Genomic DNA, 103,942 nt, shown 5'->3' on the forward strand with positions numbered 1-103,942 from the left:
GGTCACCATGGCGGTGTCGGCCATCACCGACACCTCGACATCGGTCAGGAAGAACTGGATGTAGTCCGTGTTGGCCATGATCAGGGCGTATGAGCGGAGCACCTCGCCCCGGCCGCGCAGCACCGGCCAGCCCGGGTGGACACAGGACACCTCGGTGTCGGGGGAATCCAGCCAGAGCCGCTGCAGCGTGGCGTGGTCGCCCTGCTCCATGGCGTCGTACAGCGCGGTGTTCACCAGCGCCACACGCTCGTTGTCCGTAAGGGAAGTCACAGCGCTCCCGCCGTGGTCTCGGCCGCTTCGATGGCCCGCGCCACGCGCACCGCGTCCGCGCTGGCCCGTACCTCGTGCACCCGGACGGCCCAGGCGCCCTCGCGCGCCGCGAGCGCGGAGACCGCCGCCGTGGCGGCGTCCCGCTCCCGGGCGGGCGGCGGGCTGCCCCCGTCACCGGCCAGGACCCGCCCCAGGAACCGCTTGCGGGAGGCCGCCACCAGCAGCGGCCGGCCCAGCTCCCGCAGCGCGGACAGACGGGCCACCAGCGCCAGATCGTGGTCGGCGTCCTTGGCGAAGCCCAGGCCCGGGTCGACCACGATCCGCTCGGGGTCTACACCGCCCGCGACCGCCCGCTCCAGGCCGGCCCGCAGTTCGGCGACGACCTCGCCGACCACGTCCGCGTACACCGCCCGGTTGTTCATGTCGATCGACTGGCCGCGCCAGTGCATCACCACGAACGGCACCCCCGCCGCGGCCACCATGGGCACCATCGCGGGGTCGGCGCCGCCGCCGCTGACGTCGTTGACCAGCCGGGCCCCGGCCGCCACGGCCCGCTCGGCCACCGCGGCCCGCATGGTGTCCACGCTGATCACGGCCCCGGCCGCGGCCAGCTCCCGAACCACGGGGATCACCCGGCGCAGCTCCTCGGCCTCGTCGACGCGCGCCGCGCCGGGCCGGGTGGACTCGCCGCCGACGTCCACCAGGTCGGCCCCGGCGGCGACCAGATCGAGACCGTGCTTGACGGCCAGATCGGTGTCGAACCACTTCCCGCCGTCGGAGAAGGAGTCGGGTGTGACGTTGACCACGCCCATCACCGCGCACCGGTCCCACTCCGGCAGTCCGGCCACCCGTCCCCGCCCATGCAACGTGCTCATGTGCCCAGCCTAGGCGTAGGGGGGCGCGTTCTGGATCAGGCCGCCTGCTGGAGCTCCCGGCCCTCGGTCAGGTGCCGATGGGCGCAGGGCCGGCGCTCCGGGCGGCGGCCGCGGCGCAGCAGCCGGGGCAGGGCGAGCGAGACGAACCCCTCGGCCTGCATCGCGGCCAGCCCGATCCGCGGCAGGTCGCGGGTGTTGCGGAAGACCACGAAGCGCGGCTCCCAGCGCGGCTGGAACTTCGCGTTGAACTTGTACAGCGACTCGATCTGGAACCAGCGGGAGAGGAACACCAGCAGCGCCCGCCAGCCGCGCAGCACCGGGCCCGCGCCCAGCTTCTCGCCGCGCGCCAGCGCCGAGCGGAACATCGCGAAGTTCAGCGACACCCGCTCCACGCCCAGCTCGGGGGCGGCCCGCAGCGCGGCCACGATCAGCAGTTCGTTCATGCCCGGGTCGGCGCTCCGGTCGCGCCGCATCAGCTCCAGCGACATCCCGTCCCGGCCCCACGGCACGAAGTGCAGCACGGCCTTGAGATCCCCGTACGGGCCCTCCTCCGCGCCCTCGTCGGCGGCCTTGTGGGCGGTGGCGATGACCGCGTCCCCGTCCGCCTGGTCGCCGATCCGGCCCAGCGCCATCGAGAAGCCGCGCTCGGTGTCGGTGCCCCGCCAGTCGGCGGCGGCGCGCCGGATGGCTTCCAGTTCCCCGGGGCTCAGCTCGGTCGCGCGCCGCACCCGGGTCTGGTAGCCGGCCCGCTCGATCCGCTTGACCATCTGGCGCACATTGCGCATGGCGCGCCCGGAGAGGGTGAAGTCCGCCACATCGACGATGGCCTCGTCGCCGAGCTCCAGCGCGTCCAGGCCGGTCTCGCGGGTCCACACCTCGCCGCCGGTCTCGCTGCAGCCCATCACCGCCGGGGTCCAGGAGTGGGCCCGCGCCTCCTCCATGAAGCGGGCGATCGCGCCGGGCCACGCCTCCACGTCGCCGACCGGGTCGCCGCTGGCGAGCATCACCCCGGAGACCACGCGGTAGCAGACCGCGGCCTTGCCGGTGGGGGAGAAGACCACGGCCTTGTCGCGGCGGAGCGCGAAGTGGCCGAGCGAGTCGCGGCGCCCGTGGGCGGCGAGCAGGCCCCGCAGCCGCTCCTCGTCCTCGGCGGTGAGGCGGGCGGCGGGGTGCTCGGGGCGGAAGGCGAGATAGGCGGTGGTGGCCACGGTCAGCAGGCCCAGCGCGCCGAGGGAGTAGCCGACGGTGTAGTCCGCGCCGTGGCGGTAGTCGACCGGGCCCTCGAAGCCGAACAGGCCCCACAGGACGTGCTCCAGCTGCTCGCCGAGCGACGGGCTTCCTTCGATGGCGTCCGGATGCGACCGGACGATGAGCAGCCCCACGGTGACGCTGACCGCGCCCATGATCACGAAGTTGGCCAGCGCCATCCAGCGGCTGCGCGGATCCGGCAGCGCCGCGAACTCGGCGCGGTAGCGGATCAGCACCCCCATCAGTACGAGGGAGAGGACCATGCCGATGACCGAGTGCCGGTAGAGCAGCTGTGCGGCGGCGCCGACCGGCAGCAGCCCCACGGCCGCGACCCAGGCCCGCCGCTTACGCCGTTTGAGCCCGTGGGCCAGCATCAGCAGCAGCAGACCGACCACGATCGAGGCGGCGGCCGCCAGGGAGCTCACGGCGCCCGGCAGCAGCTCGGCCAGCGCGTGCACCCTGCTGTGCCGCAGCCGGGGGAAGACGATGTCCATCAGCCCGATCAGCGTGCACGCGGTGCCGACGGCGGTGGGCACCGCCTCCGGCCTGGGGCCGCGTGGCAGGCGCCGTATCCGGGTGGGAACCTTCCCGGATGTTTCGGCATCTTGACTGTCAGACATCTGTATTCCCGTCGCTTCGGTCAAGAGGATCTTCGGTTCTGTTGCGCGGTATCCGCACGATTTGCGCCCAGTAAGACGGCGTTTGAAGGAGTGGGGTTCACTGCCCGGCCATGGCTGGGAGGTTCCCCCGGCGGCACGGGGGGCCGGCCGCCCGGCAGAAAGATAGTGATGGGTCTCACGAGCAACAACATCGTGATCGCGGCAGCCGTCGCGGCGTTGCTGCTGTTCGCGGCCACGATATGGCTGTGGCCCCGGCTGGCCGGGCGCGGCGTGGCTCCCGTGCTCGGCCGGTTCGGCATGCTACTGGGCACGCAGCTGACCGTGTTCATGGCGTTCGGACTGTTCGCCAATCAGTCCTTCGGATTCTACGGATCCTGGTCCGACCTCTTCGGTACGCAGGACGAGCCGGGTGTCGTGGTGGACCACGACACCCCGGGCACCCGGGTGCGGGTCACCGACACCCGCCACCTGGCCATGGACGGCGGCTCCTCGCCCAGGATCGCCGGGCGCATCGAGAAGGTGAAGATCCAGGGGCCGGTCTCCGGGATCGCCGGCCCGGCGTACATCTATCTGCCGCCGGAGTACTTCCGGCCCGAGTACGCCCGTCGGACCTTTCCCGCCGCGCTGGTGCTGACGGGGTATCCGGGCACCACCGAGGCCCTCATCAATGGCCTGAAGTATCCACAGCACTCGCACAAGCTGGTCAAAGCGGGGAGGATGCAGCCCCTCGTCCTGGTGATGATGCGGCCGACCGTCGCGCCGCCGCGCGACACCGAGTGCGTGGACGTGCCCGGCGGGCCGCGGGCCGAGACGTTCTTCACCAGGGACCTGCCGAAGGCGGTGGCCGACCACTACCGCGTGGGCAAACGGGCCCGTAACTGGGGCGTCATCGGAAACTCCACCGGCGGCTACTGCGCCCTGAAGATGGCGATGCGCCACCCCGACGCGTTCTCGGCGGCGGCCGGGCTCTCCCCCTCGTACAAGGCCCCGATCGACGCGACCACGGGCGATCTCTTCGGCGGCAGCGAGCGGCTGGAGCGGGAGAACGACCTGATGTGGCGGCTGGACCACAAGCCGGCGCCGCCGGTCTCGCTGCTGGTGTCCAGCAGCGAGCGCGGTGAGCGGAACTACAAGGACACCGTGCGCTTCGTGAACAAGGTGAAGCGGCTCAACCGGCGCGGGGAGCCGACCCGGATCTCGTCGATCATCCTCGGCACCGGCGGCCACAACTTCAACACCTGGAAGCGGGAGGTTCCCGCCGCCCTGGAGTGGCTGGGCGGCCGCCTAAGCGCTCCGCTAGAAGGGCCCTGAGTGCGCTGAGTGCCCTGAGCTACCGTCGATCGTCTGCGGCGCCGCCGTGGCTGGTCGCCCACGCGGCGGAGCCGCATATCGACACAGCCGCGGCGGAGCCGCATATCGAAACAGCCCCGCGCCCCTTCAGGGCGCCTCAGGAGCGGCCCTGGCCAATGGGGGCGAAGCCCCCTACACGTCGGCGACGGTCTGGAGCTGGACCTCGCCGCGGGCGATGCCGCCCGCGTCGGCGTCGATCGAGCGGCGGAGGGCCTCGTGGAGCCGGGCCGGGGTGAGCACGCCGAGGAAGCGGTCGTCGGCCAGCACCGCGATCCAGCCCGCGTCGTGCTGGAGCATCGTGCTGAACGCCTGCTTGAGCGGCGCCCCCACCGGCAGCCACGCCTCCATCCGGCGCGCGTGGTCCCGTACGGTGCCCCGCGCGCCGTCGGCCGCCTCCGCCGGGATCCAGCCGTGCAGCCGCTCCGCGTCGTCCAGGACGACGGCCCAACGCGCCCCATCCGCGGCCAGCTTGGCGGCCGCCTTGGAGAGCGGGTCGTCCAGGTGGACCACGGGCGGCTGGGTCAGGTCGCCGGGTTCGATGGGGGTGACCGACAGCCGCTTCAGCCCGCGGTCCGCGCCGACGAAGTCGGCCACATACGGGGTGGCGGGCGCGCCCAGCACCGTGGCCGGGGTGTCGAACTGCTCGATCCGCCCCGAGCCGTAGACCGCGATGCGGTCCCCGAGCCGGACCGCCTCCTCGATGTCATGGGTGACGAACAGCACGGTCTTGCGCACCTGTGACTGAAGTCGCAGGAATTCGGTCTGGAGATGCTCGCGGACGACCGGGTCGACCGCGCCGAACGGCTCGTCCATCAGCAGCACCGGCGGATCCGCGGCCAGCGCGCGGGCCACGCCGACGCGCTGCCGCTGACCGCCGGAGAGCTGATCGGGGTAGCGGTCGCCGTAGACGGACGGGTCGAGGCCGACCAGATCCAGCAGCTCGGCGGCGCGCTCCCGCCCCTTCTTCCGCTGCCAGCCCAGCAGATGCGGCACGGTCGAGGTGTTCTCCAGCACGGTCTTGTGCGGGAAGAGCCCGACCTGCTGGATGACATAGCCGATACGGCGGCGCAGGGCGACCGGATCCGCCTCGGCGATGTCCTCGCCGTCCACCAGGATCCGCCCCGATGTCGGCTCGATGAGCCGGTTCACCATCTTCATCGTCGTCGTCTTGCCACAGCCAGAGGGGCCGACGAGGGTGACCAGCTCGCCCTCCGACACCTCGAAGGAGAGGTCGTCCACGGCCGTCGTGCCATCGGCGTAGCGCTTGGTGACATGCTCGAAACGGATCATGGCTCCCCATTGTTGCCGCATTCGTGGCAGACATTGTTGCTGTTGTGTGGCGATCGGACGAGATTGTCATCTCCCGGGGTTAGGGTCACCTGGAATTGGGATGAGCAACCGGCCCGCGACCCGACGGGGGAGGTGAGCGTATGGCCGACGGAAACTGTCTGATCAGTAACGAGTGGATATGCGGTGAGTATGTACGCACACGCGGTCAAGAGCTGACGGACGCGACGCTCGAGCATGTATGGATCACGCTCGCCTCGGTGGCGATCGGCCTTCTGGTCGCCTTTCCGCTGGCGCTGCTGGCCCGCCGCTGGCGGCCGGTGGCGGGGCCGGTGCTGGGACTGACCACGATCCTCTACACGGTGCCGTCGCTGGCGATGTTCTCGCTGCTGCTGCCCGTGTTCGGAGTATCGGCCGCGGTGGTGATCACCGGTCTGGTGCTCTATTCGCTCACGATCCTGGTGCGCAACATCATGGCCGGTCTCGCCTCGGTGCCCGAGGAGGCGCGGGAGGCAGCCCGGGGCATGGGGTACGGCCCGCTGCGGCTGCTCTTCGGCGTGGAGCTGCCCCTCGCGCTGCCCGCGCTGATGGCCGGGCTGCGGATCACCACCGTCTCCACGGTCTCGCTCACCACGGTGGGCGCGATCATCGGATACGGCGGCCTGGGCAACCTCATCTACGAGGGCATGCGCAGCTTCTTCAAGGCCGAGGTGCTCACCGCCTCGGTGCTGTGCGTGGCGCTGGCGGTGGTGGCGGATCTGCTGCTGCTCGGCCTCCAGCGGCTGCTGACGCCGTGGGCACGCAAGAGTCGGAAGGGCACCACCTGATGGACGTCGTCGCCAAGGCGTGGACCTGGCTGGCCACCGGGTCGCACTGGGCGGGCCCCGACGGGGTGTGGCACCGGCTGGGCCAGCATCTGTTCCTGACCTTCGTCTGCCTGGCGATCTCCTGCGCGGTGGCGCTGCCGATCGCCGTGGCCCTCGGCCATATCGGCAAGGGCGGCGCGCTCGCGGTGAACATCTCCAACGCGGGGCGCGCCGTGCCCACCTTCGCCGTACTGGTGCTGTTGCTGCTCAGCCCGCTGGGGACGCACGGCCAATGGCCCACGATCATCGCGCTGGTGCTGTTCGCCATCCCGCCGCTGCTCACCAACGCCTATGTCGGGGTGAGCGAGGCGGACCGGGAGGTCGTGGAGGCGGCCCGCGGCATGGGGATGACCGGCGGCCAGCTGATCCGCAGGGTCGAGCTGCCGCTGGCGTTCCCGCTCATCATGACGGGCGTACGGACGGCCGCGGTGCAGGTCGTGGCCACCGCGACGCTGGCCGCGCTGCCCGGCGGCGGCGGTCTCGGGCGGATCATCACGGCGGGCTTCCGGCTCACCGACACCCCGCAGGTGGTGGCCGGTGCGGTGCTGGTCGCGTCCCTCGCGCTGGTGGTCGAGGGCGTCTTCGTAACTCTGGGCCTGGTGCTCGACCCGATGCGGCGCAGGACGGGGCGGCGGTCGACCGCGGCCCGGCGTCCGCCCGCCGACCAGGCGCCGGCCTCACCGGCGCTCACGACGTAGAACCCGCGGGCCGAGCCCTCCCGCGACCGGGCGTGAAGGCGTGCGGACACCCAGGGCGGACAGCGCGGACAGCGCGGAGAGCGCGGATGACGCATAGATCGCGGATGACGCGGAAAGCGCGGATGACGCGGAATGCGCCGACAACGCGGCCACACAACCGCGGCCACAACAACGGATGGGGAACCATGAGAAAGATCAATCGGGCGGCGGCCGCCGTGGCGGGGGTCGCGGCGCTGGCAGCGGGGCTGACCGCCTGCGGCGGGGACAGTCTGGAGAAGTCGAGCGGCGGCGACAGCTCCGGTAAACCGGGCAAGGGCTCGCTGGTGATCGGATCCGCCTCCTTCTCCGAGTCGAAGATCCTCGCGGAGCTGTACGCGGGGGTTCTGAAGGACACCGGCTATTCCACTTCGATCAAGACGGTGGACGCCCGTGAGCTGTATGAACCGGCCCTGGAGAAGGGCCAGATGGATGTCGTGCCGGAGTACGCGGCGACGCTGGCCGAATTCCTCAACCAGAAGAAGAACGGGTCGAATGCCGCCCCGGTGGCCTCCTCGGATGTGACCAAGACGGTCGCGGCGCTGCGGAAGCTCGCCGAACCGCGCGGGCTGAAGGTGCTGGAGCCCGGCAAGGCCGTGGACCAGAACGCCTTCGCGGTCAGCGCTGACTTCGCCAAGAAGCACGATCTCAAGACCCTCTCCGACCTCGGGAAGTCCAAGCAGAAGGTCACCCTGGCGGCGGGCGACGAATGCCCCAAGCGGCCCTTCTGCCAGCCGGGTCTGGAGAAGAAGTACGGCATCGACATCGCCGGGATCGACCCCCTGGACATCGGCAGCGTCCAGGCCAAGCAGGCCGTCAAGGACGGCAAGGACCAGATGGTCCTGACCACGACCACGGACAGCACGCTGGATCAGTTCGGGCTCGTGCTGCTCGGCGACGACAAAAATCTGCAGAATGCCGACAACGTACTTCCCGTGGTGAATGCGAAGTCCGCCGGTTCACAGAAGATCGCGGACTCGCTGAACAAGCTCACCAAGGTGCTGACGACCGCCGATCTCAGGGAACTCAACAAGAAAGTTGACGCCGAGCGGCTCAAGCCGGCGGATGTCGCCGACGACTACCTGCGGGACAAGGGGCTGGTGAAGTAGGATCAAATCCCTGCTCGGGAGGGCTTGGCAGGGCTCGGCAAGGGATCTCGGCCGCGCAACCGCCGTATTTGCCAACGGATTGACAACAGATCTGGCCCGGCGGGCACCCAAGCGACCCCTTAGCACGGTAAGTTTCGGGCCATGCCACGTGGACGCCACCGCCAATCCCCACCCCTGCACAGGCTCCTCCCCTCCGCTTCGGTCGCAGTCGCGTCAATAACCTGCGCCGCCGGTGCCTGGCTGGTCGGCGACACGGTCGTGATCCGTGGGCTGGCCGCGACCGCGGCCGGCGCCGCGGTCGTCGGCGCCGTCCTGATGCGCCGTTGGGACCGCTCGGCCGGCCGCCGGGTCGCGGAGGCCGCGAGCGAGACCGCGCGCCAGGAGATGAAGTACGAGGAGCGGATCGCGGAGCTCGAGGCGGACGCCGAGAAGGCGAGCGAGCTTCGCGGCGCGCTCAACACCCGGCTGCGCGCCAAGCGCGCCGAGCTCGCCCGGCTGCGCAACGAGCACGCCGAGCTGCTGCGCCGCTACGCCACGGCCGAGACCGAGCGGGCCAGCGCCCTGGAGGGCCGCCGCCGGCTCGCGCTGGAGGCCGCGTCCCCGGCGAAGGAGCTGGAGGCTGCCGGGTCCGCCGGGTCCGCGGAATCCGTCGACTCCGTCGACTCCGACGACGAGCGGGACGAGGTCCTCACCGGGCTGCCGTCGGCCGCTGCGTACGCCAAGGCCGACGAGGCGCTGAGCCGGCTCAGGGAGAGCGCCCGACGGCAGAAGGAGCGGCGGGAGCAGGCCGCCGCCGCGGCCGCCCGGACCGAGGCTGCGGAGCAGGCCCCGGAGCAGAACGCGGATCAGGACGCGGATCAGGACGACCGTAAGGGCCCACGCGAGAGCCGGGGCAAGGACGGTGCCGCAACGCTGGGGAAGCCCCCGGCGGCCGGCGGGCAGGACGGCGACGGCCCGCAGGAGCCGCGCGCCCACGCCCGTACGGCCGCCTCGGCGGTGGTGCCGTATGCCGCGGCCCGCCGGGCCGCCTCCCGTTCGGAGAGCGGCTTCGACTACTTCGGCACCCAGAAGAAGCAAACGAAGAAGCAGAAGCGGGAGCCCGAACCGGCTGCCGAGGAGGATCTCGCGGATGTGATCGGCGACGAGACCCTGGCGGAGACCAAGAAGGCGGAGGCCAAGAAGGGCGCGGTGGGCGAGGTCATCGATCTGACCGAGCACGACGAGACGGAGCAGATCGATCTCGGGGAGCTGCGCAGCGCGATCTCGTGAGGGCTCGCCCGCGCGGCTCGCCCGCGTGTTGATCGGCTACTCGTCGATGATCAGCTACTTGTCGATGTCGCCGACGACGAAGAAGAGCGACCCCAGGATCGCCACCATGTCGGCGACGAGCGTGCCCGGCAGCAGCTCGGTGAGCGCCTGGATGTTGTTGTACGACGCCGAGCGGAGCTTGAGCCGGTACGGCGTCTTCTCGCCCTTGGAGACGAGGTAGTAGCCGTTGAGGCCGAGCGGGTTCTCGGTCCAGGCGTAGGTGTGGCCCTCGGGCGCCTTGAGCACCTTCGGCAGCCGCTGGTTGATCGGCCCCGGCGGGAGCTCGTCCAGCCGGTCCAGGCAGGCGTCGGCCAGCGCCAGCGAGGCGTGCGTCTGCTCCAGCAGGCATTCGAACCGGGCGAGGCAGTCGCCCTCGTCGCGGATGGCGACCTCGAGGACGTCCCTCAGCTCGGCGTAGGCCAGATACGGCTCGTCGCGCCGCAGATCGAAGTCGACGCCCGAGGCCCGCGCGATGGGGCCGCTGACCCCGTACGCGTGCACCGTCTCGCGGGCCAGGACGCCGACGCCGCGGGTGCGGCCCCGGAAGATCTCGTTGCCGAGCACCAGGTCGTCGTACACGCCCATCCGCGAGCGCACCTCGGCCACGGCCTGCCGGGCCCGGCCCAGCCAGCCCGCGGGGAGGTCGTCCTTGAGGCCGCCGACCCGGTTGAACATGTAGTGCATCCGGCCGCCGGAGATCTCCTCCATGACGTGCTGGAGGTCCTCGCGCTCCCGGAACGCGTAGAAGATCGGCGTGATGCCGCCCAGCTCCAGCGGGTAGGAACCGAGGAACATCAGGTGGTTCAGGACCCGGTTGAGCTCGGCGAGGAGCGTACGGGTCCACACCGCGCGCTCGGGGACCTCCATGCCCAGCATCCGCTCGACGGCGAGCACGACGCCGAGTTCGTTGGAGAAGGCGGAGAGCCAGTCGTGACGGTTGGCGAGCATGATGATCTGGCGGTAGTCGCGCGCCTCGAAGAGCTTCTCCGCGCCCCGGTGCATATAGCCGATCACCGGCTCGGCGCTCTGGATCCGCTCCCCGTCGAGGACCAGCCGCAGTCGTAGCACTCCGTGGGTGGAGGGGTGCTGTGGGCCGATGTTGAGCACCATGTCCGTGCTCTCGGCGGCGCCGCCGATGCCGACTGTCGTCTCCGTCATGCGTACCAGTCTCTCAGCTACCCGGCGGGCCTCTCCCCTCCCCGCCCCTTCCCGCTACCGGGGACTCCGCCCCTGGACCCCGGGGTCCGGTGGCAGGGCCCTCTCCGGTGGTGGAGCCTCCCCGGTGGTGGAGCCCCTCGGTGGTGGGGCCCTCCCGGTGGTGGAGCCTCCCCGGTGGTGGAGCCCCTCGGCGGTGGGGCCCTCCCGGTGGTGGAGCCCCTCGGCGGTGGAGCCCTCTCCGGCGGTGGAGCCCTCTCCGGTGGTGGAGCCTCCCCGGTGGCGGAGCCCCTCGGTGGTGGGGCCCTCCCGGTGGTGGAGCCTCCCCGGTGGTGGAGCCCTCCCGGTGGCAGGGCCCTCTCCGGTGGTGGGGCCCCGGTGGTGGGGGCCTCCCCGGTGGTGGAGCTCTCTCCGGTGGTGGGGCCCCCGGTGGTGGGGCCCCCGGTGGTGGGGCCCCCGGCGGTGGGGCACCCGGTGGTGGAGCCGCCCCTGGTGGTGGGGCGCTGGCGGTGGAGCCCCCCGCGGCGGAGCCGCGTGTCGAGGGGGTGTGTGGCAGGGCCCGGGGGCTGGGGCGGAGCTCCAGTTGTGGGAAGGGGCGGGGAGGGGAAACAGCCCGCCGCAGGCGCGCCAAGGCCCGTCGGACACCCCGCCCCCTACGGCCGGAGCACGTCCTGGGGCAGGTTCACCGGGTGCAGAAGCCAGGTGAAGGCACCGAGCCCCGCGGGATCGATCAGCTCCGCGGCCTCGCCCGCCGCGCTGAGGGCGCGGACGTAGGCGCTGGGGTCGGTGGCGGCCAGGGCGAGCGGGGGACGGCGGGCGTCGAGGCCCAGGGCGCGCAGCGCCTCGCGTTGAGTCATCAGCCGGGCGCCGGGCGCGGTCGCGGCGGCGCACGCGTCCATCGCGACATGCGCCGTCAGATCGCAGGACCCGTCGGGGACGGGCCGGACCTCGCGCCCCTCGCGGAAGCCGGTGAGCGTGCCGAAGGGAGGCCGGGCGGCGCGTTCGTGGGCGTAGTCGACGGCGACCGCGAGGCCCGCCCGCAGGGAGCCGACGGCCCGCGCCCAGGCCGCCTCGCGCGGATGGCCGATCTCGGCGCGCAGCCCCGGTTCGGCGCCCGCCAGGGGCCACCAGCGGGCCAGCCACGCCGCGTCCTCGCCGTCCACCGGGTCGCCCAGCCGCTCGGCGCCGTCCAGGGACACGAGGTCCACCTCGACCCGGCGGGGCACGCCGTCCGCGTCGGTCTCGGCCACGTCAACGGGCACGTTGTCGAGCCACTCATTGGCGAACAGCAGCCCCGCGCACCCCTCCGGCGAGGCGTCGCGCCAGGCGATCCGCCCGTCCAGGCCCGCCGGCCGCTCCGCCCGCTCCACCGCGTACGGACGCAGCCGCCGGCCCAGCCCGTGCGGCAGGCCGGGGGCCAGGGCGAGCACCCGTGTGAGCAGCTCACCGCGGCCGGCGCCCAGGTCCACCAGCGCCACCTCGGCGGGGTGCCCCAGCGCCTCGTCCACCCGGCACAGCAGCTCCGCGACCCCCCGGGCGAAAAGCGGTGAGGCATGCACCGACGTGCGGAAATGCCCTGCCGGGCCCTCCGGGCGGCGGAAGAAGCCGCCCGCTCCGTACAGCGCGCGTTCGGCCGCCGTACGCCATCCGCTCCACTCATGCTTCGCACTCGCCACACCGCCACGCTATGCGGAGTGGTCTCCACCTTGGGGAGTAGGGCCGGGGGTTTCGGATCGCCCCTCGGGCTGACCCGGGAGGGGTCCGGCGATACCTACGCTGGGTGACGTGCAGCGCCTCTACGAATTTCTCCGCAGGCATCCGACAGGGGTGGACGCCTTCTGGGCCGTCCTCCTTGTCGCTTCCGGGTTCCTGTGGCTCGTGGAAGTATCGATCGACCGGGGCTCCCGCGCCGCGGGCGTGCCGATCGCCCTGGCGCTGGGGGCGACGATCGCGCTGCGCCGCCGCGCCCCCGAGAAGATGCTGGGGCTGGCCATCCTGTGCGGTCTCGCCCAGATGGCCACGAACGTCCGGCCCAATGTGGCCGACTTCGCCATGCTCGTGATCGTCTACACGGTGGCGGTCGCCTCCTCGCGCCCGGCCTCCCGCTTCGCGCTGGGCGTGGCGATCAGCGCGGCCCCCCTCGCCACCCTCCGCTGGCCGCACTCCCAGCAGGGCTGGTGGGAGGACGTGGTCTCGGCGGTCTTCGTCTCCATCCCCTTCGTTCTGGCCTGGGTGCTCGGCGACTCGATCCGCACCCGCCGCGCCTACTACGCGCAGCTCGAGGAGCGGGCCGCCCGGCTGGAGAAGGAGCGCGAGGCGCAGTCGAAGGTCGCGGTGGCCGCCGAGCGCGCCCGGATCGCGCGGGAGCTGCACGACGTCGTGGCGCACAACGTGTCGGTGATGGTGGTGCAGGCGGACGGCGCCGCGTATGTCCTGGACTCCTCGCCCGAGCAGACCCGGCAGGCGCTGGAGACGATCTCCGGCACCGGCCGCCAGGCGCTCGCCGAGATGCGGCGGCTGCTGGGCGTGCTGCGCACCGGGGAGCCGGGCGAGGAGAACGACTACGTACCGCAGCCGGATGTCGAGCAGATCGACGAGCTCGTGGAGCAGGTGCGCGGCGCCGGGCTCCCGGTGGACTTCAAGGTCGTGGGCAGCCCTCGCCAGCTCCCCAGCGGGGTCGAGCTGACCGCGTACCGCATCGTGCAGGAGGCGCTCACCAACGCCCGCAAGCACGGCGGCCCGGACGTGGGCGCGAGTGTCCGCCTCACCTACTTCGACGACGGGCTCGGGCTGCTGGTCGAGGACGACGGGCGGGGCGCGCAGCGCGAGATGTACGAGGACGGCGGCGCGGACGGCAGCGGCCATGGTCTGATCGGGATGCGGGAGCGCGTCGGCATGGTGGGCGGCACGCTCGACGCGGGCCCGCGACCGGGCGGCGGCTTCCGGATCAGCGCGCTGCTGCCGCTGAAGCCGGTTCGTTGAACCATCCGATACGTGCTGTAGACCGGCTGTCAGGCCAGAGGGAAGGGACCGTCCGGGATGTCGATCCGCGTCATGCTCGTCGATGACCAAGTGCTGCTGCGCACCGGCTTCCGGATGGTGCTGGCGGCCCAGCCCGATATGGAGGTCGTCGCCGAGGCGGGCGACGGGGTGGAGGCGCTCCAGGTGCTGCGCTCCGCCGAGGTGGACGTCGTCCTCATGGACGTCCGGATGCCCAAGCTGGACGGGGTGGAGGCGACCCGGCGGATATGCGAGCGGGACGGGGCGCCGAAGGTCATCATCCTGACCACGTTCGACCTGGACGAGTACGCCTTCTCCGCGCTCAAGGCCGGGGCGGGCGGCTTCATGCTCAAGGATGTGCCGCCGGGCGAGCTGCTCGCGGCGATCCGCGCGGTGCACAGCGGCGACGCGGTGGTCGCGCCCAGTACGACGCGCCGGCTGCTGGACCGGTTCGCGCCGTTGCTGCCGGGCAGCGGAGCCGGTGGCTCCGGGGGCCGGTCCGGTCCGGAGCTGGACCGGCTCACCGACCGGGAGCGCGAGGTGGTGCTGCTGGTCGCGCAGGGGCTGTCGAACGGCGAGATCGCGGCGCGGCTGGTGCTGTCCGAGGCGACCGTGAAGACCCATGTCGGCCGCATCCTCACCAAGTTGGAGCTGCGGGACCGGGTGCAGGTGGTGGTGATGGCCTACGAGACCGGACTGGTCCGGGCCGGGGGGCCGACCGGACCGGCCCGCTGAGGCGACGCCCTTACGGCTGAGGCGGCCTCCTTACGGTTGAGGCGGTGTCCTTACGGTTGGCACGGCCGTCTTACGGTCGGCACCGCCTACCGTCCGTCCTCGCCGTTCTGCGAGCGCTCGCGGAGGACCAGGTCGAGCAGTCCGGGGAAGCGCTGGTCGAACTCGGGACGGCGCAGCCGGTTGACCCGCTTGGGGCCCAGGTCGCGCTGCTCGATCAGGCCGGCCGCGCGCAGCACCGAGAAGTGGTGGCTGAGGGCGGCCTTGCCCACGGGGACGTCGAAGGTGCCGCAGGCGTGCTCCCAGTCGGCCGCCGTGGCGAGTTCGCGGACCAGCTGGAGCCGTACGGGGTCGGCGAGCGCTGCGAGCGCGGTCTGCACGGGGACGTCGTCGGGGTGGGTGTGGTGCGGCGCGGACCGGTGGCTTCGGTTGCCCATCGCCGCTCCTCCGCCGCTCGCCGTTCCGACCGCGTTCACTGTGCGGTGAACATTTTAAGCGCGGCCGGTGCCCTACCGCAGAACGCTCTCCAGGAAGTCGCTGCCCAGCCGGGCCACCGACGGCAGATCGAGCTGGTGCAGCACATAGCGGCCGCGGCGGCGGGTGGTGAGGAGACCGGCCTTCTTCAGCACGGCGATATGGCGGGAGACCTCCGGGGGCGTGATGCCGTACGACTCGGAGAGCTCACCGGTGGTGTGCGGGCCGCGGGCCAGGGTGCGGCACAGCCGCATCCGCATCGGGTGGGCCAGGGCCTCGAGGCGGCGCTGGACGAGCTCCAGGGCGGCGGGCGGGGGCAGCTCGGGGGTGGCGACCGGGTACTGGATCACCGGGCGCCAGCCGGGGGCGTGCACGACGACGAGGTGCGGCCAGCCGAAGGCGGTCGGGATGAAGGTGACGCCGTCGCCGTACGCCGTCGTACGGCCGCCCGCCAGCTTGTCGACCAGGATGCTGTCCCCGTCCGCCGACAGCGACAGCGCGGCGGAGGCAGACGCCAGCGCCTCCGCGAGCCCCTTGCGCTGCAGCAGCTCGGCCTTGTGGCGGGCGTCCGCGGCCAGCTGGATCCGCGTCCGCCGCCAGGTGTCGGCGAAGAACGCCTGGTCGCAGTCCTCCAGCAGCCGCCGCAACCAGACCCGCAGCCCGTCCGGGTCCTCCAGCATGCGGTCGGTGAAGGCCGCCTGCCGCGGCCCCCGGGCGGCCGCCATCTCGCGGACCCGGGCCCGTTCGCCCGCGTCGACCAGCGGCGAGGGAGTGTGCCGGGTGTACGAGGTGGAGCAGGCGATCTCGAAGGCGGCCGCCACGAACGTCTCGTCGTCGATCCGGTCCAGCGCGTCCAGCTCCTCCGCCAGCGTCGCCCCGGGGACGGCCGGGAGCAGCAGGTCGGAGCGGGCGGTGCGCCACAGGAAGTCCGCCTCGCAGAGCCGGTCCGCGAGGTCCGGCTTGAGCGCCGAGGCGGTGGCGGTGGCCCAGCCGTGCAGCCCGGGGTGGTGGCCGGGCTCGGACAGCACATGGAGCGCGGCGCCCAGCTCGGCGAGCGGGGACGGGCTGAAGACGATGCGCTCGGGCGGCAGCCCGGCGATGTCGATGACATTGGCCATGGACCCATGGTGCGGGAGCCCGGCCCAGGCGCCGCCCCCGTTTGACGCCCATCGTCAAACGGCGTGACCGGCGTCCGGGGCCGGGCGGACCGTCGAGCCATGTCCCTCACCGAGCAGTACGTACTCGACCTGTACCGGGCCGCCCAGCGCGGCGAGCCCGCCCCGCCCGCACCGGGCCCGCACGACTGGCGCACCCTCCGGGAGCTGCGGGAGTACCGCGACTTCCGGAGGGTGACGGCGGGCCGCCCGGCCCGCCGCCGCGGCCGCCATGGCGGCCTTACGGATGCCATGCGCTCCGTAAGGGCGCTCAGGGAGGTGTTCGCGCGGCGCCGGTCAGCGCCCCCCGTCCGTGACCTCCCGGACCTCCGTGAGCTCCCGGACCTCCATGACCTCCCGGACCTCCGTGAGCTCACGGACCCGGGCGAGGAAGGCGCCGACCGCGGCCGTGACGTCGTCGGCCGTCCACTCGAGTGCGGATGAGGCGACCGTCAGCTCCGTCATGGCCAGGCCGGGCGGCCCCGGCTCCCGCCAGCGACGGAACAGCACCGTCCGGGTCTCCTCCGCCAGCCGCACCCCCGCCTCGTCCAGCACCGCCGCCGGATACGGCAGCCACACCTGGAACTGGTGGGTGTGCGGCACCTCCGGGTGCACCCGGGACCAGCCCAACCCCGCGGCCGTGAACGCCGTCCGCAGCGCCTCGGCCACGACCCGCGCGTGCGCCACGTACGACGGCAGCCTCGGCAGCTCGCGGTCCAGGCCGTCCAGCGCGGCCAGCGCCACCGGCCACTGCTGGAAGAGCTGGCCGCCGTACCGGTGGCGCCACGCCCTGGCCTCGGTCACCAGGGTCTCGGGCCCGGCCAGCGCCGCTCCCGAGAGGCCGCCGAGCGACTTGTAGAAGGACACGTAGACGGAGTCCGCCAGGGCGGCGATCTCCGGCAGCTCCCGGCCGAAGTGCGCCGTGCACTCCCACAGTCGCGCCCCGTCGAAGTGCACCACCGCGTCCCGCTCCCGGGCCGCCTCCACGGCCGCGACCAGCTCGTCCCACTCGGGCAGCACGAATCCGGCGTCGCGCAGCGGGAGTTCGAGGGCCAGGGTGCCGAACGGCTCGTCCAGGCCCTGGATCTCCTCGGCCGTGGGCGGCCGCGGCTCGCTGGTCGGACGCACCGCGCGCAGCCCGCTCACCGTCAGATACGCGTCCCGCTCGTGCATGTCCAGATGGGACAGCGGATGCAGCGCCACCACCGGACTGCCGGTGCGCCCCGCCCAGCAGCGCAGCGCGACCTGCTGCGCCATGGTGCCGGTGGGGAAGAACGCCGCGGCCTCCATGCCGAGCAGCTCGGCGACCCGCCGCTCGAGCTCCTCGACGATGCCGTCGCCGTAGATGTCCACCCAGCCGTCCCCGCCGTACGACGCGGTGTCGGCCGTAAGGGCGGTCGTGAGGGCGGCCAGCCGCTCTGCGATCCGCACCTCGGCGGGCCCGCGCGTGAGCGTCCGCTCGGCACCGTGCCAGGCCGCGAGGCGGCGCGCCCGCGCGGTCCGTTCCGTCCCGCCGCCCGTGCCGTCCATCTCGTCTGCCCGGTCTGCCCGGTCTGCCTGGTCCGCTCGGTCTGCTTGGTCTGCCTCGTCCGTCCCGTCCGTCATGGGCTGATCATGTCGCACGCCCGTCCATCGGACCACAGAGTTGTCCACAGGCCCGGACGTGCGGCCAAACCCCCCGGAAACACTCGCGTAGCATGGCGGGGAATCGTCCGGTACCCCTGAGGACTGGAACGGAAGGCCGTTGCCGCGTGAACGCTCAACCACTGCCTGAGCCGCAGGACCGACCTGCCCGGCTCACCGTCGGGGTCGTCGGCGCGGGCCGCGTCGGCCCGGCCCTCGCCGCCTCGCTGAGACTCGCCGGGCACCGCCCGGTCGCCGCCTCCGGTGTCTCCGACGCCTCCGTGCGCCGGGCCGCCGCCCTGCTTCCCGAAGTCCCCGTCGTGCCGCCCTCCGAGGTGCTGGCGCGGGCCGAGCTGGTGCTGCTCACCGTCCCCGACGACGCGCTGCCCGAGCTGGTCGGCGGCCTCGCCGAAACCGGCGCGGTGCGCCCCGGCCAGCTGCTGGTGCACACCTCCGGGCGCTACGGAGTCAGCGTGCTGGAGCCCGCGCTGCGGGCCGGTGCGCTGCCGCTCGCGCTGCACCCCGTCATGACCTTCACCGGCACCTCGGTGGACGTCCAGCGGCTGGCCGGGTGCTCCTTCGGCGTCACCGCGCCCGAGGAGCTGCGGCTGGCGGCCGAGGCGCTGGTCATCGAGATGGGCGGGGAGCCCGAGTGGATCGCGGAGGAGTCCCGTCCGCTCTATCACGCCGCCCTCGCCATCGGCGCCAACCACCTCACCACGCTGGTCGCCCAGTCCCTGGAGCTGCTGCGGGCGTCCGGGGTCGAGGCCCCCGACCGGATGCTCGGCCCACTCCTCGGCGCCGCGCTGGACAACGCGCTGCGCAGCGGCGACGCCGCGCTCACCGGTCCGGTCGCGCGCGGCGACGCGGGCACGGTCGCCGCCCATGTCGCCGAGCTGCGGCGGCACGCCCCGCACGCCGTCGCCGGCTATCTGGCCATGGCCCGTACGACCGCGGACCGGGCGCTCGCGCACGGTCTGCTCAAGCCGGAGCTCGCCGAGGACCTGCTGGGCGTGCTCTCGGACGTGACCGACGCGCGGGGCCGGGGAGGTAGTGAGGCATGAGCCCGAGGCTGTGGACCAAGGCCCTTCCAGGGGAGCCCGATGTGGAGCTGTTCCGCCATCGCCCGGATCTGGACGCGGCGCTCGCCCACTTCGCCGTGCCGGGGCGCACGGCCGTCGTGATGACCATGGGCGCGCTGCACGACGGGCACGCCTCGCTCATCCGCGCCGCCCGCGCCCGGGTGGGCGCCAAGGGCATGGTGACCGTCACCGTCTTCGTCAATCCGCTGCAGTTCGGCGCGGGCGAGGACCTCGACCGCTATCCGCGCACCCTCGACGCCGACCTCGAGGTGGCGGCCGAGGCGGGCGCCGACATCGTCTTCGCCCCCACCGCCGAGGAGGTGTACCCGTACGGTGAGCCGGGCGTCCGGATCACCGCCGGGACCGTGGGCGAGCGCTACGAGGGCGCCTCGCGCCCCGGCCACTTCGACGGGATGCTCACCGTCGTCGCCAAGCTGCTCCATCTCACCCGCCCCGACATCGCCTTCTTCGGCGAGAAGGACGCCCAGCAGCTGTCGCTGGTCCGCCGGATGGTCCGCGACCTGAACTTTCCCGTGGAGATCGTCGGCGTCCCCACCGTCCGCGAGGGCGACGGGGTCGCCCTCTCCAGCCGTAACCGCTATCTGACGGCCCAGGAGCGGGACACCGCGCTGGCCCTGTCCCGGGCGCTGTTCGCCGGGCGCGACGCGGGGCTGCTGGCGGCCGGGGAGGGCCCGGCCGGGTCCGAGGAGCACGAGCTCATACGGGTCGCGTCGCCCGCCGCGGTGCGGTCCGCGGCGCGGGCGGTGCTCGACGAGGCGGCGGGGCTCGAACCGCCGCTCGTCCTGGACTATCTGGCCCTGGTCGACCCCGCCGACTTCACCGAGGTCTCCGACGGACACACTGGCGAGGCCGTGCTGGCCGTCGCCGCCAAGGTCGGCGCCACCCGCCTGATAGACAACATCCGCCTGTGGATCGGAGCCGCCCGATGACCCGTCCGACCGGGCGCCCGTCGGCCGATGCCGCCGCCCCCGCCACCGCTCTGCGCGCCCCCGCCCCCGGCTGGGCCACCGAGGCCGATGTCGTGGTCGTCGGCTCCGGGGTCGCCGGGCTGACCGTGGCGCTCCGCTGCGCCGCGGCCGGGGCCAAGGTCACCGTGGTCACCAAGGCCCGCCTGGACGACGGCTCCACGCGCTGGGCCCAGGGCGGCATAGCCGCCGCCCTCGGCGAGGGCGACACCCCCGGGCAGCACCTGGACGACACGCTGGTGGCCGGTGCCGGGCTCTGCGACGAGCAGGCCGTACGGACGCTGGTCACCGAGGGCCCCGACGCGGTGCGCCGACTCATCGCCACCGGAGCCCGCTTCGACGCCGACGACGCCACGGGCGAGATCCTGCTGACCCGCGAGGGCGGCCACCACCGCCGCCGGATCGCCCACGCGGGCGGCGACGCGACCGGCGCGGAGATCTCCCGGGCCCTGGTCGAGGCGGTCCGCGCGGCCGGTATCGAGACCGTGGAGAACGCCCTGGTGCTCGATCTGCTCAAGGACGGCTCCGGCCGGGCGGCCGGGGTCACCCTGCACGTCATGGGCGAGGGCCAGCGGGATGGCGTGGGCGCGGTTCTGGCGGACACGGTCGTGCTCGCCACGGGCGGCATGGGCCAGATCTACTCCGCCACCACCAACCCCGCCGTCTCCACCGGCGACGGGGTCGCGCTCGCGCTGCGCGCGGGGGCCGAGGTCAGCGATCTGGAGTTCGTGCAGTTCCATCCCACGGTGCTGTGGCTGGGCCCGGAGGCGGAGGGCCAGCAGCCGCTGGTCTCGGAGGCGGTGCGCGGCGAGGGCGCCCATCTCGTCGACGCCGACGGGGTGCGCTTCATGCGCGGGCAGCACGAGCTGGCCGAGCTGGCGCCCCGTGACATCGTCGCCAAGGGCATCATGCGGCGGATGCAGGCGCGCGGCGCCGAGCACATGTACCTGGACGCCCGCCACTTCGGGGCCGAGATGTGGGAGCGGCGCTTCCCGACCATCCTCGCCGCCTGCCGCGCCAACGGTATCGACCCGGTGACCGAGCCCATCCCGGTCGCCCCGGCCGCACACTACGCGAGCGGTGGGGTCCGCACCGATCTGCGCGGCCGCACCACGGTCCGCGGTCTCTACGCCTGCGGGGAGGTCGCCTGCACCGGCGTCCACGGCGCCAACCGCCTGGCCTCCAACTCCCTTCTGGAGGGCCTGGTCTTCGCGGAGCGCATCGCGGAGGACATCACTGCTGGCGCGGAGTCTGTTGGGGTGGAGTCCGCCGGGGTGGAGTCCGCCGGGGTGGAGTCCGCCGGGGCCGGCGGACCAGAGCGGCCCGCCGGGCAGACCGGGCCATCGACTCCCGCCGCTTCTCCCGCCGCTTCCGGTGACGCGCCACTGCTCGCCTCCGAGGCCCGCTACGAGATCCAGCACATCATGACCCACGGCGCCGGGGTGCTCCGCTCGGCCGAGAGCCTGGCCCGCGCCGCCGACCGGCTGGAGCGCGTCCAGGACGACGCCGTGGCGCAGCTGCGACGGGACGGCAAGACGGCCGAGCCCGGGGTCGAGACCTGGGAGGCCACCAACCTCCATCTCGTCGCCCGGGTCCTGGTGGCCGCCGCGCTCCGCCGCGAGGAGACCCGCGGCTGCCACTGGCGCGAGGACCGCCCCGAGCGGGACGACGCCGCCTGGCGCCGCCATCTGCTGGTCACCCTCCGTCCGGACGGCGCCCTCGATGTCCGTGCCACGGACTCCGAAGCGTTTCCCTCATCGACCACCCCCCGAGCCGAGACGGAGTCCCGCCCGTGAGCAGCACTTCCGAAGACCGTCAGCGACCCGCGCCCCTGCCGCTGCTCCTGATCGGCGACCCCGGTGAGGGGAGCGGCTGCGGCGACGCCTGCGGCTGCGGCGGTGACGACGGCGGACTCGACCCGATGGAGTGCGGTCTGGACCCGGACCTGGCCGAGCTGCTGATCCGCGCCGGACTCGACCCCATCCAGGTCGAGGACATCGCCCACATGGCCATCGAGGAGGACCTCGACCAGGGCGTGGACGTCACCACCGTGGCCACCGTCCCCGAGGACGCCTTCGCCACCGGCGACTTCACGGCCCGTGAGGCGGGCACCGTCGCGGGGCTGCGGATCGCCGAGGCGGTCCTGTCCGTGGTCTGCACGGACGAGTTCGAGGTCGAGCGGCATGTGGAGGACGGCGACCGGGTGGAGCCCGGCCAGAAGCTGCTCAGCGTCCGCACCCGCACCCGCGACCTGCTCACCGGCGAGCGCAGCGCGCTCAACCTGCTGTGCCGGCTCTCCGGTATCGCGACCGCGACCCGTGCGTGGGCCGACGCGCTGGAGGGGACGAAGACCAGGGTCCGTGACACCCGTAAGACCACTCCGGGGCTGCGCGCCCTGGAGAAGTACGCGGTGCGCTGCGGCGGCGGGGTCAACCACCGGATGTCGCTCTCGGACGCCGCGCTGGTCAAGGACAACCACGTGGTCGCGGCGGGCGGTGTCGCGGAGGCGTTCGGCGCCGTACGGGCCGAGTTCCCGGATGTGCCGATCGAGGTGGAGGTCGACACCCTGGAGCAGATTCCGCCGGTCCTGGCGGCGGGCGCGGATCTCATCCTGCTGGACAACTTCACCCCGGAGCGGACCCGCGAGGCCGTCGAGCTGGTCGCCGGGCGCGCCGCGCTGGAGTCCTCGGGACGGCTGACGCTCGCGGGCGCCCGTACGTACGCCGAGGCGGGCGTCGACTATCTGGCGGTCGGCGCGCTCACCCACTCCTCCCCGATCCTGGACATCGGCCTGGACCTGCGCGAGGCCGAGGAGAAGTAAGCGATGCTCCTGACCATCGACGCAGGCCCGCCCGTCGCCCCACCCACCACCCCAGGGCTCGCCCTCGGCCGTGAGCCCGACCGGAAGCGGTGCCGCCCATGCTGTTGACCATCGACGTGGGGAACACCCATACCGTGCTGGGCCTCTTCGACGGCGACGAGATCGTCGAGCACTGGCGGATCTCCACCGACGCCCGCCGCACCGCCGATGAACTCGCCGTCCTGCTGCAGGGCCTGATGGGCATGCACCCGCTGCTCGGCGAGGAGCTGGGCGACGGGATCGCGGGCATCTCCATCTGCTCCACCGTCCCCTCCGTCCTCCACGAGCTGCGCGAGGTGACCCGCCGCTACTACGGCGATGTGCCGTCCGTCCTGGTCGAGCCGGGCGTGAAGACCGGTGTGCCGATCCTGGTGGACAACCCCAAGGAGGTCGGCGCCGACCGGATCATCAACGCGCTGGCCGCCGTCGAGCTGTACGAGGGCCCGTGCGTGGTGGTCGACTTCGGCACCGCGACGACCTTCGACGCGGTCAGCGCGCGCGGGGAGTACGTGGGCGGGGTGATCGCGCCGGGCATCGAGATCTCGGTCGAGGCGCTGGGCGTACGCGGGGCGCAATTGCGCAAGATCGAGCTGGCCCGTCCGCGCAGCGTGATCGGGAAGAACACGGTGGAGGCCATGCAGTCCGGCATCCTCTACGGCTTCGCGGGCCAGGTGGACGGAATCGTCCACCGTATGGCGCGCGAGCTCGCCAAGGACCCGGAGGACGTCACCGTGATCGCCACCGGCGGGCTGGCGCCCATGGTGCTAGGAGAATCCTCAGTGATCGATGAGCATGAGCCCTGGTTGACCCTGATCGGCCTCAGACTGGTCTACGAGCGGAACGTCTCGCGCGGCTGAGCACCGGCGATCAGCTCTTCACCCGGGTGCTCGACCGCATTGACGGCATTCCGAAACGAATTCCCACACTCGGGATTCGGCCTGCGCAACTGATCGCTCTTCGCCAATGGGGCAAGGGGCGGTCAACGGAAAGACGGCACATCGAATTCCGTATTGACAAGCGGAACGGCCGTCGACCATGTACACCGGCACCCGGATGCGACGGTCCGCCCCCGGGTGCCGGGTCCGGACGGGACCGCCTCGGCGCGGTCCCGTCCGGCGCTTCCCCCGTATGGCCGCTCGGCGTCCGCAACGCGCCGCACCGTCCGGCGCTAAGCGAAAATTGTCCGCTTAGCACTTAAAGTCGCCCCATGCCCACGCCATATGGATCCCGCGGCGGAATGGCGTTCAGTGCGGATGAGCTGCGTGTGCTCCGACGCGCCCTCGCCATCGCCCTCCAACCCGACCCCGTCACCCCCTCTGCCGGCCCCCTCGGCCCGGACCGGGCGGAGGAGGTCCAGGACTGTCTCCGGCTCGCCGAGGCCGTGGACGAAGCGGTCCGCGAGGGCGGGCGGCTGCGAGCGTTCCTGCTCGACGAGCTCGCCCGTTACCGCGCCGCCCTGCCCGGCGCCGCCGTCGGCTATCTCGAGCAGCTCCAGGGCGCCCTCGCGGCCGGTTATGAGCCGCTGGCCGAGGATCTGGCCGCGCTCCGCGCGCTGTGCGGGTCGGCCGCCGGGGGCGGCGGTGAGGCGACGCGCCGGCGCGCGCTGCTGAGCCACTGCGAGCGCCTTGCCGAGCGGGGCGTGCGCGCCCGGCTCGCGGAGCGCGCCGGTGCCGTAGGGGCCGTCGTGGAGCCGCGCACGCGCCCCGTGGCGCCCCGGCTGCGCGCCCTGCCCGGCGGGAGCTCGGCGGCGTCCGGAACGGCCGCGCAGGGGGCCGCCCGGAAGGGGCCCGAGGTCGCGCGGGAGGCCGTGCTCCAGTCCGACGAGCCGAAGCGTGAGCCCCGTAAGAAGCCCACGCCGCCGGAGCGCGGCGACCGCGAGGAGCCGAAGCGGAGGGAGCCGGGCCGCCGGGCGCCGCGCCCGGGACGTCCGGTGCCCACGCCGGCGGAGGTCTTCCCGCCCAAACGCCGCCGCCCCTCGCCGCCCCCGGAGCACGAGTCGAGCCTCGCGTCCGGCGCCGGGGTCCGCTCCGCCTGACCCGCTGCCCCCGGGACGCCTCGCCCGGGACGCCTCGCCCGGCACGCCTCGCCCGGGACCGGTGCCCGGCTCCTGGAGGCCGCGGCGCGCCGCGTAATCTGGTGGTCTCGAGCAAAAGGAGGCCGAGAGCCATGGATTACGTCTCCGCGCTGGTCCCGCCCGTCGTGATGGCCGTGGCCTTCACCGCGCTCATCGTCACGATGGTGAAGAGCCAGGGCGGCGCCAACAAGTCCAAGGAGGACGCCGCGGTGGACGCCGCGCTGGCGGCCCGCGCCGAGGCCGAGCGCCCGGCGCCGGAGCGCGAGACCTCCTGATCGGATCGATCACGCCGGATCACGCCGGATCACGCCCCGGGACGCGTCGCGTCCCGGGGCGTGTGGCATTTCCCGTCCAACCCTCCCGACATTCGGGACATCTCCCACTATTATTCTCTGTGTGCCTCGGCCATTGGGAGATCTCGAAGACGCGGTCATGACGCGGGTGTGGAAGTGGAACCGCCCGGTCACGGTCCGGGAAGTCCTGGAAGACCTTCAGCGGGAACGCTCGATCGCCTACACGACGGTCATGACCGTAATGGACAACCTGCATCACAAGGGCTGGCTGCGCCGTGAGGTGGAAGGCCGCGCCTATCGATATGCCGCGGTCTCCACGCGCGCCGCCTACTCGGCCGCACTGATGAACGAAGCGTGGTCGACCAGTGACAACCCCGCGGCCGCACTCGTCGCGTTCTTCGGGATGATGTCCGAAGAGCAGCGCGACGCACTACGGGATGCCATGCGCGTCGCACAACTGGGGGAGCCGGGGGAGAGCCCCGGTGAGTCGGGGCGATGACCCAGGGCGATAGCGTCCGCTCATGTCCTCCCCACTATCAAAAGTAGTCACCGTCCGCCGTGCCCGGACCAGCGATGTTCGGGCGGTGCGTCGCCTCATCGACTCGTACGTGGACGATCGCATCCTGCTCGACAAAGCCACCGTGACGCTTTACGAGGACATCCAGGAGTTCTGGGTCGCCGAGCGCGACGAGGACGCTGAGCTCATTGGCTGCGGAGCGCTGCACGTCATGTGGGAAGACCTCGCGGAGGTTCGCACTCTCGCCGTCGATCGGACTCTCAAGGGCACCGGTGTAGGGCATCTGGTGCTTGACAAGCTGCTGCAGACCGCACGCTGGCTGGGCGTGCGGCGCATTTTCTGCCTCACCTTCGAAGTCGACTTCTTCGTCAAGCACGGCTTCGTGGAGATCGGCGAGACGCCGGTCGACGGCGATGTCTACAGCGAGCTCCTGCGTTCCTATGACGAGGGTGTCGCCGAGTTCCTGGGTCTCGAACGGGTGAAGCCGAACACCCTTGGCAACAGCCGGATGCTTCTGCAACTGTGATCGCGGGCCCTATGTCCGAATCGCTCCCCTATCACATAGCTCCGGAACATGACCTTCCATGAGCCTTCCCGCTTGGTGGATCGGTCGAACCCTGGCGAGGGGTTTGTGTTTTTCCGGGAAAAGCGGTTTCCTATTCTCTCGTAGTGTAATTACCTGGGGGGTGAGTCATCAGCGGCTAACGCCGCGCCCCCGAGCCCCCCGTTTTCCCTGAAAGGAACCCCATGGCACAGAAGGTTCAGGTCCTTCTTGTCGACGACCTCGACGGCGGCGAGGCGGACGAGACCGTGACGTTCGCTCTGGACGGCAAGAGCTACGAGATCGACCTCACCACCACCAACGCGGACAAGCTCCGTGACGCCCTGGAGCCGTTCACCAAGGGCGGCCGGCGCACCGGTGGCCGGGCCTCCGGCGGCCGGGGCAAGGCGCGCGCGGCGGCGGGTGGTGCCGGTCAGGACACCGCGAAGATCCGCGCCTGGGCGAAGGAGAACGGCTACGAGGTCAACGACCGCGGCCGTGTTCCGGCGACCGTCCGTGAGGCGTACGAGAAGGCCAACGGCTGAGCCCGTCACCCTTCCCCGGCTCGCCGCTGCCTGGGCAGTGGCAGGGCGCGCACCAACCGGGCTCGGTGGCACTCCGTGGCCGCCGCGCCCACGAGCCGTACGAGATCGGGGGCGCCCCCATCGCCCCCGAAGCCTGCCCGCGGCAGCGTCGGCTCCACCTCGCCCTTCGCGTCGGGAGGTCGCAGCCATACGGCGGCCTCCTGCGGGCATCGCTCACCGGGCGCCCCGGCGGCCAGGGACGGTGGCCAGGAGCGGGCGGGGCATGGCGCGGTGATCCGGCCTCCGGCGCCGATCGCGCCCAGGTCCAGGGTCACACCGCCCCACTCCAGCCAGTCGAGCAGCTCCGGAAGCTCGTCCGCGCTGCCGGCGGCCACCAGGAGCCGCATCCAGGCGCCCTCCACCGCGACCGGACCGGTCCGCGGTACGCGCCGCAGCATCGCGAAACCGGCCACGGCCGGCAGTTCGATGACGTCGAAGGCCACCCCCGTGAGCAATTCGACGGGATCGCTGCCGGCCGTGGGCCAGCCCAGCTCCCGCTCGTACCAGCGTGACCGGGCGGCCGGTGCGGACGGCTCCGCGCCGTGGGCCCTGAGGATCATGCCCAGCAGAACTCCCCGCCCGCCCGCTTGGTTACGCGGGCGGCGGCGTTCGTACGTGACGATCTCCGTACGCGCGTACGTGAAGATCTCCGTACGCGATGACGTTCCGTACCGTCCCGTGCGCGCCCCGTGTCCGTAAGGGGTCCTGCAGGGCCGGTGAACGGGCGCAAGGTTGTTCGCCCATAGCGGATGGAACCGGCCCCCACGGCATGGAGTATCTGTGCTTGCGGGTAAGACATCCCTAGTGGGGAGGGGCGGTCCGCGTGTCGGGAGGAAGCGGCGTTCGCCATCGGCGTACTGACGGTGGGCGTAGATGCCTGGCCTGCGGGAACATCGTCTCGCACCATCGGGTTGAAGCAGTTGTCGGCTGTTCGGGCAGGAGGCCAGTGCTGTTTGCCCCGCGCGAGCGGGGGTGATCCGGACGGTTGTCGGCAGTTGGAATGAGCTGTCCCGGGTTGCGGGACTAGCATGCGGAAGGACAGGGAGGGGATCGTCCCCGATCTTTCTGACCGCTCTGAGGAGCGATTAACGATGTTCGAGAGGTTCACCGACCGTGCGCGGCGGGTTGTCGTCCTGGCTCAGGAAGAGGCCCGGATGCTCAACCACAACTACATCGGCACCGAACACATCCTCCTGGGCCTGATCCACGAGGGTGAGGGTGTCGCCGCTAAGGCCCTGGAGAGCCTCGGGATTTCGCTCGAGGCGGTCCGCCAGCAGGTGGAGGAGATCATCGGGCAGGGCCAGCAGGCCCCGTCCGGGCACATTCCCTTCACCCCCCGTGCCAAGAAGGTCCTGGAGCTGTCGCTCCGCGAGGCCCTTCAGCTCGGCCACAACTACATCGGTACGGAGCACATCCTGCTCGGCCTGATCCGCGAGGGCGAGGGTGTCGCCGCCCAGGTCCTCGTGAAGCTGGGCGCCGATCTGAACCGGGTGCGGCAGCAGGTCATCCAGCTGCTCTCCGGATACCAGGGCAAGGAGGCCGCCACTGCCGGCGGCCCGGCGGAGGGCACTCCCTCCACCTCGCTCGTCCTGGACCAGTTCGGCCGCAATCTCACCCAGGCCGCCCGCGAATCCAAGCTCGACCCGGTCATCGGGCGCGAGAAGGAGATCGAGCGGGTCATGCAGGTGCTCTCGCGCCGTACCAAGAACAACCCGGTCCTCATCGGCGAGCCCGGCGTCGGCAAGACGGCGGTCGTCGAGGGACTGGCCCAGGCCATCGTCAAGGGCGAGGTGCCCGAGACCCTCAAGGACAAGCACCTCTACACCCTGGACCTGGGCGCCCTGGTCGCCGGCTCCCGCTACCGCGGTGACTTCGAGGAGCGCCTGAAGAAGGTGCTCAAGGAGATCCGCACCCGTGGCGACATCATCCTGTTCATCGACGAGCTCCACACCCTGGTGGGTGCGGGTGCCGCCGAGGGCGCGATCGATGCCGCGAGCATCCTGAAGCCGATGCTGGCGCGGGGCGAGCTCCAGACCATCGGCGCGACCACGCTCGACGAGTACCGCAAGTACCTGGAGAAGGACGCGGCCCTGGAGCGCCGTTTCCAGCCCATCCAGGTCGCCGAGCCGTCGCTGCCGCACACCATCGAGATCCTCAAGGGCCTGCGGGACCGCTACGAGGCGCACCACCGCGTCTCGATCACGGACTCGGCCCTGGTCGCGGCCGCCACCCTGGCCGACCGCTACATCTCGGACCGCTTCCTGCCGGACAAGGCGATCGACCTGATCGACGAGGCCGGTTCCCGGATGCGGATCCGCCGGATGACCGCACCGCCGGACCTGCGCGAATTCGACGAGAAGATCGCCGATGTGCGCCGGGAGAAGGAGTCCGCGATCGACTCGCAGGACTTCGAGATGGCCGCGGGCCTGCGCGACAAGGAGAAGCAGCTCCTGGCCGCCAAGGCGAAGCGGGAGAAGGAGTGGAAGGCCGGCGACATGGACGTCGTCGCCGAGGTGGACGAGGAGCTGATCGCCGAGGTTCTGGCCACGGCCACCGGCATCCCGGTCTTCAAGCTCACCGAGGAGGAGTCCTCCCGGCTGCTGCGCATGGAGGACGAGCTGCACAAGCGCGTCATCGGCCAGAAGGACGCCATCAAGGCGCTCTCCCAGGCCATCCGGCGCACGCGTGCGGGCCTCAAGGACCCCAAGCGCCCCGGCGGCTCGTTCATCTTCGCGGGCCCGTCCGGTGTCGGTAAGACCGAGCTCAGCAAGACCCTCGCCGAGTTCCTCTTCGGCGACGAGGACGCGATGATCTCGCTCGACATGTCGGAGTTCAGCGAGAAGCACACCGTCTCGCGGCTCTTCGGCTCCCCGCCCGGATACGTGGGCTACGAGGAGGGCGGCCAGCTCACCGAGAAGGTGCGCCGCAAGCCGTTCTCCGTGGTCCTCTTCGACGAGGTCGAGAAGGCCCACCCGGACATCTTCAACTCGCTGCTGCAGATCCTGGAGGACGGTCGGCTGACCGACTCCCAGGGCCGGGTCGTGGACTTCAAGAACACGGTGATCATCATGACCACCAACCTCGGCACCCGGGACATCTCCAAGGGCTTCAACCTGGGCTTCGCCGCCCAGGGCGATGTGAAGACCGGCTACGAGCGGATGAAGAACAAGGTCAACGAGGAGCTGAAGCAGCACTTCCGCCCCGAGTTCCTGAACCGTGTCGACGACACGGTCGTCTTCCACCAGCTCACCGAGGAAGACATCATCCAGATCGTCGACCTCATGATCACCAAGGTGGACGAGCGGCTCAAGGACCGCGACATGGGCATCGAGCTCAGTGGCGTCGCCAAGAAGCTGCTCGCCAAGCGGGGCTACGACCCCGTGCTGGGCGCCCGGCCGCTGCGCCGGACGATCCAGCGCGAGATCGAGGACGTGCTGTCGGAGAAGATCCTCTTCGGCGAGCTGCGTCCGGGCCACATCGTGGTCGTGGACACCGAGGGCGAGGGTGAGGAGAAGAAGTTCACCTTCCGCGGCGAGGAGAAGTCGGCGCTGCCGGACACCCCGCCGATCGAGTCCGCGGCCGGTGGCGCGGGCCCGAACCTCAGCAAGGAGGCGTGACGCGGAGTCGTCCGTCCGTCGCCTCGGGGCCGCCCCGGACCGTTTCCCGGTCCGGGGCGGCCCTTTTTGCGCAGCTGCCGCGCGGATGCCGCGCAGGCGCGCTCTGTGGGGCCCTGTGAGGGCCTGTGAGGGCCTGTGAGGCTCTGTGACGCCCCGGGGGGTCGGACCGGCCCACACCCCCTCCGGGGCTCCCCTCACGCGCCCGCCACGATGACCTGGACGCCCTCCGGGACCCCGGTCACCTCCGCGTTGCGGTGGCTCAGCCGCAGGATCTCCAGCCGCGGGAAGACGGCCAGCCAGCTCAGGTCCAGGTCCGCGCCCAGGTCGTAGGCGAGCCACAGCTCGGTCAGCCGCTCGGCCACCAGGCCCTCGGTCAGCTGCTCCGGGGTGAACGCCCCGGCTATCTGGACGCAGGGACGGCCGCCGAGCCGGCGCAGCGCCCGCAGCTCCTCCAGGTCCGACAACGGAAAGTCGAGTTCCCGCTCATCGAGATGGGCGATGATTTCCTCGGCGTAACGGTCGGTGTCATATCGCCGCCAGGCCCCCGCGAGCTGCGCCCGTACCGCCCAGGAGGCGCGGCCCCGCAGCCGGACCAGATAGTCGATCGCGCGGTCGTCGGCTATCGAGGTGGCGGTGACGGCCAGCCGATGGGCTTCCTCATCGGATACCCCGCTGGGATCGGGCAGCATTTCCAGCACGATAGGCCCGATCCAGCCCAGCGCACGGGCCCCTTCCAGCGAGGTCGGGCGTACCAGATCACGGGTATAGCGATGCACCCGGGAACGCACCTCGGGGTCCAGCTCCGTGGCGTGTTCCAGGCATGCGGCCGCCAGGAGTTTGCGATGGCGGGCATGGACGGGGCGGGCGTCTTTACGGGCCGCCAGCAGCCCCTCCAGGAGGTAGGCGCATTCATCGGGGCGGGCGAGAGAGACGGACATTCTGATCACTTCTTCCCAGTCGTCCAGGTGCGCGTGGTCGATCAGGAAGTCAAAATCGTGCCGTTCGACGACCGCTCTCGCGCTGAGATAGTCCTGGAACGTTCGGTGCACGAAATCGACCGAACCGGGTGTGGGCTCGCGCAATAGACCGGTCCGGTTGAGCAGATGTCGGTAGATCTCCTCCGGCCCGCCCTGGCACGCCGCGTGCGGAATGGCCGGGATGTACCGGCCGAGCGTCTCGAGGGCGGTGGCCCGGTCCATTTCGGACCGGCCGTTGACAAGCATCCAGTGCGCCAGCTTCTGCAGCAGCTGGATCTTCGGTTCCTGGGGGAGGTCGATTCCATCCGGCGGCAGCATGGCGCGCTCCCGGTCGCGGCGTTCCAGGAGCATGGAAAGGGCCGCGTCATAGAGGGCTTTCCGGCCGCGTGGCAGATAGCCGCGGCGGTCCCGGTGCAGCGCGCACAGCAGACCGCACATCAGTGGATTGGTGGCCAGCCGCCCGAGGTCCCGGGTAATCCTTACGGCGTCCAGCAGCGTTTCCTCGTAACCGCTGAGCCGGTCCAGATCGGCCCCGTCGGTGATGTCCTGGCGGGCCGCCGCATGCCAGCGCCGGATGAACGCGGTGACGCCCTCGCGGCTGAGCGGGGAGAGTTTCAGCTCGGTGAAGCGCTCCGAGGAGAGCCAGTTCTCCCGTACGGCGGAGGGGCGCGAGGTGACCAGCCAGACATTTCCCGGATAGCGGGTGGGGAGTTCGCGGAGCGCTTCGCGGAGCCGTTCGCGCTCGTCCTCCGGCGCCTCGTCCACGCCGTCCACGAGCAGCAGCCCGCGCCCGCGCGAGAGCACCCGTTCGGCCCAGCCCGGCGGCTGTGCGGCGGCGTGCGGATAGCGGACGGCGGACAGGAAGCCGTCCGGCTCCGGGAAGCCGTCGCGGCGGAACCGGCGCACGGGGAGCACGAACGGCACCCGCCCGCGCAGCCCCTCCAGCGGGGCCGGGAGGTCACCGCGCGCCACGGACACCGCGAGCCGCTGCACCAGCGTGGTCTTGCCCGACCCCGCCACGCCCCACAGCAGCACCCGGCTGCGTCCGGCGAGGGCCTGCTCGGCGGGGGCGCTGGGGCCGCCCCCGTCGGTCTCGGTCTCCAGGCTGAGATATGCGGCGTCCAGCGGCCAGCTGTCGGGGGAGTGGGTCAGATCGATGCCGTAGATCGTCAGATGGTCGTGGGCGGCCACGATGTCCCGGGCGTAGCGCTCCTCGAACCCGGCGTCCTCGGCGGCCGCGACGAAGGGGGAACGGATGGTGAGGAAGCGCAGGATGTGCGCGCAGACGGCCTCCCGCAGCGCGGCGTGCGTCCGGGCGTCGGCCGCGTCCAGCCCCTCGTCGGCGTCGGGCGCGCCGACGGCCAGATGCCGGCCGAAGGCCTCGGGGCCGAGGCGGACGGCCCGCAGGTCGTCCAGGTCGACGGTGCCGAGGGTGTGGAGGGTGCGGGCGAGCGCGTCGGTCAGCTGGGGCCGCGCCTGATCGGCGATCTGTTCGCCGATTTCGCCACCGATTTCTTTCGCGACGTCTTCGACGAGCGCGGAGGCGATTCGGGGCAGGTCCCGTTCGGTGAGGGTGCGGTGGTCGCCCTGGAAGGCGACGAGGGAGGCGATGCGGACGGGCCGGTCCACCGGCCCGTCGGCGACGAAGAGTTCCTGGACCAGTGTGGCTATGGCTGCGGGATCCATGAGGCCCCGTCCCCCCGGTGACTGTTGTTCGCCGTTCAGAAGCCACCAGGGTAGGCACGGTCGGTGCCGGATGGGTGGGGGTTCGGCGTGGGTTCCGGGGGCGGCCGGTGGCACGGGGCGGGTGCGCGGTGGGGTGGGCGTCGGCTCGCCGGTGCCGCACCTGCTCGGCGTGGTGCGCCGTGGTGAGCGTGCGTGCCACGCCCCGCGAGCCCAGATCTCAACCCCGGACAGGCCCTACGCGCGGCCGACCGGGTTCTCGTCCCGGTGCGGCCGGGTGTCGCGGTACCAGCGGCCCCAGCTGTCCAGGAGGTCCGTGATCCGTTCCAGGCTGCGGCCCGTGTCGGTGAGCGCGTACTCGACCCGGGGCGGCACTTCCGCGTGGACCGTACGGCTGATCAGCCCGTCGGCCTCCAACTCGCGCAATTGGCGGGTCAGCATCCGCTGGGTGACCCCGGGCAGGGCACGTCGGAGTTCGCCGAAGCGGTGGGTGCCGATGAAGAGTTTCCTGATGATGGCGAGCTTCCAACGGCCGCCGAGAACCTCCATGGCGATCTCGACCGCGCACTGATCCTGGATCTCACCGGGGTTGCCGCGCATCCGGCAACGGTATCCAGAGTGGTACTACGGCACAAAAAAGACCGTACTTGTGAGCCGTTGAGGTACCTGCTGATAGTGCGGTCATGGAGCTTGCGACCTCGAAGCGGACGAGGACGGCGGAGACGGCGGAGACGCCGGGCGCGCCCCGGCGGTGGGCCGTGCTGGCGGTGCTGTGCCCGAGCCTGCTGCTGACCGGGATCGATCTGACCGTGACGCACGCGGCGGTGCCCAGCCTGACCAGGGAGCTGCACCCGAGCGGGGTGCGACTGCTGTGGATCGTGGACGTCTACTCCCTGACGGTCGCCGCGCTGTTGGTCACCTGTGGAACGCTGGGTGATCGAATCGGCCGTAAGCTGCTGGTGCTGTCCGGGTTCGCGTTGTTCGGGCTGGCCTCGACGGGGGCCGCGTTCGCCCAGACCTCCGGGCAGCTCATCGCCGCCCGCGCGCTGCTCGGCGCCGGTACCGCCATGATCATGTCTTCGACGGCGGCGATCATCCGGGTCGTCTTCCCCGACCGCCGGGAGCGGACCATCGCCATCGGCCTCTGGACCGCGGCGCACAGCGTCGGCGCGGCGGTCGGGCCCCTGGTGGGAGGGGCGCTGCTACAGCGCTGGTGGTGGGGGTCGGTCTTCCTGCTCAACGTGCCGGTCGTCGCGGTGATCCTGGTGGCCGGTGCACGGCTGATCCCCGAGTCGCGGAACCCCGCGCCACGACCCTGGGATCTGCCGGGGGTCGCGCTCTCGGCAGTGGGCCTCACGGCTGTCGTCTACGCGCTCAAGCAGGCGGGCGCGGACGCGGGCGGCGGCGCGTCCGGCATGGCCGTGACCGTGGCCGTGGGCGCGGTCGGGGTGGCGCTGCTGGCCGTTTTCGTACGGCGGCAGCGACGATCGCCGCAGCCGCTCCTGGACTTCTCGCTGTTCGCGGACCGCCGCTTCACCACGGCGACCGTCTGTGTCCTCGGCTGCTTCGGCTGCTATGCGGCGATGCTGTTCTTCCTGACCCAGTGGTTCCAGCTCATCGGCGGCGCGTCGCCGTTGCGTGCCGGGCTCGCGCTGCTGCCCCTGGCCGCCGCCAACGCGGCGGGCGCGGTCGTCGCGCCCTGGACGGCGCGCCGCTGGGGCGACCGCTGGGCGATGACCGGTGCGCTCGCCGGGTTCTCGGGGGCGCTGTTCCTCCTGTGCGCCGGCGGTGGTCCCGCGCGATACGGAGTGGCGGTGGTCGCGATGCTCGCGTCAGGGCTCGGGGCGGGTGTGGTCATGACCCTGGCCTCCGACGCCATCATGGCCTCGGCCGATCCGGACCGGGCCGGGGAGGCCGCCGCGATCCAGGAGACCTCCTTCGAACTCGGCGCGGGCCTGAGCATCGCCGCCCTCGGCACCGTTCTCACCGCGACCTACCGCGCCGTGCTGCCGTCCTCCATGCCCGGGATACCCGCCGCGGACCGCCAGGCCGCCGGCGAGTCGATCGGCGCGGCGAACGCGATCGCGGACCGACTGGCCCCCTCCTCCTCCGACCTGCTGCGGGCAACCGCCCGCGACGCCTACGCCCGCGGCTTCACCGTGACCGTGCTGTCGGCGGCGCTGGCCCTCGCGGCGACGGCCACCCTGGCCGCCCTGCTGCTGAGGCCGCCTCGGCGGCATGGTCGACGTTGAGCTACTGGTCCGGCTCCTCCACCGCGAAGAGCTCGTCCAATAGTTCGTCCGCCTGGGAGACGGTGAACGCGCGGTCGAGCCAGTGCCGCAGGGTGTCGCGGTAGGCGCATTCGCTGATGCGGCGGCGTGTCTCGGACCGGACGGGGATCCCTCGATGTTCGAGGATGCGCAGGACTCCCTCGGCAAGCCCTGCCGCCTCCCCATGGGCCTGGCCCTTGAGGAAGGTTTGCTCGATGAGGGTTCCCCGGCCGGGGAAGTAGCTACCTACTACGGCCATGGTGTCGTCAGCCGTCCTCGGTGAAGAGCTCGTTGGCGGTGGAGACGGTCATGGCACGGTCGAGCCAGTGGTCCAGTGTCTTGATGTCGGTGCAGTTGGTGATGCGCTCGCGGATCTCCGCCGAGGCGCGGATCCCCCTGTTTTCCAGGGTGCGCAGCACGGCGCGCGCACCCCCCACAGCCTCACCCACGGCCTTGCCCTTGAGGAAGGTCTCTTCGACAAGGGTGCCGCGACCAGGGAAGTAGCTGCCTACCACGCTCATCAGTTTCCTCCAGACGTCTCGTGCTGGGGTATTCCCCAGGCCGATCTCCAGTAGCTCCGAGTAGTACGGGCGGGACTTTGGGTCGGCCTTGGCGAGGGCCTGAGCCAGTGTTTTCAGTATGGCCGGAGCGTTGGGGTCGCGCCCATGTGTCAAGGCCGAGAAGGCAGCCAGGGTCAGATCCTGGGACGCCTCCTCGGGGTCGAGGATCACCGGGACGTTTCCGGGGCCCAGCACCAGCGGGTGTACGGACAGTGCTGTCCACCCCTCCACGCCGATCCGAAAGGGCCCCGCCGCCCAGTCGGCGGTTTTCTTGTCCTGGCAGACTACGAGTAGCAGCGCCGGAAGCTCGTGCTTCGCTGCCATGTACGAGAGGTAGTACGCCCAGCTGACCGCCTTGTCCGGGTCGCGGCGGCCTTGTGCCTCGATGGCAAGGAGGAAGCCGCCGCTGTCAGGCGGAACCACGCGCAACACGCTGTCCACGCGCCGTTCCAACGGATGGATCTCCGTGGCATCCGGGGTGAGCACCTCGACGGCCGCTTCCTTTGACAGCGGGACGTCCAAGATGCGGAATACCGGGGCGAGTAACTCCGGTCGTTCTTGAAAGATGCGATGTGCGGCCTCATGCCGCGAACTGACCATGTGTGTGAACGTAGGGTCATCGGAGCATGTGCACGGGGCAAATGACCGGTGATCACCCGATTGGGGGAAAGGCCCGCGCGGGGTCAGGCGGCGATCTCGTATGCGTGCTGCTGCGGGGTGAGTTCGAACCAGAGCAGCTTGCCGCTGATGCCGAAGAGGTCGTCGGCGAGGGGGTAGCCGCCCCAGTTGTCGGCGCACAGCCGGACGATGAGCAGGCCCCGGCCGGAGGTCGCGTCAAGCCTGGTGGCGGCCTCGGTGAGGGCGGTGAAGCGGTCGAGGGGGCTGGGCGGGGCGTCGAAGGGGGCGGGGATGGTGGGGTTGGTGTCCCAGATGCTGACGCGGAGGCGGCTTTCGCAGAGGTGGCGGATGCGGAGTTGGGCCGGGCCGTCGGAGTGGCGGACGGCGTTGGTGACCAGCTCGCAGGTCAGGAGTTCCGCCGTGTCGATCAGCTCGGCCATGCCGTGGGAGGAGAGGACCGCCCGGAGCGTGGCGCGTGAGATCCGTGCGGCTCGTGGGTCGTTGGGGAGGCGGAGGGAGTACGTCCAGGGGTCGGAGGACGGCGGTACGTTGGCCATGGAGTCTCCCTCGGTCGGGGGAAGTTGGATCGCTTGGGCCACACCGTATGGCAGTCGGTGGTAGACCTGCTACGAAAACAGCAGCAAGGCTGCTAATTGAACTCGTGTGGGTGATAGGGGAGAACCGATGCCGCCAAACAACATGCCTACGGTGAGGCAGCGTCGACTGGGCGCGGAACTGCGGAAGCTCCGGGAACGCGCCAGTTTGTCCTCGACCGCTGCCGCCGCGCAGCATGGCATCAACCAGGCTCGCCTGAGCAGTATCGAGGCTGGTCGGTACCCGGTGAGCGCGGACCGGGTGCGCGCGTTCGCCCGTAACTACACCTGCCCTGATGACGCCCTCGTCGACGCCTTGGCCGACATGACAGGTGGACGCACACGAGGCTGGTGGGATGAGTACCGGGAGCATCTACCTGCTGCCCTCATCGACGTGGCGGAGCTTGAGCATCACGCCATCGAGCTGCGGGTGGCCCTGGCGATCCACATTCCGGCCCTGTTGCAGACGACGGACCACGCTCGCGCGTTGTTCCAGGAGGTTGTGCCAGCGCTACGGCAGTACGAAGTAGAGCACCGGTTGTCCCTCCGCATCAGGCGGCAGGAGATCCTGCACCGCGACGAACCTGTGCGCTATACGGCGATCATCCACGAGGCAGCACTGCGCATGCAGTTCGGTGGAGCGGCTACGGCTCGCGCTCAGTTGACACATCTCGGCGAGATGAGCGAGGAAGCCAACATCACTGTTCTGGTGGTCCCCTTCGGGCGGGGCGCGTTCCCCGGTAATGGTCAACCGATCGACTACGTCCACGGTCCTGTTCCGCAACTGGACACTGTGCAGCTCGACGTCCATCACGGCTGTGAGTTCCTCGACTCGGAGGCGCAGCTGGTCAAGTATCGGACCGTGCTCGAACGCATGGAGGGCGGCGCCCTCAATCCGGCCGAGTCAAGAGACTTCATTCACCGCATCGCGCAGAGTATCTGAAGGGTTTCGAAGTGCCCATATCTGACTGGCGGAAGTCTTCCTACAGCGGAGACTCCTCGAACTGCATCAACGTCGCCGCTGAGTGGCGGAAGTCCACTCACAGCGCGGACGCGGGCAACTGCGTGAACGTCGCCGCCAGCGACCGCGCCGTCCTGCTCAGGGAGAGCGACGACCCCGACGTCGTCCTGGCCACCACGCCCGCCGTCCTGCGTGCCTTCATACGTGGCGCCAAAGGCGGCGTCTTCGATCGCGTCCAGGAGGGCACGGCATAAAGGGGCGACGGCCCGTCAGAGGGGGGGGAGAACAGACGGCCCGTCGCCTTCGCGCGACCTTACGATCGGCCGCTGAGCGGGCACTTAGCGCTTGCTGAGGCCGGAAAAGGGGAGGCGGGCCGACTGGCCTGGCCAATCCGTAAGGGGCCGGCTGCCCGGAGAGCGCCGTGATCTCTGGGCACGCCGGTCCGCTCACGGTTTCGCGTCGACCACCTCGGCGTCGGCGGAGAGTCGCAGCCACGGTGAATCGACGTCGGCATTGGCCTCGTCGAACTCGTGATGTTCGCGGGTATACAGCCGGACCGCCAGCCCGTCGGGGTCACGAAAGACCAGGACCCAACCGATGATGCCGCGCAGCTCGCCGGAGTTTCCGACGCCGAGGGCGTCGAGGTGGTCGACCCACGCCAGCAGGTCGGCCCGCGTCGGGACCGCGTAAGTGACCGGATCGTAACCGCTGATGGCTTTCGCGGTGTTGGGTGCGCATCTGAGCTCCAGAAGACCCAGCCCCGGCACGTCGATGATGTGGGCATAGAGCACGCCCGCGGTCGACCTGTGGTCGAACTGTGGTTGCCGTTCCGCGCCGAAGACCCGCTCGTACCATCGCAGACTCTCGGCGAGGTCGGACACGGGCACCTTGTAGTGGTGGACTCCGTCGAGCCGAGGCTGATTCATCGTGATCCTCTCTTGTCGTAGACAGGCCGGCGTTGAGGGCAGCGGTGGCGCTGCCCTCAACGCTCGATCGGGAATCAGCGGCGGGCTTCGAGCTTCATGTCGCCGCGGGTCTGTATGCGAGCGAAGTCGCTGGTGAGCAGGTTGTGCGGGATGCCGAGTCCGATCGCGCTCGCCTCGTCCAGGCGGGCCAGTTGGGAGGCGGTGAAGTCGACCTCCAGGGCGCCCAGATTGTCCTCCAGCTGCGCGACGGTGCGCGCGCCGATGATGGGTGCCGTCACGCCCGGATTCTGCAGGGTCCAGGCCAGTCCGACCTGGCCGGGGGTGCGGCCCAGCTCCGTCGCGACCTCTTTCACGACATCAGCGATGGCGAGGTTGTGCTCGGAGAGGTTGCCCAAGGTGAGGTTGTGGCCCTTGCGCGGGGGACCGCCATCGGATCCGACGGTGGTCGCGGTCAGGTCGTCGCGGCTGTACTTGCCGGTGAGCACCCCACCGCCCAGCGGTGAGTACGGCATCACCCCCAGCCCCATCTCACGTGCCATGGGGATCAGGTCACGTTCCCCGGTGCGCTGGATCAGGCTGTACTCGATTTGCAGCGCGACCAGCGGCGACCAGCCGCGCAGGTCGGCGATCGCCTGCATGCGCGACACCTGCCAGGCCGGAACGTTGGACATCGCCACGTGCAAGACCTTGCCCTGCCGGACCAGGTCGTCCATGCCGCGCAGGATCTCCTCGACCGGCGTCGTGAAATCCCACACGTGCAGGTAGAGCAGATCGAGGTAGTCCGTGTTCAGCCGTCGCAGGCTGGTTTCCACCGACCTGAACATGTTCTTGCGGTGCGGTCCTCCGGAATTCGGATCGCCGGGCCGGCGCAGCGTCGAGTACTTCGTTGCCAGCACCAGGCTTTCGCGGTTGTCGCGGGTGAATTCGCCCAGCATGCGCTCGGAGGTGCCATCGGTATAGGTATCGGCGGTGTCGATGAAGTTGCCGCCGCGCTCGACGTAGTTGTCGAACAGCTTGCGCGCCTCGTCCTGCTCTGCGCCCCAGCCCCAATCGGTGCCGAAGGTCGCCGCGCCCAGCGCCAGTGGTGAGACCCGCAGCCCGGAACGGCCGAGTAGTCGGTAGGTGTCGAGGGTGAGCGACATCATGTCCTCCTGTGCTTATGATCCGCTGCCGAAAACGAGTCTGTGACCGCCGCGAGCCGGAGATAAGGGAAGGAAGTTCCTGGGAACGCCAGTCCTACCCTGGCTGTGGGGCCCGGCGCTGAGCGGGTACTTACCGCTTGCCGAGGCCGGAAAATCGGGAGGCGGACCCGTCTCCGACCGGGGTACCGTCATCCGCATGGACTCGTTCCTTCAGATCTACGGCTGACACGCCGTTCCGCCCCGCGCACCGGCGACATCGCCGCTGCGCCGGGCCGTCGTGTCCATCTCGGCCTAGACCTGAAACGAGTGATCCCATATGTCCCGTCGCCGTGCGCATATCGCCATGGTCGGCATCCCCGCCATCAGCCACACCCTCCCCAGCCTCGAGATCATCCGTGAGCTCGTGGCGCGCGGGCACCGGGTGACGTACGCCAACGATCCCTTCGTCGCGGACGTCATCAAGCCGACCGGTGCCGAGTTCGTACCGTTCGAGTCCACCCTGCCGGTCGCCGACAACGACTGGCCGGAGGACCCGATCGCCGCGATGACCCTGTTCCTGGACGACGCCGTCCACGTCCTGCCGCAACTCCGCGCCGTGTACGACCGGGACCCGGCCGATGTGTACCTCTACGACATCGGCGCGTACCCCGCCCGGGTGCTCGCCGAGACGCAGGGGCGCCCGCTGGTCCAGCTGTCGCCGACGATCGTGGGTTGGGAGGGCTATCACGACGAGGTCGGGGGGCAGATCATGAGCCTTCCCGGTGCGGACGCGTATCAGGAGAAGTTCGCGACGTGGCTCGTGGAGTCCGGCGCCACCACCACGGATCCGAACGTCTTCTCCGGGCAGCCGCCGCGCTGTGTCGCGCTCATTCCCCGTGCGATGCAGCCGAACGCCGACCGGGTGAACACCGAGGTCGTGACGTTCGTCGGGCCGTGCCTCGGGGACCGTGCCGACCAGGGCGGTTGGGAGCGTCCGGCCGGTGCGGAGAACGTGCTGCTGGTCTCGCTGGGCTCGGCGTACACCCGGCAGGCCGCCTTTTACCGCGAGTGCGTCGCGGCCTTCGGGGATCTGCCCGGGTGGCATGTGGTGCTGCAGATCGGCAAGTACGTCGACCCGGGTGAGCTGGGGGAGATCCCGGCGAACATCGAGGTCCACAACTGGGTGCCGCAGCTGGCGATCCTGGAGCGGGCCGACGCGTTCATCACCCATGCGGGGATGGGCGGCAGCAACGAGGGGCTCTACACCGGCTGTCCGATGATCGCCGTGCCGCAGGGCGCGGAACAGGCCATGAACGCCGACCGGCTCGTCGAACTGGGCGTGGCCCGCCGCTTCGACACGGCCGACGCCACCGCAGGGGACCTGCGCGCCGCGCTGCTCGAACTCGCCACGGACCCGGAGGTCGCGCGCACCTCGGCGCGGCTGCGGGACCAGGTGCGGGCCGAGGGCGGCACCGGGCGGGCGGCCGATCTGATCGAGGAGACGCTGGGCTGACACGGCGATGGCCCGGCCGCTTGGGGCGGCCGGGCCATCGGCAGGTGTCGGGCGGTTACTTCACGATCGTGATGCGGTCCGCCTTCGGCGGGTCCAGGGGCGAGGACTGCGACGAGTGCGCGCCCAGGTAGGCCGTGAACGCGTCCAGGTCGGAGGCGCCGACGAGCTTGTTCTTGCCGTCCTTGAAGGCGGGGAAGCCGTCGCCGCCGCCCGCGAGGAACTCGTTCAGCGCGACGCGGTAGGTCTTGGCGGGGTCGATCGCCGCACCGTTCAGCTTCACCGAGTCCGTGACGATCCGGTCCTTGCCGGACTTGGTCAGATCCAGGGTGTAGGTGAGGCCCTTGGAGACCTGGAGGATCTTCGGGGAGGCCTCGTTCGAGCCGCTGACCTGCTGCTGGAGCGCGGTGATGAGCTGGGAGCCGGTCAGGTCGAGCACGTTCATCATGTTGGTGAACGGCTGGACCGTGAACGCCTCGCCGTAGGTCACCACCCCGTCCCCCTCGCTGCCCGACGCCTTGTGGGCGAGGTCGGAGCGGATGCCGCCGGGGTTCATGAAGGCGAGTTGGGCGCCGCCCTTGTCGAACGGGGAGAGCGCTTCGAGCTGGCCGTCGGCGATGACGTCGCCCAGGGGCGTCTCGTAGGCGGTGGAGCCGCGGCCGTTGACGTCGGCGGAGACATAGCCGACCGGCTTGTTGGCGATCGGGGCTGCCAGCTTGTTCCAGCGCCCGATGAGCGAGGTCATGTCGGGGGCCTTGGGCTGCTCACGGTCCACGATGTGGTTCGCCGCGTGGGCGCCCTTCACGCTCGTCCGCACGATGTCGCCGGTGCGGCGGTCGTAGGTGAGCGTGGTGTCGGTGTAGAGACGGCCGAAGGAGGCCGCGGAGGTCACCGTGCGCGGGGTGCCGGACGGGTCCGGGACGGTGCAGGTGTACGCCTGGTGGGTGTGGCCGGTGACCAGGGCGTCGACCTTGGGCGTGATGTTCTTGGCGATGTCGACGATGGGGCCGGAGACGCCCTTGCCCGCACCGCCGTTGTCGCAGTCGTAGTTGTACGAGGGGGAGGCGGGCAGCCCGCCCTCGTGGATGAGCGCGACGATCGACTTCACGCCCTTGTGCTGGAGCTCCTTGGCGTACTTGTTGATCGTCTCGACCTCGTCGTGGAACTTCAGGCCCTTGACGCCCTCGGCGGTGACGATGTCCGGGGTGCCCTCGAGGGTGACCCCGATGAAGCCGATCTTCACGCCCTTGTGCTTCCACACGGTGTAGGGCTTGAGGATGGGCTTGTCGGTCTTCTCGTCGGTGACGTTCGCGGCGAGGTAGGGGAAGTCGGCACCCGGGAAGGTCTTGCCCTTCTCGTAGCAGCCCTCCTTGGGGTGGCAGCCGCCGTTCTGGATGCGGCTCAGCTCGGCGCGGCCCTCGTCGAACTCGTGGTTGCCGACGGAGGTGACGTCGAGGTCCAGCTTGTTGAGCGCCTCGATGGTCGGCTCGTCGTGGAAGAGCCCGGACAGCAGCGGGCTGGCCCCGATCATGTCGCCGCCGGCGGCGGTGACCGAGTACTCGTGACCCTTACGGGCGTTACGGAGCGAGGTGGCGAGGTATTCGGCGCCACCCGCCGGAATGGTCTTGGTGGTGCCGTCCGCCTGGGCCTCGGTGACGGTACCCGAGGAGCCCTGCGGGGGTTCCAGGTTTCCGTGCAGATCGTTGAAGGACAGCAGCTGCACGTCGACGGTGCGTCCGGGCCGGTGCTTGTCCGAGGCGGCAGCGGTGTCCGCACCCGCCGGGCTCACGGCGGTCAGCACCCCGGCCGCGGCGGCCAGCACCGCGACTCCCGTGGCCAACCGGCGTGCCGCCCCGCGCCGTTGAGGTCTCGCTGGCATGTCGTCCCCTTGTGTGCCCCGTGGTGGATGGTGGAGCGCAGCTTACGGTCAACGCGCGTAGCGGGGCAGGGGCGGGAGGTTAAGAGCTGGTGGCCGATGGTCAACGGTGTGGGACGACTTCGCCCGTTCGGCGGAAAAGTCCTGATGAGGGGTTTCAGTGGTGGTTCGTTATGTGAGCGTGCGGATCATGCAGAACGAACTCACGAAGCAGCCGCCCATCCCCGCACAGGGGTCCGAGCTCCCGCCGGGCTTCTTCGAACTGGTCGATGACCTCAAGGCGATCGTCACGCAGGCGAGCGTGCGTGCTCAGCTCAAGGTCAACACCGAGATGATCAAGATGTACTGGGAGATCGGCCGGACGATCCTTGAGCGGACAGAGCGGGAGAGGTGGGGGTCGAAGGTGCTTGAGCGGGTGGCGACGGAGTTGCGTACAGCCTTCCCGAATCAGCGGAGTTTCGGTGCGCGGAATCTCAAGTACATGCAGCAGATGGCTCGAACATGGCCCGAACAAATTGGGCAACAAGCTGTTGCCCAATTGCCCTGGGGCCACATCACCCTGCTGATGGGCCGCTGCAAGACCCGTCCTGAGCTGGACTTCTACGCTCAGGGGGCCGTGCAACAAGGGTGGTCCCGCGTCATGCTCGACCACTGGATCGACGCGCAGTTGCACCTCACCCAGGGCGCCGCGCTCAACAACTTCGACGCCACGCTCCCGGAGGACTCCGATGCCGTCAACGAGGTCGTCAAGGACCCCTACCGAGTCGACTTCACTCGGCTCTCCGGCAAGGTGGCGGAGCGCGACCTTGAGGACGCGCTGGTGCAGCAGCTCGTCCGGTTCCTGACCGAACTCGGGGTCGGCTTCGCCTTCGTCGGGCGCCAGTACCCCATCAAGGTCGGTGACGAGGAGTTCCGGATCGACCTGCTCTTCTACCACTACAAGCTGCACCGCTTCGTCGTCATCGAGCTGAAGACCGACAAGGCCCGCCCCGCCCACCTGGGCCAGCTCGGCTTCTACGTCACCGTTGTCGACGACCTGGTCCGGGACAAGGAGCGCGACGATCCGACCCTCGGGATCCTCATCGCGAAGAGCCGCGACAAGGGGACGATCGAGTACGCGCTGCGGAGCAACAACGCACCGCTCGCCGTGAGCACCTACGCCGCGCTGCCGCCCCATGTGCGGGAGCTGATGCCCAGCGCCGAGGATCTCTCCCGCATCGCCGACGACGTCCTCGAGGGGGATGGGACAGCCGGGTGACTCACGGGTAACAAATTGTCCAGCAGCTTGCTGCACAATTGGGCCGCCGTAGGCTCGGCCCCATGAATGACGTGGTGAACGAGACATCCGGTGCCCGGCGGCTCGATGTGCTGGAGGAGTTGACGTCGGCCGAGGTGGAGGATGTGCTGCGGCTGATCGCGGAGTCCGCGCGGGCCGATGGGCAGCAGGCGGTGTCCGAGCAGGGGCGGCTGCAGCTGCGGGGGCGGCGGGAGGGGGTGCGGCATCTGGTGTTGCGGGAGCCGAGTGGGGAGCTCGTGGGGTACGCGCAGCTGGAGGACACCGACCCGGTGGAGGCTCCGGCCGCCGAGCTGGTCGTGCATCCGGGGCACCGGGGGCAGGGACACGGCCGGGCGCTGGGGGTGACCCTGCTGAGGGAGTCGGGGAAGCGGCTGCGGATCTGGGCGCACGGGGGGCATGCCTCGGCGCGCCATCTCGCGCAGGTGCTGGGGCTGACGTTGTTCCGGGAGTTGCGGCAGATGCGGCGGCCCCTGGGGTCGCTCGCGGACCTGGGTCTTCCGGAGCCCACCTTCCCGGAGGGCGTGACCGTACGGACCTTCCGGCCGGGTGCGGACGACGCCGCGTGGCTGGCGGCGAACGCGGCGGCCTTCGCCCACCACCCCGAGCAGGGTTCGCTCACCCAGCGTGATCTGGACGACCGCAAGGGCGAGCCGTGGTTCGACCCGGAGGGGTTCTTCCTGGCGGAGCGCGGCGGGGAGATCGTCGGGTTCCACTGGACGAAGGTGCATGCCGAGGAGCGGCTGGGGGAGGTCTACGTCGTGGGGGTGCGGCCGGACGCGCAGGGTGGCGGCCTCGGCAAGGCGCTGACCTCGATCGGGCTGCGGCATCTGGCGGCCCGCGGGCTGCCGACCGCGATGCTCTATGTGGACGCCGACAACTTCGCCGCGGTCGCGGTCTACGAGCGGCTCGGCTTCGTCACCCATGAGACGGATCTGATGTATCGGACCGAGACCTGAGCGGGCCTGAGCGGGCCTGAGCGGGGCCTGAGACCGGGGGCGTGAAGGGGGACCCGGGGGCGTGAAGAGGGCGGGACCCCTGGGGGATGGGTCCCGATTTCCTACGCGCCATGTGACCGTTACCGGCGATTCAACCTTGGTTGCGAGCATCACTGAATGCAGCCCGCTGTGCCGAATTCGTCGAACCGGAGGCTCCGTGCCGTTTCCGCACCCGCTTCCGCCACGCCGTATTCCCCTCCGGCGCGGAACAATGAGTTCATGAGCCACACAAGCGGTCAGGCATCGGTTTCCCCGCAGCCCCAGCCCAACTCCCAGCCTTCGGTCGGGTCCATCGCGGCCCACCGGCCGCATGCTGTCGCCGCACCGGTGCGGTCGCTCGACCCCGATCTCGACGCCGACCTGGACTCGTACGAGGAGGGCACCGGGCCCGGCACGGAGGACGGCGAGCTGCCGCAGGGGCGGTTCCTGGACCGGGAGCGCAGCTGGCTCGCGTTCAACGAGCGGGTGCTGGAGCTGGCCGAGGACCCGTCCACTCCGCTGCTGGAGCGGGCCAACTTCCTGGCGATCTTCGCCAGCAATCTGGACGAGTTCTTCATGGTGCGGGTCGCCGGTCTCAAGCGGCGCATCGCCACCGGGGTCGCCACCCGCTCGGCCTCCGGGCTGCAGCCGCGCGAGGTGCTGGAGCTGATCTGGAACCGGTCCCGTGAGCTCATGGCCCGGCACGCCGCCTGCTACCAGCAGGACGTCGCCCCGGCGCTCGCGGAGGAGGGCATCCATCTGGTCCGCTGGCCGGATCTCACCGAGAAGGAGCAGTCCCGCCTCTTCACCCTCTTCCGGCAGCAGATCTTCCCCGTGCTGACCCCGCTCGCCGTGGACCCGGCACACCCCTTCCCGTATATCTCGGGGCTGTCGCTCAATCTCGCGGTCGTGGTGCGCAACCCCGTCAGCGGGCATGATCACTTCGCACGTGTGAAGGTCCCACCGTCGCTCTCCCGGTTCCTGGAGGCGTCGCCGCAGCAGTACGTACCGCTGGAGGACGTGATCGCGGCGCATCTGGAGGCGCTGTTCCCGGGGATGGAGGTGCTCGCGCACCACATGTTCCGGGTGACCCGCAACGAGGATCTCGAGGTCGAGGAGGACGACGCCGAGAACCTTCTGCAGGCCCTGGAGAAGGAACTGCTGCGCCGCCGCTTCGGGCCCCCGGTGCGGCTGGAGGTCGAGGAGTCCATCGACCCGTATGTGCTGGACCTGCTGGTGCGCGAGCTGAAGATCTCGGACGCGGAGGTCTATCCGCTCCCCGGACCGCTCGACCTCACCGGTCTTTTCGGCATAGCCGCGCTGGACCGGCCGGAGCTGAAGTACCCCAAGTTCGTGGCGGGCACCCACCGGGACCTCGCCGAGGTGGAGTCCGCCTCCCCGCCGGACATCTTCGCGGCGCTGCGCGAGCGGGACGTCCTCCTCCACCACCCGTACGACTCCTTCTCCACCTCCGTGCAGGCGTTCCTGGAGCAGGCGGCCGCCGATCCGGACGTCCTGGCGATCAAGCAGACGCTGTACCGCACCTCCGGCAAGTCGCCGATCGTCGACGCGCTCATAGACGCGGCCGAGTCCGGCAAGCAGGTGCTGGTGCTGGTCGAGATCAAGGCCCGCTTCGACGAGCACGCCAACATCAAGTGGGCGCGCAAGCTGGAGGAGGCCGGCTGCCACGTGGTCTACGGCCTGCTGGGCCTGAAGACCCACTGCAAGCTGTCGCTGGTGGTCCGCCAGGAGGGCGACACCCTCACCCGCTACTCGCACGTGGGCACCGGCAACTACCACCCCAAGACCGCCCGGCTGTACGAGGACCTGGGGCTGCTGACGGCGAACTCCCAGGTCGGCGCGGACCTCTCCGACCTCTTCAACCGGCTGAGCGGCTACTCCCGGCGGGAGAACTACCGGCGGCTGCTGGTCGCCCCCAAGTCGCTGCGCGACGGGCTGATCACCCGGATCAACAAGGAGATCACACACCAGCGGGCGGGGCGCCCGGCCTACGTCAAGATCAAGGTCAACTCGATGGTCGACGAGGCCGTCGTCGACGCCCTCTACCAGGCCTCGCAGGCCGGGGTGACGGTCGATGTGTGGGTGCGCGGCATCTGCGCGCTGCGGCCGGGCGTCCCCGGACTCTCGGAGAACATCCGGGTCCGCTCGGTCCTCGGACGCTTTCTGGAGCATTCACGCGTGTTCGCGTTCGGGAACGGCGGCGAGCCGGAGGTGTGGATCGGCAGCGCCGACATGATGCACCGCAATCTCGACCGCCGGATCGAGGCGCTGGTGCGGGTCACCGACCCCGGCCACCGCGCCGCCCTCAACCGTCTGCTGGAGACCGGGATGGCCGACTCCACCTCCTCCTGGCACCTGGGCCCGGACGGCGAGTGGACCCGGCGCGCCACGGACGCGGACGGCCAGCCGCTGCGGAACGTTCAGGAGATGCTCATCGACGCCCGGAGGCGACGGCGTGGTTCAACGACATGACCTGCCGCCGGCCGGGATGACGGGCGCCGCGGACCCGGCCGCCGACCCGTCCCGCCCGCGGGCCGACGGCGTGATGGACCGGGCGGCGGAGGCCGCGGCGGCACCTTCTGCGGCTTCGGCACGCTCTGCGGCTTCGGGGGCGTCGGCATCACCTTCTTCGGGGGCTTCGGGGGCGTCGGCAACACCTTCCGCGGCGGCTTCGGGGGCTTCGGCGGCGCCTTCGGGAGTGCCCGCGTGGGAGGCGGCGACGGCCGGGGAGGTGCTGTCGGCGTATCTGCACGCCCAGGCCGGGAACTTCCTGCGCAGCCTGCGGCTGCACCGCGAGAGCGGCTCCGACGTCCAGGAGGCGGCCGAGGCCGCCCGGCTGCTGCGCCGCGCCGCGCGGCGGATCAGCGGCGCGCTCTACGTCTACCGCCCGATCACCGACCCGGCCTGGTCCGATGAGCTGCGGACCGAGCTGGCCTGGCTGTCCGGCACGCTGGCGCGGGAGCACGCCTACGCGGAGCGGCTGGACCGGCTGCGTGGCGCCCTGCACCGGCTCTCGGGCGCGGGTGGCCCCTCGGACCGTTCACCGCAGGGCGAGGGAACGGCCGCCGAGGCCGCGAGCCCGGATGAGCGGCCCTCCGACACACAGCCTGTGAACGCGGCGCATCCCGCGAGCGCCGCGAGCGCCGCGCGCACCGAGCGGGGCGGGGTCACGGTCGCGGTCGACGGCGCGGGTGGCCCCTCCGGCACCGCGGGTCCGATTCCCCGCTCCACCCGTGCCTCCCGCCGCAGCGTCTCCCTGGCCGCCGGCGCGCCGGGAGGCGGGGCCGCGGACCCTGTCGGGGGGCAGGGTGCGCGGCCCGGTCCGGCCGACGCGGGCGGCGGCGCCGAGGGTGCGGCCGGGACGGCCAGGGACCGGGACAGAGACCGGGAGTGGGAGCGGGAGAGGGACGAGGGCCGAGGGGCTGGACGGCGCCGTGGCGAGCGCGGCGACAAGGGCGGCCGCGGCGACAAGGGCGGCCGGGGCGCCAAGGGCGAGAAGGGCGAGCGGCCCGGCGGGCCGGGCGCGGCCCATCAGCGGGCCGGTGCCGAGGAGGAGGCCCGCGGCGGGGCGCTGACCGTGGGCGCGGCCCGCGCCGGAGCGCTGTTGGAGCGCCAGCTCACGCTGGCCCGGACCCGGGCCCACACCGCCGCCCTGGAGGCGCTCGGCTCCTCCCGCTTCCACGCGGTCGCCGACACCGTAGCCCTGCTCGCCTCCGACGTCCCGCTCGACGAATCCAACGCCGCCCGCCCCGCCGGGCAGGTGCTGCCGCCGCTCGCCGAGCTGGCGAACCGGCGGCTGGCCGAGTCGGTGGAGGCGCTGCCGCTGGTCCGCGCCGGGCATCCGTACAACGCGGAGGCGCTGGTCCACGGCCTGGCGGCGACCCCGGCGGCGGACGCCCCGCCCGCCAGCGAGCGCCAGGACGCCCCCTGGCACCAGGTGCGCCATCTGCTGCGGCTGCGGCGGTACGCGCTGGAAGTGCTCGACCAGGCGTGGCAGCAGCCGGACGGGGCGCGCGGGCCCAACGGCTCCGGGCCCGGCGGCTCCGGTCCGGGCGGCTCCGGACCCGTGGACGCCGAGCTGCCGCTGTCGGTGCGGCTGCTGGCCGCCGGGCAGGCGCTGGAGCGCCACCGCGACGCGGCCGAGGCGGCCGCCGCCGCGGCGGCGGCCGCCCGTACGCCCCGGATCGCCCCGGCGACGGCGTACGCGCTCGGGGTGCTCCACGCCGATCAGCGGCATGAGGTCGAGGCGGCCCGCTTCGCGTTCGGCCGGATCTGGCGGCGCGTGTCCGCCGCCAGAGCCTCCTGACAAGGGACAAGGGACAAGGGACAAACCGGGGAGGGCGAGACGGCGGATGAAGCGGCGGAATTCCCGTGATGACGGGCCGGTCGGAATGGACACCGGAATGGACACCGCAATGGACATCGGAACGGGCGCCGGGACGGTCCTGGCGGCGGGCTGCGTGCTGTGGCGCCGGTCCCCGCGCGGCGGCGGGCTCGAGGTCGCCCTCGTCCACCGCCCCCGCTACGACGACTGGTCCCATCCCAAGGGCAAGCTGAACCACGGTGAGGAAGCGCTGCACGGCGCGGTGCGCGAGGTCGCCGAGGAGACCGGTATGGGCTGCGCCCCGGGGGCGGCGCTGCCCACCCTCCACTACATGGCCAAGGGCCGCCCCAAACAGGTGCGCTACTGGGCGGCGGAGGCGGTCGACCACGACGAGACCTTCGTGCCCAACCGTGAGGTCGACCGCCTCGTCTGGCTGCCCCCGGACGCGGCCCGCCTCCGCCTCACCTACGACCACGACCGCGCCCTCATCGACGCGCTGCTGCACGCCCTGCGACTGCCCTGAAAGACGGCCCGGTGCCTCGACCGATCGGTGGGGGCGGCTCCCCGTCCGAGCCCGGCTTCCCTACAGGAAGCGCGAGAGGAAGGCCCGGGTGCGGGGGTTGGCCGGGCTGTCCAGCACCTCCTGTGGGGTGCCGGTCTCCAGCACCTGGCCGCCGTCCATGAACACGACTCGGTCCGCCACCTCCTTCGCGAACCCGATCTCATGCGTCACCACGAGCATGGTGAGGCCGTCCCGGGCCAGGTCGCGCATGGTGGCCAGCACCTCGCCGACGAGTTCGGGGTCCAGGGCGCTGGTCGGCTCGTCGAAGAGCATCAGCTTCGGCCGCATGGCCAGGGCGCGGGCGATGGCCACCCGCTGCTGCTGACCGCCGGACAGCTGGCGCGGATACGACGCCGCCTTTTCGGCCAGTCCCACCCGGGTCAGCAGCTCCATCGCCGTCTTCCGCGCCTCGGCCTTGGAGAGGCCGAGCACACCGACCGGGGCCTCGACGACGTTCTCCAGGACCGTCTGGTGCGGGAAGAGGTTGAAGTGCTGGAACACCATGCCGATGTCGCGTCGCTGCCGGGTCACCTCGCGCGGGCGCAGATGGTGGACGCGTCCGCCGGACCGCCGGAAGCCGATCAGCCTGCCCTCTACGTGGATGGAGCCCGCGTCGATCTGCTCCAGGTGGTTGATGCAGCGCAGAAAGGTCGACTTACCGGAACCGGACGGCCCCAGGAGGACCACGACCTCGCCCTGGCGCACCTTGAGGTCGATACCGCGCAACACCTCGAGCTGCCCGAACCGCTTGCGGACCCGCTGGGCCACGACCATCGGCACCTCCCCGGCGGACCCGGTGGCCCCGGTGGCCCCGGCGGTCGCCTCCGCCGCGGTCGCCTCCGGGACGGCCGTCTCCGGGCCGGTGGCCTCCTGGGTGTCCTGGGCCGTCATGTCTCCTCCTTGGCGAGGGGGCTGTCCGCCGCCGGGGACGGGGCGTCCGGGCGTCGGCGGAAGAGCGCGAAGTTCCAGAACCCCTGAGGGGCGTGGCGGGTCGCCCCGCGGGCGTAGTACCGCTCGATGAACGACTGGCCGACGTACAGCACGGACGTCATGACCAAGTACCACAGGCACGCCACGATCAGCAGCGGGATGGTCTCGAAGGTGCGGTTGTAGATCGACTGGACGGTGTAGAGCAGGTCGGCCAGAGCGAGCACGCTCACCAGCGAGGTCGCCTTCAGCATGTTGATGACCTGGCTGCCGGTCGGCGGGATGATGAAGCGCATGGCCTGCGGGAGGACGACCCGCCGCAGGATCCTCGCGCGGCCCATGCCGAGCGCGGCGGCGGCCTCCGTCTGGCCCTGGTCGACGCCCAGCAGACCGCCGCGCACGATCTCGGCCATGTACGCGGCCTCATTGAGACCAAGGCCGAGGATGGCGGCGAGCCAGGGGGTGATGAGTGTGTTGGTGTGCCCGCTGATGAACTCGGGGCCGAACGGCACCCCGAAGGAGATCCTCGGCAGCAGCGCCGAGAGGTTGTACCAGAAGACCAGCTGCACCAGGACCGGGATGCCGCGGAAGAACCAGACGTAGGCGCCGCAGACCGTGCTGAGCACGCGGTTCTCCGACATCCGCCCCACCGCGACGAGCACCCCGCCGGCGATGCCGATGAGCATGGCGATCGCGGTCAGCTCGACCGTGGTGGCGATGCCCTGCCCGATGACCTGGGCCCCGAAGTAGGCGCCGACGGTGCTCCATTCGAAGTGGGGATTGGTGATCAGGAAGTGGAAGAGCTGCGCGGCGAGGACCGCGAGGAGCAGTACCGCGAGCCACCGCAGCGGATGGCGGACGGGGGACGCCCCGGCCACGTCGACGACGGGGACGGCACCGGGCGGGAGCTCGGCCTTCCCGGGATCGTCCCGGGTGGCCGGCGGTTGTGTGGTGGCCATGGGTGGGCTCACCTCCTCACAGGATCAGGATTCGCCGCCGAGGTTGACGCCCGGCTTGTCGAGGGTGTTGGCGGACAGGCCCCACTTCTTCATGATCTTTCCGTAGGTGCCGTCGTCGATGAGGGTACGGAGCGCCTTGAGGAGCACATCGCGCAGCGGGGAGCCCTTGGCGACGACCGCGCCCTGGTAGAGGTCGTCGAAGCCGTTGCCCTTGCCGGTGCCGGTCAGTTCGAGCTGGTCCTTGGCCTGCGCCACGAAGTAGGTCAGCGGCGCCTGGGAGGAGAAGAAGGCGTCCGCGCGGCCGGAGCGCACCGCCAGGATCGAGCCGGGCTGGTCCTTGTACGACTGGACCTTCACGGCCTTCTTGCCGTCCTTCTCGCAGGTGAGCGCCTGCTTCTTGATGACGCCCTCGGCGGAGCCGCCCGCCATCACCGCGATCCGCTGTCCGCAGGTGTCGGCCAGGGAGTCGATGTGGTGCGGATTGCCCTTGGGCACGGCGAAGACGACGAATTCCCGCACCCAGTCGACGAAGTCGTTCGCGCCCTGCCGGTCCTTGAAGTCGCCGACGGGGCCGAGTGCGAAGTCGTAGCGGCCCGCCTTGATGCCGGTGAGCTGGCTGGGCAGCCCGTCCGTGGTCACATGCCGGATCTGCACGCCGAGGACCTGCCCGAGTGCCCCGGCGAGGTCGGCGGAGGCCCCGGTGAGGCTGTGGCCGTCCGAACCGGCGATCTCGTAGGGCGGGAAGGAACCGTTGTTGACCGACACCAGGGTGCCGGAGGTGCGGTTCTTCGCGGGCAGCCGGGCGTGCAGCGCCTTGTCCTCGGGGAGCTTGGCCAATGCCTTACCGCCGCCGCCGGAGGAGTCGGTGGCGCCCTCCGCCTGGGGCGGGTTGGCCCCGCAGGCGGCCAGGGCGAGACAGCAGGACAGGGCGGTGGCCGCGGTGGCCAGGGGACGTCTCATGGGGATGCTCACTGGGGCGCTCCGAGGGGGATGACGGTGGGGTCGACGGCGAACCGGCGGTTGGCCAGGACGGGAAGGGTGCGACGGGCCGCGGCGGTGGCGTCGGGAGCGGCGTCCGCCCAGGCCAGCCCGGGGGCGGCGGCGAGGCGGGAGCGGACGGTGCCGAGGGGGTCGACGACGAGGCTGTTGCCGATGTTGCGCGGACCGCATTCGCCGCTCGCCGCCACCCAGCAGGTGTTCTCCAGGGCCCGCGCGGTGACCATGACCTCCCAGTGCCGTTCCTTGGCCGGGCCGCGCACCCACGCCGCGGGCAGGGCCAGCACCTCGGCACCGGCGTCCACCAACAGCCGGGCCAGCTCGGGGAAGCGGACGTCGTAGCAGGTCATCAGGCCCACCTTGGTGCCCGCCACATCGATGACGACGGGCGGCTCGTCCGCCGGGCGGACGTTGGCCGACTCCAGGTCGCCGAAGGCGTCATAGAGATGGATCTTGCGATAGCGGGCGATCATCTCACCGTCGCGCAGCGCCACCAGGGTGTTGAACACCCGGCCGTCCTCGGACGGCTCATGGATGCCGACCACCACGGTGGTGGCGGACCCGGCGGTGGCGGTGAGCAGCTCGGTGACGAAGGGCCCGTCGAGGGGCTGGGCCACCTCGCGGATGCGGTGGCGGTCCTCGGTGAAGCGGGCCAGCACGCCCTCGGGGAGGACGAGCAGATCCGCGCCGCCCCGCACCGCCTCGGCGGTGAGCTCCTGGCAGGCGGCCAGGTTGTCCTTCCAGTCGGGGGAGGCTGCGAACTGTCCTACGGCGATGCGCATATGGGGTGCTCCGGAGCGGTTCGGGGTGCGGGGAAGGCGGCGAGGGCGGGGTGCGGGGAAGGCGGCGAGGGCGGGGCTCAGAGTGCGGGAATGGCGGCGAGGGCGGGGTCGGGGAAGACCACATCGGGGTCGATGGGCTCGGGCCAGACGCCCTGGGCGTACAGCTCCTCGCAGAAGGCCCGGGTCATCTCCGCGTTGCTCTTCGTCCCGTACGGCATCCAGTCGTCGCCGAACAGCCGCGCCGACTCGGTCAGTTCGTGCAGCAGCCACGGTGTGGTGTCGGCGAGCAGCCGGCGCCTGCCGAGCCACCGGCGCTTGGACTCCTCCAGGCCCGCGAGCAGTGCGGCGGGCAGTGCCGGATGGGCCTCGACGACCTCCCGCTTGAGCGTCACCAGATGGATGCCGGGGACGAAACCGGTGGCCTCCCAGTAGGCGCGCTCCTCGGCGCGGTGGTCGTCGAGCAGATGGCGGAAGCGGCTCGTCCTGGTGAACAGCTCCCGCGGCATGAAGGGGGAGAGCAGCGCGTCCAGCCGGTCCGCGGCCAGCTCGTCCACCAGGGATTGGCCCTCGGCCATGACCGAGACATTGGCGGGCAGCGGCCGACTGCCCACCCGGTCCTTGCCGGTCTCGCCGGCGGTCAGCGGTCCGATCCGCCACTGGATGCCCGCGAGGTCCACTCCGGCGCCGCGCAGCAGGGCCCGGGTCCAGGTGTTGCCGGAGTCGGGCCAGCCGGTGAGCCCGACGCGGGCCCCGGCGAGCTGTCCGATGGAGCGCAGCGGGCTGTCCTCGCGGACCAGTACGCAGCGGTGGCGAAAGCCGCGCATCACGAACGCGGGGAGCCCGACGAGGCGGTCGTCCCCCGCCGCGCGGGCCTGGACATAGCGGCTGAAGGAGGTCTCACCGCCGTCGAGACCGGGTTCGGTGAGGACGTCGGGGGTGACGTCCCGCGCATCGATCCGGACCGTGAAGCCGGGGATCTCGACGAGCCCGGAGGCGAGGGGCACCAGATGGTCCCAGTCGCGAAGTCCCAGGCTTATCACGGGAGATGACACAGTACGCACTCCTAGCACATGGCATTTTCGGCGCAAAGCTCGCATTCGGCTGCGCGATGCCAGGCAGGCTATTGTTCAGTGAATCGGGCAGACAAGATCTGTTTTGTTACCGAACATAGTTTTTCCGTGTCGTAACCCGCTGACCGGCCGCCGGCCGACAGACCGACGAGGGGTGTGCCGATGCAGGAGAACACCGCGGATCCGGCCTCCGCGCGGCCTGGACAGCGGCCTGGACAGCGGCCGGGGGAGCAGCCTGGGGAGCGGCCGGGGGCTCCGGCCTCCGTGGCCGGGCTGGCCGCCCGTATCCCGGACACCAGCGCACGCGGTATCGCGGCCGCCATGACCGATCTCATCCGGGCCGGGGAGCTGGCGCCGGGCAGTGCGCTGCCCACCGTGCGCGCGCTCGCCGCCGGGCTGGGGGTGAGCCCCGGCACCGTGGCGGAGGCATGGGGGGTGCTGCGCAAGCACCGGATGATCGCCACACTCGGCCGCCGCGGCAGCGTCGTCAGCGGTCCGCCGACCGTTCCGCACCCCACCCGCTACGAACGCGTCGGGGACTTCGGCGACCGTCTCGCACTGGACCTCGCCGTCGCGGCCCCCGACCCCGCCCTGCTGCCCCCGCTGGAGAACGCCCTGCTCGCCGGGGCCCGGACCCCGCGGCTCAACGACTACGCCCGCACGGCCATCACCGACGGCCTGCTGGCGGCGGTACGGGACACCTGGCCCTACCGGCCGGACGCCTGGATGGCGGTGGGCGGTGGCTACGAGGGGGTGCAACTGCTCTGCCAGGCACTGCTGGTACCGGGGGACCGGGTGGCGGTGGAAGATCCGACGGCGGCGCGGCTGCTGGACATCCTGGAGGCGCTGGACGCCCAGGCCGTGCCCGTGGCCTGCGACGACCAGGGCCCCCTCCCCGGCTCGCTGGCCCAGGCGCTCGAGGCGCGCCCGGCGCTGTTCCTGCACCAGTCCAGGGCCCAGGTGCCCTGCGGCTGGTCGCTCGGCCCCGAACGCTCCGCCGAGCTGGCCGGGGTGCTGGAGGGCGCGCCCAACGTCGCCATCGTCGAGGACGACGGCCTCGGCCCCCTGACCACCGGCCCGGCCGCCGTCCTCGGCGCCCATCTGCCGCACCGGACGGCCCTGGTCCGCTCGTACTCCAAGGCTTACGGCCCGGATCTGCGGATCGCCGTGGTCGGCGGCCCGCGGGAGATGGTCGAACGGGCGCGGGTGCTGCGCACCTTCGGCACGGGATGGACCAGCCGCATCCTTCAGGACGCCCTGGCCCATCTGCTCACCGACGAGGAGGCGGGCCGGTGTGTGCGCGAGGCCGCCCGGCGCTATGACGCCCGGCGGTCCGCGCTGGCCGAACGGCTGGCCGAGCGTGGTGTGCACACCGCCAACCGGGACGGTCTGATGCTGTGGGTGCCGGTGGTGGACGAGACCTCCGCGCTGGTCACCCTGGCCGCCCGGGGTATCACCGTTTCGCCGGGCAGCCGGTTCTGCGTCTCTTACGCGCGTCCCCATGTGAGGGTCGCCACCAGCAGGCTGACCAGGGACGGGGCGCCGCTCGACGAGATCGCCGAGCTGATCGCACTCGCCGCCTCCTCCTCCGCCGCCCGGATGGAGTGACCCCCGGCCGATCAGCGGTGCCTGTTCAGCGGTGCCTGTTCAGCGGTGCCTGCTCAGCGGCGGCGCAGGCTCTTGTCATCGAGCGACGGCGGCACGTAGTAGTTGTCCGCCCGGTTGAGGTCGGTGCCCGGCGGGACGATCTCGTCGATCCGGTCCAGGACGTCCTCGCTCAGCTCCACCTCGGACCCGGCGAGCAGATCCTCCAGGTGCTCCATGGTGCGCGGGCCGATGATCACCGAGGTGATGGCCGGATGCGCCCGTACGAAGGCGATGGCCATGTGCGGCAGCGAGAGCCCGGCGTCGGACGCCAGCTCGGCCAGCGCGCCTACCGCCTCCAGCTTGCGCGCGTTGTCGGGCAGCGACGGGTCGAACTTGCGCTTCTCCACGGCCGCCCGGCCGCCCGACAGATCGATGTCGGACGCCGTGGTGTAGCGGCCCGTGAGCCAGCCCGCCGAGAGCGGACCCCAGCTCAGCACGCCCATCCCGTACTTCCGCGCGGTCGGCAGCACCGCCGCCTCCACACCGCGCGCCAGGATCGAGTACGGCGGCTGCTCGCTGCGGAACCGTACGTGCCCGCGCCGCTCGGAGACCCACTGGGCCTCCACGATCTGCTCGGCGGGGAAAGTGGAGGAGCCGACGGCGCGTACCTTGCCCGCCCTGACCAGGTCGGACAGGACCGACAGCGTCTCGTCGACGTCCGTCGTCGGGTCCGGCCGGTGGATCTGGTAGAGGTCGATGTAATCCGTGCCCAGGCGGCGCAGGCTGTTCTCGATCTCCTGGGTGATCCAGCGCCGTGAGTTGCCGCCGTCGTTGGGGTCGTCGCCCATCGGGAAATGGGCCTTGGTCGCGAGGACGATGTCGTCGCGGCGGCCCTTGAGGGCCTTGCCGACGATCTCCTCGGACTCGCCCTCGGAGTAGATGTCGGCGGTGTCGACGAAGTTGATGCCCGCGTCGAGGGCGCGGTGGATGATCCGTACCGAGTCGTCGTGATCGGCGTTGCCCAGGGCGCCGAACATCATCGCGCCGAGGGCGTACTCGCTCACCGAGATGCCGGTTCCGCCCAGGATCCTGCGCTTCATGGCAGCTGCCTTCCTTTGCCTTCCATGGGTTTCGCCTTCTGCGGACTTTGCCTTCTGCGGCCTTTGCCTTCTGTGGCGTCCCGCGCCTTCAGCCTCGGCGCCGGGCGGGGACCTCACCAGGCCCGGCTCAACCTGGGTCTGCCAGAACCACCTGTCCGGCCCAGAATCCGGCGTTGCCCGGATAATGGAGCGATGGGCCATTCCGAACCGGAGATCAAGGGGTTTCTCAAGGCGCGCCGTGCCGCGCTCGACCCGGCCGAGCTGGGGCTGCCGGACGGGGTCGTCCGGCGCCGGGTGCGCGGTCTGCGCCGTGAGGAGGTCGCTCAGCTGGCCGGGATCAGCGTCGACTACTACACCCGTATCGAGCAGGGCCGGGCCCCGGCCGTCTCGGACTCGGTGGTCGACGGACTGGCGCGGGCGCTGCGGCTGACCCCGTCCGAGCACACCTATCTGCGCAACATCACCCTGCCCCGGCGCCGCGCCGGGGAGCCCGACTTCGACCCGCGGCCGCGGGTGCGGCCGGAGATCCAGCAGCTGCTGAACGCGATGGACGGCACCGTCCCGGCCTATGTCTACGGGCCGGCGATGGACATCCTGGCCTGGAACACTCTCGGCACCCGGCTCGGCATCGACTACGCCGCGATCCCCGAGGAGCGGCGCAACGGTCCGCTGCTGGTCTTCCTCGACCCCCGGCTGCGGGAGATCCATCCGAACTGGGCCGAGGTCGCCGATGACACGGTGGCCGGGCTGCGCGCGGAGACCGGCCGCCACCCGGGCAGTTCGCGGGTGTGCCGGGTGACCCATGAGCTGCTGGACCGGAGCGAGGAGTTCCGGCGGCGGTGGGAGGCGCAGGCGGTGCAGGAGCGGACGCGGGGCGTCAAGCGGTTCCGCCATCCGGAGGCGGGGGAGCTGGTGCTGCGGTTCGAGGCGTTCGTGCTGCCCGCGGATCCGGGGCAGATGCTGTGCACGTACACGGCCGACGAGGGGTCGGCGACGGCGGAGGCGCTGAAGGTGCTGGCGGGCGCGGCGGCGGTGGCCTGAGGGCCACTGATGGCCCGAGCCGCGCTCCGCCCTCCTCGCCTTACGGCCGGGGCCGCGTCCCCGGCCGCCATCCCTTTTTCTCTCGTCCCACCTCCTTGACGCGACTGGAAACTTTCCTTACTTTCATTTCCTCCCACGGTGGCGCCAGTGGCGCGAGAGGGCAATGGAGGTCCGGATGTCCGGCACCGAGGGCGGATTCGTCCGCCGTATCGGCCTGTTCCAGTCGACCGCCATCAACATGAGTCAGATGTGCGGCATCGGGCCGTTCGTCACCATCCCCCTCATGGTCGCCGCCTTCGGCGGACCACAGGCCGTCATCGGCTTCGTCGCGGGCGCGGTGCTCGCGCTCGCCGACGGGCTGATCTGGGCCGAGCTGGGCGCCTCGCTGCCCGGGGCCGGGGGCAGCTATGTGTATCTGCGCCAGGCGTTCCAGTACCGCAGCGGCAAGCTGATGCCGTTCCTGTTCGTCTGGACGGCGATGCTGTTCATCCCGCTGATCATGTCCACGGGTGTGGTCGGTCTGGTGCAGTATCTGGGCTATCTGTGGCCGGATATGACGCAGACCCAGGGCGATCTGGTCGGCCTCGGCGTCATCGTCCTGGTCATCGGGCTGCTGTGGCGGGGCGTCGAGCACATTGCCCGGATCACGGCCGTCATGTGGTGCGTGATGATCGCGTCCGTGGTCCTGGTCATCGTGGCGGCCTTCAGCCACTTCGACGCGGGGCAGGCGTTCACCTATCCGGACCACGCCTTCGAGCTGACCAGCGGTCACTTCTGGACCGGGTTCGCCGCGGGCCTGACCATCGGCATCTACGACTACCTCGGCTACAACACCGCCGCGTACATGGGCGCCGAGATCAAGGACCCCGGCCGCACCCTGCCGCGGGCGATCGTCACCTCGATCGCCGGGATCATGGGGATCTATCTGCTGCTGCAGATCGGCACCCTCGGCGTCGTCGACTGGCACGAGATGACCGACCCCGACTCGGTGGCCGCTCAGTCCGTCGCCTCGGCGGTGCTGGAGGAGACCTGGGGGAAGGGCGCGGCCGACGTCGTCACCGTGCTCATCCTCATCACGGCCTTCGCGTCCGTCTTCGCCGGGCTGCTGGGCGGCTCCCGGGTGCCGTACGACGCCGCCCGCGACCGGGTCTTCTTCCGGCCGTTCGGCACGCTCCACCCGCGCCATCGCTTCCCCGTGCTGGGCCTGGCCACGATGGGCGTGGTGACGGCGATCGGCTTCCTGATCGGCCGCCACACCGATCTGGCCACGCTCATCCAGCTGCTGACCACGGTCATGGTGATCGTGCAGGCTCTGGCGCAGGTCGTCGCCGTCACGGTGCTGCGCCGCCGCCAGCCCGGCCTGCGGCGGCCGTACCGGATGTGGCTCTATCCGCTGCCGAGCGTGGTGGCGCTGGTGGGCTGGCTGGTGATCTACGGCTACGCGGACAAGAACTCCCCCGGACGGCACCCCATCGAATGGTCGCTCGCCTGGGTCGCGGCGGGGTGTGTGGCGTTCGTGCTGTGGGCGCGGATGGAGAAGGTGTGGCCGTTCGGCCCGAAGGAGATCAGCGAGGAGTACGCGGCGGGGGCCGACCCCGACACGGAAGGCGCCAGCCGGGGCACGGGGAACGGCCCGGACGGCGCCACCCGGGGCACGGGGGATGGCCCGGACGGCGTCAGCCGGGGCGCGGGGGACGGCCCGGACGGCGCCGTCAGCCCCGGGGCGCCACCGCCTCCCACCGCACCGTGACCTCGCCCTGGCGCCAGCGCCGTGGGCCGTCGGTGAGCGGCCAGCCCTCGGCGCGCAGCGTCTGGGCGCTGCGTATCCAGCGCTGACGGGCGCTGAGCGGCGCGTACGGGGCGGCGGCCGCCCAGGCGCGGTCGAAGTCGCGCAGGAAGGTGTGCACCGGCTCGCCCGGCACATTGCGGTGGATCAGCGCCTTGGGGAGCCGTTCGGCCAGGTCGGAGGGGCGTTCCAGAGAGCCGAGGCGGGCCGCGAAGGTCACGGTGCGCGGGCCCGACCCGTCGAGCGCGACCCATACGTGCCGCCGCCCGATCTCGTCGCAGGTGCCCTCCACCAGCAGTCCGCCGGGCGCCAGCCGGGCGCACAGCCGCCGCCACACGGCGGCGACCTCGCCCTCCTCGTACTGCCGCAGCACATTGGCCGCCCGGATGAGCGCCGGGCGGGCCCCGCCGGGCAGCGGCACCTCGAAGCCGCCGTGCGCGAAGGTGAGCCCCTCGCGCTCGTACGGCCGCGCGGCGAGCACGCGTCCGGGGTCGATCTCGACCCCCACGACGCGGGCCCCGGCCCGTACGGTCCGCAGCCGGTCCAGCAGCTCGACGGCGGTCCAGGGGGCCGCCCCGTACCCGAGGTCCACCGCCACCGGCGCGTCCGCGGCCCGGCGCAGCGCGGGCCCGTGCGCCGCGGCGATCCACCGGTCCATCCGGCGCAGCCGGTTGGGGTTGGTGGTCCCGCGGGTCGCCGAACCGATGGGGCGGGACGGCGGGGGAACGCGGGCGGGCATGGCGCTGAGCCTATGCCGGGGCGGAGTGGGTACCCGTGCCGGGGCGGACGGCGAACCCATGCCGGGGAGCCATGCCGGGCGGACGGGGAGTGGCCGTCGGACATCAGAACGTCATGCTTTGGCAAAGTGGAAATGGGAACCATACGTTCCGGTGTTGACGCCGTGGAGGGAGCCCGCCCCGGCAAGGAGGTAACGCGCGGTGAGCCAGCACGCGTCCCGGCTCGGCGGCCTGCGAGGCCGGTCCCACATACCGTTTGGCGCCCCGTCCCACCAGCGGCTTCGCCGCATTCCACGGCGGCCGCGGCGGATCGCGATGCTCAGCGTCCACACCTCGCCGCTGCATCAGCCCGGCACCGGCGACGCCGGTGGCATGAACGTCTACATCGTGGAGCTGGCCAGGCGCCTGGCCGCCATCGACATCGAGGTGGAGATCTTCACCCGGGCCACCACCGCCGCGCTGCCCCCGGCCGTCGAGCTGGCACCCGGGGTGCTCGTCCGGCATGTGGACGCGGGGCCCTACGAGGGGCTGGCCAAGGAGGACCTCCCGGCGCAGCTGTGCGCGTTCACCCACGGCGTCATGCAGGCGTGGGCCGGGCACCGGCCGGGCCACTACGACCTCGTCCACTCCCACTACTGGCTCTCCGGCCACGTCGGCTGGCTGGCCGCCGAGCGCTGGGGAGTGCCGCTGGTCCACGCCATGCACACCATGGCCAAGGTCAAGAACGCGGCGCTCGCGGTGGGCGACACCCCCGAGCCCGCGGCCCGTGTCATCGGCGAGCAGCAGATCGTCCGCGCCGCCGACCGGCTGATCGCCAACACCGCCGAGGAGGCGGAGGAGCTGGTGCGCCACTACGAGGCGGCGCGCGAGCTGGTGGCGGTCGTCCACCCCGGGGTGAACCTCGACCGCTTCCGGCCCACCGACGGCCGGGCCGCCGCCCGCGCCCGGCTGGGGCTCCCGGCCGACGCGCTGATACCCCTCTTCGCCGGGCGCATACAGCCGCTGAAGGCCCCCGACATCCTGCTGCACGCCGTCGCCCACCTCCTGGAGGAGGACCCCTCGCTGCGCGAGCGCATGGTCGTGCCCGTGGTGGGCGGCCCCAGCGGCAGCGGCCTGGCCAAGCCCGAGGGGCTGCACAAGCTGGCGGCGCGCCTCGGGATCTGCGATGTGGTCCGGTTCCGGCCGCCCTGTGCGCAGGACGAGCTCGCGGACTGGTACCGGGCGGCGTCCGTGCTGGTCATGCCGTCGTACAGCGAGTCGTTCGGACTGGTGGCCATCGAGGCGCAGGCCTGCGGCACCCCGGTCGTCGCGGCCTCGGTGGGCGGTCTTCCGGTGGCCGTACGGGACGGGGTCAGCGGCACGCTGATCGACGGCCACGACCCCGCCGACTACGCCCGCGCCCTGCGCCCCTTCGTACAGGACCCGGGGCGGGCGGACCGGATGGGCGCGGCGGCGGCCCGGCACGCCCAGTCCTTCGGGTGGGACACGGCCGCCGCGGCCACGGCGGAGGTGTACACGGAGGCGATGCGCGAGCGGCGTCGCCTACGATCGGCCCATGGCTGACCCCATGGCTGACCCCAAGGCTGACCGTAAGGCTGACACCGACCCCAAGGCCGGCCCCCGGGCCGTCATCGAGCGGACGCTGAACGACGCCGAACTGGAGTGGGAGAGCCCGGAGGACGGCGCCTTCGTCGTCACACTCCCGGGCACCCGCAAGCTGTCGACCACCTGCTCGCTGCGGGTCGGCCGGCACTCCCTCTCGGTCAACGCCTTCGTCGTCCGCCACCCGGATGAGAACCACGAGGCGGTCCACCGCTGGCTGCTGGAGCGCAACACCCGGCTGTACGGGGTGAGTTACGCGATCGACCAGCTCGGTGACATCTATCTGGTGGGCAAGCTGCCGCTCGCGGCCGTCACTCCGGAGGAAGTCGACCGGCTGCTCGGCACGGTGCTGGAGAACGCGGACGGCAGCTTCAACACGCTGCTGGAGATGGGGTTCGCCACGGCCATTCGCAAGGAGTACGCGTGGCGTACCTCGCGGGGCGAGTCGACGCGGAACCTTGAGGCGTTCAGCAATCTGACTCGGGATGCCGCTAAGTGAACGACCGGGCTCCGGCCCGGTCTTCGTCCGCCGCCCACCTTTCTGCTTGACCTACGCCTCTCCTGTCGACCTACGCGCATCCTGACGCGACCCCTTCCGCGCGTCCCTGCCCCATGGCATTCTCACGCCGTCTCTCACCTGAACTGCGTTCACATCCATGGAAGGCGGAGCTGGCTCATGGGCACGGAGATCGACAGAAGGCGGTTGCTCGGCGGTGCGATGGGACTGGCGGCGGGCGCCACGCTCCTGGGGGCGGGGGCCTCGCTCCTGACCGCCACGGACGCGGCGGCGGCCGCCGCACCGGGTACGCCGGGCGCCGCACCGGGTACACCGGGCGGGGTCCGTACGTCCGGCGAGACGGGCACGTCCGGCGGGGCCCGTACGTCCGCCCTCTGGCGTGAGTTCCGCGCCCACCCGTACACCCACCCCCAGATCCCGTACGTCGGCCGTGCCGGATACCTCGGCGGTCGTACGAGCTTCCCCCGCCTGCCCGTCGTCGCGGACGTCCGCGCCTTCGGCGCCCGGCCCGACGGCTCCGCGGACGCCGCCCCCGCGATCAACCGCGCCATCGCCGCCGCCGGTCGCCGCGGCGGCGGCACGGTGCTGGTGCCGCCCGGGACGTACCGCGTGGACGATGTGATCCGCCTCGGCTACGACAACGTCGTACTGCGCGGCGCGGGCAGTGGCCGCACCACCCTCCACGCGACCCGTAACCTCACCGAGCTGATCGGCCCGTACGGCAGCCGCTACGGCGGCGACAAGTCGTCCTGGTCCTGGGCCGGCGGGCTCATCTGGATCTGCCCGGACGCCCGCCGGCGCTCCCTCACCGACGCGATCCGGGCCCAGGCATGGCCGTTCGAGGGCTGGACCGGCAACCGGCGCGACGAGTGGCGCACCCTCACCGATTTCGCCGCCCCCGCCCGCCGCGGCGACTGGACGGTGACCGTCGAGGACCCGTCCCGTCTGCGCCGCGGCGACCGCGTGCTGCTCCAACTCACCGATGACGACAGCCACTCGCTGCTGGCCCATATGGCCGGTGACGCCGAGGGCGCCGCCGACTACGTCTGGACCGACAAGACCAAGCTCACCTCGTACGTCCCCTATGAGTGGCCCTGCCGCGTCGTCGCCGTCGACCGGCGGCGCCGCCGGGTGACCCTCGACCGTCCGCTGCCGCTCGACGCCCGGCCCGCCTGGAAGCCCCGGTTCACCACGCTGGTGCGCCCGGTCACCGGCTCCGGGGTCGAGGGCATCACCCTCGACGTCGTCGAGACCCCGCAGTCGCAGCACCTATTGGACAAGGGGTACAACGGCGTCGCGCTGCAGTGCGCGTGGGACTGCTGGGTGGACGACGTGACCGTCAACAACGTCGACAACGGCTTCCTGCTCGTCGCCGCCAAGGCGTGCACCCTGCGCCGCACCCGGGTGACGGGCCGCGGCAGCCACCATCCTTACTGCTGCCGCGAGGGCTCGCACGACAACCTCGTGGAGGACTTCGTCCTGGCCCGGCGCACCGTCCCGGCCCCGGCGGGGACACAACTGCACGGGATCAACGTGGAGGGGCTGTCCAGCTATAACGTCTGGTCGCGCGGCCGGATGGAGATGGGCACCTTCGACACCCACCGCGGGATGCCCTTCGCCAACGTCCGTACGGAGATCACCGTGGACAACACGGGGTCGCACGGCGGTGACGCGAGCGCCGGTCCGCTCTACGGCGCTCGGTTCGCCCACTGGAACGTCACGGTCACCAATCAGCGGGCCGGGTGCGTCAAGATCGACGACATCGCGCCGTACAGCGCGACGGTCGGGATCAGCGAGGTCCGGCAGTTCGGCCAGATCGACGTCCCGGACTTCACCGGTCCGCTCCACTCCCGTATCGAGTCCTACGGCCACCCGGAGGCGGTCCACCCCCGCAACCTGTACGAGGCGCAGCGCGCACTTCGCTGACATCTCCCCTGAAACATCGTGAGGAACACGGTGAAGAAATACGGTCCATGAGGGCTCTTCATGGTGAACCGGCTCCGGCGGCCGGGAACCATGAAGAGGAGACACAACGGTGCTCATGGACAATCCGTGGCTCACGGTGGCAACGGTCGTGACGGTGGGGGTGCTACGGCTGATGGGGGACGTCATCCGCTGGCTGGCGGCGCGCTCGGGAGAACGGCTCCGGGCGCGCACGCTAACCGAGTTGGTGAACAGGACGGAGCCGGGCACGGTCCTCACCGACCGCCGTCCCGACGGCGCGGCGCTGACCATAAGGCGGCGGCCGGAGGATCGGGGCGAGCGGGGCGAGCGGGGCGGGGGCGATCGTGGTGAGTGACACCGTCGAGGAGACCACGCGCGGCGGGCGGCCCGAGGAGGAGTTCGACGCCTTCTACGCCCGCACCTACCCCTGGCTGGCCGCCCGCGCGGTGATGCTCAGCGACAACCGGCAGAACGCCGAGGACGCGGTGCAGGAGGCGTACATCGAGGCGATGCGCCGCTGGCCCGAGGTCAGGGCGTGCGCCTCGCCCGAGGCATGGGTGACCACCACCATGCGGCGCAAGCTCTCGCGGGACGGGCGGCGCTGGTGGTTCCGCTGGAAGCCGGTCGAGCTGACCGTCCCCGCCGCCACGACCGCGAGCGTGGAGGAGACCGCCGAGGCACTGGCCGCCCTGCGCGCCCTCGGCACGCTGCCGCCGCGCCAGCGCCAGGTGGTCGTCATGCACTCGCTCGAGGGCATGAGCTACCAGGCGATCTCCGCCGAGCTGGGCATCTCCGTGGGCAGCGTCGGCAGCAACCTCCACAAGGCCCGCGCCCGGCTGAGCCTGCTGCTCGACGTCTCCCCGGAGCTGGGCCGCGCGACCGACCGCCTCCTGACCCGCACCCCGAAGGACCCACTGAGCGTGGCCCTGTGCGGGGCCGCGGAGTGGCTGTCGGCCGGGTTCAGGGGCGAGGGCCGGGCGTTGCGGGGCGGGACTGGGGACGGCGCCGACGGCATCCGGGGGCGTCGATGATCGCCACCGCCCGCGCGCTCCTCGCCGCGGCCCGCGCGCTCCTCGCCCTCGCCCTGCTCGCCGTCTTCTACGCGCTGGTCGCGGCCATGGTGCTGCTCTGGGCGGCCTTTCTCGTGGCCGCCTTATGGACCGCGGGAACGCCGGAGGCCACGACGCCGCCCACCACCGTCGTCACCGCCTGCGCGGCGTTCGCCCCGATCGTCTTCGGCATGGTGTGGGCGGTGATCCGCACCGGCCGCCCCGCCGCCCCGCGCGAGGACGCGGTGACGGTGACCCGGCGCGGTGCGCCGGAGTTATGGCGCACGGTCGAGGAGCTGGCCCTCGACGTCGGCACCAGACCACCCGGCTACATCAAGCTGACCGCCGAGGTCAACGCCTCCGTCACCGAGGACGCACCGCTCCTCGGCCTCGCCCCCGGCCGACGCGTCCTCTACCTCGGACTGCCCCTGCTGGCCGGTCTGTCGCCCGCCGAACTGCGCGCCGTCCTCGCGCATGAGCTGGGCCACTTCTCCGGCCGCCACAGCCGCTTCGGCGCGGTCGCCCACCGGAGCGCGGCGGGCCTGGTCGCCGCCCGGCAGGCGATCCAGGACGCGTCGGCCGCGAACGACCTGGTGCGGCTGTACGCGGGCGTGCCGCTGCTGCTGCTCGGCCTCTACACCCACGTCTTCCGCTGGCTCACCCGCCCGGTCCGGCGGCGGCAGGAGCTGGAGGCCGATCGCGAGGCGGCGCGGGTGGCCGGTCCGGGCGCCGTCGCCGACGCGCTGTGCTCCACGGCGGCGCTGGAGGCGGCGTGGCAGGAGTTCCTCGCGGACTTCGTCGTCCCGATGCGTCGGACGACGGGCCGGGTCCCCGACGATCCGTTCCGCGCCTTCGCCCATATGGTCGAGGCGCCCGAACTACGGGAGCCGATGGCCGCGTTGCGCGCCCGAGCCGTCGAGCGGCCCGCGGAACCGGACGACGCGCATCCGGCGCTGGCCGTCCGGCTGGAACGACTCGAACGGCTGGAACGATTGGCGCGCCAGCCCGCGCAGGAGCCCGGAGCCGAACCCTTCCCCTCCCCACAACCTCTCTCCGTTCAGCCGCGGTACGCCGTCGAACTGGGCCGCGTCCTGCTGTCCGGCCCGGACGCGGGCACGAGGGTCCCCTGGCGGGACTGGCTCACCGAGCTGGCGGAGCACCGCGCGACGCGGATCCTGACCCCGCTGGCGGAGGCGGTACGAGGGGTGGAGGAGACGGAGGGGATGGGCCGGCCGAAGGCGGAGCCGGACACACTGACAATCCACCGAGTGCTGCGACTGCTGGACGGCGGCCGCCGTATGCCGCTGGCCCGCGCGCTGAACGCCCGGCTGCCCGAGGGCGGGCGAATGCCCCGTGGCGATCAGACCGAACAGGACCCACTCGCCCCCCTGGCAGAGGCCCTGGCCGTACTGATCGGGGCGCAACTGGTGGCGCCAGGGACGGCGTACTGGGCCATGAACTGGACCGGCCCCAGCATCCTCGTACCGCCCGACGGCATCGCCCCCGAGACCATCCGCACCTGGGCCGACACCGCCGTACGACTCCCCGGCCAGACCCAGCGGCTCGGGCTGCACCTGGCCGCCCTGGGTGTGGACGAACGCGCACCGCTGCCCACGCCGGCGCCGAGGGGGAAGGCGCGACGGATCAGCATCGCGCCTGGTGCCACCGGCCCCGCACGCCAACGCATCACCGCCGTACGGGCGCTGGCACTCACCGTGTTGCTGGGGCTGACGGGGCTGACGTTCGTCCTATGGGCGAACCGGGACGAGCCGAGCTACCCCGGAACACCGGTGACCCGCTGGAACGACCGCTACCAGCCGGGCGGCGGCACGGGAACGGAGCCCACTCCGTTCCCGACGTACCAGCGGCCCACCTTCCCGGCCTGGCCGACGCCCCCGACATACCGCCTGCCCCCACGCTCAGTGCCGAGCATCCACATCGAGCCGATCATCCCGAGATCCACGCCTTGATTCCCACCGGAGGCAGCCCGGCCCCGCTACGAGGAGCCCGCCCCAACCGCAGGCACTCCACCACCGGAGGCGGCACCAGCCCCACCAGCCGAAACCGCACCCGCACCCGAAGCCGGGCCCGCACCCGAAGCCGAAACCGCACCGGCACCCGCACCCGAAGCCGCACCCGCACCCGAAACCGAAGCCGCACCCGCACCCGAAGCCGGGCCCGAAACCGCACCCGAAGCCGCACCCGCACCCACATCCACCCCACCCCCGAAGTCCCCGGCCGCAGGCCGGCTCCGCAGGGCGCGCCCCAGCGCCACGTACCCTCCGGCCGCCACGAGGCCCACCACGGCGCTGGCCGCCCACAGGGCGTCCGCGCCGAAGCGGTCCATGACGGCGCCGCCCGCGAGCGGGGCGATGAGCGAGGCGAGGGACCACGACAGGGTGTACATCCCCTGGTAGCGGCCGCGCCCATGGGTTGGGGAGAGCCGGGCGACCAGCCCCATCTGCGTCGGAGAGTTGATGATCTCGCCGACCGTCCAGACCATCACGGCCAGCGCGTACATCCCGACCGACCCGGCGAAGGCGGTCAGCCCGAACCCGGCACCGGTCAGCAGCGCGGACACCATCAGCAGCGGTGCCGGATCGCGATGCTCGAGGAACCGCGTCACCGGGATCTGTACGGCCACGATCAGCACGCCGTTCGTCGCGATCGCGACGCCGAAGTCCGTACTGGACAGCCCGTCCGCCCCCATCGCCACGGGCAGCGCCACGAACGCCTGCTGGATGAGGGTCGCGACCAGAAACGACAGCGCGACCACGGCCATGAACCGCCGGTCCCGCAGCACCGCGCCCAACCCGACCTCGCGCTCCGACTCCACCGCCGCACCCTCGGCGGCACGCTCCCGCTCGGGCCGGGACTCCGGAACCTTGCCGAAGACGATGACCGCACACATCAGCGTCATCCCGGCATCCGCCAGGAAGAGCGTGAGATAGCCATGGCGCGCGATCAGCCCGGCCGCCGCCGCGGAGACGGCGAAGCCGAGGTTGATGGCCCAGTAGTTGAGCGCGAAGGCCCGTACCCGGTCCCCGGGGGCGACGATGTCGGCGATCATCGCCTGCACCGCGGGCCGTGACGCGTTGCTGGTCATCCCCACCAGACAGGCCACGACGGCGATGGCGACCGGGTTCTGGACGAAGCCCAGCGTGGCGACCGTGACCGCGGTCGACAGCTGCGAGACCAGCAGCGTGGGCCGCCGCCCCAGCCGGTCGGTCAGCACCCCGGCGACGACGGCCGACACGGCCCCGCCCAGCCCGTGCAGCGCCCCGACCAGCCCGGCGAACAACGCCGAATAGCCACGATCCACGGTCAGGTACATGGCAAGAAAGGTGGCCACGAACCCACCCAGCCGATTGACCAGCGTGGAGGTCCACAGCCACCAGAACTCCCGGGGCAACCCCGAGACGCTCTCCTTCGCGGCCTGCCTCAGTCGGACGACGGACACCGGACGACTCCCCCCTGTGAATGCCACGGCCGGTCAGCCGCGCGCCCCATGAGCGGCGCGGCATGTAAGTGGCACAACCAGCATCCGCAACTTACCGATACGACCCCCACCCCGCCAGTCAATTGACGGGGTCCGTCAAACCGAGCCCCTCGGACCGGTCCAGTAGGCTCGACGACATGGCCGACGCACCGTACAAGCTGATCCTCCTCCGCCATGGCGAGAGCGAGTGGAACGCGAAGAACCTGTTCACCGGCTGGGTGGACGTCAACCTGAACGAGAAGGGCGAGAAGGAGGCCGTCCGCGGCGGTGAGCTGCTGAAGGACGCCGGCCTGCTCCCCGACGTGGTCCACACGTCCCTCCAGAAGCGCGCCATCCGCACCGCGCAGCTCGCCCTGGAAGCCGCCGACCGCCTCTGGATCCCGGTCCACCGCAGCTGGCGCCTGAACGAGCGCCACTACGGCGCGCTCCAGGGCAAGGACAAGGCCCAGACCCTCGCCGAGTTCGGCGAGGACCAGTTCATGCTGTGGCGCCGCTCCTACGACACTCCGCCGCCCCCGCTGGACCGCGACGCCGAGTACTCCCAGTTCGCGGACCCGCGCTACGCGACCCTCCCGCCGGAGCTGCGCCCGCGGACGGAGTGCCTCAAGGACGTCGTCGTCCGCATGCTCCCGTACTGGTTCGACGGCATCGTCCCGGACCTGCTCACGGGCAAGACGGTTCTGGTCGCGGCCCACGGCAACTCGCTCCGCGCCCTGGTCAAGCACCTGGACGGCATCTCCGACGCCGACATCGCGGGCCTGAACATCCCGACGGGCATCCCGCTCTCCTACGAACTGGACGCCGACTTCAAGCCGGTCAACCCGGGCGGCACCTACCTCGACCCGGACGCCGCGAAGGCCGCCATCGAGGCAGTCAAGAACCAGGGCAAGAAGAAGTAGCCTTTGCGATCATGCCCCCGACCTGCGCGTATGGCGCGGATCGGGGGCGTTTTCACGGCGAGGGCCCACTGTGGGCCCTCACTGCCCCGGTTCCTGCGGTCGGAGCGCGCGGCCAATGGCCTTCCGGGCGCGGTCCCGGCTGCTGGGCATCAGGTGCGCGTACACCTTCAGAGTCAGCCCCGGGTCGGAGTGCCCCAGGTACTCACTGACGGCCTTGATGCTCTCGCCCGCGTCCAGCAGAACCGACGCGTAGAAGTGCCTCAGAGCATGCATGCCGTGCTCCCGCGCGGCGGCGTGCTCACGGCTCTTCGCTTCGGGGATGACGCCCGCTTTGGCCAGCGAGGGCTTCCAGTGGTCCTCGTTCAGCGACGTACGCCAGACGTGCCCGCCGTTGGGTCCGCTGAAGATGAGCCGCTTGGTCACCGGCTGGCCGGTCCCTCGCATCCACGGCAACGTGACTTCGACGGGCGGGAAGCGCGTGATGTGCTCCTGGAGGGCTTCCACCACGGGATCGGGCAGAGGTACGTCACGGAGCTTGCCGCCCTTCGGGGGCGCGAACACGGGCTTGCTCAGGCTCAGCTTGAGTTGCTGCACCACATGCAGGGTGCCGGTGTCGAAGTCCAGCTCATCGACGCACAGCCCGAGGATCTCGCCTTGCCGTAGACCGCAACCGGCGCCCACGTCGACCATGGTGCGGAAGCGTTCGACCATGGCGGCCCGCACGGCGAAGACGCGTTCCGGCTGCCAGGGCACGACGCGACGCGTGCCCATCTCGGGGAGCGTCACCGTGCGAGAGTTGCAGGGGTTCCGGCGAAGGTACCCGTCCATCCACGGTGCAAGCTGCGCAACGAGGGGCTCGTGCGGGGGATTCACGGGATCGGGACAGAGGTTCTGGACCAGCCGGCTCCGACGTCTTCGGGGTCCCAGCGCCAGGACCGCGGGCGTCGTACCGGATCCAGCTGGGGGGCAGGCGAAAGGTCCGACTCGCATCAAGCAGCCGTAGTATCCGCACCTGCTGAAGTAGCCCAGGCGCTGGACATTCAGCTCGGCTCCGACGTGATCCGCCGGAGCCGGGTCTACCGAGACCGGCACGGCATCGTTGCCCACAGCACGTCATGGATTCCTGCCCGCTACGGAAAGCTGATCCCGCAGCTAGCGGAGAGCGAGCGACTGACCGGGGGAACTTCGCTCCAGCTCATTGCCCAGGTGACCGGCCACCCCATCAGCCACCGCATCGACACGGCCTCAGCGCGTCTGGTGACACCGGAGTACGCACAGCTCTTGGAGCTGGACCCCGAACACCCGCCGACGGAACCGGTGGTCGTGATGACGGCAAAGTTCGTGAACAGCGAGGGGAGCACCGTGGAATACGGCGTGGACCTCGGGGGTCCTGGCCGCACATGGCGCACGGAATCGGAGGTCTCCCCATGACAGTCATGGATGACACACTCGCGAACGTGCTCGAAAAGCGCCTAGGGCCACTGCTGCTTGCGGCCCGAAGGGCTGGCGCGAACACCCTCGAAGCCGAAGCGGAGATGACCGCCATCTCCCAGACCATGACGAGACCGATGTCACCACGTCCACCGTTCTGCGTCCTGATGGCCGGACTCCCCGACTCCGGCAAGACCACCCTTTCCCGCGCCCTCACGGATCGCGGGTTCGTTCGTCTGTGCCCAGACGAAGAGATGTATCGCCGGCATGGCGTCTACGGCGTGGACTTCCCGCGAGGGACATTCCCCACTCTTGAGCGGCCGGTGCTCGAAGACGTAGCGGTTGAACTCAGGAAACAGCTCAAGGCTGGACGCGATGTCGTCGTCGACCACGGCTTTTGGACCCCGGAGGATCGGACTAAATGGCGAGCCATCGCCACCGAAGCTGGCGCCACCCCGGTTCTGGTCTATCTCGCAGCCAGCCACGATGAACTCTGGGCTAGGATCAGCAAGCGCAACGAGTTTCACGAGGACGACCCCAACTCGATCTACTTTGCAGAGAGCGATCTTCAGCGGTACCGGACCCGGTTCATCCCGCCGCAAGCAGACGAATCGTACCTCCTCTACGAGGGCAACGCTGAGGCCGTGATCGCGTCCATGGAAACCTCTTCCTGAACTTTCCCTGCCCCATCGAGGCTGCGTTGCATTTCAGGCCCTCATCAGTCGATCGCCGGCCCTCTGACTAAGATCGTGTCTGCGGATGGAGAAGGGAGCTGCCGTATAACCTCTGGCCAGATGGAGGCGTTCACCGAAGAGATCAGCGCCAATTACCGGGTTGTCTATCCGCGGCATCATGACCCGCAGCCTGAGATTGGAAAGTTCGGCCAGCGGTGTAAGGTCGAGTGAACTATCGGCGGTGGCACTCCAGTGACTTCTGGTCCTCAAATTTAGCTGCAGATAACTGAGCGCGGGAAACTTAGCCACGATCTGCGCGAGGTCAGAAGGGTCTTCTACTCTATTCAGGTGCAACCTGTAGACGCAGGGAAGCGGCCGTACGAGTGCGAGATCTGGAATCCGCCGCAGTTCGACCTGCAACGTCCCGAGTTGCGGCAACTCTCGTACGAGATCCAGCGCGTGGAAGATGTTCACGGGCCCGCTGAGACGCAAGTTCCGCAGCCCCTGCCACTCGGGAAGCGAACTCAGTACCACCGGCTGCAGGGCCTTCATGACGAGGTGCTTGACACCGGGGTGTGCGCGGGGCAAAGCATCACGGCATTCATGGGGGAGCGCCTGCAAGACGAGCCGTTCTAGAGTCGCAATGCCGCTGATGGAATCCAATGCAGTCAGGGGGAGATGCTCGGCGCTGAGAGAGAGATGGCGCAACGGTAGAGCAGCGAGTGCCGTCAGATCCGTGACGCGGAAGCAATCCGTGATTTGCAGGCTGCTTAGCTCTTGCTGTCCGACCAGGCACGCAAAGTTTTCGACCAACGGATTGCTGTCCAGGCGCAACCCTTGCAACCACCCGTCGGGCAATTCCCCGGCCAACGCTGCGGGTGGTAGCGGGCCGTGTATTCTCAGCGTGCCGATGGGGCCGAGCTTGCGGAGTTGTACCAGCTTCTCAAGACTATCGACCTCCAATACTGGTATATCTTTGGTAGGGATCCGGGACAGTACCTCTTGGGCGTAATCCTGAATTGGGAATTTTCCCCAGTTAGCAGCCAGGTGGTATCGAACAATGCCTTCCCCGCGTACTGTAAAACGTTGCATGATCTCCATGGCTTCACGGCCCGCAACACCTGCTGCGGTTTGTACCACTGTGGCTGCTTCTTCGGCACTGAGGCCGTCCGGCCCTGGCAGTAGTGGCAGCAAGTCCGGTCCCAGCGAGACCAGCTTGGCAACGTCTTCTTGCCCTGGTGGCATGAGCCGTCTCAGACGCTCCTCGACCTCGTCCCGATCCTCGAAGTAGGCGGACTCGAAGGCACAATGCGCCGCCAGCACGTATAGATCGACCCGCTTTCCGTGGTCGTCCACTGCGTCACCTTGGGCGATCAGGTTCTCTACGATCGTCTCTGTCTGCCCTCTGCCGCAGTGCCCGGCCATGAGCCGTATCACGTCCTGCCAGTCTTCCTCGGCGGCATGGCGCAGCATTTCGTTCAGGGAGCCGCTCTCATGGAACTCCTTGGCCGCCAGATAGTCCTGGAACGTGCGGTGGATGAACTGGATTGCATCCCCGTCGCGTTGCTGGAGTAGACCGCTGCGATTAAGGAGGTGGATCAGCAGCTGGTCCGGCGTGGCGCTCTTTCGGACCCGGGCCATGCCCTTCAGAGCGAGGGTGATCTGTGCGATCGCGTCCTCGTGCGACAGCTGTGTCTGACCGCCGCGCACCAGCCAGACCGCAATGCGCTGTAGCAACTGCTGTTGCTGCTCGACACTGAGCGTGATGCCCTCAGCGGCACCTATCTTCCGTTGCGTATCCCGGCTACCGAGAAGCATCGCCAGCGCTGAACGGTACAGAGCCCAACGATTGTCCGGCAGCAGACCTCGATTGCGGTGGTGCAGGGCACAGATCACGGCGCAGAGCAGCGGTGTCCGAGCCAGATCTCGCAGCGCGAGATTTCTGTCTAACTGCTGGTTCAGTTCCCGTTCTAGCTCGGCCAGCTCGTTGCGACATCCCACGGCGGCGCGATGCCACGCCGCTACAAATTCCCTGATGTCCGGGTCGCGCATAGGCAGCAACCGCAGCTCGTCGAATCCTTCTTCGGTGAGCCACCTCTTCTCCACGGCCATTGGGCGGACTGTCACTATGCACCGCGTTTTCGGATACCGGTGGAGAACCTCGGAGAGCCAACTAGCAGCGTCTGTCCGGTCCTTACGCGGTACTTCATCCAATCCGTCGACCAGCAGCAGCCCACGGCCGGATTCCAGAACCCGGCGGGCCCAGCCTTCCGGTGGGTTGTCGACCTGGAGTTCGGCGGCGAGGGGAAGTTCGGCCGGCTTGGGGAAGGGGCGGCCCTGGGCACGGATGCTACGCAGCGGCACGACGAATGGCACCAGGTGGTTAAGGTCGGCGAGTTCGGGGCCTAAAGTGCCCGCGCCGGAGTGCGCGGCCAGCCACCAGACCAGAGTAGTTTTGCCTGCTCCGGCCTCGCCGCGCAGCAGAATGCGTGGACGGTCTGCGAGTAGGTCGTTGATGCGCTGAGGGCCTAGCTCTGGCGTACCCGGCTTGGCATGGACGGAGGTTTGGGCCTCCAGCGGCAGATACGCAGTTTCCAAGTCCCAGGTGGACTCGTTGCGTCCAAGTTCCTCTAGGCCAAAGATTTCTGTCTTCCGGTAGCGGGCGCTGACAGCGCTCGCGTAGTCCGGCTCGTAACGCAAGTCCTGGCGATGGAAATCAGTGACGCTCTCGCGGCGGAAGCTGTCACCACACAGGCGGCGGAACTGGTCGGAGAACCGCTGGTCCCCCATGAGCTGCGACGTGGCGACGGCCATGACGCGCTGATGGTTGCGTTCCTTCGGTATCTCGGTGACCAGGCCCAGTAGTACTGGGCCAGCGAAGAGCGGGGATCCAGACAGGCCAGCTAGTGGTGAGGGGCCGTCTCCGCGCTCTGAGACGGGAGGCATGTCCAACATGCAGGTCAGACCACCACGAAGGCGTCCTGCAACCGGAAGCACGGTCCCGGTGTATTGGTCCAGGTCGAGTCGATCCTCGGCACCATACCGCTGCACGTCCGGGAAGCCGATGATCTCGCAGTGGGGCAGCGGAGACTCGGTGGCCAGCTCACCGAGTCTGATGCTGCCGAGTGCCGCGGCTTGATCGAGGCTCAGGACGTCCCGCTCGGCGAACAGCAGGGCCGCGTCGAGTTCGAGGCTGAACCAGACCACCTCGCAGGAAACGACGTCCGAGCTGCCCGGGTGCGCCACTGACAGGGGCTGCCCCTGGGCCTGCCCTGAAAGTCGCTGGCCGCTGCTCAAAAGGTGTGCGCTGGTCAGGATGAGGTGCGGGGCCAGCAGTACGCCGGTGCCCTGGCTCTGGCCGAGCACGGCCACCACACGCTCGACGGGATGGGCGACTGTGACTATGTGGTCCCCCACTCTGCCCGCGGCTGGCATCACCGAGACCCGAACCCATCGATGCTGCCCTGGCTCTTGTTACCCACCTTCCAAGGATCACCCGTCCGACTGTCCTTGGGCTTGAGCGTGAACGCCACCCGGTGGGTTTTGGCTGACATCCGTGTGGCGTCGGCCCCGGCCTCCAGGACCCAAGCCTTCACCTTGCCCCCGCCCTTGAGCTCCTTGCGCAGCTCTACGGTGAACTCCATCTGAATGTCGCCTAGTTCGAAGGTCAGATCCTGCCCCTCAGCCTGTTCGGCGGCAGCGACCAACCCGTCCCGGATGACCTGCACGGCGCTGCCCAGTTCAATGGCATTTTCCGTGTCCTCATGGCGTTCGCCGTTCACATCGCCCCCGTGGTACTGATGCCAGAAGCAGCAGCGTAGCGATGAGAAGCCGGCCCTGCCGAGTCTTCGCTGCTTCTCGCCACCAGCATCTACGCGGCCTGGCCCACGGGCCACTGACGGCAACGGCCAGGTCATGGTCTTGGATGACGTCTTACCGCGTTATGAGGCGACGATCCGGGGCCGCTCGCGTTTCCCAGCAAGGGTGGGAAGGCTGTACTCGCCAACCGGGTGGGAGGCTGCTCCTCTTGGTCACTGAGGGTCCGTGGCGACGTCGCCGGGCCCTCTCTGGGCCCTCCGAGGGTGACGAACAACGGCCAACAACGACCAGTAACGACCGCCCGACCGCAGGTCAGTTGAGGGGCGCGATCTGCTGACCTGGGCCGAAAAACGGGCCCGCCAGACCCAGGGCAAGAAGAAGTAGCCTTTGTGATCATGCCTCCCACCCGCACTTACGGTGTGAGTGGGAGGCATTTTCGTGCCCGCTGACGCCGGTTCCGTATTCCACCGATGAGTTCCGCGAGCTTGCCCGGTCTACCCCGTCGTACACCGTCGGACCTCGGACTGGAGACCCACCATGACCACTCCCGCACACGCCGGCCGCATGCTGTTCGTAAACCTCCCCGTGGCGGACCTCAAGCGCAGCAAAGCGTTCTTTGCGCGGCTCGGGTTCAGCTACAGCCCGATGTTCACCGACGAGACCGCCGCCTGCATGCCGGTCGGCGAGCAGGCCTACGTCATGCTGCTCAGCCACGAGAAGTTCGCGCAGTTCGCGAAGCTGCCGATGGCCGATCCCACCACGCACACGCTGGCGCTCTACTGCTTCAGCGTGTCAGCCCGCGATGAGGTCGACACGGTCACCGAGGCCGCGCTCGCCGCGGGCGGCTCCGAAGCGGATGGCCCCGAGGACCACGGCTTCATGTACTCACGCAGCTTCTACGACCTCGACGGCCACGGCTGGCAGGTCATGTGGATGGATTCGTCGAGCATCTCGGACAGCTCGGCCTCCTCCACGCCCGCGAGCACGTGATCCTGCTCGGACCACCGACCACCGACCACCGACCACCGGCAAGACCCACCTCGCCGTCGCGCACGCGAGGGCCGCAGACACGCTCAGGACACCGTCCTGGCCCCTGGCGAGTTCTGGGCGATGTACTGCCCCACCTCACGGAAGTGGCGAAGGGCCTCCGGGGAGCCGTCGTCGAGGGCGGCGTTGGCCGCGGCGCGCAGGGCATCACTGATGTTCGGATCCGCGAGCATGCGAGCTATGTAGACGGCGTCGTCCTCGGCTTGGGCCAGTCGGTAGCCGGTCTCCATCCAGGCGCGCATCTCCTCCGGGGAGTTGTTGTCGAGGAGCTCGTTGGCCTCCTCGATGACGCGCTTGTTATTGTTCTGCGTTGCGACGTGGAGGATGCGGGCGATGGCGACCCGGTCGTCCTCGGCTTGGGCCAGTCGGTAGCCGGTCTTCAGGAAGGCGCGCATGTCATCCGCGGTGCCGTTGAGAGCCTCATTGGCCTCTCGGACGACCCCTCGGCCACTGCCCTCGTCCGCCAGAATGGCGGCGATCGCCGCACGCAGTTCGTCCTCCGACATCTCGTCCACCGGTGTGTCGGACACGGTCGCCACGGTGGTGGTGACCGGAGCCGACGAACCGTTGGCAAACGCCGGGGCGGTGAAGAGGAGGGCTGGGGTCAGAGCGGTGGCCACGACGAGCAGAACGGCACGCGTCGGTCTCATGAGTGTATGCCTCCGTGTTCGAAGTTCAGGTAGGCAGATGATCACTCATAGGCACCAAAATCGCACGAGGAATCGGTTAGTCCGGAAAAGGGCGACCAGAATGATCACGTGGCTGAACGCGTGCGGATCCGGGAAATTGATGACGACGAGGGCAGGCGGTTGAGCGCTTCCGAGCTCCGCCGCGCCAAGTTCGCTCGGTGGCTCCCTGCTGAGCTCCCAGAACTCGCTGGCCCGGCTCACGGCACCGTCAGCCTGCCGCTGCACATGGCATCGTCCGGGCTCTCCCAGTTCGACGTCGACCAGCCTCGCCTGAGGATGAGCTCTCCGGACCGCCCTGGCCGAGGGCATGCGCGACGATCTGGTGCAGTTCCTCGACCATGACCTGCTGATCAGCATGTGGCCCGTCCTCCGCACCTTGATCAGCCGCGATATCCGCGACACAGTCCTGCACCGGCGGCTTCTCGTAGACGTGCTCGCTGTCGGAGGCGACCCCCGAATTTCTCGGGGGCGGTCACGAGGGAGTGAACTCGTACTGCAGCTCATAGAGGTGCCCGGCCTTGGCCATCACCGTCGCTTCGATGGGGCGCTCGCCGTCGCTGTAGACGACGCGCAACGTCCGCAGGACGGGAAGGTTCCCCGGCAGGCCGAGCACGGTGTACTGCTCCTGCGTCGGTACGCGTGCGGAGACCTTGTCGACGCTGAGGCGGGGCGGGTGGCCCAGCTCCGCGAGGAGGGCCGGGGTGCCGCCCTTGATCTTGCGGCGGTCCATCATCGCCGTTCCGCGAGCCAGCTCCAGCGGGTAGTACGACTTCACCAGTTCCACCGGCTCATCGTCCAGGAGCAGCACCTGTGCCCGCATCAGCGCCGTGCCGTCCTCCGGAATACGCAGAGCTTCGGCCACGTCGGCGGGCGGACGGATCTCGGTGACGTCGAGGAGTCGGCTGCTGCCGCGAGCCTGATGGCCCGCCGCGGCCTCACTGATCCATCGGTACGGCTCTCCGGGCGCGGCCGGGGCCATGTACGAGGCGGGACGCATGGTGCGCTGCCGGTGTTCGCGTACGGTGACGGCCGCTCCGGCGCGGCCGACCGCCAGCCCTTCGTCCTTCAAGAGCTGCAGGGCTTTCTGAACGGTCGCGTTCGAGGCAGTGAATCGCTCCTTGAGTTGGGCGGTCGAGAGAAGCTTGGTGCCGGGAGGAAGGTCCCCGGACATGATCTCGTCCCGTAGGTCGGCGGCGATCCGTTCGTGCAGCGACCGCCGGTCGACTGCGTCCTGTTCGGCCTTCGGCACGGTCATCCCATCCTGAGTTCGTAGCGCAGGCGCTGGCGTTGGGCGGGCATCGTGATCAGGTCGGCCTGAATGGCCCGGTCGTCCCCGTCGAGCATGACCCGCTCCAGGCACAGCACCGGCTCCTCCGCGCCGGTCCCCAGCAGCTCCCGCTCCTGTGCGTCCGGCATGCGCGCGGTCACGTCCTCACGGACCTGGCGACCCACATGCCCCAGCTCGGCGAGCAGCACCACCGCTCCTCCGCGGATCTTCGCGGTGCCCGCGAGACCGGTGCCTGCCGCGATATGCGCCGGGTAGTACGAGTCGGTGAGCTCGCACGGCTGCTCGTCGAGGTACATGATCCGACGCCGTACGACGACCGTATCCCCGTCCCCGAGCCCCAGAAGGCGGGCCACGACAGCCGGAGCGGAAACCTCCCCGGCATGCAGGATGCGCTGCGTCCCACGCCTGCCGCGCGCTGCCGCTCCCTCACCCCATGCGTCGCCCTGGCCGCCCTCAACAGGCCGCAGATAGGGCATCGAGGAACTGATCCACGCATCGCTGGCCACTGAGCCCCTCCTCAAGCGTGATCGACACTCGCCGACCTTGCCGCTTTACACAGTAAGCGACCCCTTGGCCACCACCCTCAGAGAGTACCTCGCCACCTTTCGCGAATAGCGATAAGGTGATGCTGCTCTCACACCCAGCTCTGAGGCGGTGACTCGCCATGCCCCTGATGCGGCAGCAGTTCTTCACGCGACGCAAGCCATCCATTCGCGCAACGCGCCAGTTCGTCACCCGCACGCTCTCCGAATGGGGTCACGTAGACCGCTTGGAGGAGATCCAGTTATGCGTATCGGAGATCGCCACCAATGCCCTCCTGCACGGTGTCCCGCCGGGTCGGCTGTTCCGGGTGCGGATCGAAGCGGCCGAGGAAGAGGTGCGCATCGAAGTACGCGACTCCGGCCCCGGCCGACCGGCGGCCCAATCCCCGCGCACGGACAGCGAGAACGGCCGCGGGCTGCTGCTCGTAGGCGAACTCGCGGACGCCTGGGGCGACATCGAGCACACGGTCGGCAAGGCGGTCTGGTTCACCGTCAAGGCAACGCGAGCCCAGGGAGGCGCCCAATGACGGCCCACCCCGAGATCAACGGCGGCTCGGACCTCGACCAACTCCACCGCGACGAGATCACCGTGGCGATGAACTGGGTCATCCGCACCTGCCAGGGCGTCGTCCGCGACCACAGTCACAAGACCTTCTGGGTCCTCACCGGAACAGCGACCGGCGCTGCCCCGGCCATGGAGGATCTGATCGAGTCGGCCCGCACCGACGTCCTCGGCAAGCTCAGGCGTCAAATCGACGGCGCCGACGCCATCATCATCGGCAACGCGGAACATGAACGCACCAAGCCCGGCGGTGAGTTGCACGCGCCCCACGCGTTCAAGGCGCCACACCATCGGGGCGGCGGTACAACTGCCACACATCAATGGCGGCGGGCGCCCAGCAAGAAGGCGACGTCTATCGAAGCGATCGCACCCCAGATCCAGCAGATCACCGTGGCGTCCGCCGGGGCCAAGGCTGTGGTCAGTGCGCCCAGCCCGATCGTGCCCAGCACCACCTTGGCGCTGCGCTTCGTTGCGAGGGCTGCGCGTAGTGGTCCCGGTTCGGCAAGTCGGTCCGCCAGATAGGCATCGAACGCTTCCGCGACTTGGTCGTCGATCTCGTCCCGTATCCGAGCGTCCAGTGAGTCAGGCATGGACAACCCCCTATGTAAGGGCAAGCGGCACCGGCAGCCTGCGCGCCTGGCCCGCCTGTCCGCACCTTTGTCCTTACGCTAGCCATTGCAGAGAAGTTCTGCAAATAGTCTCTGCAATTCTGCAGAGACTCTCTGCAGTAGGGTTGCCGCATGGCTGAGCGTCCTGAGACAAGGGTTCTCACCGGCCCGGACCTCAAGGCCTTCTACAAGGCGTTGTCCAACCCGGTGCGCCGAGACATCCTGAGCTATCTCGGCGAGCACGGCGAGGCGAACTCGACCAGCGTCGCCAAGGCGCTCGGCGAGAGCACCGGTACCACCAGCTACCACCTGCGCAAGCTCGCGGGCCTCAACCTGATCGCCGAGATCGAAGAGAAGTCCAGCGGCCGTGAACGCTGGTGGAAGTCGCTGATGACGGACATCTTCACACCTCCAGGGCTCGTCATGACGGCCGACGAACGGGAAGCGGCGGTGAAGATCGGCGCGCTCAAGATGACGCAGGATCTGAGTCTCGTCGTGAGTGCGTACACCGGCTACGACAACTCGGCGGGCTGGAACCAGATCCAGCGCTCCGGCCTGTGGATGACCAAGGATCAGGTGGCGGCGTTCGTCGAGGAGTACCAGGTACTGCTGCGCAAGTACGCGACCGAACCGGGGGATCGTCCTTCCGGCTCCCGCAACATGGCCGTCCGCCTTGTTGTGCTGCCCGACCAGGAGCGCCCTCAGCTGACGCTGCCAACGGAAGCGGACGACGACTAGCGCCGTACATCGATCAGCTGCGCCGGCTGAGGCGCCGGCCGTCAGCTCAATGCGGCCTCGCCCGTGTGGACCGCGCGCAGGGCTCGGTCGACGGTTTCCCGGTTCTCGCCGACCGGGGCCACGTAGTCGAGGACGCCGCGGGCGGCGTCGTCCCCGAGGGCGCGGGTGATGACCCAAGTGCCCAGGTACTGGGACGCCAGGCAGCCGCCCGCCGTGGCGATGTTGCCCTCGGCGTGGAAGGGGACGTCCAGGACGGTGACGCCGGCGGCTTCGACGAAGGGGCGGGTCTTGATGTCCGTGCAGGCGGGCATGGAGTCGAGCAGCCCGAGCTTGGCGAGGACCAGCGCGCCGGAGCACTGGGCGCCGATCAGCTGGCGTGCCGGGTCGAGGGGGAGCCTGGAGATCAGGTGGTCGTCGGCGACGACGTCGCGCGTCTTCACTCCGCTGCCGATCAGCACGACGTCGGCTTCCGTCACGAACTCCATCGGGCGCTGGCCGGTGACCTCGACGCCGTTCATGGAGGTGATGACCGGCGTCGGCGTCGTGATGAACGCCTCCAGGCCGGCCTTTCGGCACCGGTTGATCAGCGCCGAGGCGATGAAGCTGTCGAGCTCGTTGAATCCGTCAAAGGTGACCACGGCTACCTGCTGCATGACATCTCCCTCAAGTACGGCATGGTGGCTCAGCCTCTCAGGTGTGCTGTGGTCGGGGCGCGGGCCAATTGGTGGGCGGTGGCCTGTCCGGCCCTGGCCCCGGTCCTTAAGACGTCTTTAGGACTTACGCTGGAAGTGTCCACAGCGGCCGCACGACCGAGGACGGTGAGCATCCATGGCCAAGTACGAGCAGATCGCGGATGCCCTGCGGCAGAGCATCCGCGCAGGTCAGCTCGGGCCCGGGGAGCGGCTTCCGGCCGAGGACAAGCTTGCGGCGCGGTATCGGACGAGCGTGCCGACGCTGCAGCGGGCGCTGTCGGAGCTGGTGGCCGAGGGGCTGATCGACAGGCGGCACGGGGTGGGGACGTTCGTACGGACCCCGCGGCGGCGGGTCGAGCGGAGCAACGAGCGGCACCAGTGGGAGAAGGACCGGGCCCGCCGGTCCAGGGCGGAGCGGCTGCGGACCGGGTCGACCGAGCATGACACCGGGCTGGAGGTCGGCGACCTCGCCTTTCACGCCGAGTACCGCGACGCGAAGGCCGATGAGGACCTGGCGTCGGTCTTCGGGGTCCCCGTGGGCACGCGGCTGCTGGAGCGGATCTACCGCACCAACTGCCGCGAGGAGGACGCGCCGTTCGCGCTCGTGCACTCCTATCTGGTCCATGACGTCGTGGCCGCCAACCCCGACCTGCTCGACGCCGCCCATGAGCCCTGGCCCGGCGGCACCCAGAATCAGCTCTACACGATCGGCGTCGAGCTGGACCGCATAGAGGAACGGATCACGGCCCGGCCGCCGACGGTGGAGGAGGTGGAGGCGCTCGGCCTCAAGAAGGGGGTTTCGGTGATCGTCCTCCGGAAGATCTGTACGGACATCGGCGATCGGGTCGTCGAGGTCTCCGACGTGACGCTGTGCGGAGACCGTACGGAACTCGTCTTCACCACGCCCCTGAAGAGGTGGTGACCATGCCGAACACCATCACCGTCATCACCGCCGTCCACGCCCCGGGCGCGGTGCATCTGCCGGACGCCCACAAGTCGTTGCGCGAGCAGGAGCTGCCGGACGGCTGGGACTGGCAGTGGGTGATCCAGGAGGACGGAGAGTCGGACGCCGTACGGCCCTACGTGCCCGACGACGTGCGCGTCAGCTTCGGACAGGGCCGGGCCGGACGGGCCGCGATGGCGCGCACGATGGGGCTCTCCCGCGCCGAGGGCGTGTACATCAAGGTGCTGGACGCCGACGACATGCTCACCCCCGGCGCACTCGCCCGCGATCTCCGCGCGCTCACCGACCACCCCGATCTCGGCTGGGCCACCTCCCGCGCCCTGGACCTGCTGCCCGACGGCTCCACCGTCGGCTTCGAGGGCGACCCGCCGCAGGGGCCCATCGCACGCGGCGCGGTCCTCGAATTCTGGCGGGCGAACGACTATCGCGCCCAGGTCCACCCCGCCACCCTCTTCGTACGCCGGGAGCTGCTCCTCGCCCTCGGCGGCTGGATGGCCCTCCCCGCCTCCGAGGACACCGGCCTCCTCATGGCCCTCAACGCGGTCAGCCGCGGCTGGTTCACCGCCGAGACCGGTCTGCTCTACCGCAAGTGGCCCGGCCAGGTCACCAGCCAGTCCGCCCACACCGACGCGGCCGAGCGCGCGGCACGGTTCGCGGTGGTCGAGGCGCGGGCCCGGGTCCTGGCCGCCATGGACGGCTGGCGCTACGACACCCGCTGAGAACCCGCTCGCCGCCACCGATGAGTTTGTGCGGCCTCCCCGGTCTGAGAGGAGGAAGAGCTCACCGACCGCATCCCACGGAGGGGCGTCATGAGGAAGATCACCGCCAGCCTGTTCATCTCGCTCGACGGGGTCGTGGAGGCGCCCGACCAGTGGCACTTCCCGTACTTCAACGACGAGATGGGCGCCGCCGTCGACGCGGGCCTCGGCGCGGCCGACACCCTCCTCATCGGCCGCAAGACCTACGACAGCTTCGCCGGAGCCTGGCCGGACCGCGAGGCGGCGGGCGGTGAGGACGCCCACTTCGCCAAGAAGCTCGGCGACGCGCGCAAGATCGTCCTGTCCCGCCAGAACCTCAGCTTCACCTGGCGGAACTCCGAGCAGCTCAAGGGCGACTTCGCCGACGCCGTCACCGCGCTGAAGAACGAACCGGGCGGGGACATCGCCCTCAGCGGCTCGGTCTCGGTCGTCCGGCAGCTCATGGCGCACGGCCTGCTGGACGAGCTGCATCTGCTGGTCCACCCGATCGCCGTCCGCAAGGGCATGCGGCTGTTCGACGAGAGCGAGACCACGATCCCGCTGAAACTGCTCTCCTCCGCCACCTTCAGCACCGGTGTGCTGCACCTCGTCTACGCCCCGGCCGAGTCCACCGCCGACGCCACCTACGAGGACGCCAAGACCCACCTGCCCCGGGACGACCAGTAGACGCCCCAGCCCTCGGCCCCCAGGACGGCCACTCAGGGCAGGGTTTCCGCGTCGACCCGTGAGAAGACCAGGTCGCTCTCCTCGGTGACCGGCCCCCGCCAGCGGACCGGAACCTCCGGCGGGCGCCGCAGGGCGCCGGGGTAGCTGCCTGCCGCGTAGTCGTTGGGCAGGCGGTAGACGTGGAAGCCGTGGCCCTTGAGGGTGGCCAGCAGGTCTTCGACGGAGTCGCCCAGGTCGGACATGCGCTGGGGGGTGACCTCGACGGTCAGTTCGGCGTCGGGGCGCAGTTTGTCGAGGAGGGGGACGAGGCCGCGGATCACGCTGCCTTCCGCGCCCTCCACGTCGATCTTGATGACCCTGGCGTTGGTGATCTCGTCGTCGGTGAGGAGGTCGGGCAGGGGCTGGGCCGCGATCTCGAAGGTGGACTCGGCGGGGCCGTCGTAGGGGACGACGCTGTTGGCGCCCATGTTGCGGGAGCTGGCGAGGATGAAGGTCAGCAGCTCGTCGCGGTCGGAGACGGCCGCGTTGAGGGCGCGGATGTTGGTGCGGTCGTTGCGCCGGGCGTGGCGCCGGAGGAGCTGGTGGAACGTCGGTGAGGCCTCGATCGCCACCACCGTCCCACCGCGGCCGACGAGGCGGGAGGCGAGGACGCTGTAGTAGCCGATGTTGGCCCCGACGTCCACGAAGACGTCTCCGGGCTTCAGCCGGCGCTGGAGCCACCGCGTCATATGGGGCTCCCAGACCCCGAAGAGGTAGAGGTACCGCTGGATGAGGTCCTGGGTGTCCACGGCGAAGGTGGCGCCGAAGCGCGTACGGGCCAGGCGGTGCAGAGGGCGGTCCCGCAGGGCGGCGTTGAGATGGCGTTCGACCAGGGCCCGCTTTCCGGCGCTCCAGGGCGCGTGGCGGACGTACTCGCGGCCGAGGTCGAGAGCGGCCTGGTCGACGAGCCTGCGGATCACGGGGTCTCCAGGTGGGGGAGGCGTCTTCTTGTGGTGCGGCGTGCGGCGTGCGGCGTGCGGTACGCGGGTCGTTCGCTGTCGCGCCGCACCGGTGCCCAGTGTCCCCCGGAGATGCCCCCGACATCGCCCGGAGATGCCCCGACATGGCCCGGAGATGCCCCGGTCATGGCCCGGACATGGAAGCGCCCGACCGCTGGCGACGGGGGATGCACCAGCGGTCGGGCTGTACCTAAGAGTAACGCGGTCGCCGGGGTGGGGAAGCCGACTCCTCCCCTGCGGGAGCAGTTGTGACCGCGATCACGCAACGTTCGCGCAACGTCGTTACTGACCGCACGGAGGCGCGTACGAGAGCCGGGAGAGGTATTCGTCCCATTTCCCCGGGGTCAGCACGCCTCGCGTCTTCGAGCAGATGCGACGCACCGCCTCATCCACGTCCAGGCTCCACAGCCGGACCGTGTCCGCGCCGCTGGACACCCCGAGCATCCGGCTGTGCGGGCTGAACGACAGGAAATTGCCGGTCTTGGCGTTGGGGCTCAGCGACTGGCCGATGGACGTGGCCTTGGAGGGGACGGTGACGTCCCACAGCCGGACCGCGTTGTCGTTGCCGCCGCTCGCGAGCGTGTTGCCGTCCTTGCTGAAGGTCAGCGACACGATCGCGTCGGTGTGGCCGGTGAGCGGGGACCGCAGCCGGGTCGCCCTGCCGGGGCCGGTGACGTCCCACAGCCGGACCGTGTTGTCGTCGCTGCCGCTGGCCAGCGTGCGGCCGTCCGGAGTGAAGACGAGCGCGTTGACGGGGCCGAGGTGGCCCGTGACCGGCCCGCCCCGTGGGGTGGCGTGGCGCGGGTCGGTCACCTTCCACAGCCGGATGGTGTTGTCCGCGCTGCCGCTGGCCAGTGTGCGGCCGTCCGGGCTGAAGACGAGTGAGTTGACGTAGCCCCGGTGGCCGGTGAGCGGTTTGCCGAGCTTGCGGACATGCGACGGGTCGCTGACGTTCCACAGCTGGATGGTGTTGTCGTTGTACGCCGTCGCCATCATGCGCCCGTCCGGCGTGAAGCCCAGCGCGCCCGCGAACCTGGTCCGCAGGGGGAGGGGCGGTTTGTACGGGACGGGCCGGGTCGGATCGGTGACGTTCCACAGCCGCACCTGACGGTCTCCGGTCATCATCGCGAGGGTGTGGCCGTCCGGGGTGAACGTCAGCTCCCGCACCGAGCCCTCCCCGGGGTCGAACGGCTCGCCCAGCGGCACCGGCCGGTTGGGATCGTCCACGTTCCACAGCCGGACCTTCTCGTCGCGCCCGGCCGTGGCGAGCACCCGCCCGTCCGGGCGGAACACCCCGATCCGGCCGACCATGTCCGATGTCGGGATCGACCACAGCCGGACCGTGTTGTCGCCGCTCCCGGTGGCGAGGGTCCGCCCGTCGGGGCTGAAGCCCAGGGCGTACATCTCGCCGCTGCTCCCCGCGAGCGGCTCGCCGACCTGTGACGGATACGCCGGATCGCTGACGTTCCACAGGCTCGCCGTACTGTCCTGGCTGGCGGCGGCGAGCATGGATCCGTCCGGGCTGAAGGACACCGACCATATGGGACCGATGTGGCCGGTGAGCGGCGAGCCCAGCGACTCCGCGTGACGTGGATCGCCGACGTCCCACAGCCGGATGGTGTTGTCCGCGCTGCCGCTGGCGAGGGTCCGGCCGTCCGGGCTGAACGCCACGGAGTGGATCAGATCCTTGTGGCCGGTCAGCACCTTGCCGATCCGCTTCGGACGGCGCGGATCGGCCATGTTCCACAGCCTGATCGAGGCGTCGTCGCCACCGGCCGCCAGTGTCCGCCCGTCCGGGCTGAACGCCACGGAGCGCACGGCGGCGGTGGCGCCGGTCAGCGCGCCGATCGCCTTCGGCCGGTCCGGGCGCCGCATGTCCCACAGGCGGATGACGCGATTCTCCGTGGCGGTGGCCAGCGTGCGCCCGTCCGGGCTGAAGGCGAGCAGATAGATCGTGCCGTCATGGTGGGAGAGGGGCGCGCCGAGCGGACGCGGATGGCGGGGGTCCCGTACGTCCCACAGCCGGATCGTGCCGTCGTCGCCCGCGCTGGCGAGGGTGTTGCCGTCCGGGCTGAAGACCGCACTGCTCACCCAGCTCGTATGGCCGGTGAGGGGCTTGCCCAGCGGTTTGGGGCGGGTCCGGTCCCTGACGTCCCACAGCCGGACGGTCCGGTCGTAGCTGGCGGTGGCCAGCAGCCGCCCGTTCGGGCTGAACGAGGTGAGGTAGACGGCGCCGGTGTGGCCGTGCAGCGGCGTGGCCAGCGGCGCGTTCACCACCGACAGCAGCCGGTTCCTGGTGGCCTCGTCGTGCGGCCGCAAGTCGTGTGCCACCAGGGCGAGCTGGGCGGACAGCGACGGATCCGTGTTCTGGAAGCGATCGGCCTCGGTGACCACCTGCTCGAACACCGCGTCGTCCCGCTGCTGCCACGCGACCACTGCCGTACCGGCGGCCAGCACCGCCAGCACGACCAGAGCCGACACCGCGCCACGGCGGAGCCACACCGTGCGCCTGCGCAGCCTCACCGAAGCGGCCAGGAACTCCACCGCGCTACGGGTCAGAAAGGTGCCCCCCGCGGTCTTCGCCCAGGTGTGGGCCTGCTCCAGCCGGGAGCCCCGGTAGAGCAGGGAGGAGTCGCGGTTCGAGCCCTCCCAGGACCGGCCGTCCTCCTCCAGCCGCTGGCGCACCAGATGGTCGTTGCGGTCCTCGTCGATCCAGTCGCGCAGCCGTGGCCAGGCGTGGAGCAGCGCCTCATGGGTGATCTCCACGGTCTCCGCGTCGAGCGTCACCAGGCGGGCGCGGACCAGTGTTTCGAGCGATTCCTCCGTCTTGCCCGGATCCGTCGACTCCTTCGCCAGTTGGTGCCGGGTCCCCCGCCTGCGGGTGGCCTGGGTGTCCTCGCCCAGCCGGACCAGCCGGAGGAGCAGCAGCCTCGCCGCCGTGCGCGCCTCGGAGTCGAGGCTGGACCAGGCCCGCTCGGCGGTCGCCGCCACCGCCCCCTGGATGCCGCCCGCCGCGCGATAACCGGCCAGCGTCAGCCGTCCGCCCTTCCGCCGCTGCCAGGTGGCGAGCAGGGCGTGGGAGAGGAGCGGCAGTACGCCCGCGTCATGCGTCCCACGCGGGCCGTCGGCGCTCACCTCCCGGACGATCAGCTCCGCGAGCCCTGGTTCGAGCTCCAGACCCACCGCCTTGGCCGGGCCGGTCACCGCCTCGCGCAACTCGGCGGTGGTCAGCGGCCCGAGCACCATGTGCCGGTGCTGGAGCGCGTCGGCCAGTTCGGGGTAGCCCAGGCACAGCTCGTAGAAGTCGGCTCGGATGCCGAGGACGACGAGCACGGGGGGCGGGTCACCGGGGCCGGCGGGGGTGCAGGCGGCGTGGAGGAGCTGGATGAACGTACGCCGGTCGGCCTCGTCGGAGCCGAGGGTGAACGCCTCCTCGAACTGATCCACGATCACGACGGGGCGGGCGTCGGAGGACGGCGTCTCGCGGTCCGCCCATGCGGCGACGGCCTCGCGGACCGCGTGGGCGAATTCTGGGGTGCCGGGCTCGGCCGCTGGTTCGTGTGGGGTTGGTCCGTGGGCGGCTGGTTCGTGGGTGGCTGGATTGTTTGCTGCTGGTTTGTCTGCTGCCGGCGCGTCTGTTGTCGACGTGTCTGTTGCCGACGCGCCTGTTGTCGGTGCGTCCGCTGGTGGGCCGTCAGCCGCCCGTTCGTCCGCGTCCGATTCCGCGTCCGATTCCGGTTCGTCCGGTTCCTCCGCCGTGGGGACCACGCGCGCGAGTTCGGGGATATGGCGGGCCACCTCGGCGAGCGGGTCGCCGCCCGGCACGAGTTGCAGTACGCCCCTCGCCCGGCCGTCCCCGTCGCCCGGCGCCCCGGTGCGCAACGCGGGCACCAGACCGGCGTTCAGCAGCGAGGACTTCCCCGCCCCCGAAGCGCCCACGAGCACGACCAGGCCACCCGTCTTCTCCGCCGCGTGCAGCTGGGTGACGAGGGCGTCCGTGCTCCGCTCCCGGCCGAAGAACCACCGGGCGTCCTGCCGGCGGTACGAGGCCAGGCCCCGGTACGGGCATACGCCGCCGGGGACCGCCGGGCCCTCGGCCGGGGGCCCTTCCTCTTCTTCGGCGGCCGGCGCGGGGCGTTCGCCGACCGGGTCGGCCAGCGCACGCTCCCACAGCCGTTGCCAGCGGGCCATGTCGTACAGGCCCGGGGACACCGGCACGGGCCGCGAGCGCCGTGCGTCGGGTATCAGGACATGCAGGACGGCCGCGAGGGCGGCGAACTGCGCGGGTACGTTCTTCGCTCGTCGCCAGTCGCTGATCCGCTGGGCGGAGACCCGTACGGGACGCCCCCGCTCATCGGTCCGCTGGAGTCGGACGACCGCCTCGGCCACACTCTTGAGGGGAGGATTACCGGCCTCCCTGTACAGCAGTGCGAGGCGTTCCGCGAAGGCTATGCGTGCCCCCGAGTCGGAACTCAAGGTCTCCACTCCTTACTTCCCCCGCGCTGGACATCCGGACCGGAAAACTCACTTTATATGGCTGACCAGCGGAAAAACCGGTGGCGTGATACCGGAACCTCCTCGGTGGGAGGCGCAGCTGGCAGGATCATGGCGCGATAGCGCATCCACCACGAGCCGTCCAGCCAGGCCATCAGCTCAGCGCACGGAGAGACAACCCATGGCACCGCATGTTCTCGGTCAGCTTTCGTCGCAGTCACGAGACGGTGTGCACGGGCGCGTCGCGTGAGCCCCGGAGATCCGTAGAGATCCGTGAAGCCGGTCCCATCGGGGACGGCGGTCGCATCGACCACGGATCCGACCCCCCGGTCCGCACCCGTACGGCGCGGATCGGCACCGCTCCAGCGTTCGGCACCGGTCCCCACGAGGGGAGGGACCGGCGCCGGACGTTGTGGCGGTTCTGTCGTCTCTGCTACGTCATCTGGGCGCGGCGGGCCAGTCGTCGGGGCCGCCGCCGTTCCATTCGATCAGCTCGGGGTTGTCGAGGGGCGCGTCCTCTTCCATCACACCCGCGCGGTGCAGGAGCCGCCGGAGCTCGTCCGGGCTCACCACCACTCCGACGTCGGCGCCGTCGATCAGCACACGGCGGCGGCCGTCCAGCGGTTCGTCCACCACGACGCGGGGCGGGGCCGGGGTCATGTCCTCCATAGGACCAGGCTCGCCGCTTACGGCGCCGACCGCACCTCGGGCGGGACGTGCCGATGAAACCGTGGCCGACGCGCGAGGGCCTGGGACCGGTCATCGGTCCCAGGCCCTCTGTCGTGCGGTTATGCGGTTCGTATCGGTCGCGCCGGTCAGCCGCAGTTGCCGCCGCACTGGCACGGGCCGCCGGACTGACAGCCGCAGCCGCAGCCCGAGCCGCAGCCGCATGCGCCGACGGGGTGGGCCGGAGCGGGTTCGGGCTTGGAGAGGTCCGCCATGCGTCTCCTCCTCGGGAGGGGTCACGTCACCTGCTGCTCATGGTGCCGACGACCCGGCGGCCGAGCGCAGGGGCGCGTCGACGGCGCTTTGATGCACACCGTCGCAGACGCTCACGCCCCGTAGCCGCTCACGCTCCCTCGACGACATCCCCCTGCGCCGATATCTCGTCGGCGTGCTCACCGGTGACCAGGTAGACCACGCGCTTGGCGACCGAGACCGCGTGGTCCGCGAACCGCTCGTAGTAGCGGCCCAGCAGCGTGACGTCCACGGCCGTCTCGATGCCGTGCTTCCAGCGGTCGTCCATCAGGTGCTGGAAGAGGGTGCGGTGCAGCAGGTCCATCGCGTCGTCGTCCTGCTCCAGCTGGAGCGCGAGGTCGACGTCCTTGGTGATGATGACCTCGGCGGACTTCGCCATCAGCCGCTGGGCGAGCTGGCCCATCTCCAGGATCGTGGCGTGCAGATCGTGCGGCACGGCCGAGTTCGGGAAGCGGAGCCGGGCCAGCTTGGCGACGTGCTGCGCGAGGTCGCCGGAGCGCTCCAGGTCGGCGCTCATCCGCAGGCTGGTCACCACGATCCGCAGATCGGTGGCGACCGGCTGCTGCCGGGCGAGCAGGGCTATCGCCCGTCCCTCCAGGTCCCGCTGCAGATCATCGACCTTCTCATCGGCGGCGATGACGCTCTCGGCGAGCTTGAGGTCCGCGTCGAGAATCGCGGTGGTGGCACGGCCGATGGCCGAACCGACGAGCCGGGCCATGTCGACCAGGCCGTCCCCGATCGAATCAAGCTCCTCGTGGTACGCGTCCCGCATCACTGACCTCTTTCACTGACTCTCGGTGACGATCTTTGACAGGCTCTGACAGGTTTCCTGGCAGTTCTCCGTGGCTCATGGCTCATGCCCCGGGGCCCCACACTTCCACGCTCCGGCCGAAACGCGTCCGCTTCCGGCATCCGGCGTTAATCACACCTGATGCCCAGGTGAACTCTCGGCAACGCGACCCCGGCCGCCCCGTGTGAGACCCGCTCGACGAAACGTCCGGAGTGAACCGATACCGACTCCTCGGTGAACTCTCGGCAACGTCTGACCGAGGGGATCGTCACGGGGCTGTGGAGGGGTCTCGCCGCCCGCATAACCTGGACGCATGAACGTGAACGCGGCGATCGCCGCAGTGGCGGCGCTCGCCGGGTTGTGCACCGGCGTCATCGCCATGCTGGCGTTCCGCTGGAGCGAGCGTGAACAGGCGAAGCCTACGCGCTCCTCGCTGCATACCGACGCCGTGCTGCCGCCCGGCGTGGACACAGTGCTGTCGGTACTGCGTTCCTCGGCCGTCGTCCTCGATGAAGCGGACGCCGTCGTCAAGGCGAGCTCGGCCGCGTACGCGCTGGGCCTGGTGCGCGGCGGCAAGCTGGCCGTCGAGCCGATGCTGGCGATGGCCCGCGACACCCGGCGGGACGGCGAGATCCGGCAGATCGAGCTCGATCTGCCGCGCCGCGGCACCGGCCGGGGCGGCGACGCGCTCGCGGTGTCCGCCAGAGTGGCCCCGCTGGGCTCCCGGCTGGTCCTGCTGCTCGTGGAGGACCTCACCGAGGCCCGCCGGATCGAGGCGGTACGACGCGACTTCGTCGCCAATGTCAGCCATGAGCTCAAGACCCCGGTCGGCGCGCTGTCCCTGCTGTCCGAGGCCGTGATGGACGCGTCCGACGACCCGGAGGCGGTCACCCGCTTCGCCGGGCGGATGCAGGTCGAGGCGACCCGCCTGACCAGCCTGGTCCAGGAGCTCATCGACCTCTCCCGGGTGCAGAACGACGACCCGTTGGAGGACGCCGAGCCGGTCCGGGTGGACGAGCTCGTCGCCGAGGCCATCGACCGGTGCCGCCACCAGGCGGGCACCAAACAGATCACGATGGCCACGGGCGGCACCGCCGATCTGCACGTCTGGGGCAACCGCGGCCAGCTGGCCGCCGCACTCGGCAATCTCGTCGAGAACGCGGTCAACTACAGCCCGGCCCGTACCCGCGTCGGCATCGCCGCCCGCCGCATCCCCGCGACCGGCGGGGACCTGATCGAGATCGCCGTGACCGACCAGGGCATAGGCATCTCCGAGAAGGACCGCGAGCGGATCTTCGAGCGCTTCTACCGGGTCGACCCGGCCCGCTCGCGGCAGACCGGCGGGACCGGGCTCGGGCTCGCCATCGTCAAGCATGTGGCCGCCTCGCACGGCGGGGAGGTCACCGTGTGGAGCGCCGAGGGACAGGGCTCCACCTTCACCCTGAGACTCCCGGAAGCCGGTGCGGCGCGGGACCGGGACCGCTCGCGGAGCGAGACGCGCGAGTCGAGCGAGTCGTACGACACCGGAGACCTCGATGGCGAGGACCACGGCCGACCGTACGAGACCTTCACCAATGAACCACTCTCAGCCCCGGAGGTCCTTCCGTGACCCGAGTTCTGGTCGTCGAGGACGAGGAATCGTTCAGCGACGCGTTGTCGTACATGCTTCGCAAGGAGGGATTCGAGGTCGCGATCGCGGCTACCGGCCCCGAGGGGCTCGATGAGTTCGAGCGGAACGGCGCCGACCTGGTGCTGCTCGACCTGATGCTGCCGGGCCTGCCCGGTACGGAGGTCTGCCGCCAGCTGCGCGGCCGGTCCAATGTCCCGGTGATCATGGTGACCGCCAAGGACAGCGAGATCGACAAGGTGGTCGGGCTGGAAATAGGCGCCGACGACTATGTGACCAAGCCCTTCTCCTCGCGCGAGCTGGTCGCCCGGATCAGAGCCGTGATGCGCCGCCGCGGTGAGCCGGAGGAGGTCACCCCGGCCGCCCTGGAGGCCGGACCGGTCCGGATGGACGTCGACCGGCACGTGGTCACGGTCGGCGGCGGCAAGGTGGACCTCCCGCTGAAGGAGTTCGACCTGCTGGAGATGCTGCTCCGCAACGCGGGCCGGGTGCTGACCCGGATGCAGCTGATCGACCGCGTCTGGGGTGCGGACTACGTGGGCGACACCAAGACCCTCGACGTCCACGTCAAGCGCCTCCGGGCCAAGATCGAGCCCGACCCGGGCGCGCCTCGGTATCTGGTGACGGTGCGGGGTCTGGGCTACAAGTTCGAGCCGTAAAGCCGGGCCTGAGCCCCGGACCGCCGGACGGAGTCCGGCACAGTGTCCCGAAGCCCGTGAGGCCCGCCAGGGCCGAGTGGTGCGAGGGGCGCACGCGGAAGGGGGGCGAGCCCGGCCTGGGCGCGCCTCGGTATCTGGTGACGGTGCGGGGTCTGGGTTACAAGTTCGAGCCGTAAAGCCACCTGCTCATGCGCGAGGGCGGCCCTGGAAAGGTCCAGGGCCGCCCTCGCGCATGCCTGGGCGGGTCTCAGAGGCCCGTGGCGACCGGCCGACGGGTCTCAGTGACCGCCGCCGTTCGGGTTGGGCTCGCCGGACGCGATGCCGTTCGGGGCGCCGCTGCTCTCCTCGCCGCCGGGCCGGCCGCTCGCCGTGCCGGACGGGGTGCCACTGGGCGTACCACTGGCGGTGCCACTGGGCGTACCACTCGGCTTGCCGCCGGGCGTCGCCGAGCCCGACGGCTTGGCGGTCGGCAGCTCGGACGGGCCCCAGCCCTTGAAGTAGCTCTTCGCCGGGACCACGAACGCGGTGATCGGGATGTTGCCGGTCGAGCTGAGGTCGAAGACGACCCGCTCCGCGTTGCCGTCCTGGGTGGCCTCGCGCCCGTCGCTGATGACGGCGGAGGCGTTGCCCTTGCCGCCGAAGGCCACCGAGCCGCCGTGCGGGACCACGACCGGGCCCTTGCCCTTGGCCGGGGAGAGCTTCACCCGAGCGCTGGTGCCGGGGAGGGTGATGGCCTTGACGGTCTGGTCGTTCTTGCCGTTGTTGAAGATCCGGCCGGTGATGACGGCCGGGCCCTTGGCGGTGCGGTCCGGCTGGGTCACCACGGTGGCGTTCTGGATCTTGATGTCCCCGACGGACGTCGCGGCGTTGTCGGGCTTGACCTCCAGGGTCTGCGCGTCGTTCCCCGCCGCGCAGGCGGAGAGCGGGGCGATCGAGACCACGATGGCGGCTGCGGCGAGGGCGCCGCGTCGAAGGCTGCTGCTCACGGCGGCGGCATCTCCTAGGACGAGGTAAAGGTTGGATCAGCGCGCTTAGATTACCGATCCGCCCTCCTCGGCCCGCACCCGACCCGCCCCAAGGCGATCGGCCCCGGGGCGGCACGCCCGTACGCTGCCGGTTCCGAGGTGGTTCCGGCGTGGGTCCGGTGTGGTTCGGGCGCGCTTCCCGCGTGCGTCACGCGGTCCGTACGGCGCCGTCCCGAAGTCCCGAATATCGGCTCTACCGGCCGCGCGGGAGATTATCGGTAAGGAATCCACGCACGTCCGAGAATTGATCACGGACTTGATCCGCTCTGCGTGATCAAGTCCGTGATCAATTCTCGAATCGGGGCCGGATCCCGCACTCCTGATCCGAACGGAGTAGCGGAAGTCCATCGACTGGACTCCGGCAAAACGGGACGTAGGGCCACTCGTCCGGGCTTCTTCCGACGCGTAACGGGTGGGTTTCGGGGTACCTGGACAGCCGCTCCCACCTGCGAATACCCGGTTCCGCAGGCCTCGTGCAGCACGTTCCTGCCGCACTTGTCAAGCCCCGAGATGTGCCCTGACCTGCGAAAACGCCATTCAGAAGAAGGCGTTCCCGTGTTACCCTGGATAGCCACGGAAGGGGTACCTGTCACATGACGTTCAAGGTTGGCGACACCGTGGTCTATCCCCATCACGGGGCCGCGCTGATCGAGGCCATCGAAACTCGCCAGATCAAAGGCGTGGACAAGACCTACTTGGTGCTGAAGGTCGCTCAGGGTGACCTGACGGTTCGTGTGCCGGCGGACAATGCGGAGTTCGTCGGTGTGCGTGATGTGGTCGGCCAGGACGGGCTGGACCGGGTCTTCGAGGTGCTGCGCGCACCGTATGCGGAAGAACCGACGAACTGGTCCCGTCGCTACAAGGCAAATCTCGAGAAGCTCGCCTCCGGTGATGTGATCAAGGTTGCCGAGGTCGTGCGTGACCTGTGGCGCCGAGAGCGTGAGCGCGGACTCTCCGCCGGTGAGAAGCGCATGCTCGCCAAGGCCCGCCAGATCCTGGTGAGCGAGCTCGCCCTCGCCGAGAGCACCAACGAGGACAAGGCCGAGGCCCTGCTCGACGAGGTTCTCGCGTCCTGACAAATCAATGCCGTGGTGCCCGAGTGACTCAGACGTGAATTCCCGCTAAATCGTCTGTCGCCGGGCGCTGCGGCATGTGTACGTGCCGGACGTCCTGATCCCCTGAGTGATCTCCTTTGATCCCTCGTTCGATTCCCCGAGCGATCTCTGAGTCACCGTCCATCGCATTTGGTCCATCGCACCTGGTGCCGATGCGCCACCGCGCGCACGGTGCGCGGTGTAGGTGTGCCGGGCTCGGGCAGCTGGCTCGACCAGTCGTCACGGAAGGGGCCGGTCGGGGCATCGCGCCCGGCACGCTGTGGCCATACCCATTTCGGCTGAGGAAGCAAACCTGAACGCCAACTCAATGTCCGCAACACCGGACCACGGCGGCTCCGGCGTGTCCGGGCGAACCGTCCGCACCGCCGCCGTGATCCCCGCCGCGGGCCGCGGCGTGCGACTGGGTCCGGGCGCCCCCAAGGCGCTGCGCCCGCTGGGCGGCACGCCCATGCTCGTCCACGCCGTACGGGCGATGGCCGGATCCCGCTCCGTCTCCCTCGTCGTCGTGGTCGCCCCGCCGGACGGCGCCGACGAGGTGCGGCGGCTGCTGGACGCGTATCCGCTGAGCGGCAGCCTCGGCGACACCACCGAGGTGGTCGTCGTGCCCGGCGGCGAGACCCGCCAGGAGTCGGTGCGCGAGGGGCTGGCCGCCGTCCCCGAGACCGTCACCACCGTGCTGGTGCACGACGCGGCCCGGCCGCTGGTGCCCGTGGACACGGTGGACGCGGTCGTCGCCGCCGTACGGGACGGGGCGCCCGCCGTCGTCCCGGCGCTGCCGGTGGCCGACACCGTGAAGCAGGTCGAGCCGCGCACCGGGGAGCGGGCCGGTGAGCCCGAGCCGGTGGTCGGCACCCCCGAGCGCGCGCTGCTGCGCGCCGTCCAGACCCCGCAGGGCTTCGACCGCGCCACGCTCGTGGCCGCCCACGAGAAGATCGTCCTGGAGGGCGAGGGCGCCACGGACGACGCGGGCATGGTGGAGCGGCTCGGTGTCGAGGTCGTGGTCGTCCCCGGCCACGAGGAGGCGTTCAAGGTGACCCGGCCGCTGGACCTGGTGCTGGCCGAGGCGGTCCTGGCCCGCAGGAGGGCGAACGATGGCTTCTGATGCGGCGATGCTCCCCCTGGTGGGCATCGGCACGGATGTGCACGCCTTCGAGAAGGGCCGTGAGCTGTGGTGCGCCGGGCTGCTGTGGGAGGGCGAGGAGTACGGACTCGCCGGGCACTCCGACGGTGATGTGGCGGCGCACGCCGCCTGTGACGCGCTGTTCTCCGCCGCCGGGCTCGGCGATCTCGGCGCCCATTTCGGCACCGGCCGCCCCGAGTGGTCCGGCGCGGCCGGTACCACGCTGCTCGCGGAGGCCGCCCGGATCGTCCGGGACGCGGGCTTCGAGATCGGCAACGTGGCGATCCAGGTGATCGGCGTACGCCCGAAGATCGGCAAACGGCGCGAAGAGGCGACGAAGGCGCTGACGGCGGCCGTGGGCGCCCCCGTCTCGGTGTCCGGTACGACCACGGACGGGCTGGGGCTGACCGGCCGCGCCGAGGGGCTCGCGGCGATCGCGACGGCGCTGGTGTTCCGTAGGTAAGGGCGACAGGTAAGGGCCACAGGTAAGGGCGACCGGTAGTCCGTACGGGGGGGGCGCGGATGCTCCGGCGGTGGCGCCGCCCGGCGTTCGGGATGGGCGCGCGGGTGCGTCCGGAGTGTCACCCGCGTCCCGAGTGTCACGCTTCTGTGTCCCCGCGTGGAAGGGGCACGGGGCACCGTTCTCTTCCCACTACCCTTGATGCGTGACTATTCGCCTGTACGACACCAGCGCTCGGCAGATCCGTGACTTCACCCCGCTCAAGCCGGGCTGTGTCTCGATCTACCTGTGCGGCGCGACCGTGCAGGCCGCCCCGCACATCGGGCACATCAGGTCGGGGCTGAACTTCGACATCATGCGCCGCTGGTTCGCCCACCGCGGCTATGACGTGACGTTCATCCGCAATGTCACGGACATCGACGACAAGATCATCGCGAAGTCGGCGGAGCAGAAGCGCCCCTGGTGGGCGATCGGCTACGAGAACGAGCGCGCCTTCAACCAGGCGTACGACATCCTCGGCTGCCTGCCCGTGACCTATGAGCCGCGGGCGACCGGTCATGTCCCCGAGATGATCGAGATGATGCGGGAGCTGATCGACCGGGGTCATGCGTATGCCGCCGAGGGCAATGTCTACTTCGATGTGCGCTCGTTCCCCGAGTATCTGAAGCTCTCCAACCAGGATCTGGACGGACTGCGCCAGCCCTCGGGCGAGGGCGAGACCGGCAAGCGCGACCCGCGCGATTTCGCCATGTGGAAGGCGGCGAAGCCGGGGGAGCCCAGCTGGGAGACCCCGTGGGGGCGCGGCCGTCCCGGCTGGCACCTGGAGTGCTCGGCGATGGCGCACAAGTACCTCGGGCGCGCCTTCGACATCCACGGCGGCGGCGTCGACCTGATCTTCCCGCACCATGAGAACGAGATCGCGCAGGCCAAGGCGTTCGGCGACGACTTCGCCGCCTACTGGGCGCACAACGCCTGGGTGACCATGAGCGGCGAGAAGATGAGCAAGTCGCTCGGCAATTCGGTGCTGGTCTCCGAGATGGTCAAGCGCTGGCGTCCGATCGTGCTCCGCTACTACCTGGGCACCCCGCACTACCGGTCGATGATCGAGTACAGCGAGGAGGCCCTGCGCGAGGCCGAGTCGGCGTTCGCGCGGATCGAGGGCTTCATCCAGCGCGTGGTGGAGAAGGCCGGGAGCGTCGAGCCCGCCGCCGAGGTGCCGCCCGCCTTCGCCGAGGCGATGGACGACGACCTCGGGGTGCCGCAGGCGCTCGCGGTCGTCCACACCACCGTTCGCCAGGGGAACTCCGCCCTGACCGCCGACGACAAGGAGGCGGCGGTCGCCCGGCTCGCCGAGGTGCGGGCCATGCTGGGGGTGCTGGGCCTCGATCCGCTCGCCGAGCACTGGGCGGGCGGTTCGGACCGCGGTGAGGATCTGCACGGCGTGGTCGATTCCCTCGTCCGGCTGGTCCTGGAGCAGCGGCAGGCCGCGCGGACCCGTAAGGACTACGCGACGGCGGACGCGATCCGCGATCAGCTGCAGCAGTCGGGTCTGGTGATCGAGGACACCCCGTCCGGGCCGCGCTGGGAGCTGGGCACCCGCTGACCTCGCTGTTTGTGCCGCCCGCCACCTCGGGCGGCACACTTGTGACCGTACATACGACCGTAGACGCGTGTTGCGTTCGACGTTTTTCCGTTGCCGTTTGCCGAGCAGCGCTGAGCAGTGAAGAGACAGGTGACATTCATGGCCGGCAACAGCCAGCGCAGGAACCGCCGTACCAGCAACAAGAAGGGCGCGACGGTCGGCAGCGGCGGTAAGCGGCGCCGCTCCCTCGAGGGCAAGGGGCCCACCCCGCCCGCCGAGATGCGCAAGGGACACGCCAAGCAGCGGATGGCCAACGCCCGCGCCCGCCAGTCCGCCAAGCGCCCCGTCCCGCGGCGCGGCGGCAAGGGCTCGAACGAGCTGGTGGTGGGCCGTAACCCGGTGGTCGAGGCGCTGCGCGAGGGCGTTCCGGCGAACACGCTGTATGTCCAGCAGTTCATCGACAGCGACGACCGGGTGCGCGAGGCGCTGAAGGTCGCGGCCGACCGCGGCGGCATCCACCTCATGGAGGCGCCCAAGGCCGAGCTGGACCGGATGACGAACGGGCTGAACCACCAGGGCCTGGTGCTCCAGGTCCCGCCGTACGAGTACGCCCACCCCGAGGACCTGAGCGCGGCCGCCTTCGACGAGGGCGAGGACCCGCTGATCGTCGCCCTCGACGGCGTCACGGATCCGCGCAACCTGGGTGCGGTGGTCCGCTCGGTGTCCGCCTTCGGCGGCCATGGCGTGGTCGTACCGGAGCGGCGGGCGGCCGGGATGACCGCAGGCGCCTGGAAGACCTCCGCGGGCACCGCCGCCCGCACCCCGGTCGCCCGCGCGACCAACCTCACCCGGACCCTGGAGGCCTACCAGAAGGCGGGCCTGACGGTGGTCGGGCTGGCGGCGGACGGCGATGTCGAGCTGCAGGATCTCGAGGTGCTGGACGGCCCGGTCGTGTTCGTCGTCGGCAGCGAGGGCAAGGGGCTGTCGCGGCTGGTGGGCGAGACCTGTGATCTGCGGGTGCGGATTCCGATGCCGGGGGGCGCGGAGTCGCTGAACGCGGGCGTGGCGGCGGGCGTCGTGCTGTACGAGGCGGCACGGCGCCGGGGCTGACCCTGGCGTGGGCGGCGCGCCGCCGGGCCTGGGCGGTGCGCCGCCGGGCGTGAACGGTGTGCTGCCGGGCATGGGCGGTGCGCCGCCGGGCGTGGGCGAGTCCGGTACGGGCGTGGGCCGGAGCGTTGGTGCCCCGGTCGGTCATGCTGCGCCCTCCGGCCGATGATCTTGACGGGCCTCGGACAGATCGGGACGTCCCCGGCAGTGTCTTTCCCGTCCGTCGCTCGGTTAGTTGGACGTGGAGACCAGAAAAGCCCGCATGCCTTCGCCCCTGGCGGGACGCGCGGGGGGATTCGACGACGAACCACAGCTGACCATGGCCAAGGTGCCATGCGATCCGGCGCAGGTCGCCGTCAATGCCCCGAGCTTCCGGGTGCAGCTCAGCGTCCCGGTCGTCAGCAACACGCTGACGGACACGGCCCGGCTCGCCCGCGTCCCGGCCCCCGGCCGGCGTCGGCCGCCCGTGGTGTGGAGCGGCCGCACCCGCCCCGGCGGGGACACCGCGGCGACCCGGCTGCTGCAGGCCGTGCGGTACTCCTCCGAGGGACTGACCGACAGTCTGTCCGATGGCCTGACCGATGGTTTGGGCCGTTCCCGGGCGGGCGAGGGCGCCGAGGACTTGGGCGCCACGCAGGTGCTGCCGCGGATCGCCTTCGACGACGACACGGCGCCCACGGTCATCGGCCCGCGCAACCCCCGTACGGAGTCCGTGCCCCGGTCGTCCGGCGGGCGGCGGGGTCCGGGCGCGGACGGCCCGGCCGAGGCGGGCGGAGCGCGCGGATCGGGCGGATCGGGCGGATCGGGCCGGGCGAGCGCGGTGGCCAGGGCGGCCGGGACGGAGCGGCGCGGCGCGCCCTCCGGACGGCCGGGCGCCCTCGACGGCGAGCGGGACGAGTCGCGGCGCGCCGCGGTCCCGCGCCCGCGCCGCCACTCCGAGTCCGTACGCCACGCCTACTACCCCGGGCGCCGGATGAACCTCGGCGTCGTCCTGCTCCCGCTGCGCATCTTCCTCGGCTTCATCTCCATCTACGGCGGGATGGGCAAGCTCTCCGACCCCGTCTACTTCGACGGCGGCGAGCGCGGCTCGATGGTCACCTGGCTGCGCGGGCTGCACCCCTGGCCGATCGCCGAGCCGCTGCGCGACCTGGCGCTGGAGCATCCGGTGGGCGCCGGGCTGACCGTGGCGTTCCTGCAGATCGTGGTCGGGGTGCTCACCGTGCTCGGGCTGTGGCAGCGGCTGGCCGCCTCGTTCGGCGCGCTGCTGTCCGCCGCGCTGATCGTCACCGTGAGCTGGCGTACGGTGCCGGTCTACGACGCGCCCGACATCGTCTACCTCGCCGCCTGGAGCCCGCTGATCATCGCGGGCGCGCCGGTCTACTCGGTGGACGGCCGGCTCGCCGGCGAGGCGTGGCGGCGGCTCGGCCCCCGGGCCGAACTGTGGGAGCTGCGGCGCCGGGTGCTGCGCCGCGGCGGCGTGATGGCGATGGTGGTCGCCGGGCTGACGCTGCTGGTGGGCTCGATGCTGGGCGCCGCCGTACGGTCCTCGGAGGTCGTGAAGGCGCCGGAGCCGAGCGATCTGCCGACGAACAACCTCCCCGGCTCGCCGCTGCCCAGCAAGCCCGCGGAGAGTCCGCGCGGCGGGCAGCGCGGGACGGTGGGCACGGGCGGCGGCACGGCGGGCGCGCCGTCGCCGCGCGAGCGGCTGTCGCACCGCCCCGAGCCGTCCGCCACGGACTCCTCGGCGTCGACGTCCTCGTCCGGGGTGCCGAGCGCGACGGATTCGGCGTCCGGCACGTCCGGCCGCCCCAGCGGCGCGTCCCGGCCCCGCCCCGGCCTGGGGACGACCCCCCGCTCCCCGCGCCACCCCCTCGCCCCGACGGCGCCGGGCCCGTCCTCGCTGGGCGGCGCCGGCGGCGGCCTGTCCGCGGGCGGCCCGGAGGGCGGCCCCCCGGAGGACAACACATACAACTACAGCGACCCGGCCGCCGAGGAAGCCGCCCTGGGCGGCCTCCTCGGCTGAGCACGATCCCGCCCCCAGCGGTGCCCGGAGGGCCTTCCCCTCCCCGCCCCTTCCCACAACTGGGGCTCCGCCCCAGACCCCGGGTTCGAGGGTGCAGCCCCGGACGCCCCTTGCGCGTCGGCGCGTCAGGATGGCTGGGCCGGGCGGCTGGGTCGGCCTGGCCGGAGGGCCTTTCCCCTCCCCGCCCCTCCCCGCAGCGTCGATTTGCGGCTTGGCCGCGTGGTAGGGGCTTCGCCTGTGGGGTCCGGGGTCTGGGGCGGAGCCACATTCTGCGGCGGAGTCGCGTTTCGCGGCTTTTCCTGGTGCGTTGGTGCGCCGGGGCGGCGGGGTCTGGCGGCGTCGCTTCCCGCAGGGTTGTT

The 103,942-nt window shown here is 70.7% G+C and carries 90 protein-coding genes and 3 pseudogenes (1 of these 93 running past the window's edge); 55 read left to right on the forward strand and 38 right to left on the reverse strand.

Annotation, left to right across the window (positions count from 1 at the left end):
• The 3 genes in view from J2Z30_RS32020 to J2Z30_RS32030 are tightly spaced (at most 35 nt apart) and all read right to left on the reverse strand, a layout consistent with a single transcriptional unit that may run on beyond the window.
• Positions 1-270, reverse strand: the 5' portion of a protein-coding gene (locus tag J2Z30_RS32020; RefSeq protein ID WP_037964699.1) for a nuclear transport factor 2 family protein. Its footprint begins 216 nt before the window's first position; the window shows 270 of its 486 coding nt (coding positions 1-270); it begins with the start codon at positions 268-270; the stop codon falls past the left edge of the window.
• Positions 267-1,145 carry a dihydropteroate synthase gene (gene folP / locus J2Z30_RS32025; protein ID WP_063790945.1) on the reverse strand — a complete coding sequence of 293 codons (879 nt, stop codon included), beginning with the start codon at positions 1,143-1,145 and terminating at the stop codon, positions 267-269. Before folP ends, J2Z30_RS32020 begins: the two co-directional genes overlap by 4 nt.
• 35 nt (positions 1,146-1,180) lie before the next feature.
• Positions 1,181-3,013, reverse strand: a complete 1,833-nt coding sequence (locus J2Z30_RS32030) for a phosphatidylglycerol lysyltransferase domain-containing protein (protein WP_044573297.1) — start codon at positions 3,011-3,013, stop codon at positions 1,181-1,183.
• 168 nt (positions 3,014-3,181) lie between these two features.
• On the opposite strand from J2Z30_RS32030, the gene J2Z30_RS32035 reads away from it, so the two are divergent.
• Positions 3,182-4,324 carry an alpha/beta hydrolase gene (locus tag J2Z30_RS32035; RefSeq protein ID WP_044573300.1) on the forward strand — a complete coding sequence of 381 codons (1,143 nt, stop codon included), beginning with the start codon at positions 3,182-3,184 and terminating at the stop codon, positions 4,322-4,324.
• A gap of 171 nt (positions 4,325-4,495) precedes the next feature.
• On the opposite strand, the gene J2Z30_RS32040 is transcribed toward J2Z30_RS32035, so the two are convergent.
• The gene (locus tag J2Z30_RS32040; protein ID WP_044573302.1) at positions 4,496-5,653 is read right to left on the reverse strand and encodes a betaine/proline/choline family ABC transporter ATP-binding protein; all 1,158 of its coding nucleotides are present in this window, start codon (positions 5,651-5,653) and stop codon (positions 4,496-4,498) included.
• A 140-nt stretch (positions 5,654-5,793) separates the two neighbouring features.
• Between J2Z30_RS32040 and J2Z30_RS32045 the strand changes: the two genes are divergently transcribed.
• The 4 genes from J2Z30_RS32045 (at position 5,794) to J2Z30_RS32060 (ending at position 9,628) form a co-directional block, all read left to right on the forward strand.
• A complete protein-coding gene (locus J2Z30_RS32045; protein WP_044573304.1) occupies positions 5,794-6,477 on the forward strand; it encodes an ABC transporter permease in 684 nt (227 codons plus the stop codon).
• Positions 6,477-7,214, forward strand: a complete 738-nt coding sequence (locus tag J2Z30_RS32050) for an ABC transporter permease (RefSeq protein ID WP_044573307.1) — start codon at positions 6,477-6,479, stop codon at positions 7,212-7,214. The genes J2Z30_RS32045 and J2Z30_RS32050 overlap by 1 nt, the downstream gene beginning before the upstream one ends.
• A gap of 185 nt (positions 7,215-7,399) precedes the next feature.
• A complete protein-coding gene (locus tag J2Z30_RS32055) occupies positions 7,400-8,359 on the forward strand; it encodes an ABC transporter substrate-binding protein (protein WP_044573310.1) in 960 nt (319 codons plus the stop codon).
• A gap of 141 nt (positions 8,360-8,500) precedes the next feature.
• Complete coding sequence (locus J2Z30_RS32060) at positions 8,501-9,628, forward strand: hypothetical protein (protein WP_209468925.1); 1,128 nt, start codon at positions 8,501-8,503, stop codon at positions 9,626-9,628.
• A 54-nt stretch (positions 9,629-9,682) separates the two neighbouring features.
• Here J2Z30_RS32060 and J2Z30_RS32065 read toward each other — a convergent pair whose 3' ends face one another.
• The gene (locus J2Z30_RS32065) at positions 9,683-10,825 is read right to left on the reverse strand and encodes an NADH-quinone oxidoreductase subunit D (protein ID WP_044573311.1); all 1,143 of its coding nucleotides are present in this window, start codon (positions 10,823-10,825) and stop codon (positions 9,683-9,685) included.
• A gap of 650 nt (positions 10,826-11,475) precedes the next feature.
• Entirely contained in the window at positions 11,476-12,498 is a 1,023-nt protein-coding gene (locus J2Z30_RS32075; protein ID WP_044573314.1) for an SAM-dependent methyltransferase, read from the reverse strand.
• A gap of 109 nt (positions 12,499-12,607) precedes the next feature.
• Between J2Z30_RS32075 and J2Z30_RS32080 the strand changes: the two genes are divergently transcribed.
• The gene (locus tag J2Z30_RS32080) at positions 12,608-13,804 is read left to right on the forward strand and encodes a sensor histidine kinase (protein ID WP_044573316.1); all 1,197 of its coding nucleotides are present in this window, start codon (positions 12,608-12,610) and stop codon (positions 13,802-13,804) included.
• A 57-nt stretch (positions 13,805-13,861) separates the two neighbouring features.
• Positions 13,862-14,557 (forward strand): response regulator transcription factor, encoded by a 696-nt coding sequence (locus J2Z30_RS32085; protein ID WP_044573318.1) that lies wholly within the window; start codon positions 13,862-13,864, stop codon positions 14,555-14,557.
• Positions 14,558-14,643: 86 nt separating this feature from the next.
• On the opposite strand, the gene J2Z30_RS32090 is transcribed toward J2Z30_RS32085, so the two are convergent.
• From J2Z30_RS32090 to J2Z30_RS32100, 3 genes are all read right to left on the reverse strand, one after another.
• Positions 14,644-14,991, reverse strand: coding sequence for an ArsR/SmtB family transcription factor (locus tag J2Z30_RS32090; RefSeq protein WP_044573321.1), 348 nt, complete (start codon positions 14,989-14,991; stop codon positions 14,644-14,646).
• A 72-nt stretch (positions 14,992-15,063) separates the two neighbouring features.
• The gene (locus J2Z30_RS32095; RefSeq protein ID WP_044573325.1) at positions 15,064-16,146 is read right to left on the reverse strand and encodes a DUF5937 family protein; all 1,083 of its coding nucleotides are present in this window, start codon (positions 16,144-16,146) and stop codon (positions 15,064-15,066) included.
• A 333-nt stretch (positions 16,147-16,479) separates the two neighbouring features.
• Positions 16,480-17,787, reverse strand: a complete 1,308-nt coding sequence (locus J2Z30_RS32100; protein ID WP_052701486.1) for a threonine aldolase family protein — start codon at positions 17,785-17,787, stop codon at positions 16,480-16,482.
• Between the two features lie 146 nt (positions 17,788-17,933).
• Here J2Z30_RS32100 and J2Z30_RS32105 point away from each other — a divergent pair, with 146 nt between their 5' ends.
• The 10 genes from J2Z30_RS32105 (at position 17,934) to J2Z30_RS32150 (ending at position 26,703) form a co-directional block, all read left to right on the forward strand.
• A complete protein-coding gene (locus J2Z30_RS32105; RefSeq protein WP_044573332.1) occupies positions 17,934-18,869 on the forward strand; it encodes a Rossmann-like and DUF2520 domain-containing protein in 936 nt (311 codons plus the stop codon).
• Positions 18,866-19,837, forward strand: a complete 972-nt coding sequence (gene panC, locus J2Z30_RS32110; protein ID WP_209468926.1) for a pantoate--beta-alanine ligase — start codon at positions 18,866-18,868, stop codon at positions 19,835-19,837. The genes J2Z30_RS32105 and panC overlap by 4 nt, the downstream gene beginning before the upstream one ends.
• Positions 19,834-21,669, forward strand: a complete 1,836-nt coding sequence (locus J2Z30_RS32115; protein ID WP_044573336.1) for an L-aspartate oxidase — start codon at positions 19,834-19,836, stop codon at positions 21,667-21,669. The genes panC and J2Z30_RS32115 overlap by 4 nt, the downstream gene beginning before the upstream one ends.
• Complete coding sequence (gene nadC / locus J2Z30_RS32120) at positions 21,666-22,694, forward strand: carboxylating nicotinate-nucleotide diphosphorylase (RefSeq protein ID WP_044573339.1); 1,029 nt, start codon at positions 21,666-21,668, stop codon at positions 22,692-22,694. The genes J2Z30_RS32115 and nadC overlap by 4 nt, the downstream gene beginning before the upstream one ends.
• Before the next feature lie 98 nt (positions 22,695-22,792).
• Positions 22,793-23,590, forward strand: coding sequence for a type III pantothenate kinase (locus J2Z30_RS32125; protein WP_044573342.1), 798 nt, complete (start codon positions 22,793-22,795; stop codon positions 23,588-23,590).
• A gap of 350 nt (positions 23,591-23,940) precedes the next feature.
• On the forward strand, positions 23,941-24,768 hold the full coding sequence (locus J2Z30_RS32130; RefSeq protein WP_078956803.1) for a hypothetical protein: 828 nt from the start codon (positions 23,941-23,943) through the stop codon (positions 24,766-24,768).
• A 131-nt stretch (positions 24,769-24,899) separates the two neighbouring features.
• Positions 24,900-25,082, forward strand: coding sequence for a hypothetical protein (locus J2Z30_RS32135; RefSeq protein ID WP_044573347.1), 183 nt, complete (start codon positions 24,900-24,902; stop codon positions 25,080-25,082).
• Between the two features lie 121 nt (positions 25,083-25,203).
• Complete coding sequence (locus J2Z30_RS32140; protein WP_075200364.1) at positions 25,204-25,599, forward strand: BlaI/MecI/CopY family transcriptional regulator; 396 nt, start codon at positions 25,204-25,206, stop codon at positions 25,597-25,599.
• 22 nt (positions 25,600-25,621) lie between these two features.
• Positions 25,622-26,143 carry an amino-acid N-acetyltransferase gene (locus tag J2Z30_RS32145; RefSeq protein ID WP_044573350.1) on the forward strand — a complete coding sequence of 174 codons (522 nt, stop codon included), beginning with the start codon at positions 25,622-25,624 and terminating at the stop codon, positions 26,141-26,143.
• Positions 26,144-26,364: 221 nt separating this feature from the next.
• Positions 26,365-26,703 carry a histone-like nucleoid-structuring protein Lsr2 gene (locus J2Z30_RS32150; protein ID WP_020870378.1) on the forward strand — a complete coding sequence of 113 codons (339 nt, stop codon included), beginning with the start codon at positions 26,365-26,367 and terminating at the stop codon, positions 26,701-26,703.
• Positions 26,704-26,708: 5 nt separating this feature from the next.
• Here the strand turns inward: J2Z30_RS32150 and J2Z30_RS32155 are convergent, their stop codons facing one another.
• The gene (locus J2Z30_RS32155; protein ID WP_044573354.1) at positions 26,709-27,302 is read right to left on the reverse strand and encodes an SCO3374 family protein; all 594 of its coding nucleotides are present in this window, start codon (positions 27,300-27,302) and stop codon (positions 26,709-26,711) included.
• A gap of 531 nt (positions 27,303-27,833) precedes the next feature.
• Between J2Z30_RS32155 and J2Z30_RS32160 the strand changes: the two genes are divergently transcribed.
• Positions 27,834-30,359 (forward strand): ATP-dependent Clp protease ATP-binding subunit, encoded by a 2,526-nt coding sequence (locus tag J2Z30_RS32160; RefSeq protein ID WP_020870380.1) that lies wholly within the window; start codon positions 27,834-27,836, stop codon positions 30,357-30,359.
• Positions 30,360-30,553: 194 nt separating this feature from the next.
• Here J2Z30_RS32160 and J2Z30_RS32165 read toward each other — a convergent pair whose 3' ends face one another.
• Entirely contained in the window at positions 30,554-33,022 is a 2,469-nt protein-coding gene (locus tag J2Z30_RS32165; RefSeq protein WP_052701488.1) for an NACHT domain-containing protein, read from the reverse strand.
• Between the two features lie 234 nt (positions 33,023-33,256).
• Complete coding sequence (locus J2Z30_RS32170; protein ID WP_044573358.1) at positions 33,257-33,619, reverse strand: winged helix-turn-helix transcriptional regulator; 363 nt, start codon at positions 33,617-33,619, stop codon at positions 33,257-33,259.
• A gap of 83 nt (positions 33,620-33,702) precedes the next feature.
• Between J2Z30_RS32170 and J2Z30_RS32175 the strand changes: the two genes are divergently transcribed.
• The gene (locus J2Z30_RS32175; RefSeq protein ID WP_107073333.1) at positions 33,703-35,271 is read left to right on the forward strand and encodes an MFS transporter; all 1,569 of its coding nucleotides are present in this window, start codon (positions 33,703-33,705) and stop codon (positions 35,269-35,271) included.
• 1 nt (position 35,272) lies between these two features.
• Here J2Z30_RS32175 and J2Z30_RS32180 read toward each other — a convergent pair whose 3' ends face one another.
• The 3 genes from J2Z30_RS32180 to J2Z30_RS32190 all read right to left on the reverse strand — a co-directional run bounded on the left by J2Z30_RS32180 (position 35,273) and on the right by J2Z30_RS32190 (position 37,024).
• On the reverse strand, positions 35,273-35,548 hold the full coding sequence (locus J2Z30_RS32180; RefSeq protein ID WP_044573360.1) for a hypothetical protein: 276 nt from the start codon (positions 35,546-35,548) through the stop codon (positions 35,273-35,275).
• A gap of 7 nt (positions 35,549-35,555) precedes the next feature.
• On the reverse strand, positions 35,556-36,449 hold the full coding sequence (locus J2Z30_RS32185; RefSeq protein WP_044573363.1) for a hypothetical protein: 894 nt from the start codon (positions 36,447-36,449) through the stop codon (positions 35,556-35,558).
• A gap of 83 nt (positions 36,450-36,532) precedes the next feature.
• Positions 36,533-37,024, reverse strand: coding sequence for an ATP-binding protein (locus J2Z30_RS32190; protein WP_044573366.1), 492 nt, complete (start codon positions 37,022-37,024; stop codon positions 36,533-36,535).
• Positions 37,025-37,151: 127 nt separating this feature from the next.
• Here J2Z30_RS32190 and J2Z30_RS32195 point away from each other — a divergent pair, with 127 nt between their 5' ends.
• A complete protein-coding gene (locus J2Z30_RS32195; RefSeq protein ID WP_044573367.1) occupies positions 37,152-38,003 on the forward strand; it encodes a DUF5753 domain-containing protein in 852 nt (283 codons plus the stop codon).
• Positions 38,004-38,014: 11 nt separating this feature from the next.
• The gene (locus J2Z30_RS32200) at positions 38,015-38,275 is read left to right on the forward strand and encodes a DUF397 domain-containing protein (RefSeq protein ID WP_078956804.1); all 261 of its coding nucleotides are present in this window, start codon (positions 38,015-38,017) and stop codon (positions 38,273-38,275) included.
• A 192-nt stretch (positions 38,276-38,467) separates the two neighbouring features.
• Here J2Z30_RS32200 and J2Z30_RS32205 read toward each other — a convergent pair whose 3' ends face one another.
• Complete coding sequence (locus J2Z30_RS32205; protein WP_044573370.1) at positions 38,468-38,947, reverse strand: VOC family protein; 480 nt, start codon at positions 38,945-38,947, stop codon at positions 38,468-38,470.
• 74 nt (positions 38,948-39,021) lie between these two features.
• Entirely contained in the window at positions 39,022-40,089 is a 1,068-nt protein-coding gene (locus tag J2Z30_RS32210; RefSeq protein WP_044573372.1) for an aldo/keto reductase, read from the reverse strand.
• Between the two features lie 316 nt (positions 40,090-40,405).
• Between J2Z30_RS32210 and J2Z30_RS32215 the strand changes: the two genes are divergently transcribed.
• Positions 40,406-41,581, forward strand: a complete 1,176-nt coding sequence (locus tag J2Z30_RS32215) for a macrolide family glycosyltransferase (protein ID WP_044573377.1) — start codon at positions 40,406-40,408, stop codon at positions 41,579-41,581.
• 55 nt (positions 41,582-41,636) lie between these two features.
• On the opposite strand, the gene J2Z30_RS32220 is transcribed toward J2Z30_RS32215, so the two are convergent.
• On the reverse strand, positions 41,637-43,457 hold the full coding sequence (locus tag J2Z30_RS32220; protein ID WP_044573380.1) for a bifunctional metallophosphatase/5'-nucleotidase: 1,821 nt from the start codon (positions 43,455-43,457) through the stop codon (positions 41,637-41,639).
• A 187-nt stretch (positions 43,458-43,644) separates the two neighbouring features.
• Between J2Z30_RS32220 and J2Z30_RS32225 the strand changes: the two genes are divergently transcribed.
• From J2Z30_RS32225 to J2Z30_RS32250, 5 genes are all read left to right on the forward strand, one after another.
• Positions 43,645-44,712, forward strand: a complete 1,068-nt coding sequence (locus J2Z30_RS32225; RefSeq protein ID WP_044581748.1) for a PDDEXK nuclease domain-containing protein — start codon at positions 43,645-43,647, stop codon at positions 44,710-44,712.
• 62 nt (positions 44,713-44,774) lie between these two features.
• Positions 44,775-45,707 carry a mycothiol synthase gene (gene mshD, locus J2Z30_RS32230; protein WP_044573383.1) on the forward strand — a complete coding sequence of 311 codons (933 nt, stop codon included), beginning with the start codon at positions 44,775-44,777 and terminating at the stop codon, positions 45,705-45,707.
• Positions 45,708-45,965: 258 nt separating this feature from the next.
• Positions 45,966-48,218 (forward strand): RNA degradosome polyphosphate kinase, encoded by a 2,253-nt coding sequence (locus J2Z30_RS32235; protein ID WP_044573387.1) that lies wholly within the window; start codon positions 45,966-45,968, stop codon positions 48,216-48,218.
• A gap of 226 nt (positions 48,219-48,444) precedes the next feature.
• Positions 48,445-50,052 (forward strand): CHAD domain-containing protein, encoded by a 1,608-nt coding sequence (locus tag J2Z30_RS32245; RefSeq protein WP_044573393.1) that lies wholly within the window; start codon positions 48,445-48,447, stop codon positions 50,050-50,052.
• Positions 50,053-50,149: 97 nt separating this feature from the next.
• On the forward strand, positions 50,150-50,593 hold the full coding sequence (locus J2Z30_RS32250) for an NUDIX hydrolase (RefSeq protein ID WP_245388669.1): 444 nt from the start codon (positions 50,150-50,152) through the stop codon (positions 50,591-50,593).
• A 60-nt stretch (positions 50,594-50,653) separates the two neighbouring features.
• Here J2Z30_RS32250 and J2Z30_RS32255 read toward each other — a convergent pair whose 3' ends face one another.
• The 5 genes from J2Z30_RS32255 to J2Z30_RS32275 all read right to left on the reverse strand — a co-directional run bounded on the left by J2Z30_RS32255 (position 50,654) and on the right by J2Z30_RS32275 (position 55,348).
• On the reverse strand, positions 50,654-51,406 hold the full coding sequence (locus J2Z30_RS32255; RefSeq protein ID WP_044581750.1) for an amino acid ABC transporter ATP-binding protein: 753 nt from the start codon (positions 51,404-51,406) through the stop codon (positions 50,654-50,656).
• 113 nt (positions 51,407-51,519) lie between these two features.
• Positions 51,520-52,518 (reverse strand): amino acid ABC transporter permease, encoded by a 999-nt coding sequence (locus tag J2Z30_RS32260; RefSeq protein WP_078956806.1) that lies wholly within the window; start codon positions 52,516-52,518, stop codon positions 51,520-51,522.
• A gap of 24 nt (positions 52,519-52,542) precedes the next feature.
• Positions 52,543-53,478 carry an ABC transporter substrate-binding protein gene (locus tag J2Z30_RS32265; protein ID WP_044581752.1) on the reverse strand — a complete coding sequence of 312 codons (936 nt, stop codon included), beginning with the start codon at positions 53,476-53,478 and terminating at the stop codon, positions 52,543-52,545.
• A gap of 8 nt (positions 53,479-53,486) precedes the next feature.
• Positions 53,487-54,296 carry a deaminated glutathione amidase gene (locus J2Z30_RS32270; protein ID WP_044573396.1) on the reverse strand — a complete coding sequence of 270 codons (810 nt, stop codon included), beginning with the start codon at positions 54,294-54,296 and terminating at the stop codon, positions 53,487-53,489.
• Positions 54,297-54,373: 77 nt separating this feature from the next.
• Complete coding sequence (locus tag J2Z30_RS32275; protein ID WP_044573399.1) at positions 54,374-55,348, reverse strand: type 2 periplasmic-binding domain-containing protein; 975 nt, start codon at positions 55,346-55,348, stop codon at positions 54,374-54,376.
• A gap of 180 nt (positions 55,349-55,528) precedes the next feature.
• Between J2Z30_RS32275 and J2Z30_RS32280 the strand changes: the two genes are divergently transcribed.
• A complete protein-coding gene (locus J2Z30_RS32280; protein ID WP_078956807.1) occupies positions 55,529-56,974 on the forward strand; it encodes an aminotransferase class I/II-fold pyridoxal phosphate-dependent enzyme in 1,446 nt (481 codons plus the stop codon).
• Positions 56,975-57,027: 53 nt separating this feature from the next.
• Here J2Z30_RS32280 and J2Z30_RS32285 read toward each other — a convergent pair whose 3' ends face one another.
• On the reverse strand, positions 57,028-58,053 hold the full coding sequence (locus tag J2Z30_RS32285) for an aldo/keto reductase (protein WP_044573404.1): 1,026 nt from the start codon (positions 58,051-58,053) through the stop codon (positions 57,028-57,030).
• Between the two features lie 192 nt (positions 58,054-58,245).
• Between J2Z30_RS32285 and J2Z30_RS32290 the strand changes: the two genes are divergently transcribed.
• Positions 58,246-59,094, forward strand: a complete 849-nt coding sequence (locus J2Z30_RS32290) for a helix-turn-helix transcriptional regulator (RefSeq protein WP_044573406.1) — start codon at positions 58,246-58,248, stop codon at positions 59,092-59,094.
• A gap of 175 nt (positions 59,095-59,269) precedes the next feature.
• Positions 59,270-60,844 (forward strand): APC family permease, encoded by a 1,575-nt coding sequence (locus J2Z30_RS32295; protein ID WP_052702087.1) that lies wholly within the window; start codon positions 59,270-59,272, stop codon positions 60,842-60,844.
• On the opposite strand, the gene J2Z30_RS32300 is transcribed toward J2Z30_RS32295, so the two are convergent.
• Positions 60,807-61,619, reverse strand: coding sequence for a class I SAM-dependent methyltransferase (locus J2Z30_RS32300; RefSeq protein ID WP_044573408.1), 813 nt, complete (start codon positions 61,617-61,619; stop codon positions 60,807-60,809). The two genes, J2Z30_RS32295 and J2Z30_RS32300, sit on opposite strands and share 38 nt — an antisense overlap.
• A 199-nt stretch (positions 61,620-61,818) precedes the next feature.
• Between J2Z30_RS32300 and mshA the strand changes: the two genes are divergently transcribed.
• The 6 genes from mshA (at position 61,819) to J2Z30_RS32330 (ending at position 68,699) form a co-directional block, all read left to right on the forward strand.
• Positions 61,819-63,180, forward strand: a complete 1,362-nt coding sequence (gene mshA, locus J2Z30_RS32305; protein ID WP_107073334.1) for a D-inositol-3-phosphate glycosyltransferase — start codon at positions 61,819-61,821, stop codon at positions 63,178-63,180.
• On the forward strand, positions 63,173-63,718 hold the full coding sequence (locus J2Z30_RS32310; protein ID WP_372453342.1) for a type III secretion system chaperone family protein: 546 nt from the start codon (positions 63,173-63,175) through the stop codon (positions 63,716-63,718). Before mshA ends, J2Z30_RS32310 begins: the two co-directional genes overlap by 8 nt.
• 177 nt (positions 63,719-63,895) lie before the next feature.
• Entirely contained in the window at positions 63,896-65,662 is a 1,767-nt protein-coding gene (locus J2Z30_RS32315) for a glycoside hydrolase family 55 protein (RefSeq protein WP_044573411.1), read from the forward strand.
• Between the two features lie 115 nt (positions 65,663-65,777).
• Complete coding sequence (locus J2Z30_RS32320; protein ID WP_209468928.1) at positions 65,778-66,035, forward strand: hypothetical protein; 258 nt, start codon at positions 65,778-65,780, stop codon at positions 66,033-66,035.
• The gene (locus tag J2Z30_RS32325; RefSeq protein ID WP_308280156.1) at positions 66,028-66,711 is read left to right on the forward strand and encodes an RNA polymerase sigma factor; all 684 of its coding nucleotides are present in this window, start codon (positions 66,028-66,030) and stop codon (positions 66,709-66,711) included. Before J2Z30_RS32320 ends, J2Z30_RS32325 begins: the two co-directional genes overlap by 8 nt.
• Positions 66,708-68,699: a M48 family metallopeptidase gene (locus J2Z30_RS32330; RefSeq protein WP_044573415.1), complete on the forward strand. Its 1,992-nt coding sequence runs from the start codon at positions 66,708-66,710 to the stop codon at positions 68,697-68,699. The genes J2Z30_RS32325 and J2Z30_RS32330 overlap by 4 nt, the downstream gene beginning before the upstream one ends.
• A 26-nt stretch (positions 68,700-68,725) precedes the next feature.
• Here J2Z30_RS32330 and J2Z30_RS32335 read toward each other — a convergent pair whose 3' ends face one another.
• Positions 68,726-70,189 (reverse strand): MDR family MFS transporter, encoded by a 1,464-nt coding sequence (locus J2Z30_RS32335; protein WP_044573416.1) that lies wholly within the window; start codon positions 70,187-70,189, stop codon positions 68,726-68,728.
• A 176-nt stretch (positions 70,190-70,365) separates the two neighbouring features.
• Here J2Z30_RS32335 and J2Z30_RS32340 point away from each other — a divergent pair, with 176 nt between their 5' ends.
• Complete coding sequence (locus tag J2Z30_RS32340; protein ID WP_044573418.1) at positions 70,366-71,127, forward strand: phosphoglyceromutase; 762 nt, start codon at positions 70,366-70,368, stop codon at positions 71,125-71,127.
• Between the two features lie 78 nt (positions 71,128-71,205).
• Here J2Z30_RS32340 and J2Z30_RS32345 read toward each other — a convergent pair.
• A pseudogene (locus tag J2Z30_RS32345) lies at positions 71,206-71,952 on the reverse strand (tyrosine-type recombinase/integrase); the annotation flags it as partial.
• 12 nt (positions 71,953-71,964) lie between these two features.
• On the opposite strand from J2Z30_RS32345, the pseudogene J2Z30_RS32350 reads away from it, so the two are divergent.
• Together J2Z30_RS32350 and J2Z30_RS32355 are read left to right on the forward strand one after the other, a co-directional pair.
• Positions 71,965-72,558, forward strand: a pseudogene (locus tag J2Z30_RS32350) (GntR family transcriptional regulator); the annotation flags it as partial.
• Positions 72,559-72,563: 5 nt separating this feature from the next.
• The gene (locus tag J2Z30_RS32355; protein ID WP_308280158.1) at positions 72,564-73,232 is read left to right on the forward strand and encodes a P-loop nucleotide/nucleoside kinase family protein; all 669 of its coding nucleotides are present in this window, start codon (positions 72,564-72,566) and stop codon (positions 73,230-73,232) included.
• A gap of 33 nt (positions 73,233-73,265) precedes the next feature.
• On the opposite strand, the gene J2Z30_RS32360 is transcribed toward J2Z30_RS32355, so the two are convergent.
• Positions 73,266-76,607 (reverse strand): NACHT domain-containing protein, encoded by a 3,342-nt coding sequence (locus J2Z30_RS32360; RefSeq protein WP_209468929.1) that lies wholly within the window; start codon positions 76,605-76,607, stop codon positions 73,266-73,268.
• Between the two features lie 59 nt (positions 76,608-76,666).
• Positions 76,667-77,014, reverse strand: coding sequence for a trypco2 family protein (locus J2Z30_RS32365; RefSeq protein ID WP_044573429.1), 348 nt, complete (start codon positions 77,012-77,014; stop codon positions 76,667-76,669).
• Positions 77,015-77,588: 574 nt separating this feature from the next.
• Between J2Z30_RS32365 and J2Z30_RS32370 the strand changes: the two genes are divergently transcribed.
• A complete protein-coding gene (locus J2Z30_RS32370) occupies positions 77,589-78,041 on the forward strand; it encodes a VOC family protein (protein ID WP_209468930.1) in 453 nt (150 codons plus the stop codon).
• A gap of 83 nt (positions 78,042-78,124) precedes the next feature.
• Here J2Z30_RS32370 and J2Z30_RS32375 read toward each other — a convergent pair whose 3' ends face one another.
• Complete coding sequence (locus tag J2Z30_RS32375; RefSeq protein WP_044573432.1) at positions 78,125-78,748, reverse strand: ALF repeat-containing protein; 624 nt, start codon at positions 78,746-78,748, stop codon at positions 78,125-78,127.
• A gap of 159 nt (positions 78,749-78,907) precedes the next feature.
• Here J2Z30_RS32375 and J2Z30_RS49985 point away from each other — a divergent pair.
• Positions 78,908-79,187 (forward strand): annotated as a pseudogene (locus J2Z30_RS49985) (transcriptional regulator); the annotation flags it as partial.
• 72 nt (positions 79,188-79,259) lie between these two features.
• On the opposite strand, the gene J2Z30_RS32380 reads toward J2Z30_RS49985, so the two are convergent.
• Together J2Z30_RS32380 and J2Z30_RS32385 are read right to left on the reverse strand one after the other, a co-directional pair.
• Positions 79,260-80,042, reverse strand: a complete 783-nt coding sequence (locus tag J2Z30_RS32380) for a GntR family transcriptional regulator (protein ID WP_044573437.1) — start codon at positions 80,040-80,042, stop codon at positions 79,260-79,262.
• The gene (locus J2Z30_RS32385; protein WP_044573441.1) at positions 80,039-80,581 is read right to left on the reverse strand and encodes a GntR family transcriptional regulator; all 543 of its coding nucleotides are present in this window, start codon (positions 80,579-80,581) and stop codon (positions 80,039-80,041) included. The genes J2Z30_RS32380 and J2Z30_RS32385 overlap by 4 nt, the downstream gene beginning before the upstream one ends.
• Positions 80,582-80,739: 158 nt before the next feature.
• Between J2Z30_RS32385 and J2Z30_RS32390 the strand changes: the two genes are divergently transcribed.
• The 3 genes from J2Z30_RS32390 (at position 80,740) to J2Z30_RS32400 (ending at position 82,525) form a co-directional block, all read left to right on the forward strand.
• Complete coding sequence (locus J2Z30_RS32390; protein ID WP_044573444.1) at positions 80,740-81,144, forward strand: ATP-binding protein; 405 nt, start codon at positions 80,740-80,742, stop codon at positions 81,142-81,144.
• Positions 81,141-81,701, forward strand: a complete 561-nt coding sequence (locus J2Z30_RS49990) for a hypothetical protein (RefSeq protein WP_245388670.1) — start codon at positions 81,141-81,143, stop codon at positions 81,699-81,701. Before J2Z30_RS32390 ends, J2Z30_RS49990 begins: the two co-directional genes overlap by 4 nt.
• Positions 81,702-81,919: 218 nt before the next feature.
• Positions 81,920-82,525, forward strand: a complete 606-nt coding sequence (locus J2Z30_RS32400; RefSeq protein WP_044573447.1) for an ArsR/SmtB family transcription factor — start codon at positions 81,920-81,922, stop codon at positions 82,523-82,525.
• Between the two features lie 41 nt (positions 82,526-82,566).
• On the opposite strand, the gene J2Z30_RS32405 is transcribed toward J2Z30_RS32400, so the two are convergent.
• The gene (locus J2Z30_RS32405; RefSeq protein WP_044573450.1) at positions 82,567-83,178 is read right to left on the reverse strand and encodes a DJ-1/PfpI family protein; all 612 of its coding nucleotides are present in this window, start codon (positions 83,176-83,178) and stop codon (positions 82,567-82,569) included.
• A 175-nt stretch (positions 83,179-83,353) separates the two neighbouring features.
• Here J2Z30_RS32405 and J2Z30_RS32410 point away from each other — a divergent pair, with 175 nt between their 5' ends.
• The 3 genes from J2Z30_RS32410 (at position 83,354) to J2Z30_RS32420 (ending at position 85,605) form a co-directional block, all read left to right on the forward strand.
• Positions 83,354-84,139 carry a GntR family transcriptional regulator gene (locus J2Z30_RS32410; RefSeq protein WP_044573452.1) on the forward strand — a complete coding sequence of 262 codons (786 nt, stop codon included), beginning with the start codon at positions 83,354-83,356 and terminating at the stop codon, positions 84,137-84,139.
• Between the two features lie 2 nt (positions 84,140-84,141).
• Positions 84,142-84,900: a glycosyltransferase family 2 protein gene (locus J2Z30_RS32415; protein ID WP_044573453.1), complete on the forward strand. Its 759-nt coding sequence runs from the start codon at positions 84,142-84,144 to the stop codon at positions 84,898-84,900.
• 90 nt (positions 84,901-84,990) lie between these two features.
• Positions 84,991-85,605 (forward strand): dihydrofolate reductase family protein, encoded by a 615-nt coding sequence (locus J2Z30_RS32420; RefSeq protein ID WP_044573454.1) that lies wholly within the window; start codon positions 84,991-84,993, stop codon positions 85,603-85,605.
• 32 nt (positions 85,606-85,637) lie between these two features.
• Here the strand turns inward: J2Z30_RS32420 and J2Z30_RS32425 are convergent, their stop codons facing one another.
• The 4 genes from J2Z30_RS32425 to phoU all read right to left on the reverse strand — a co-directional run bounded on the left by J2Z30_RS32425 (position 85,638) and on the right by phoU (position 92,847).
• Positions 85,638-86,561 carry an FkbM family methyltransferase gene (locus tag J2Z30_RS32425; protein WP_107073543.1) on the reverse strand — a complete coding sequence of 308 codons (924 nt, stop codon included), beginning with the start codon at positions 86,559-86,561 and terminating at the stop codon, positions 85,638-85,640.
• A gap of 324 nt (positions 86,562-86,885) precedes the next feature.
• Positions 86,886-91,079, reverse strand: a complete 4,194-nt coding sequence (locus tag J2Z30_RS32430) for an nSTAND1 domain-containing NTPase (RefSeq protein WP_044581762.1) — start codon at positions 91,077-91,079, stop codon at positions 86,886-86,888.
• A gap of 456 nt (positions 91,080-91,535) precedes the next feature.
• Positions 91,536-91,766, reverse strand: a complete 231-nt coding sequence (locus tag J2Z30_RS32435) for a hypothetical protein (RefSeq protein WP_044573456.1) — start codon at positions 91,764-91,766, stop codon at positions 91,536-91,538.
• 400 nt (positions 91,767-92,166) lie between these two features.
• Positions 92,167-92,847, reverse strand: coding sequence for a phosphate signaling complex protein PhoU (gene phoU, locus J2Z30_RS32440; protein WP_044573457.1), 681 nt, complete (start codon positions 92,845-92,847; stop codon positions 92,167-92,169).
• Between the two features lie 331 nt (positions 92,848-93,178).
• Between phoU and phoR the strand changes: the two genes are divergently transcribed.
• Both phoR and phoP read left to right on the forward strand, forming a co-directional pair.
• A complete protein-coding gene (gene phoR / locus J2Z30_RS32445; protein WP_020870425.1) occupies positions 93,179-94,474 on the forward strand; it encodes a two-component system sensor histidine kinase PhoR in 1,296 nt (431 codons plus the stop codon).
• Positions 94,471-95,151, forward strand: a complete 681-nt coding sequence (gene phoP, locus J2Z30_RS32450) for a two-component system response regulator PhoP (RefSeq protein WP_044573460.1) — start codon at positions 94,471-94,473, stop codon at positions 95,149-95,151. Before phoR ends, phoP begins: the two co-directional genes overlap by 4 nt.
• 278 nt (positions 95,152-95,429) lie before the next feature.
• On the opposite strand, the gene J2Z30_RS32460 is transcribed toward phoP, so the two are convergent.
• Positions 95,430-96,137, reverse strand: coding sequence for a hypothetical protein (locus tag J2Z30_RS32460; protein ID WP_044573463.1), 708 nt, complete (start codon positions 96,135-96,137; stop codon positions 95,430-95,432).
• Positions 96,138-96,769: 632 nt separating this feature from the next.
• Between J2Z30_RS32460 and J2Z30_RS32465 the strand changes: the two genes are divergently transcribed.
• The 6 genes from J2Z30_RS32465 (at position 96,770) to J2Z30_RS32490 (ending at position 103,583) form a co-directional block, all read left to right on the forward strand.
• Complete coding sequence (locus tag J2Z30_RS32465) at positions 96,770-97,252, forward strand: CarD family transcriptional regulator (protein ID WP_009716930.1); 483 nt, start codon at positions 96,770-96,772, stop codon at positions 97,250-97,252.
• Positions 97,253-97,598: 346 nt separating this feature from the next.
• Positions 97,599-98,393, forward strand: coding sequence for a 2-C-methyl-D-erythritol 4-phosphate cytidylyltransferase (gene ispD / locus J2Z30_RS32470; RefSeq protein ID WP_044573466.1), 795 nt, complete (start codon positions 97,599-97,601; stop codon positions 98,391-98,393).
• On the forward strand, positions 98,383-98,874 hold the full coding sequence (gene ispF, locus J2Z30_RS32475; RefSeq protein WP_044573469.1) for a 2-C-methyl-D-erythritol 2,4-cyclodiphosphate synthase: 492 nt from the start codon (positions 98,383-98,385) through the stop codon (positions 98,872-98,874). The genes ispD and ispF overlap by 11 nt, the downstream gene beginning before the upstream one ends.
• 202 nt (positions 98,875-99,076) lie before the next feature.
• A complete protein-coding gene (gene cysS / locus J2Z30_RS32480; protein WP_044573471.1) occupies positions 99,077-100,474 on the forward strand; it encodes a cysteine--tRNA ligase in 1,398 nt (465 codons plus the stop codon).
• A gap of 138 nt (positions 100,475-100,612) precedes the next feature.
• The gene (rlmB, locus tag J2Z30_RS32485) at positions 100,613-101,563 is read left to right on the forward strand and encodes a 23S rRNA (guanosine(2251)-2'-O)-methyltransferase RlmB (protein ID WP_044573473.1); all 951 of its coding nucleotides are present in this window, start codon (positions 100,613-100,615) and stop codon (positions 101,561-101,563) included.
• Positions 101,564-101,822: 259 nt separating this feature from the next.
• Positions 101,823-103,583 carry a DoxX family protein gene (locus J2Z30_RS32490; protein WP_044573476.1) on the forward strand — a complete coding sequence of 587 codons (1,761 nt, stop codon included), beginning with the start codon at positions 101,823-101,825 and terminating at the stop codon, positions 103,581-103,583.
• Positions 103,584-103,942 lie beyond the last annotated feature (359 nt).

The organism is Streptomyces iranensis (assembly GCF_017874715.1).
Taxonomy (GTDB): domain Bacteria; phylum Actinomycetota; class Actinomycetes; order Streptomycetales; family Streptomycetaceae; genus Streptomyces; species Streptomyces iranensis.

What these genes read in the sequence shown, in the direction of transcription:
- folP (WP_063790945.1), bottom strand. Translation starts at nt 1,145, where the DNA reads ATGAGCACGTTGCATGGGCGGGGACGGGTGGCCGGACTGCCGGAGTGG.
- J2Z30_RS32030 (WP_044573297.1), bottom strand. Translation starts at nt 3,013, where the DNA reads ATGTCTGACAGTCAAGATGCCGAAACATCCGGGAAGGTTCCCACCCGG.
- J2Z30_RS32035 (WP_044573300.1), top strand. Translation starts at nt 3,182, where the DNA reads ATGGGTCTCACGAGCAACAACATCGTGATCGCGGCAGCCGTCGCGGCG.
- J2Z30_RS32040 (WP_044573302.1), bottom strand. Translation starts at nt 5,653, where the DNA reads ATGATCCGTTTCGAGCATGTCACCAAGCGCTACGCCGATGGCACGACG.
- J2Z30_RS32045 (WP_044573304.1), top strand. Translation starts at nt 5,794, where the DNA reads ATGGCCGACGGAAACTGTCTGATCAGTAACGAGTGGATATGCGGTGAG.
- J2Z30_RS32050 (WP_044573307.1), top strand. Translation starts at nt 6,477, where the DNA reads ATGGACGTCGTCGCCAAGGCGTGGACCTGGCTGGCCACCGGGTCGCAC.
- J2Z30_RS32055 (WP_044573310.1), top strand. Translation starts at nt 7,400, where the DNA reads ATGAGAAAGATCAATCGGGCGGCGGCCGCCGTGGCGGGGGTCGCGGCG.
- J2Z30_RS32060 (WP_209468925.1), top strand. Translation starts at nt 8,501, where the DNA reads ATGCCACGTGGACGCCACCGCCAATCCCCACCCCTGCACAGGCTCCTC.
- J2Z30_RS32065 (WP_044573311.1), bottom strand. Translation starts at nt 10,825, where the DNA reads ATGACGGAGACGACAGTCGGCATCGGCGGCGCCGCCGAGAGCACGGAC.
- J2Z30_RS32085 (WP_044573318.1), top strand. Translation starts at nt 13,862, where the DNA reads ATGTCGATCCGCGTCATGCTCGTCGATGACCAAGTGCTGCTGCGCACC.
- J2Z30_RS32090 (WP_044573321.1), bottom strand. Translation starts at nt 14,991, where the DNA reads ATGGGCAACCGAAGCCACCGGTCCGCGCCGCACCACACCCACCCCGAC.
- J2Z30_RS32095 (WP_044573325.1), bottom strand. Translation starts at nt 16,146, where the DNA reads ATGGCCAATGTCATCGACATCGCCGGGCTGCCGCCCGAGCGCATCGTC.
- J2Z30_RS32100 (WP_052701486.1), bottom strand. Translation starts at nt 17,787, where the DNA reads ATGACGGACGGGACGGACGAGGCAGACCAAGCAGACCGAGCGGACCAG.
- panC (WP_209468926.1), top strand. Translation starts at nt 18,866, where the DNA reads ATGAGCCCGAGGCTGTGGACCAAGGCCCTTCCAGGGGAGCCCGATGTG.
- J2Z30_RS32115 (WP_044573336.1), top strand. Translation starts at nt 19,834, where the DNA reads ATGACCCGTCCGACCGGGCGCCCGTCGGCCGATGCCGCCGCCCCCGCC.
- J2Z30_RS32125 (WP_044573342.1), top strand. Translation starts at nt 22,793, where the DNA reads ATGCTGTTGACCATCGACGTGGGGAACACCCATACCGTGCTGGGCCTC.
- J2Z30_RS32130 (WP_078956803.1), top strand. Translation starts at nt 23,941, where the DNA reads ATGCCCACGCCATATGGATCCCGCGGCGGAATGGCGTTCAGTGCGGAT.
- J2Z30_RS32135 (WP_044573347.1), top strand. Translation starts at nt 24,900, where the DNA reads ATGGATTACGTCTCCGCGCTGGTCCCGCCCGTCGTGATGGCCGTGGCC.
- J2Z30_RS32145 (WP_044573350.1), top strand. Translation starts at nt 25,622, where the DNA reads ATGTCCTCCCCACTATCAAAAGTAGTCACCGTCCGCCGTGCCCGGACC.
- J2Z30_RS32150 (WP_020870378.1), top strand. Translation starts at nt 26,365, where the DNA reads ATGGCACAGAAGGTTCAGGTCCTTCTTGTCGACGACCTCGACGGCGGC.
- J2Z30_RS32155 (WP_044573354.1), bottom strand. Translation starts at nt 27,302, where the DNA reads ATGATCCTCAGGGCCCACGGCGCGGAGCCGTCCGCACCGGCCGCCCGG.
- J2Z30_RS32160 (WP_020870380.1), top strand. Translation starts at nt 27,834, where the DNA reads ATGTTCGAGAGGTTCACCGACCGTGCGCGGCGGGTTGTCGTCCTGGCT.
- J2Z30_RS32165 (WP_052701488.1), bottom strand. Translation starts at nt 33,022, where the DNA reads ATGGATCCCGCAGCCATAGCCACACTGGTCCAGGAACTCTTCGTCGCC.
- J2Z30_RS32170 (WP_044573358.1), bottom strand. Translation starts at nt 33,619, where the DNA reads ATGCGCGGCAACCCCGGTGAGATCCAGGATCAGTGCGCGGTCGAGATC.
- J2Z30_RS32175 (WP_107073333.1), top strand. Translation starts at nt 33,703, where the DNA reads ATGGAGCTTGCGACCTCGAAGCGGACGAGGACGGCGGAGACGGCGGAG.
- J2Z30_RS32180 (WP_044573360.1), bottom strand. Translation starts at nt 35,548, where the DNA reads ATGGCCGTAGTAGGTAGCTACTTCCCCGGCCGGGGAACCCTCATCGAG.
- J2Z30_RS32185 (WP_044573363.1), bottom strand. Translation starts at nt 36,449, where the DNA reads ATGGTCAGTTCGCGGCATGAGGCCGCACATCGCATCTTTCAAGAACGA.
- J2Z30_RS32190 (WP_044573366.1), bottom strand. Translation starts at nt 37,024, where the DNA reads ATGGCCAACGTACCGCCGTCCTCCGACCCCTGGACGTACTCCCTCCGC.
- J2Z30_RS32195 (WP_044573367.1), top strand. Translation starts at nt 37,152, where the DNA reads ATGCCGCCAAACAACATGCCTACGGTGAGGCAGCGTCGACTGGGCGCG.
- J2Z30_RS32205 (WP_044573370.1), bottom strand. Translation starts at nt 38,947, where the DNA reads ATGAATCAGCCTCGGCTCGACGGAGTCCACCACTACAAGGTGCCCGTG.
- J2Z30_RS32210 (WP_044573372.1), bottom strand. Translation starts at nt 40,089, where the DNA reads ATGTCGCTCACCCTCGACACCTACCGACTACTCGGCCGTTCCGGGCTG.
- J2Z30_RS32215 (WP_044573377.1), top strand. Translation starts at nt 40,406, where the DNA reads ATGTCCCGTCGCCGTGCGCATATCGCCATGGTCGGCATCCCCGCCATC.
- J2Z30_RS32220 (WP_044573380.1), bottom strand. Translation starts at nt 43,457, where the DNA reads ATGCCAGCGAGACCTCAACGGCGCGGGGCGGCACGCCGGTTGGCCACG.
- J2Z30_RS32225 (WP_044581748.1), top strand. Translation starts at nt 43,645, where the DNA reads ATGCAGAACGAACTCACGAAGCAGCCGCCCATCCCCGCACAGGGGTCC.
- mshD (WP_044573383.1), top strand. Translation starts at nt 44,775, where the DNA reads ATGAATGACGTGGTGAACGAGACATCCGGTGCCCGGCGGCTCGATGTG.
- J2Z30_RS32235 (WP_044573387.1), top strand. Translation starts at nt 45,966, where the DNA reads ATGAGCCACACAAGCGGTCAGGCATCGGTTTCCCCGCAGCCCCAGCCC.
- J2Z30_RS32250 (WP_245388669.1), top strand. Translation starts at nt 50,150, where the DNA reads ATGGACACCGCAATGGACATCGGAACGGGCGCCGGGACGGTCCTGGCG.
- J2Z30_RS32255 (WP_044581750.1), bottom strand. Translation starts at nt 51,406, where the DNA reads ATGGTCGTGGCCCAGCGGGTCCGCAAGCGGTTCGGGCAGCTCGAGGTG.
- J2Z30_RS32260 (WP_078956806.1), bottom strand. Translation starts at nt 52,518, where the DNA reads ATGGCCACCACACAACCGCCGGCCACCCGGGACGATCCCGGGAAGGCC.
- J2Z30_RS32265 (WP_044581752.1), bottom strand. Translation starts at nt 53,478, where the DNA reads ATGAGACGTCCCCTGGCCACCGCGGCCACCGCCCTGTCCTGCTGTCTC.
- J2Z30_RS32270 (WP_044573396.1), bottom strand. Translation starts at nt 54,296, where the DNA reads ATGCGCATCGCCGTAGGACAGTTCGCAGCCTCCCCCGACTGGAAGGAC.
- J2Z30_RS32280 (WP_078956807.1), top strand. Translation starts at nt 55,529, where the DNA reads ATGCAGGAGAACACCGCGGATCCGGCCTCCGCGCGGCCTGGACAGCGG.
- J2Z30_RS32285 (WP_044573404.1), bottom strand. Translation starts at nt 58,053, where the DNA reads ATGAAGCGCAGGATCCTGGGCGGAACCGGCATCTCGGTGAGCGAGTAC.
- J2Z30_RS32290 (WP_044573406.1), top strand. Translation starts at nt 58,246, where the DNA reads ATGGGCCATTCCGAACCGGAGATCAAGGGGTTTCTCAAGGCGCGCCGT.
- J2Z30_RS32295 (WP_052702087.1), top strand. Translation starts at nt 59,270, where the DNA reads ATGTCCGGCACCGAGGGCGGATTCGTCCGCCGTATCGGCCTGTTCCAG.
- J2Z30_RS32300 (WP_044573408.1), bottom strand. Translation starts at nt 61,619, where the DNA reads ATGCCCGCCCGCGTTCCCCCGCCGTCCCGCCCCATCGGTTCGGCGACC.
- J2Z30_RS32310 (WP_372453342.1), top strand. Translation starts at nt 63,173, where the DNA reads ATGGCTGACCCCATGGCTGACCCCAAGGCTGACCGTAAGGCTGACACC.
- J2Z30_RS32315 (WP_044573411.1), top strand. Translation starts at nt 63,896, where the DNA reads ATGGGCACGGAGATCGACAGAAGGCGGTTGCTCGGCGGTGCGATGGGA.
- J2Z30_RS32320 (WP_209468928.1), top strand. Translation starts at nt 65,778, where the DNA reads ATGGACAATCCGTGGCTCACGGTGGCAACGGTCGTGACGGTGGGGGTG.
- J2Z30_RS32330 (WP_044573415.1), top strand. Translation starts at nt 66,708, where the DNA reads ATGATCGCCACCGCCCGCGCGCTCCTCGCCGCGGCCCGCGCGCTCCTC.
- J2Z30_RS32340 (WP_044573418.1), top strand. Translation starts at nt 70,366, where the DNA reads ATGGCCGACGCACCGTACAAGCTGATCCTCCTCCGCCATGGCGAGAGC.
- J2Z30_RS32355 (WP_308280158.1), top strand. Translation starts at nt 72,564, where the DNA reads ATGGATGACACACTCGCGAACGTGCTCGAAAAGCGCCTAGGGCCACTG.
- J2Z30_RS32370 (WP_209468930.1), top strand. Translation starts at nt 77,589, where the DNA reads ATGACCACTCCCGCACACGCCGGCCGCATGCTGTTCGTAAACCTCCCC.
- J2Z30_RS32375 (WP_044573432.1), bottom strand. Translation starts at nt 78,748, where the DNA reads ATGAGACCGACGCGTGCCGTTCTGCTCGTCGTGGCCACCGCTCTGACC.
- J2Z30_RS32380 (WP_044573437.1), bottom strand. Translation starts at nt 80,042, where the DNA reads ATGACCGTGCCGAAGGCCGAACAGGACGCAGTCGACCGGCGGTCGCTG.
- J2Z30_RS32390 (WP_044573444.1), top strand. Translation starts at nt 80,740, where the DNA reads ATGCCCCTGATGCGGCAGCAGTTCTTCACGCGACGCAAGCCATCCATT.
- J2Z30_RS49990 (WP_245388670.1), top strand. Translation starts at nt 81,141, where the DNA reads ATGACGGCCCACCCCGAGATCAACGGCGGCTCGGACCTCGACCAACTC.
- J2Z30_RS32400 (WP_044573447.1), top strand. Translation starts at nt 81,920, where the DNA reads ATGGCTGAGCGTCCTGAGACAAGGGTTCTCACCGGCCCGGACCTCAAG.
- J2Z30_RS32405 (WP_044573450.1), bottom strand. Translation starts at nt 83,178, where the DNA reads ATGCAGCAGGTAGCCGTGGTCACCTTTGACGGATTCAACGAGCTCGAC.
- J2Z30_RS32410 (WP_044573452.1), top strand. Translation starts at nt 83,354, where the DNA reads ATGGCCAAGTACGAGCAGATCGCGGATGCCCTGCGGCAGAGCATCCGC.
- J2Z30_RS32415 (WP_044573453.1), top strand. Translation starts at nt 84,142, where the DNA reads ATGCCGAACACCATCACCGTCATCACCGCCGTCCACGCCCCGGGCGCG.
- J2Z30_RS32420 (WP_044573454.1), top strand. Translation starts at nt 84,991, where the DNA reads ATGAGGAAGATCACCGCCAGCCTGTTCATCTCGCTCGACGGGGTCGTG.
- J2Z30_RS32435 (WP_044573456.1), bottom strand. Translation starts at nt 91,766, where the DNA reads ATGGAGGACATGACCCCGGCCCCGCCCCGCGTCGTGGTGGACGAACCG.
- phoU (WP_044573457.1), bottom strand. Translation starts at nt 92,847, where the DNA reads ATGCGGGACGCGTACCACGAGGAGCTTGATTCGATCGGGGACGGCCTG.
- phoR (WP_020870425.1), top strand. Translation starts at nt 93,179, where the DNA reads ATGAACGTGAACGCGGCGATCGCCGCAGTGGCGGCGCTCGCCGGGTTG.
- J2Z30_RS32465 (WP_009716930.1), top strand. Translation starts at nt 96,770, where the DNA reads ATGACGTTCAAGGTTGGCGACACCGTGGTCTATCCCCATCACGGGGCC.
- ispD (WP_044573466.1), top strand. Translation starts at nt 97,599, where the DNA reads ATGTCCGCAACACCGGACCACGGCGGCTCCGGCGTGTCCGGGCGAACC.
- ispF (WP_044573469.1), top strand. Translation starts at nt 98,383, where the DNA reads ATGGCTTCTGATGCGGCGATGCTCCCCCTGGTGGGCATCGGCACGGAT.
- rlmB (WP_044573473.1), top strand. Translation starts at nt 100,613, where the DNA reads ATGGCCGGCAACAGCCAGCGCAGGAACCGCCGTACCAGCAACAAGAAG.
- J2Z30_RS32490 (WP_044573476.1), top strand. Translation starts at nt 101,823, where the DNA reads ATGCCTTCGCCCCTGGCGGGACGCGCGGGGGGATTCGACGACGAACCA.